Source organism: Planctomycetia bacterium (assembly GCA_015075745.1).
Taxonomy (GTDB): domain Bacteria; phylum Planctomycetota; class Phycisphaerae; order UBA1845; family UTPLA1; genus UTPLA1.
Genome location: JABTTW010000002.1, coordinates 230348 through 345690 on the forward strand (window position 1 = coordinate 230348; position 115343 = coordinate 345690).

95 protein-coding genes and 2 tRNA genes (2 of these 97 running past the window's edge) are annotated in these 115343 nt (G+C 62.1%); 50 read left to right on the forward strand and 47 right to left on the reverse strand.

Features of this window, described 5'->3' with window-relative positions:
• Nucleotides 1-1157 carry the beginning of a DUF5110 domain-containing protein gene (locus HS101_14490; GenBank protein MBE7507475.1) on the reverse strand. Its footprint begins 1390 nt before the window's first position, so 1157 of the gene's 2547 nt are visible here — the first part of the coding sequence; it begins with the start codon at nt 1155-1157; the stop codon falls past the left edge of the window.
• A gap of 77 nt (nt 1158-1234) precedes the next feature.
• On the opposite strand from HS101_14490, the gene HS101_14495 reads away from it, so the two are divergent.
• Nucleotides 1235-1891, forward strand: a complete 657-nt coding sequence (locus HS101_14495; protein ID MBE7507476.1) for a hypothetical protein — start codon at nt 1235-1237, stop codon at nt 1889-1891.
• Nucleotides 1892-1906: 15 nt separating this feature from the next.
• On the opposite strand, the gene HS101_14500 is transcribed toward HS101_14495, so the two are convergent.
• Nucleotides 1907-3730, reverse strand: coding sequence for a M14 family metallopeptidase (locus tag HS101_14500; GenBank protein ID MBE7507477.1), 1824 nt, complete (start codon nt 3728-3730; stop codon nt 1907-1909).
• Between the two features lie 68 nt (nt 3731-3798).
• Entirely contained in the window at nt 3799-4704 is a 906-nt protein-coding gene (locus tag HS101_14505) for a sugar kinase (protein MBE7507478.1), read from the reverse strand.
• 440 nt (nt 4705-5144) lie between these two features.
• Between HS101_14505 and recG the strand changes: the two genes are divergently transcribed.
• Together recG and HS101_14515 are read left to right on the forward strand one after the other, a co-directional pair.
• On the forward strand, nt 5145-7379 hold the full coding sequence (gene recG, locus HS101_14510; GenBank protein ID MBE7507479.1) for an ATP-dependent DNA helicase RecG: 2235 nt from the start codon (nt 5145-5147) through the stop codon (nt 7377-7379).
• Nucleotides 7380-7432: 53 nt separating this feature from the next.
• The gene (locus tag HS101_14515) at nt 7433-8476 is read left to right on the forward strand and encodes a hypothetical protein (protein ID MBE7507480.1); all 1044 of its coding nucleotides are present in this window, start codon (nt 7433-7435) and stop codon (nt 8474-8476) included.
• Nucleotides 8477-8601: 125 nt separating this feature from the next.
• On the opposite strand, the gene HS101_14520 is transcribed toward HS101_14515, so the two are convergent.
• From HS101_14520 to HS101_14530, 3 genes are all read right to left on the reverse strand, one after another.
• Nucleotides 8602-9330, reverse strand: a complete 729-nt coding sequence (locus HS101_14520; GenBank protein ID MBE7507481.1) for a hypothetical protein — start codon at nt 9328-9330, stop codon at nt 8602-8604.
• Nucleotides 9331-9480: 150 nt separating this feature from the next.
• Entirely contained in the window at nt 9481-11181 is a 1701-nt protein-coding gene (gene purH, locus HS101_14525) for a bifunctional phosphoribosylaminoimidazolecarboxamide formyltransferase/IMP cyclohydrolase (GenBank protein ID MBE7507482.1), read from the reverse strand.
• Between the two features lie 172 nt (nt 11182-11353).
• Nucleotides 11354-13156 (reverse strand): PQQ-binding-like beta-propeller repeat protein, encoded by a 1803-nt coding sequence (locus tag HS101_14530; GenBank protein ID MBE7507483.1) that lies wholly within the window; start codon nt 13154-13156, stop codon nt 11354-11356.
• Between the two features lie 703 nt (nt 13157-13859).
• On the opposite strand from HS101_14530, the gene HS101_14535 reads away from it, so the two are divergent.
• The 3 genes from HS101_14535 to HS101_14545 all read left to right on the forward strand — a co-directional run bounded on the left by HS101_14535 (nt 13860) and on the right by HS101_14545 (nt 16379).
• Entirely contained in the window at nt 13860-14765 is a 906-nt protein-coding gene (locus HS101_14535; GenBank protein ID MBE7507484.1) for a hypothetical protein, read from the forward strand.
• Between the two features lie 86 nt (nt 14766-14851).
• Entirely contained in the window at nt 14852-15016 is a 165-nt protein-coding gene (locus tag HS101_14540) for a hypothetical protein (GenBank protein MBE7507485.1), read from the forward strand.
• Between the two features lie 331 nt (nt 15017-15347).
• Complete coding sequence (locus HS101_14545; protein MBE7507486.1) at nt 15348-16379, forward strand: rod shape-determining protein; 1032 nt, start codon at nt 15348-15350, stop codon at nt 16377-16379.
• Between the two features lie 108 nt (nt 16380-16487).
• Here the strand turns inward: HS101_14545 and HS101_14550 are convergent, their stop codons facing one another.
• Together HS101_14550 and HS101_14555 are read right to left on the reverse strand one after the other, a co-directional pair.
• Nucleotides 16488-17303, reverse strand: a complete 816-nt coding sequence (locus HS101_14550; GenBank protein ID MBE7507487.1) for an ABC transporter permease subunit — start codon at nt 17301-17303, stop codon at nt 16488-16490.
• Nucleotides 17300-18211 carry an ABC transporter ATP-binding protein gene (locus HS101_14555; GenBank protein MBE7507488.1) on the reverse strand — a complete coding sequence of 304 codons (912 nt, stop codon included), beginning with the start codon at nt 18209-18211 and terminating at the stop codon, nt 17300-17302. Before HS101_14555 ends, HS101_14550 begins: the two co-directional genes overlap by 4 nt.
• Before the next feature lie 104 nt (nt 18212-18315).
• Here HS101_14555 and HS101_14560 point away from each other — a divergent pair, with 104 nt between their 5' ends.
• On the forward strand, nt 18316-20103 hold the full coding sequence (locus tag HS101_14560; protein MBE7507489.1) for an amidohydrolase: 1788 nt from the start codon (nt 18316-18318) through the stop codon (nt 20101-20103).
• A 1303-nt stretch (nt 20104-21406) separates the two neighbouring features.
• Here HS101_14560 and HS101_14565 read toward each other — a convergent pair.
• From HS101_14565 to HS101_14580, 4 genes are all read right to left on the reverse strand, one after another.
• Nucleotides 21407-22192, reverse strand: coding sequence for a DUF3494 domain-containing protein (locus tag HS101_14565; protein ID MBE7507490.1), 786 nt, complete (start codon nt 22190-22192; stop codon nt 21407-21409).
• A gap of 970 nt (nt 22193-23162) precedes the next feature.
• Nucleotides 23163-23253 (reverse strand) — tRNA-Ser (locus HS101_14570).
• A gap of 122 nt (nt 23254-23375) precedes the next feature.
• Nucleotides 23376-24470 carry a thioredoxin family protein gene (locus tag HS101_14575; GenBank protein MBE7507491.1) on the reverse strand — a complete coding sequence of 365 codons (1095 nt, stop codon included), beginning with the start codon at nt 24468-24470 and terminating at the stop codon, nt 23376-23378.
• A 719-nt stretch (nt 24471-25189) separates the two neighbouring features.
• Nucleotides 25190-26848 carry an NAD+ synthase gene (locus HS101_14580; protein ID MBE7507492.1) on the reverse strand — a complete coding sequence of 553 codons (1659 nt, stop codon included), beginning with the start codon at nt 26846-26848 and terminating at the stop codon, nt 25190-25192.
• 276 nt (nt 26849-27124) lie between these two features.
• Here HS101_14580 and HS101_14585 point away from each other — a divergent pair, with 276 nt between their 5' ends.
• The 14 genes from HS101_14585 to HS101_14650 all read left to right on the forward strand — a co-directional run bounded on the left by HS101_14585 (nt 27125) and on the right by HS101_14650 (nt 43284).
• On the forward strand, nt 27125-29728 hold the full coding sequence (locus HS101_14585; GenBank protein MBE7507493.1) for a S8 family serine peptidase: 2604 nt from the start codon (nt 27125-27127) through the stop codon (nt 29726-29728).
• A gap of 333 nt (nt 29729-30061) precedes the next feature.
• The gene (locus HS101_14590) at nt 30062-31309 is read left to right on the forward strand and encodes a carboxypeptidase regulatory-like domain-containing protein (GenBank protein MBE7507494.1); all 1248 of its coding nucleotides are present in this window, start codon (nt 30062-30064) and stop codon (nt 31307-31309) included.
• A 339-nt stretch (nt 31310-31648) separates the two neighbouring features.
• The gene (locus tag HS101_14595) at nt 31649-32752 is read left to right on the forward strand and encodes a hypothetical protein (protein ID MBE7507495.1); all 1104 of its coding nucleotides are present in this window, start codon (nt 31649-31651) and stop codon (nt 32750-32752) included.
• A gap of 40 nt (nt 32753-32792) precedes the next feature.
• Nucleotides 32793-36746, forward strand: coding sequence for a M4 family metallopeptidase (locus tag HS101_14600; GenBank protein ID MBE7507496.1), 3954 nt, complete (start codon nt 32793-32795; stop codon nt 36744-36746).
• A 132-nt stretch (nt 36747-36878) separates the two neighbouring features.
• Nucleotides 36879-37271: a thioesterase gene (locus tag HS101_14605; GenBank protein ID MBE7507497.1), complete on the forward strand. Its 393-nt coding sequence runs from the start codon at nt 36879-36881 to the stop codon at nt 37269-37271.
• A 44-nt stretch (nt 37272-37315) separates the two neighbouring features.
• The gene (locus HS101_14610; GenBank protein ID MBE7507498.1) at nt 37316-37624 is read left to right on the forward strand and encodes an EthD family reductase; all 309 of its coding nucleotides are present in this window, start codon (nt 37316-37318) and stop codon (nt 37622-37624) included.
• A 110-nt stretch (nt 37625-37734) separates the two neighbouring features.
• A complete protein-coding gene (locus HS101_14615) occupies nt 37735-38055 on the forward strand; it encodes an HPF/RaiA family ribosome-associated protein (GenBank protein ID MBE7507499.1) in 321 nt (106 codons plus the stop codon).
• Nucleotides 38056-38097: 42 nt separating this feature from the next.
• Nucleotides 38098-38613 carry a hypothetical protein gene (locus HS101_14620; GenBank protein ID MBE7507500.1) on the forward strand — a complete coding sequence of 172 codons (516 nt, stop codon included), beginning with the start codon at nt 38098-38100 and terminating at the stop codon, nt 38611-38613.
• 104 nt (nt 38614-38717) lie between these two features.
• A complete protein-coding gene (locus HS101_14625; protein ID MBE7507501.1) occupies nt 38718-39554 on the forward strand; it encodes an enoyl-CoA hydratase/isomerase family protein in 837 nt (278 codons plus the stop codon).
• Nucleotides 39555-39649: 95 nt separating this feature from the next.
• A complete protein-coding gene (locus tag HS101_14630; GenBank protein MBE7507502.1) occupies nt 39650-39940 on the forward strand; it encodes a nucleotidyltransferase family protein in 291 nt (96 codons plus the stop codon).
• On the forward strand, nt 39937-40266 hold the full coding sequence (locus HS101_14635) for a DUF86 domain-containing protein (protein ID MBE7507503.1): 330 nt from the start codon (nt 39937-39939) through the stop codon (nt 40264-40266). The genes HS101_14630 and HS101_14635 overlap by 4 nt, the downstream gene beginning before the upstream one ends.
• A gap of 43 nt (nt 40267-40309) precedes the next feature.
• Entirely contained in the window at nt 40310-41083 is a 774-nt protein-coding gene (locus HS101_14640) for an enoyl-CoA hydratase/isomerase family protein (protein MBE7507504.1), read from the forward strand.
• Nucleotides 41084-41237: 154 nt separating this feature from the next.
• Nucleotides 41238-42023, forward strand: a complete 786-nt coding sequence (locus HS101_14645; protein ID MBE7507505.1) for an enoyl-CoA hydratase/isomerase family protein — start codon at nt 41238-41240, stop codon at nt 42021-42023.
• The gene (locus HS101_14650) at nt 42016-43284 is read left to right on the forward strand and encodes a 3-hydroxybutyryl-CoA dehydrogenase (protein MBE7507506.1); all 1269 of its coding nucleotides are present in this window, start codon (nt 42016-42018) and stop codon (nt 43282-43284) included. Before HS101_14645 ends, HS101_14650 begins: the two co-directional genes overlap by 8 nt.
• A 62-nt stretch (nt 43285-43346) precedes the next feature.
• On the opposite strand, the gene tadA (HS101_14655) is transcribed toward HS101_14650, so the two are convergent.
• From tadA (HS101_14655) to HS101_14690, 8 genes are all read right to left on the reverse strand, one after another.
• The gene (tadA, locus tag HS101_14655) at nt 43347-45101 is read right to left on the reverse strand and encodes a Flp pilus assembly complex ATPase component TadA (protein ID MBE7507507.1); all 1755 of its coding nucleotides are present in this window, start codon (nt 45099-45101) and stop codon (nt 43347-43349) included.
• Nucleotides 45102-45155: 54 nt separating this feature from the next.
• Nucleotides 45156-46304, reverse strand: a complete 1149-nt coding sequence (locus HS101_14660) for a type IV pilus twitching motility protein PilT (protein ID MBE7507508.1) — start codon at nt 46302-46304, stop codon at nt 45156-45158.
• Between the two features lie 65 nt (nt 46305-46369).
• Nucleotides 46370-48085 carry a Flp pilus assembly complex ATPase component TadA gene (tadA, locus tag HS101_14665; GenBank protein MBE7507509.1) on the reverse strand — a complete coding sequence of 572 codons (1716 nt, stop codon included), beginning with the start codon at nt 48083-48085 and terminating at the stop codon, nt 46370-46372.
• Nucleotides 48086-48383: 298 nt separating this feature from the next.
• Nucleotides 48384-50069 carry a Flp pilus assembly complex ATPase component TadA gene (tadA, locus tag HS101_14670; protein MBE7507510.1) on the reverse strand — a complete coding sequence of 562 codons (1686 nt, stop codon included), beginning with the start codon at nt 50067-50069 and terminating at the stop codon, nt 48384-48386.
• 204 nt (nt 50070-50273) lie between these two features.
• Nucleotides 50274-50450 (reverse strand): hypothetical protein, encoded by a 177-nt coding sequence (locus HS101_14675; GenBank protein MBE7507511.1) that lies wholly within the window; start codon nt 50448-50450, stop codon nt 50274-50276.
• 252 nt (nt 50451-50702) lie between these two features.
• On the reverse strand, nt 50703-51932 hold the full coding sequence (locus HS101_14680) for a PilT/PilU family type 4a pilus ATPase (GenBank protein ID MBE7507512.1): 1230 nt from the start codon (nt 51930-51932) through the stop codon (nt 50703-50705).
• Between the two features lie 336 nt (nt 51933-52268).
• Nucleotides 52269-54242 (reverse strand): DEAD/DEAH box helicase, encoded by a 1974-nt coding sequence (locus HS101_14685; protein ID MBE7507513.1) that lies wholly within the window; start codon nt 54240-54242, stop codon nt 52269-52271.
• A 1-nt stretch (nt 54243) separates the two neighbouring features.
• Nucleotides 54244-54672 (reverse strand): hypothetical protein, encoded by a 429-nt coding sequence (locus HS101_14690; protein MBE7507514.1) that lies wholly within the window; start codon nt 54670-54672, stop codon nt 54244-54246.
• A 487-nt stretch (nt 54673-55159) separates the two neighbouring features.
• Here HS101_14690 and HS101_14695 point away from each other — a divergent pair, with 487 nt between their 5' ends.
• Together HS101_14695 and HS101_14700 are read left to right on the forward strand one after the other, a co-directional pair.
• The gene (locus HS101_14695) at nt 55160-55987 is read left to right on the forward strand and encodes a hypothetical protein (protein MBE7507515.1); all 828 of its coding nucleotides are present in this window, start codon (nt 55160-55162) and stop codon (nt 55985-55987) included.
• A gap of 613 nt (nt 55988-56600) precedes the next feature.
• The gene (locus HS101_14700) at nt 56601-57233 is read left to right on the forward strand and encodes a PEP-CTERM sorting domain-containing protein (GenBank protein ID MBE7507516.1); all 633 of its coding nucleotides are present in this window, start codon (nt 56601-56603) and stop codon (nt 57231-57233) included.
• Between the two features lie 27 nt (nt 57234-57260).
• Here the strand turns inward: HS101_14700 and HS101_14705 are convergent, their stop codons facing one another.
• The 4 genes from HS101_14705 to HS101_14720 all read right to left on the reverse strand — a co-directional run bounded on the left by HS101_14705 (nt 57261) and on the right by HS101_14720 (nt 62150).
• The gene (locus HS101_14705) at nt 57261-58022 is read right to left on the reverse strand and encodes an NAD-dependent deacylase (protein ID MBE7507517.1); all 762 of its coding nucleotides are present in this window, start codon (nt 58020-58022) and stop codon (nt 57261-57263) included.
• A gap of 60 nt (nt 58023-58082) precedes the next feature.
• A complete protein-coding gene (locus HS101_14710) occupies nt 58083-59324 on the reverse strand; it encodes an MFS transporter (GenBank protein MBE7507518.1) in 1242 nt (413 codons plus the stop codon).
• A 55-nt stretch (nt 59325-59379) separates the two neighbouring features.
• Nucleotides 59380-60903, reverse strand: a complete 1524-nt coding sequence (locus HS101_14715; protein MBE7507519.1) for a bifunctional GNAT family N-acetyltransferase/carbon-nitrogen hydrolase family protein — start codon at nt 60901-60903, stop codon at nt 59380-59382.
• A 278-nt stretch (nt 60904-61181) separates the two neighbouring features.
• Nucleotides 61182-62150 (reverse strand): DMT family transporter, encoded by a 969-nt coding sequence (locus HS101_14720; protein MBE7507520.1) that lies wholly within the window; start codon nt 62148-62150, stop codon nt 61182-61184.
• A gap of 183 nt (nt 62151-62333) precedes the next feature.
• Between HS101_14720 and HS101_14725 the strand changes: the two genes are divergently transcribed.
• On the forward strand, nt 62334-65063 hold the full coding sequence (locus tag HS101_14725; protein MBE7507521.1) for a serine/threonine protein kinase: 2730 nt from the start codon (nt 62334-62336) through the stop codon (nt 65061-65063).
• Between the two features lie 49 nt (nt 65064-65112).
• On the opposite strand, the gene groL is transcribed toward HS101_14725, so the two are convergent.
• The 5 genes from groL to HS101_14750 all read right to left on the reverse strand — a co-directional run bounded on the left by groL (nt 65113) and on the right by HS101_14750 (nt 68330).
• On the reverse strand, nt 65113-66741 hold the full coding sequence (gene groL / locus HS101_14730) for a chaperonin GroEL (protein ID MBE7507522.1): 1629 nt from the start codon (nt 66739-66741) through the stop codon (nt 65113-65115).
• Between the two features lie 68 nt (nt 66742-66809).
• A complete protein-coding gene (locus HS101_14735) occupies nt 66810-67103 on the reverse strand; it encodes a hypothetical protein (protein ID MBE7507523.1) in 294 nt (97 codons plus the stop codon).
• Nucleotides 67100-67411 (reverse strand): hypothetical protein, encoded by a 312-nt coding sequence (locus tag HS101_14740; protein MBE7507524.1) that lies wholly within the window; start codon nt 67409-67411, stop codon nt 67100-67102. Before HS101_14740 ends, HS101_14735 begins: the two co-directional genes overlap by 4 nt.
• Before the next feature lie 114 nt (nt 67412-67525).
• Entirely contained in the window at nt 67526-67828 is a 303-nt protein-coding gene (gene groES / locus HS101_14745; GenBank protein ID MBE7507525.1) for a co-chaperone GroES, read from the reverse strand.
• Nucleotides 67829-67910: 82 nt separating this feature from the next.
• Nucleotides 67911-68330 carry a hypothetical protein gene (locus HS101_14750; GenBank protein MBE7507526.1) on the reverse strand — a complete coding sequence of 140 codons (420 nt, stop codon included), beginning with the start codon at nt 68328-68330 and terminating at the stop codon, nt 67911-67913.
• A gap of 336 nt (nt 68331-68666) precedes the next feature.
• Here HS101_14750 and HS101_14755 point away from each other — a divergent pair, with 336 nt between their 5' ends.
• A complete protein-coding gene (locus tag HS101_14755; protein ID MBE7507527.1) occupies nt 68667-69830 on the forward strand; it encodes an FIST C-terminal domain-containing protein in 1164 nt (387 codons plus the stop codon).
• Between the two features lie 979 nt (nt 69831-70809).
• Entirely contained in the window at nt 70810-72300 is a 1491-nt protein-coding gene (locus HS101_14760; protein ID MBE7507528.1) for a hypothetical protein, read from the forward strand.
• A 106-nt stretch (nt 72301-72406) separates the two neighbouring features.
• Here the strand turns inward: HS101_14760 and HS101_14765 are convergent, their stop codons facing one another.
• The 7 genes from HS101_14765 to HS101_14795 are packed head-to-tail and all read right to left on the reverse strand — an operon-like array spanning nt 72407 to nt 79492.
• Nucleotides 72407-72739 (reverse strand): 4a-hydroxytetrahydrobiopterin dehydratase, encoded by a 333-nt coding sequence (locus HS101_14765; GenBank protein MBE7507529.1) that lies wholly within the window; start codon nt 72737-72739, stop codon nt 72407-72409.
• Between the two features lie 60 nt (nt 72740-72799).
• A complete protein-coding gene (locus HS101_14770) occupies nt 72800-74350 on the reverse strand; it encodes a DUF2723 domain-containing protein (protein ID MBE7507530.1) in 1551 nt (516 codons plus the stop codon).
• A gap of 19 nt (nt 74351-74369) precedes the next feature.
• Nucleotides 74370-74612, reverse strand: coding sequence for an acyl carrier protein (locus tag HS101_14775; GenBank protein ID MBE7507531.1), 243 nt, complete (start codon nt 74610-74612; stop codon nt 74370-74372).
• Nucleotides 74613-74614: 2 nt separating this feature from the next.
• Entirely contained in the window at nt 74615-76459 is a 1845-nt protein-coding gene (locus HS101_14780; GenBank protein ID MBE7507532.1) for an HAD-IIIC family phosphatase, read from the reverse strand.
• A gap of 34 nt (nt 76460-76493) precedes the next feature.
• Nucleotides 76494-76940 carry a VOC family protein gene (locus HS101_14785; protein ID MBE7507533.1) on the reverse strand — a complete coding sequence of 149 codons (447 nt, stop codon included), beginning with the start codon at nt 76938-76940 and terminating at the stop codon, nt 76494-76496.
• Between the two features lie 6 nt (nt 76941-76946).
• Nucleotides 76947-78602: a GNAT family N-acetyltransferase gene (locus HS101_14790; GenBank protein ID MBE7507534.1), complete on the reverse strand. Its 1656-nt coding sequence runs from the start codon at nt 78600-78602 to the stop codon at nt 76947-76949.
• Nucleotides 78599-79492 (reverse strand): DUF3473 domain-containing protein, encoded by an 894-nt coding sequence (locus HS101_14795; protein ID MBE7507535.1) that lies wholly within the window; start codon nt 79490-79492, stop codon nt 78599-78601. Before HS101_14795 ends, HS101_14790 begins: the two co-directional genes overlap by 4 nt.
• Before the next feature lie 327 nt (nt 79493-79819).
• Between HS101_14795 and HS101_14800 the strand changes: the two genes are divergently transcribed.
• The 4 genes from HS101_14800 to HS101_14815 are packed head-to-tail and all read left to right on the forward strand — an operon-like array spanning nt 79820 to nt 83370.
• A complete protein-coding gene (locus tag HS101_14800) occupies nt 79820-80485 on the forward strand; it encodes a YdcF family protein (GenBank protein ID MBE7507536.1) in 666 nt (221 codons plus the stop codon).
• A gap of 39 nt (nt 80486-80524) precedes the next feature.
• The gene (locus HS101_14805; GenBank protein ID MBE7507537.1) at nt 80525-82027 is read left to right on the forward strand and encodes a phenylacetate--CoA ligase family protein; all 1503 of its coding nucleotides are present in this window, start codon (nt 80525-80527) and stop codon (nt 82025-82027) included.
• The gene (locus HS101_14810) at nt 81973-82833 is read left to right on the forward strand and encodes a hypothetical protein (GenBank protein MBE7507538.1); all 861 of its coding nucleotides are present in this window, start codon (nt 81973-81975) and stop codon (nt 82831-82833) included. The genes HS101_14805 and HS101_14810 overlap by 55 nt, the downstream gene beginning before the upstream one ends.
• Before the next feature lie 57 nt (nt 82834-82890).
• A complete protein-coding gene (locus tag HS101_14815; GenBank protein MBE7507539.1) occupies nt 82891-83370 on the forward strand; it encodes a hypothetical protein in 480 nt (159 codons plus the stop codon).
• Nucleotides 83371-83455: 85 nt separating this feature from the next.
• Here HS101_14815 and HS101_14820 read toward each other — a convergent pair whose 3' ends face one another.
• Together HS101_14820 and HS101_14825 are read right to left on the reverse strand one after the other, a co-directional pair.
• Entirely contained in the window at nt 83456-84058 is a 603-nt protein-coding gene (locus HS101_14820; protein ID MBE7507540.1) for a Fe(2+)-trafficking protein, read from the reverse strand.
• Nucleotides 84059-84164: 106 nt separating this feature from the next.
• Nucleotides 84165-85220, reverse strand: coding sequence for a lysophospholipid acyltransferase family protein (locus HS101_14825; protein MBE7507541.1), 1056 nt, complete (start codon nt 85218-85220; stop codon nt 84165-84167).
• A gap of 125 nt (nt 85221-85345) precedes the next feature.
• On the opposite strand from HS101_14825, the gene HS101_14830 reads away from it, so the two are divergent.
• From HS101_14830 to HS101_14845, 4 genes are all read left to right on the forward strand, one after another.
• Nucleotides 85346-86302 carry a rod shape-determining protein MreC gene (locus HS101_14830; protein MBE7507542.1) on the forward strand — a complete coding sequence of 319 codons (957 nt, stop codon included), beginning with the start codon at nt 85346-85348 and terminating at the stop codon, nt 86300-86302.
• 69 nt (nt 86303-86371) lie between these two features.
• Nucleotides 86372-87187: a hypothetical protein gene (locus HS101_14835; protein ID MBE7507543.1), complete on the forward strand. Its 816-nt coding sequence runs from the start codon at nt 86372-86374 to the stop codon at nt 87185-87187.
• Nucleotides 87188-87360: 173 nt separating this feature from the next.
• Entirely contained in the window at nt 87361-87816 is a 456-nt protein-coding gene (locus tag HS101_14840) for a dTDP-4-dehydrorhamnose 3,5-epimerase family protein (protein MBE7507544.1), read from the forward strand.
• 29 nt (nt 87817-87845) lie between these two features.
• A complete protein-coding gene (locus HS101_14845; protein MBE7507545.1) occupies nt 87846-88130 on the forward strand; it encodes a hypothetical protein in 285 nt (94 codons plus the stop codon).
• 139 nt (nt 88131-88269) lie between these two features.
• Here HS101_14845 and HS101_14850 read toward each other — a convergent pair whose 3' ends face one another.
• The 7 genes from HS101_14850 to HS101_14880 form a co-directional block, all read right to left on the reverse strand.
• Nucleotides 88270-89457 (reverse strand): aminotransferase class I/II-fold pyridoxal phosphate-dependent enzyme, encoded by a 1188-nt coding sequence (locus tag HS101_14850; GenBank protein ID MBE7507546.1) that lies wholly within the window; start codon nt 89455-89457, stop codon nt 88270-88272.
• Between the two features lie 28 nt (nt 89458-89485).
• Nucleotides 89486-90523: an NAD-dependent epimerase/dehydratase family protein gene (locus HS101_14855; GenBank protein ID MBE7507547.1), complete on the reverse strand. Its 1038-nt coding sequence runs from the start codon at nt 90521-90523 to the stop codon at nt 89486-89488.
• A gap of 59 nt (nt 90524-90582) precedes the next feature.
• On the reverse strand, nt 90583-91632 hold the full coding sequence (locus tag HS101_14860) for a hypothetical protein (protein ID MBE7507548.1): 1050 nt from the start codon (nt 91630-91632) through the stop codon (nt 90583-90585).
• A 149-nt stretch (nt 91633-91781) separates the two neighbouring features.
• Complete coding sequence (locus tag HS101_14865; protein ID MBE7507549.1) at nt 91782-92936, reverse strand: deoxyguanosinetriphosphate triphosphohydrolase; 1155 nt, start codon at nt 92934-92936, stop codon at nt 91782-91784.
• 7 nt (nt 92937-92943) lie between these two features.
• Nucleotides 92944-93465: an HIT domain-containing protein gene (locus tag HS101_14870; GenBank protein MBE7507550.1), complete on the reverse strand. Its 522-nt coding sequence runs from the start codon at nt 93463-93465 to the stop codon at nt 92944-92946.
• Between the two features lie 142 nt (nt 93466-93607).
• Complete coding sequence (locus HS101_14875) at nt 93608-94228, reverse strand: hypothetical protein (protein ID MBE7507551.1); 621 nt, start codon at nt 94226-94228, stop codon at nt 93608-93610.
• 55 nt (nt 94229-94283) lie between these two features.
• Nucleotides 94284-95219, reverse strand: coding sequence for an amidohydrolase family protein (locus tag HS101_14880; protein ID MBE7507552.1), 936 nt, complete (start codon nt 95217-95219; stop codon nt 94284-94286).
• Between the two features lie 333 nt (nt 95220-95552).
• Between HS101_14880 and HS101_14885 the strand changes: the two genes are divergently transcribed.
• The 4 genes from HS101_14885 (at nt 95553) to HS101_14900 (ending at nt 97726) form a co-directional block, all read left to right on the forward strand.
• A tRNA-Tyr gene (locus HS101_14885) sits at nt 95553-95635 on the forward strand.
• A 59-nt stretch (nt 95636-95694) separates the two neighbouring features.
• Nucleotides 95695-96300 carry a CDP-diacylglycerol--glycerol-3-phosphate 3-phosphatidyltransferase gene (pgsA, locus tag HS101_14890; protein MBE7507553.1) on the forward strand — a complete coding sequence of 202 codons (606 nt, stop codon included), beginning with the start codon at nt 95695-95697 and terminating at the stop codon, nt 96298-96300.
• Nucleotides 96293-97135: an undecaprenyl-diphosphate phosphatase gene (locus HS101_14895; GenBank protein MBE7507554.1), complete on the forward strand. Its 843-nt coding sequence runs from the start codon at nt 96293-96295 to the stop codon at nt 97133-97135. The genes pgsA and HS101_14895 overlap by 8 nt, the downstream gene beginning before the upstream one ends.
• Nucleotides 97136-97351: 216 nt before the next feature.
• Nucleotides 97352-97726, forward strand: coding sequence for a hypothetical protein (locus HS101_14900; GenBank protein MBE7507555.1), 375 nt, complete (start codon nt 97352-97354; stop codon nt 97724-97726).
• 567 nt (nt 97727-98293) lie between these two features.
• On the opposite strand, the gene HS101_14905 is transcribed toward HS101_14900, so the two are convergent.
• Nucleotides 98294-99856 carry a glycosyltransferase family 39 protein gene (locus HS101_14905; GenBank protein MBE7507556.1) on the reverse strand — a complete coding sequence of 521 codons (1563 nt, stop codon included), beginning with the start codon at nt 99854-99856 and terminating at the stop codon, nt 98294-98296.
• A 144-nt stretch (nt 99857-100000) separates the two neighbouring features.
• Between HS101_14905 and HS101_14910 the strand changes: the two genes are divergently transcribed.
• The 7 genes from HS101_14910 to HS101_14940 all read left to right on the forward strand — a co-directional run bounded on the left by HS101_14910 (nt 100001) and on the right by HS101_14940 (nt 107826).
• Nucleotides 100001-100774: a glycosyltransferase family 2 protein gene (locus HS101_14910; GenBank protein MBE7507557.1), complete on the forward strand. Its 774-nt coding sequence runs from the start codon at nt 100001-100003 to the stop codon at nt 100772-100774.
• Nucleotides 100775-101644: 870 nt separating this feature from the next.
• A complete protein-coding gene (locus HS101_14915) occupies nt 101645-102337 on the forward strand; it encodes a zinc metalloprotease (protein ID MBE7507558.1) in 693 nt (230 codons plus the stop codon).
• 140 nt (nt 102338-102477) lie between these two features.
• Nucleotides 102478-103800, forward strand: coding sequence for a serine hydroxymethyltransferase (locus HS101_14920; protein MBE7507559.1), 1323 nt, complete (start codon nt 102478-102480; stop codon nt 103798-103800).
• A gap of 29 nt (nt 103801-103829) precedes the next feature.
• Nucleotides 103830-104495: a hypothetical protein gene (locus HS101_14925; GenBank protein MBE7507560.1), complete on the forward strand. Its 666-nt coding sequence runs from the start codon at nt 103830-103832 to the stop codon at nt 104493-104495.
• 285 nt (nt 104496-104780) lie between these two features.
• Complete coding sequence (locus HS101_14930; protein ID MBE7507561.1) at nt 104781-106136, forward strand: GGDEF domain-containing protein; 1356 nt, start codon at nt 104781-104783, stop codon at nt 106134-106136.
• Nucleotides 106137-106258: 122 nt separating this feature from the next.
• Nucleotides 106259-107167, forward strand: a complete 909-nt coding sequence (locus HS101_14935; protein MBE7507562.1) for a hypothetical protein — start codon at nt 106259-106261, stop codon at nt 107165-107167.
• Entirely contained in the window at nt 107164-107826 is a 663-nt protein-coding gene (locus HS101_14940) for a TetR/AcrR family transcriptional regulator (GenBank protein ID MBE7507563.1), read from the forward strand. The genes HS101_14935 and HS101_14940 overlap by 4 nt, the downstream gene beginning before the upstream one ends.
• A gap of 21 nt (nt 107827-107847) precedes the next feature.
• Here the strand turns inward: HS101_14940 and HS101_14945 are convergent, their stop codons facing one another.
• On the reverse strand, nt 107848-108120 hold the full coding sequence (locus HS101_14945) for a twin-arginine translocase TatA/TatE family subunit (GenBank protein MBE7507564.1): 273 nt from the start codon (nt 108118-108120) through the stop codon (nt 107848-107850).
• A gap of 226 nt (nt 108121-108346) precedes the next feature.
• On the opposite strand from HS101_14945, the gene asnB reads away from it, so the two are divergent.
• The 5 genes from asnB to HS101_14970 form a co-directional block, all read left to right on the forward strand.
• Nucleotides 108347-110293 (forward strand): asparagine synthase (glutamine-hydrolyzing), encoded by a 1947-nt coding sequence (asnB, locus tag HS101_14950; protein MBE7507565.1) that lies wholly within the window; start codon nt 108347-108349, stop codon nt 110291-110293.
• A gap of 38 nt (nt 110294-110331) precedes the next feature.
• Nucleotides 110332-111669 (forward strand): phenylacetate--CoA ligase family protein, encoded by a 1338-nt coding sequence (locus tag HS101_14955; protein MBE7507566.1) that lies wholly within the window; start codon nt 110332-110334, stop codon nt 111667-111669.
• A gap of 41 nt (nt 111670-111710) precedes the next feature.
• Entirely contained in the window at nt 111711-112100 is a 390-nt protein-coding gene (locus HS101_14960) for a hypothetical protein (protein ID MBE7507567.1), read from the forward strand.
• A gap of 1097 nt (nt 112101-113197) precedes the next feature.
• On the forward strand, nt 113198-114670 hold the full coding sequence (locus tag HS101_14965; GenBank protein ID MBE7507568.1) for an MATE family efflux transporter: 1473 nt from the start codon (nt 113198-113200) through the stop codon (nt 114668-114670).
• An 87-nt stretch (nt 114671-114757) separates the two neighbouring features.
• A protein-coding gene (locus HS101_14970; GenBank protein ID MBE7507569.1) for an isoleucine--tRNA ligase crosses the window boundary here: on the forward strand, nt 114758-115343 show its 5' portion. Its footprint extends 2924 nt past the window's final position; 586 of the gene's 3510 nt are visible here — the first part of the coding sequence; the start codon lies at nt 114758-114760; its stop codon lies beyond the right edge, outside the window.

The window sequence follows — 115343 nt, forward strand, 5'->3', positions numbered from 1 at the left end:
CAGCTCTTCAGGAAGATCGGCTCGCTGGTCCCGCTGCCGACGAGGTATCCCTTCTTCGCAAGGTTTTGATGATCCGGCAAGCCCCGCGAAATGTACGACTCTTCTATCACGACGACGCCGACGCCGGACTTCCTCGCCAGCGCGTGCAGCTTGGCATGCGGTCGAGGAAAACGCTTCCTGTCCCATTCGAGACAGCCCATCTTGCTCTTCTCGCCGCCCGGCTCCAGACCGCCGAACCATTGAAGATCGAGCACGAAGCCATCCACGGGAAAGTTGTGCTTGCGCAGCGATTCAAGCTTGGACTCCATTTCGGCCCAGTCCTCGTAGCCGTACTCAGAGACCCACAGCCCGAACGCCTTCTTCGGCGGGACCGGCGGGCGGCCGACGAGTTCCATGTAGTCGCGCCGCAGGTCCGGCAGATCGGGACCGTCGAGCAGATACCAGCGCAAAGCCGGCGACGAGGTCTTCACCTGCCACGGCTGCGAAGCGAGGTCCCACGACTGAGCGCGGACGTCATCGACGAAGACGGCGAAGCATGTATTGCCCTCGCCCATCGCATAGAGAATCGGAAAGGTGTTATTGCCAACCGCCCCGCCGAGATACGGCACCTGCCTGTTGCCGAATTTACAGCCCGGCGTGCGCTGCCTGCCGACCCAGTTCGAATTGGCGGAAGGCGGATCGAAAAATTGCTCGCCGAGTCCGTAGGCATGAGTCATATCCGGCGCATCGATGCTCAGCACGGCATCCTCACCGCCGAGATGCGCACCGCTGAAGCCGACGATGCGCCGTTCGCCGAGCCTCGCTCGCTGCGAAACTGTGATGCCGAGGGATTCCGCGTTTACTTCGATGCGCAGGTTCCTGGTTTCGAGGATCCCCGACTCGCGGCGGATGGGGGCAGTCGGCCCGTCGTAATCCTTTTTATCAACCATCGGCGACGTGTCGATGCGGCTGTCGGGAGAACCGGGCTGGGTCGTCAATTCGAAGTGAGCGAGATCGTCGTCGAGAATCTCGATCTTCAGGACGCTGCCGCCTGCCTCGAAGGTCGTCCGCTCAATGGGCCATGCCGCCGCGGACATCGCCGCAATGGCAATCGTCAGCATCGCCATGACGATACAGCGATAGGCAGGCGTCCATGTGCGACCAAGTAATACCTTCATGCGGACAAATGTAGCGGACTCGGGCGAATCGGCCAAAGGTGGCAGACGCGTAGCACGACTCAAGCTAAAATGCGGGCATGAGCGTACTGGTCCCTAACCGATTCCTCTTCAAGTTTGAGTTCCCGATTCATCGGGCCAAGAAGGGGCTGCCGATTAACGGCGACGTCGCCGCATGGGGCGACGAGTTCGCCCTGCCGCCCCTGTGCACGATCGACGGGGAAGAGCCATTCGGACAAGTCTACGCCGCATGGAACGAGGGCGGGATTTACATCGGCTGCAAGGTCAGCGAAAAGTCGCGGCCGCTGCGCTGCGACCCGGATAACTTTCGCAACTCGGACTGTCTCCGCCTGCTGACGGACATGCGCGACACGCGCGATATCCGCCGGGCATCGCGCTTCTGCCAGCACTTTTTCTTTATGCCTTCGGGCGGCGGATCGAAGGGTCGCGAGGCCTGCGCCGGTTCCGCGAAGATATCCCGTGCCACCCAGGATGCCCCGCTCGTCTCGCCGGGCGACATTCTCACCGCGTCGAAGGTGTCCAAGACCGGCTACAGCCTGACGGCCCACCTGCCCGCACGAGTCATGGCCGGCTTCGATCCCGTCGAGAATCCGCGCATCGGGTTTTACTACATGCTCGAAGACACCGAACTGGGGCAGCAGGCATTGACCATCGGCGATGATCTGAACTGGTGGATCGACCCCAGCACCTGGGCGACGGCGGTGATGCGTCGCTGATTCGCCGCGCCGCTTTTACTCTTGAAAATCACCCGGTAAACCGAAATAGCGCCCGATGGGGTACACATCCTTGTTCTCATCCCAGTACGACGAACGCTGGTAGAAAAACTGGAGCCTTGCCCGGACGTTGTCCGCCTTGTCGGGGTTCTCCTTCAGCCACGCTTCGAACTCTCCGCGCAGCGACTCGTCCTTTTGCAGCCCCGCATCGGCGATCGGGGCCATGCAGTAATCTTCGAAATATTCCTTCTGCTCGAAGATGGTGTCGAAGAAACCCCAGCGCACGAGGCTGTCCGGCGCGTCCGGCTCCAGCATGTGCACCGCCACGCGCGACATCGGCTGATCGAGCATGACCACGGCCGACCCGGCGGGATAGCGCCGCATCTCCGAGGACTTCGTCGTCTTGAAGCTGAGCATGTGCCGCCCCTCGAACGGCCTCTCCGACCAGTGAACGTCGGCGAAGCGATAGACCTCGACATTCGTCACCAGCGGCCTTTTCAATCGCGTCACTCGAAGCCCGTGAAGCTCCAGCTTTGCGATGACATCAATCCATTGCGGCGGGATGAGATAACCGCGCGGCGGCCGCACCGATTCGCTGACAACCGCCTTGGTAAAGAGTTTCGTTGGTACGTCGATCGGCTTAGCGGGCTCCCACTTCGGATACGACCCCCCCGCCGCTTCGCTCGACTGCATGGTGTGAGCGAATCCCTTAAAGATCACCGGCTCGCCTTCGTCCTTCTCGTCGCCCACTGTCGCCAGCGGCACCACATGAGGATCGGATTTGGGATCAGCAAACGCGGACGCCTCCTCATCCGCCGCCCGCACCGCGTCGATCAACTTCGCGGGCTCGGCGTTGATCAACTCCAGCGAACGGACCAGTATCTGGTGCGTCGCCCGGACGCGCGTTCCGTAGGGCTTAAGCATGTGGGTCTCGACGAGGAGCGACGGGCGATTGGTGATGGCGCCGTACATGGTCGAAAATCGCGGGGCGAATCCGCCGAAGCCCGAGGCAATGCTTTTCGACGGATCGAGTCGATCGCGCATGTCGAAGAAAAGCTGCGGACAGTGACCGTCCTCGGCGAGCGTGCGCAGCAGATGCGGATGGAGCTTGTCCTTCACCCAGCCCGCGATCGACGCGGGCGCCTCGGGTCCGAAGGCGGCGATAAAGGTGACGTCGTATTGCCAGTCCGCCCCGTCGGTGGTGTGCGTGTCAAACCAGAAATGCGGCCGCCAGGCGTGGTACATCCGCAGCCAGTGCCGCATCTCCAGCGCGTCGGCCTTGATGAAATCGCGATTGAGGTTGTAACCCTGCGCCGTGCAGCGGCAGCCCATCTCCTCCGGTCCGTTTTGATTGATGCGGTTGTAGCGGCTGCTGCGCTCGTGGCCATCGATGCTGAAGATCGGGACAATCAGCAGGATGACGTGATCCAACAGGCTCGCGTGAGTCTTGGTGATGGCGATCTCGCGCAGAAGCTGGAGGCTCGCGTCCTTCCCCTCGATCTCGCCGGAATGGATGCCGTTGTTGATGAGCACAATCGCCTTGCCGGTGGCCGCGGCCTGCTCCGACGTGAAGGCCCGCTCGCGCGAGACGATGACCAGCGGCATGTCGCGCCCCTCGGGCGTTGTCCCCATCTTGACAACGCGGACCCATGGCGATGCCTGCTCGGCCGCGCGCACGGATGCGACCGCCTCGGCGTAGTCGCCCGTCCGAACGAAATCGGTGCGCTCGGCGGTCAGGACGAAGTCGGACGCAGCGGGACCCGCACACCCCGGCCATGTCAGAGCGAAGCCTGCGATTACGATTGTGAATGCAATCCGTGGGCGAGAGGGAAGCGCGTTCATCCAAGACTCCGGGCGTTCTGGTTTCCTCGGCGTCGCCAATGGGTGGGTCGGATCACGCGAACAAGCCGTCAGTCGAAGCTCAACATCGACTTGTATTGGGCCAGGCGTTTTTCGACTTCTGCCGGGGTCGCGGCGGAAATCGATCGCATCGAAAAATCCTCGATGGCGATCGACGCGATGCATGCCCCGCGCGCCATCGCGCTCTTCAAGGCCGGGCCGTCAAACCGGTCGATGGCCGCCAGATGGCCCATCATCCCCGCGGCAAAGCTGTCGCCCGCCCCGGTTGGATCCTTCACCTGTCGGGTCGGATAGGCCGGAAGCGTGTAGGCCTCATCTTCCGAGACCAGCAGCGCTCCGTGCTCGCCCTTTTTGATGACGGCGAAGATCGGGCCCATCTTGAGCACTTCCATACCCGCGGTCACCAGGTCGTCCTTGCCTGATAGCAGCCGCGCTTCGCCGTCGTTCAGGATGATGCCGTCGACCTCGCCCAGCGTCTTCAGGAGTTCGTCGCGATGCTCGTTGATCCACAGGTTCATCGTGTCGCAGACGATCAACTTCGGCGCTTTGAGTTGAGCGATGAAGGCTCGCTGAATGGCGGGATGTGTATTGGCGAGGAAGACGAATCCCGAATCGGTGAAGTGATCGGGAATCCTCGGCGGGGCCTCCCCCACCACGTTCAAATCGGTACGCAGGCTCTCCGCACTGCTCATGTCGCCGACGTACTTTCCGTGCCAGCGAAACGTCTTGGCGCCGGCGCGGGTCTCCAGCCCCGATAGATCAATATCGCGGTCCTTGAACACTTGCAGGAAATCAGTCGGGAAGTCCTCTCCGACCACACCGACCAGCCGCACCGACGTCAGTAGGCTCGCCCCCAAGGTGAAATATCCGGCTGACCCTCCCAGGACGTCGCGTGCGATGCCGTACGGCGTTTCGACGGTGTCGATCCCAATCGTTCCAGTGGCGAGTAGTGACATGTTGCCTCTTTCCGCTGCTTGTCGCGCGTCTTCAAACCGATTATTGCTGACTCCATCCATCTAGAATGGGTCACGATTCTTGCGACCTCCCGAGGATTGGTCAACCAAGCCTATCGTCCCTGGCTCTTCGACCCGGCGTTGACACAGATTCTCCAGCCCTGAGAATTACCGACTATCGTAATGATGAGAACGCTTATCAAGAGGGGAATTCGGGGACTCTTCGCCGCTGCGACTGGTCGGCGGGCCTTCCGGCTTGTGCCGCTCTGCCTGGGCGCGGTCTGGCTCGGCTTCGCAGGCTGCGGCGGATCGTCGCCGCCGACCCAGCCGGTGGTTGAATCCCGACCCGCAAACCCCGTCCAGCCGATGGCGCGACAGGAACCGGAACCTCCACCGCCGGAGGAGTACTTTGAACCGGGCGCCGGACTGCCGGGCCGGACCCACTGGGTGAAAAAAGGCGAGACTCTCTACAGCATCGCGCGGCAATACTACGGAACAGAGAACCAGTGGCGAAAGATCTACTACGCCAACGACCGTCGCCTGCGCCACCCCGACGAGCTTCCGGTGGGGATCAAGCTGATCATTCCCTGACCCGCCGCTCGGCCGGGCTGCCGCAACTATCGGATTCGGTGCAGTTCCTGCCCGGCGTCGGCCCGCGGCGCGCCGGCCTGCTCGCCGAACTCGGCATCCGTACGATTCTCGATCTGATCGAGTATTTCCCCGCCCGCCACGAGCGGCAGGAATCCCGATTCATCGAGAATCTCGAACTCGGCATGACCGCGACGGTCATCGGCAAGATCGCCGCCGTCACGTCGCGTCGCAGCCGTCAGGGGCCCACCGTATCGGCGACCCTCCTCGACAACACCGGTCGCTGCAACCTCACCTGGTTTCGCGCCGGGTGGATGGCCGATCGCATTCAGCGCGGCTCCGTCGTCCGCGCCACCGGCCGGGTGACCGAGTATCACCATCTCGCCCAGCTCATCAATCCGAAGCTCGAAGTCCTCGGCGAAGACGCCGCCCCGGTCGATGAATCGTCGCCGGCGATGCTTCAGCCGGTCTATCCCGCGAGCATGGCATTGCCCAGCAAGACCATCGCCAAGCTCATCCTCGACAACCTGCCGCGCCTGCTGCCGCTCATTCAGGAGTATCACGATCCGGAGTTTCTCAAGGAGCGCAAGCTCGCCGGGCGCCGCTGGGCCGTCGAAACCATGCACCGCCCGGCGCGCGACAGCGACCTCCCCGCCGCGCGCCGGCGCATCGCCTTCGACGAGCTGCTCGCCATGCAGCTCGCCCTGACCGTCGCCCGCCGCAGCCTCCGATCCGACGCAAAGTCGCATGTTCTGCCGTGCAGCGCCGAGATCGACCGCCGCATCCGCCGCAGATTCGGCTTCAACCTCACGCCCGCGCAGGACCGCGCCATTCGCGACATCGTCACGGACATGAATCGCCCCCGACCGATGCACCGATTGCTCCAGGGCGATGTCGGCTGCGGCAAGACCGTCGTCGCCTTGTACGCGGCGCTGGTCGCCATCGCCAATGGCAAACAGGCGGCCATAATGGCGCCGACAGACCTGCTCGCCCGGCAGCACTATGAGTCCACCCGGCGATATCTCGTCGACAGCCGCGTTCGATTCGCCCTGCTCACCGGCCGACTGACCGCCGCCGAGCGCAAGGCCATTTACGCGAAAATCGACGCCGGAGAACTGGACCTGCTGATCGGCACGCACGCGCTCATTCAGGACTCCGTCCGACTCACGAACCTCGGTCTCGCCGTCGTCGACGAGCAGCATCGCTTCGGCGTCCGCCAGCGCGCCTCCATCCGCGGAAAGGGGCTTGACCCGCACTATCTCATCATGACCGCCACGCCGATCCCGCGTACGCTGGCCATGACCGTCTTCGGCGATCTGGATATCACCACCATCGATGAAATGCCCCCGGGCCGTGTGCCCATCGTCACTCGCGTCTGCCCGCCGAGCGAAGCGGGCACGGCATGGGACTTTGTTCGATCGCGGATCGCCCTCGGCGAACAAGCCTATGTCGTCTACCCGCTGGTCGACGAGACCGACGGCTCACAGCTTCGCGACGCCACCACAGAGTATGAACGCCTCAGCAAGAGCGAGTTCGCCGGCATGCGCGTCGGCCTGGTCCATGGTCGCCTGGAGAATCGCAAGCGCGAAGCGGTCATGGCCGACTTCGTCGCCGGCCGTGTGCAGGTACTCGTGTCCACCACGGTGATCGAGGTCGGCATCGACGTGCCACAGGCGACCTGCATGATCGTCGAGCACGCCGAGCGCTACGGCCTCTCGCAGCTCCACCAGCTTCGCGGGCGCGTCGGTCGCGGCGGCGCTCGCGGCTACTGCTTTCTGATGACACAGAGCCAGACCGCACAAAACGAGCGCCTCGCCGTCCTTGCAAGGACGACGGATGGATTCAAAATAGCCGAAGAGGACCTGCGCCTGCGCGGCCCCGGCGAACTGCTCGGCACTCGGCAGCACGGACTGCCCGACCTCCGCGTCGCCGATCTGCTTCGCGATGGCGACCTGCTCCGGCTGGCCCAACGGGATGCGGCGCAGATCATCAGGTCTGATCCGGCCCTGGCCTCGGCCCGGCATGCGGCGCTGAAGGCTATGATCCGGCAAAAGTTCGCCGATGTGGTCGGCTCGCTTAGCGCCGGCTGACCCGACGTGGCCGGACGAACGCGAAACGATTGAATTGACTGGGAGAAAAGAAGATGCTGACTCGATGGATCCTCGCCGCCTCAATGGCCGCCGGGCTCATATGCAACACCGCCGTGGCCGTAACGCCCTTCGCCAAGGCGACCGTTTTCGTCACCCTCGATGTCAAAGGTTCGTCACTGTCCGGCACGCTCTGGATGGACCGCGACGCCGTCGAAGTGAAGTTCCCCATCGATAAAAACGGCGACGTCAACTACACCGACGGCGAGTTGATGCTGGTCCGCGGTCCGCTCACCGACTACATCAATGCAAACTTGCAGATCATGTGGGACGGCCAGGTGCATCCCATCTCGGCAACCGAGTTTGACTACGCCGCCCATCCGGTCGAGCGGAACAACGGCGTGAAGATTCTCTTCAACGTCAGCGGATACAAGGCCGGAACGCCGATCGTCATCTATTCCCGGCTGCTCGCCGACCTCTGGCGTCAGGCACAAACCGTCGTCGCGATGACCAACGAGGGGCAAAAAGAAGTCTGGTCGCTTGCCGCCGGAAACTACTACGACTCGCGGCTCAGCCCTTCGCAAGGAAAGTCCGCCTCGTCGCAGCCCTCGGCGACTACCGGCACCATCAAGGCCCGCTACGGCTGCGCCGCCATGTGCCTCGGCGTGGATTTCGACGCGCCGATTGAGAAATGCCCGCGATGCGCCGGCCCTGCCGCGAGCCTCTTTGGCGCAAACATTCCCGGCAAGAATTACATCGGGCCTATGGGCGGCGTCGTGACGAACTTCGTTCCCGGCTCCTATAAGCTGGAAGCGGTGCTGGTTTCTCGCGGCGAGCTTCGCTTCTACCTGTGCACCGAGGGACTCGTCGTGCAGCCCGCCGCCGCGCTGACAGGAAAAGTGCAGTTGTGGCCCGCAGGCAGCCAGTCGGTGACGCCTGCCGTTGAGTTGAAGCGCTCGTCGGACGGCGCGTACATGGCCGTCGCCGTGCCGGATACCATTGCCGTCCCCTTCCAGGCCCGCTGCACCCTGAATTCGGCGGAGTTTCCCGGCAACCGCATGGTGGAGTTCTACATTCCAATCGTCGCCGGCTTGAAATAGGCGCAGCCCCGCTTCGCCGAAACACCACTTTGTTGCGGTTGTTGGCTTCCGCAATATCACAATCGCCGGCTCAATGGCGAGAGTGGCGGGTGCCGGTGTGGATCATCGCGACGAAGTCTTTTGCGTTATGGACCTCTCGCCGAGTTCTCCTGCTCCTCCCAAATCGCCTCCAACGGCACGTCCGCATTCTTGCCGATGAGATAGGCCCGCGTCGCTTCGTCGAATTTCTGACCGCATTCGGGGCACCTCGGCCGAAGCGTCATACCAAGCTGATAGCCGCAGGCCAGACACCGTTCCGGCGTCTCAGCCAACCGGCGGCCCATCCATGAGATCACCCTAGCCGAAAGAAACGCCAGCCACGGGATCAGGAGCACGGCCGCCGTTGACCTCGCCTCGAGCCGAACAAACGTCAGGTTCACATTCGCGAACTGCGATTTCACGATTTCCAAGAAACCATAGCGTTCGTGATCACTTGCTAACGTGAATCCGTCGGATACACGCTCGGTGAATTGATCGTCGCGCGGGTCGTCATCCGCGGTGATCGCCTCCTGCGCCTCTTCGGACAGATAGGGATTGTCCACGAGCGCCGCGGCGAGCCTCTCTTGGTTGCGACGCCGATTCTCGGCGCGAAGCGGCTTGTCGATGTTGCCAATGACCAGCGTCACATACCGACGAGTAGACACAACCGCCAGACTCTTCACTCGCCAAACAAAGCTGCGCGAATCAGCGAGCCGGGCAACCGTCAGATGTGTGGCAAACAAAACCATGGGAAACAAGAGCAAGGCATGAATAGCAACCAGCCAGGCGATCGAGCGACGAAACCGAATCGAAGGTTTGCTTGTCGTCGTGTTCATAGCTGATGATATTCCTTCGGTGGGCATCACCCACCATACCATTTACGAGAGGTCTTGGTCGAGACCTTCGTCTGGATAAAGAAAAACTTCCATGCATCAGCAGTCAATTAGTTGGACTGGCGAACAATCCAACTGGATTAAGCCTACGGCTCAATGGCGAAAGTGGCGCGTGCCCGTGTGGATCATCGCCACGTTCCGCTCGTCGCAGGCGGCGATGGTTTCGTCGTCGCGCTTCGAGCCGCCGGGCTGAATGATTGCCGTGACGCCTGCCTCCATGAGAATGTCCGGCCCGTCGCGAAACGGGAAGAACGCGTCCGACGCCGCGACGCTGCCTGCGAGTTTGCCCGCGTGGCCATTCTCCTTCGCCAGCCACGTGGCGATGCGGCAACTCATCACGCGTGACATCTGCCCGGCCCCGTTGCCGATGAGCATGCCGTCCCTGCAGATGCTGATGGCGTTGCTCTTGGTGTGCTTGGCGACGAGCCATGCGAGACGAAGGTCGGCCATTTCGGCGTCGGTCGGCTTGCGCTTGGTGACGACCTTCCACTCGTTTTCATTGAGTCCGACAAGGTCGCGCGATTGAACGAGCATCCCCCCGGCGATGCGCTTGTAGTCGAGCTCACCCGGGTCAGGCTCGACGTCCATCGGCCCGACGGCCAGCAGACGAACCTTTTCGCCCCACTTCTTTCGTGTACGGATTACCTGAATCGCGTCGTCCTCAAACGAGGGGGCAACAAGCACTTCGACGAAAAACGCCCCCGCCCCGGCGTCCTTGCCCCACTTCTGAAGCGAGTCCATCACCACTTCTGCAAACGCGGCCGTGACCGGAAAGTTGACGGCCAGAATGCCGCCCATGGCGGCGTTGGGGTCGCCGAGGTAGGCGCGGCGGTAGGCTTCGATGGGGTCGGAGGCGATGCCGATGCCGCAGGCGTTGGTGTGTTTGATGAAGACGCAGATTCCTGGCTCATGGCTTTGCCGTGCGAGTTCCGCGCAAAGCGCGAGCGCAGCGTCGGCGTCTGCTAGGTTGTTGTAGGAAGCATCTGTGGTTGCTTCTCCCATCTCCAATTCCGCCAATCCAAGATCGTGCGAACCCTCTAGACCTATGCAGCCCGCCAACACAGCCCTTTGGTGAGGGTTTTCGCCATATCGAAGAGGCTTGTATGGCGACAGGGGCAGCGAGAGTCGGTCCTCGTCCCAATCGGCAAAGAGATTCTTGACTGATTCGGATGGTGCAGTTTTGACCGTCTCCTCAAGGTCGTTTGCTACACGCTCCATAAGGTAAATCTCGATTGACGAATCGAGTTCTCCCGTGAGACGAAAAGCCCGGGTGGCCAGTAATAGGCGCGTGTGCTGCGACACGCTTCTCGAGCTTCGCCATTCATCCAAGATCAAGTCAATCAGATCCGAACCGGGCACAACGACAACATGCTTATGATTCTTCGCCGCAGCCCGCAGCATGCACGGACCCCCGATGTCGATCATCTCAATCGCCTGCTCAAACGTGCAGTTCGGGTCCGCCACCGTCTTCTCAAACGGATACAGGTTCACCACCACCATGTCGATTGGTTTGATCCCGTGCTCTTCGAGTTGCCTCATGTGCTCGGGGTTGTCGCGGTCGGCGAGAATGCCCGCGTGAATCTTCGGGTGCAGCGTCTTCGCGCGGCCGTCAAGCATCTCAGGGAAGCCGGTGACCTCCTCGACCATCGTGACGGGAATGCCCGCGTCCTTGAGGTGCTTCGCCGTGCCGCCGGTGGAGATGATCTCGATGCCGAACTCATCGACGAGCGCACGGGCAAATTCGACGATGCCGGTCTTGTCATAGACGGCGATAAGGGCGCGGCGAATCGGCATGTCGGCCATGGAAAGCGTCCTTTCTTCCACGCGGTGCAGAGCCTGATAGGGTAGCGGATCGCCCCGACCAGACAATACCGGGACCGGCTCACCAAGAAACGCTCATAGAAATGGGTGCAGGTGAGAGTTGAAGGCCGCGGCGAATGCTCCCGCCGGGCATGGGGCGTCAGTGTTACTCGTCTTCGGAATCCTCATCCTCGGAGTCTTCGTCCTCCGAGTCAGATTCGTCGTCGCCGGAATCTTCATCTTCGAAGTCAGAGTCTTCGTCGGCGAAATCGTCATCCTCGGCGGCGGCGTCCTCGTCCTCCGAGTCATCGGCCTCTTCCTCATCGTCTGACGCGTCCTCATCGGCCTCGTCTTTGGCGGCCGACTCGGCCTTTGGCGGGGCGACTTCACCGTCATCGACAAGTCCCCGGCCTCCGACCGGCTTGGCCGTGTTGCGGCTGGAGAGGAAATCATCTTCGAGCAGCCATTCCGGCAGCCGCGGCTTTTCCTCCGCCGGTGCGACGGCGGCGGCATCGGCCTTGGCCTTGCGCTCGGAATCCATTCGCTCGGCGATCTTCATCTTGGCGTCGCTTCGCAACACCTCAGCCAGCTGCGCGGGCTTCAGATACGGCGCCTTCTTGGATCGAAGACACAACAGATCACCGCCAGAGCTCGCGAGGATGATCGCCTGGCTCTCGCGATCCGCCTCGGCGAATCGAACGTCAGCGACGTCGGCCAGTTCCCGAACCTGCCCGGTCTTCGCCTCGATCCGGACAATCTGCCTCAGGCCGTCGCCGACCAGCAGAAGGACATCATCCTCGAATTGACAGAGAAACTGGCCGCCCGCCTCGCGCTTCCACAGCTCTTCGCCGGTGGCAAAATCGAGAACAACGAGGCCCAGTTCAGGCACCTGCTGAAACACGCGGCCGCCCGACAAGACAGGCGGCTGGTTCAGCGGTCGGTCGAAGCGGACGCGCCAGCGGCGCTTGCCGGTCACGCGATCGAGGCAGTAGAGCGATCGATCACTCGATGCGGCCATCACACTGTCAGCCGTCACAACCAGGTCGGCAAAGATCGGAGCCTCGGTTTCGTACACCCAGTTCTTGACTCGGTCCGCGCTGGTGCAGGAGACGACATCGCCGTCCTGGCCCGCGAAGTAGAGGTTGGGGCCGCGAAGTACGGGCGTGGCGGACACCGTCTTGGGCGTCATCAGTTGCCAATGTTGAAAGCCCCCGATGATGTCGAGGGAATAAAACCGCTGATTGGCGGCGCCGACATAGATCCGATGCTCATCCGCGACCGCGGCGCAGCTTGCCGCAAAGGGGAGCTTGACTCGCTCGAGCGGCAGTTCGATGTCCGCCAGGGCATGATCGCCGGCTTGTGCCTTGAGGCCCGAATTCAGTCGAAACAGCCGCCCCCGGGAGGTCCGGCCGCTCGTGGTCTCAATTCGTAGCTGCGCGATGGGATCGCCGGAGACCTCGCCCGATTCTCCCACTCTGTATATCTGGAGGACATCTTTCGGACGAACGCCGTGATCGCTCCCTTTGCTGATCGTCGCCGTGTCATGGCGAACCTCGATGATGACGCCTTCAAGCGATCGCGGTTCGACGGCGGCATCTCCCGACCGGCGATTCAAAACCGTCACCGTGCCGCCCGTGGTGAAGAAAACGTATTGGTCGTTATGAGCCGGGCCTCGTACCGTCTGGCCGGGCTCCGCGATGATGCGCGACCAGCGCATCACGCCGGTCAGGGCATGAATCGCATAGACGCGATTGCCGTCCGTCAGGACATAGAGGTTGTCGTCCAACAGCGCCGTGCGGAGGACTGTCTCGCCCCCTTCGAGCGGGAGTGATGCTTCCCAGTATCGCTGCCCCCCCATCCGATCGATCGAATTCTGGGGCATTAGGTCGGCGCCGTGAACCGGCCACGTTGCGATGGACAGGAGCGTCGCAAACGCCAGACACGACGACTTGATCGCTTTGTTCGACATCCTCATGCTCCTTGGGCCTCTCATGTGCCGCCGGTTCACAGCCGGGTAACTCGAATGCGTGGTCATTCTATTGACCATGTCGGCCAATCACCGCGCTAGGGAGCCTCGGCGAACGCGCACGGATCCGGGAGGATCGGGCAGCAGACTCCGCTTTGGCCTTGAGGCGGTTGGATATCTTAGGCCACGCGAGTCAGTTTTCTCTGTTGGACAACGCGCGTGGTCGGACGACCGCAGGGCCGTCATTGGCGGGTACCCCAGGCTGGCCTTCTAAATCTAATGGATTAACTTGCCGTGGGTCAAGAAATAATGCTCCGGACGACGTTTTCGGCTGTCGCCTCCCGGCGACGCGGTCCGCTCTTGGGGCTTGCCATTCTCGGGCCGATGAGGACGGCGATCGCGCCGTACCGGACCCTGGTCGTAACTGGGTGCCGTCGTTTAAAGATACTACCCGGCATCTACTTGCAAAACGGGGCGGACCGGGGGATAATTTGGTATCTTCATTGGGCGGCCCAGGTGGAAAACCTGACCCTCGGTGAAGCCTCACCGGCGCATGCCTCGCACAATTGATTGTGCGGCATGTGCAAGCAAGAAAGCATTGACGGCCAAGGCATCCCCTGGGGGCGGGTGGATAGAAGCAGACTCCGCGAAGATTCCTGCCGGCCGTTCGTGCTCTTAGTAGTGAAATCTCTCAGGAGGTACGGTCGTGAGCACCTTGACGAAATCGCTGGTCATGCTGCTGGCTTTGATGTCGGTAGCCTTGAGCATGCTCGTTGTATCGGCCTTCGCACAGCAGCAGAACTGGAAGGCGTCCGCCGAGGAGTGGCAACAGGCCGCTACCTCCGCCCAGTCTCAGGCGCGTGCGATCAGTTCCAACGCCGCCCTCGACAAGGCCCGGGCCCTGGATCGCCACAAAGAGGACATGCAGCGCATCGAGGACCTCAAGACCGAGTTGGCCTCCGCACAGACCTACGTCACCGAGCTTGAGCGCGGCGTCGCCGAAAGCCAGAGCAAGCTGACCATCGAGCAGGGTCAGGTCTCCAGCGCCGGCGAACAGAACAAGCTCATCTTCGCCGCCCTGAACCAGGAAAAGGAATTCGCCACCAAGCTCGCCCGTCGCAACAGCGAACTCGAACGCGCGAACATTGATCTCACCGATCGCGTCAAGGAACTGACCACCAACGTGGAGATGGCTCGGGCACAGGTCCGGGCCCTCCAGCAGCAGCTCGCCATGGGAAGCTCAGCAGGCGGTTCGGGTGGCCTCATGCCCGCCACGCAGATTCCCGACGGCCGCGCGGTTGTCGAGGCCGGCGTGCCTTCCGTCTCGACCCCCTCGACGCCCATGGTGGCCGCCCCCATCCGGGCCGAAGTCACCAGCATTCAGGGTGAGCTTGCAAGTATTTCTGTCGGTAGCGCCGACGGCGTGGCCCACGGCATGAGCTTCCTGATCTATCGCCGCGACGGCGATGCCGGTCGCCCGCAGTACCTCGGCACCCTTAAGATTTCCCGCGTCGATGCCAATGAGTCCGCCGGGCAGATTGAGCAGTCCGAGGGAGACATTCGCGTCGGTGACAGTGCCCGCGACGAAGCCAGCTTCGCGATGCGTGGCTGATCGTCGAGCCTGTGAATTGTTGATCGCCTCGGCCCGCAGCCGAGCCCAAAAAGTTCGCCAGGCAGTGCTAAGTTAAGGATTCGCTTATGGCCGCTGCAAAAGCCAAATCGCCCGCCGGACCCCGAGCCCGGGCCGAAAACGATATCTACACCGTCCTTGTGGCGGTGGCCCTCTTCGCGGTAACCGGCGCTTTTGCCTTTGCCCTTTACCGATGCGACCAACTCCTGGGCAAGCTCTTCCCCGGCTTCTAGCCTTCTTGCTTGTGACTTCCAGAGTACGCTAAAACACCGATTGTCCCCTCCGGGTGAAAAGGCGGAGCCTTGGCTTCCCGCCTGACTGGCCCTGCCCGTTAACGAGCAATCCACCCCTCCCCCTCCCTTTCGTCGAAATCGAATCGAGTTAAGCTATCGCACGGTTGATCAATCCGCCGAGTGACCTCGCGGCGGACTCCGTGTAGAATGCCGCCGCGTCATCGTGCGCGGCCGCGCCGATTTCTTGCGGCCTCAATAACGTGGATTCGTCTCAAGCGAGTACTCTGACTACGAAGGGATACCTGCTTTGTTATTCGACTCGCTTCTCGGCATGGTCAGCGTCGATATGGGAATCGACCTCGGCACATGCAATACGCTTGTCTGTGTGCGCGGCGAAGGCATCGTCCTGAACGAGCCTTCCGTCGTCGCCGTGCGCAAAGGCACCAATCAGGTTCTCCAAAACGGAAACGCCGTCGGTCTCGTCGCCAAGGAAATGCTCGGCAAGACGCCCGGCTCCATCGCCGCCGTCCGCCCGCTCAAGGACGGCGTTATTGCCGACTTCGACATCACCGAGGCGATGCTCGGATATTTCATCCGCAAGGTGCACGGCGGCAGACGCTTCATTCGTCCGCGCGTCGTCATCGCCGTCCCATCGGGAATCACCGCCGTCGAGAAGCGCGCCGTCTACGGTTCCGCCGAAAGGGCCGGCGCGCGCAAGGTCTATCTTATTCAGGAGCCCATGGCCGCCGGCATCGGCTCCGGTCTGCCCATTGCCGAGGCCCGCGCCAGCATGATCGTCGACATCGGCGGCGGCACGACCGAGGTCGCCATCATGTCCCTCGCCGACATTTCGGTGAGCGAGTCGCTTCGCGTTGCCGGCGACGATCTCGACGAGGCCATCATCGCCCACATGAAGCGCACCTATAACATGCAAATCGGTCCGCAGACCGCCGAGCAGATCAAGATTCAAATCGGCTCCGCCGCGCCACTCGATGAAGAAGAGATGACCATGGACGTGCGCGGCCGCGACATGATCAGCGGCCTCCCGCGCAAGACCATCGTCACCAGCCAGGAAATTCGCGAGGCCCTGCGCGAGCCGATCAGCCAGGTGCTCGATGCCGTGACCCACACGCTCGAGCGCTGCGAGCCGGAACTGGCCGCCGACCTCGTCGACAACGGTATTCACCTCTGCGGCGGCGGCGCCCTGCTGCGGGGCCTCGATAAAGTGATGTCCGACGGTACCGGTTTGGAAGTCCGCGTGGTTGATGATCCGCTCTCGTGCGTCGCCCGCGGCACCAGCGTCTATCTCGAGAATCTCACCGAGTGGCGCAAGACGATGGAGACCGACGACCTGAACGTCTAATCGCGGCAGAGCCGTCAGTCTCCTTCGACAACCCAGTTTTCAGGGTGGAGTGCCCTCATGGGCGACGGTCGACCCAGTGTCGGCCGTCGTCATTTTTTTTGCGCCGACTCAGCACGCCGGAATGTCACGTCGTCGAAAGATCGCCAGACCGACAAGCCAGATGCCCAGCCCCGACCCCGGCAGAATCACCATGCTCCGCCACGCGAATACCTCGTCGCGAATAATCACCAGCGGCGCGTAGTAATGAAGAAAACTCGTAAACGCCAGCGGCTCCAGCGCCGGCCACATCGTCCGCAGAAAGTTCACGACAAATCCATAGAAGACAATGACGAACACCCACGTCACAGCCGGCCCGCGACGATTGCAGATCCCCGAAGCCGCCATCGCCAGTCCCGAAACCGCCATCACCGCCGCGCACAGGTTGCACGTCACCATCGCCAACAGGCTCATCCGCGCCGCGGTGAAGCCCGTCAACGTCACCCCCAGCTTCGCCCCCAGCCACACTCCCCAGCAAAGCGGCAGCACCATCATCACCAGCGCCAGGCTCGTCGAGCAATAAACCGCCGTCCGGCTGATCGGCAGCGTCATCAGCAGGTCGATCGTCCCGCGGTCGATCTCCCCGGCAATCACGCCGCTCGAAAGTGAAAGCGTAAACGCGACGAGCAGCGTCCACACCAGCGGATGGTTGAACGCGATACTCAGCATCCCCTCCGGCTTGGAGAGTTCCAGCACATCGGCCCCCGCCAGTGAAGCGATCAGCCGCCGAATCCACGGAACGCTCAGCCAGTTCTCCGTCTGCTCGCGCGGGAACGAGTTCAGCGCGAAATTAAAAATCACCACGAACAGCGTCACCAGCAGCATCGCCCCGCCCCACAGCAGCGCATAGTCCCGAAGCGTCCGCTTCACGATCGGCCAACTGATCATGCGCCACCCCCCCGCTGAAGCGCCGGCGCATCATTGCGGTAATACGCCGCGAACAAATCGTCCAGGTCCGGCGGCCCAATCGTGACGTCCTCCAGCCGAAGCGTCGAAAGCCACGCCGTCAGCCCGTCAATCGGCCCGGTCCAGCTCAGGTTCACCGTGCCGTCCAGCGTCTCATGTGGATGGGCGCCCTCCGGCAGCTCAAGAATGGCCGATTCGCCTTTGCGCAGCCGCAGCGTCACGCGCCGCACGGCCCGCCGCCGCAGCGCCTCGATCGTGCTGTCCTCGATAATCTCCCCCCGCCGGATGATCGCCACGTGGTCGCACAGCACTTCCACCTCGCCGAGCGTATGACTGGAAAAAAGCACCGTCCGCCCATCGCGCGCCGCCGAGCGCAGCTCATCGTGCAACGTCAATTGCACCAGCGGATCCAGCGCCGTCGTCGGCTCATCGAGAATCAGCAGCTCCGGCCGGTGCATCAGCGACGCGATCAGCGCCAGCTTCTGCTTCATTCCGCGCGAATAGGCTCGTATGCGCCGGTCGATATCCAGATCAAACCGCCCGCGCAGCCGCTCGATCTCTCGCGCCGCCCCCCCGCCGCGCGCCGCATCGAAAAAGTTCAGAAACCGCCGGCCCGTCATCCATTCATACAGCCTCACGTCGCCCGGCAGATATCCCACCTTCCGCCGAATCTCCCGCGATTGGCCGATCATGTCGAGGCCGAAGACGCTCGCTCGCCCCGCCGTCGGTCGAAGCAGCCCGACGAGGATCCGCATGGCCGTGGTCTTGCCCGCGCCGTTTGGGCCGAGGAATCCGAAGATCGTCCCGCGCGGCACGCGAAGGTTGATCCCCGCCAGCGCTTGAATCGCGCCGTAATCCTTGGCGAGCCCGTGAGTTTCGACGACGTACATGCTGCTCGCTATTCTAAGTGCGCCGCCGCGCGACCGACATCGCCAATTGTGAACGCGCCTGCGCCGGTTAATAATGTCCGTCCATCAAAGAAAGGACTCCCAAAGTGACCGCGCGACTTTTCCTCATCGGTGTCTGCCACGGCCTCCTGCTCCTGACCGGCTGCGCCCAGCCGCATCCCGACGCCAACCTCGTCGTCTACAACGCCAAAGTCTGGACCGGCGATCCCGCGAACCCAACCGCCGACTCCTTTCGAATCGAGTCCGGCAGGTTCGTCGCCGTCGGCAACGGCCTGGAGAAGGACCGACCCGCGCAGCCTGAGACACATACGAAATATCTCGATGCCTGCGGGGCTCGCATCGTGCCCGGCCTCATCGACGCACACCTCCACCTCCTCGGCGGCGGCCTGCAACTCTCGCGCATCAACCTCCGCGATGTTCCCGACCGCGCCGCTTTCATCGCCGCCATCGCCGAGCGCGCAAAGCAGACTCCCAGGGGCCATTGGATCGAGGGCGGGCGCTGGTCCACCGAAAGCTGGCCCGACCCCGCGCAGCCGACGCGCCACTGGATCGACGCCGTCACCGCCGACCACCCCGTCCTCCTCTACCGCATGGACGGCCACGGCGCACTGGCCAACTCCGTCGCGCTCAAGCTCGCAGGCATCGACGCACGCGGCCCCGCCGATCCGCGCGGCGGACAGATCGAGCGCGACCCCGTCACCGGCGAGCCAACCGGCATCCTCAAGGACGCCGCGATCGGCCTCGTGTCGCGCCGCATTCCAGCGCCGTCCGCCGAGCAGCTCGATGCCGCCCTCCAAGCCGCCATGGTCGAGGCTAACCGCCACGGCATCACCAGCGTCCACACCATGTCCGAGTATCGCGAACTCGCCCCCATCGATCGGGCACGCGATGCCGGATCGCTGACACTCCGCGTCCGTTTCTTCATCAGCCAAAACAAATGGCGGGACTACATCGATCGGGCGAAGAATCACAAGAACGACGACATGCTTCGCGTCTGCGGGTTCAAGCAATACGCCGACGGCTCGCTCGGTTCGCGCACCGCCTACATGCACATGCCCTACAGCGACAATCCGCCGGAGAAGAAAGACTGGCGCGGCCTGCCGCGCGCATTCCTCGGTGTGGATAAACCGCCTAAGCAGTCGAAGACTGACGAGGCGTGGTACTCCGAACTCGACAGTTTGTGCGAGGCCGCCGGCGGGCCCGGCCTCTCGATCGCCATTCACGCCATCGGCGATGAAGCGAACCGCGTCGTTCTGGACAAGTACGCTTACTGGTTTGGCAATCGCTTCGGCCCAGCCGAGGCGAGGGAGCAAAATCCCGACGAGGTAAGGCAGGTCATCGGTACATTCAATCCGCCCGACGGCATGCGCCTGCGCATCGAGCATGCACAGCACCTGCTCTCGGCGGACATCGATCGCTTCGGCCGGCTCGGCGTCGTCGCGTCGATGCAGCCGCTGCACAAGGCCGACGACGCCCGATACGCCGAGAAGGCCATCGGCCCGGTGCGGTGCCGGACGAGCTACGCCTTCCGCTCGCTGCTCCAAGCCGGGGCCCACGTGGCATTCGGCAGCGACTGGCCCGTCGTCTCGCTCAACCCATTCCTCGGCGCTCACGCCGCCGTCACCGCCAGGTCGCTCGACGGCGACGTCTTCGTGCCTGAGCAGCGCATCACCATTGAGGAGGCCCTGACCGCTTACACCCGCGGGGCAGCCTATGCCGCCGGCGACGAAAAATCGCTCGGCCAAATTGCCCCCAACCTCGCCGCCGACTTCGTCATCCTCGAAAGCGATGTGCTCGAAATCCCGCCCGACGAAATTTCCGGCGTTTGCGTGAAAGCCACCTACCTCGGCGGCCGGCAGGTCTGGCCGAAATAGCCGCCGGCCATCGCATTTGTACGTGCGGGCACCACTGTGCCACGCCTCGTGTTTGGCGTGCGCGGGACCGCCGGGGACGACGAAACCCAAGGTGACATAAGGAAAAAAAGAGGCCAAGGGCAAATGCAAGATCGCGCGGGCTGCGGGATTGCTGGTGGTCCATCGCCAAACGGCAAGCCGCTTCGGGGACCAGCGCGGGAGGGCACGAAACGAAGGTGACATATAGCGAAAAAGGTGAAAAAGGGGGCAAGGGGTTCACGGTGAAAGCGACGGCGGCGGCATTGATTGCGTCGGCGGTTGGTGTTGATTGCGATCGGGTATCCGGCTTTTCTGGGACCGCTTGCTGACGCGCGCGGCTCGGATCGGGGGCGCGGCGAGCGAGCAAGAACGAAGGTGACATAAGGTGACACACGCGATTTTTTTCGCTCGCAACTCTTGTGGCGGGCACGGGTTGGGGCGGTTCGCGAAAAAGGTAAAAAAAGAGGCCGAGGGGTTGAGGGGGAAGGCAAGATCGCGCGGGCTGCGGGATTGCTGGTGGTCCATCGCCAACCCACTTCGCTACGCTCCATGGGCAAGCCGGCAAGCCGCCTCGGGGACCAGCGCGGGCGCGGGATAGATGGGTTGGTTGGTTGGTTGGCATTCCATCTAGATACTTGCTCCACGCCCGCGCCTTTGGCGGGGTTCGCTGTGATGGGATTCGCGATTATTTCACGTTGTCGAGTTGCGTCGTGTCGGTTGAATTTCGCTTGGTGTCGTTGTTCATATAGCAACGCCCGCATGAGTCACAAATCCTCGGCATGCCGCTGGAATCGCAAGCATCCTGCTCGACGATCTCGCCGGAACGAACTAACCGGGATCTGCAAGGCGCTGTTTTGCAACTGGACGGCGAGGCGCTGTCGAACGCAACGACAAACGCTAACGTTTCGCGAGTCATTCATCGCGAACCCAATCGCGAAGTGGATGGGGCGCACGAACGCGGCCCCGGGTAAGGGATACAAACGCGGCCCGTTAGTTCAAGTACCGATGTGCCTTCAACAAGATCAAACTCACGCGGTTCTTCCAGCCGGTATTGGACTGCCCAAACGCAGATGACTGCGAGGTGTGGCGTGTGAGATGGACAGCCGGTCGGACATCCCACCGTTGTTCAGCTTGCTACTCACATATTTCACGATCTCCGGCTCGCGCGCAATGCGCTTGAGTTGGAGGGCCTGACCGCGAAATGCTGCCGCTATGCGGCGGAAAGCAATGGGCTGAACAACAGGCCTAGGGGACATGCATCTGTTTCAAGCTCACAATAGGCTCTTCATGCAACACTTTTGCCGATTCGCGATCGGCGTAACGTAATCAGAACGCCGCCGAACAACCCCAATGCCAGCATTCCAGGCTCCGGAATTATTGTGCATGAGGTGATATTGTTATCATCGAGTGTCACAGCGCCGTTGCGCGCCAAGGCACTTCCATAAAGGATGTTAGAACCGGTGTTCATGGTGATGCTTGTCAATGCCAGCATGTGTCCCTGGAAATCTGTCCCGGCGCCGAGCGTCGCGGAACTTCCAACCTGCCAGAACGTGCTGCATCCCGGCATTGAGCCGCCGTTTATCGTCACAACCGATGAGTTGCTCGCGGTCATGAGTGTGCTTCCGATCTGAAACACAAACTGAGCATTCGGATCGCCCAGGGCATCAAGCGTCAGTGTTCCCGTCAACTGGGCCGATGATGAGAAAGAGTAAACGCCGGGAAGGAGTGTCAGACCGCCGAGGTCCTGCCCGGTGAGATCCTGTGTGAACGCCAAGCCTGCCGCCGTATTGTACGCCGTAGTGAGATCGGTCTGCGCCTGGAGTGCGACGGCATCGGCAGAATGCTGGGTGTATGGCGGCATGATCATCCCCGGTGGAAAGCCGGTGATCGCGGTCCCTGGGCTGACTCCGAGATGTCCGCCATCGATGAGAGACGGGCCGGTGTTGGTGACCGTTGTGCCAGCCAGAACCGAAAAGTCCCCCGCAGTTCCTAAAAGGATGCCGGCATCGGCATTCAATGGGAAGCCGGTGAGAACAGCGACCGCCAACAAAATGTGGACTCGAAGACTCATTTCCCGTCTCCCTTTTTGAATTGGCGCTCATTGCCGCCGGGGGGGCCGGACGAAACGCTCGCCCACCTCCGTCGCGCGCACTTGAGCTTCAAGAATCAAAAAAAAACGACGCGCAGAATACCAAAGGGCGTTCCGCTGCGTCGGCTTACTCGCCAACTGGCCACCCGAATCGGCCGGGCCGCCCTTTGTCGTGTCTTCCGAATAGCCAAAATCAAATACGAGATTGTTTTGGCCCTTGATATTTTTTAATCGGTTCCCAGGATTATGCCATCAATGCGTAGTACTGTCAATGCCATAGGTATTCCATTATCTCTTGAGCTGAATTGGTGGAGGACATAAAGATTCAGGTATCTACCCGATGCGCGACGATTGTTCGCTCGAAACATGCTTGGTATAAAGACTTATCACTCGGCAATGCCTGAATCGTAACAGCTTCCGGCTGTAGTGTTTCACGCCAAATGAGACAGTTTGCCCATCGGTTATCGTGATTGTTTCTCCGAGTCCCCCCAGGGAGAACCAGCTTCGAAGGTTCCCCCTCGGACTCCTGTTCCTTGAGCTTCCATCTCTCCTCGGGGGAGGCTTTGCCGGGGAGGAGCAGCGCTTCGGCATCCGCGTCATCTGCGATCGATAGCGACCGTTTACGCTTCCGACTCGACAATGCGCCGCCGGCGGGATGTGACTACGCACGCCCCATTTTTCGCGACAATAGGTATGCACCCACTCGGCGTCGTAGTCAGTGTCGAGGACAGTGCCAGCGTTCGGGCACTTTTTTCTTGGGGGGCGCACACCGGACTGGGAAGTCCCGGACAGACGACCTGGGAAAATGGAGAGGCCTGCGCCCTGCGATAAGGGTCTGGTTCGGCACAGTTCCGGCACAGTGCACTGTGCCAAGCGACGGTCTCCGGCGAACGAGGGACCCCCGCGCAAATTATTGAGGCGAACGCACTTGCGGCGTCCGCTTGTCACAAATCGGAGAGGGGGGGATTCGAACCCCCGGTACGGGTATTAATCCGTACAACGATTTAGCAAACCGTCGCTTTCAGCCACTCAGCCACCTCTCCATCGTGGCGGCGCGCCGGCCGGTTTTCGGGCGGGCGAGCCGTGGATGAAGGATCGTAAGACATGGCCGGACGCGCGGCAAGTCCAGTGGGCGGCACACAAGAAATACCTGCCCGGCGCCGGGTCATTTGCCTCCCGGCGAGCTTGCGAGCCTGCTCGAATCCTCCCATGCGGCGGTGATTTCTTTGCCGATGACGACGGGCCAGTCGGCTTTCGGCCGCGACTTGATCTCGGCCAAGAGGGCGAGTTGCCGCGGCGACAGGAACGGTTCGGCGGACTCGTGCTTGCCCAGTGCGGCGTTGACGCGCGCTGCCTGGAGCGGCGTCATCGGCACGTGGCGAAGCGGCGTCTGGAGAAGGTAATACTTCGGCTCCTTGTCGGGCCGGACCTTTTCGTCGGAGCGTACGGCAGCGTCGCCGACGGTCCTTTTCGCAGCTCTCAATTGAGCGTCCGACCGGGCGAAGACCTTGCTGGCGCACTTCATCGACTTCGCCTCGGAGAGCAATTTGTCATACGGCAGGCGGCCCGGGTCGAACTCCACCTCGACGACTTCCAGACCATCGACAAAGCCGGGCATCGTGGCGACGACGCCGTCGAGCCGGCCGAGTGCGCCCTCGCCCTCCCAGAAGCAGTGCATGGCGAAGGTGGCCTTCTCGATCTTGCCCTTTCGCGCGCCCGTCTCATCGGCCAGCAGTCGCAGGTAGGCGGGGACGCGGCCGCCGGACTTCTCGACGGCCTTGCACATCGCGGAGGCGAGGCCGGCGACGGTGTAGTCCTCGGCGACGCGGTCGGTGAGCGGCTTCTTGTCGGCGGTCATGATCCGCACGACGGGGTTGTTCCACGCCGGCTCGCTGAAGAGTTTGAGCGTGCGCTCGTCGTCGCCCTTGATGTTGTTGTAGATGCAGACCGGGGTGAAAAGCGTCTCGGCCGCCTCGACGATGAGGGGGTGGCTGAGGACCTGGCCGCCGTAGTTGACACAGGTGCTGCAGCCGGGTACCTCCTGAAAGAGGACGAGGAGGGGCTTGTCGTCGGCCTTGGCCATGGCGGCGGCGGACTCGAAGCCGCGAAGCCAGGCGACCTTGCCGAGCTCGGGCGGGTTTTTACTGGCGGCCTTGGCCGGTGCGGCGAGCGCGTCCGCCGGGCCATCTGCGAGACAGGTTTTCGCAGAGCTGGTTGTCATGAGGAAAAAGATGCCGGCGAGGGTGAGACAGATACGCATTTCGAGATACCTCCGGAGCAGTTGCACGCCGGCAGGTTGGATGCCGGCCCGGCGAGATTGTAACGGGAGACGATGGTTGGCGGGATGCGGCGATTCGGTTTCGCAGCGCCGACTTGCGCGCAAGTCGTGCAAAATCGAAGGTGACATAAGGTGACACAGCGCTCTGGAAAAACGTGCCAACGCTTGTGGCGGGCATGGGTTGGGGCAGGTCGCGAATCTGGCGATTTTTGAAAAAAGTAGCCCCGAAAAACGTAGTAGGATATTCGCGGAAATGATGAGCTCGTGCTGAACATGGCTGGATCACCTCCTGCATGTCTACACTTGCTCGTCGTGCGCGCCTTTTCATTTAATTCAGGAGCGACTGCACCGATCGCGGCCACGGCCTGAAGGGCGGACGCGGGTTGGTGGTCCAGACTCGTCCGTCCTCCGGATGGAAGTGAAATGGGGGCGTCGTATTTCAGTGACTCAAAGTCACTGGCTACCATCGTGCGCCCTGACGGGCGAAGGCAGCAAGTAGTTCTTGAGCGGCTGCGAGATTCACATCTCGCACCGAGCGACATGGGAATTGTTCCCAAGTTTAGTTTTCCCGTGCGGTGGTTGCCGGTTGGGTTGATTCCGTACGGTCTTTTTCATACGCGAGGATGTCGAAGCACACCCTCGCTGGCGCTTCGGGCTGGTTTGCGGAGGCGTCTCGCGTCGGGTCGGAGCACCGAACCAATTCACGTCGGGAACTTCGCCGCGATCGGCATCCTTCGTCCGACGCCGAAGGCGCGGCTCGTCACCTTCAGGCCTGTCGCCGCCTGCTTGCGCTTGTACTCGTTGAGATCGACCTTGCGGACCACGTCGCGCACCACCGACTCGTCAAAGCCCTGCCGGATGATGTCGGCCACCGACTCCTCCTTCTCAACGTATCGCTGCAGAATAGCGTCGAGGGTGTCGTAGGGCGGGAGCGATTGCTGGTCGTGCTGGTCGGGGCGCAGTTCGGCCGAGGGCACCTTCGTCAAACTGGAAGCGGGAATCACCTCGCGCCCCTTGAGCCGGTTGTAGCGATGCGACAGTTCATAGACCATCGTCTTGGGCACGTCGCTGATCACCGCCAGCCCGCCGCACATATCGCCGTAGAGGGTGCAGTAGCCGACGGCCAGCTCGCTCTTGTTACCGGTGGTGAGCAGGAGCCAGCCGAACTTATTGGAAAGGCTCATAAGGACGTTGCCGCGAATCCTCGCCTGTACGTTTTCTTCCGTGATGTCCGGTGCCCGCCCGCGAAACGGGACTTCCATCGCCTCTTCCATCGCCAGATGCATCGGCTCAATGGCGATGGTCTGAAGGTCAATGGCCAGATTGCGTGCCAGGGCCTCGGCATCGGTGAGGCTGTGGTCGCTGCTGAAGCGCGACGGCATGGCCACGCCGTGGACGCGATTGGCCCCCAGCGCCTCGACCGCCACGCAGGCCGTCAGCGCCGAGTCGATGCCACCGGACAGACCGATGACCACGTCGGTAAACCCGCACTTGCGGACGTAATCCCGCGTGCCGAGCACCAGGGCCTGATAGACGGAGTCATGGTCCGACGGGTAGTCCGTTCGAACGGCGTCGGGAAGCTTGGCGAGATCGACGACGACGATCGCTTCTTCAAACGCCGCCGCACGCGCCGCCACGGCGCCCTGCCCGTCAAAGACGCAGCTTGCCCCGTCAAACACCAGTTCATCGTTGCCGCCGACCTGGTTGACATAGACGATCGGCCTGCCGAGCAGCCTGGCCTGACCGCCCATCAGTCGTTCGCGCAGGGCCTGCTTGCCGACGGTAAAGGGCGAGGCCGAGGCATTGACGACGAAATCGACATTCGCCTTCTGCAGCTCGTTGATCGGAGAATTCTCGTAAAGCTGGTGACCGAGGGTCTGTTTGTCGTTCCAGAGGTCTTCACAGATCGTGACGCCGATCCGCCAGGTGCGGCCGCGGGACTTCAGCTCGACCACGGTCGCCCCGCCGGCCGGCTCGAAGTAGCGATGCTCATCGAAAACGTCGTAAGTCGGCAGGAGCGACTTGCATGCCTCGGCGACCACCTCACCGCCGCGCAGCAGCGCGAGACAATTTCGCACCCGTCGCCCGACCGGCTTCTCGCTCGGCCGCACGTAGCCGACCAGCACCGCCGGGCCGTCGCGCAATTCAGATGCCAACTGACGAAGCGCGGAAACGCTGAGCTCGATGAAGCTTGGCTTGAACAGCATATCCTTGGGCGGGTAGCCGCAGATGGTCAATTCCGGAAACAGGACCAGCTCGGCGCCGGCCTCCGCGGCTCGGCGCACCGCCTCGACCACGCGCCGACAGTTGCCTGCCACGTCGCCGACGATGGGGTTTATTTGTGCAAGTCCAACTTTCATGTCGCATGATGATTCTAGCGGTCGCAAGTCCGCTCCCATAGAGGGTTTCCGGCTTGTCTGTCAGAGGGCCGATGCTTACAATGAGTGTGCGAGTCAGAATTGAAGCACATGGGACAGGCTCCTACCTTGTCTGACCGTCGACTCAAGTCACCGCCGGCCCCTTCCGACCACGGCCGCCCCTTGGCGCGCTGCCGTCCTTAGGCGCGTTTTGAGTCGATCCGCCGGTAGCACTGCCCGCCCATCAATCGTTCACCGAGCCGTGGGAATCAATCGATCATGGACAGGCATACCCACTCGCCCGCTTCGGCCGTCGCCCCGGTCAGCACGCTCCAGCTTGCCGCGGTCCGCGCGATCGGCGTCTTCATCGCACTGGCTGTTGTGCCGCCTGCCCGCGCACAACACGTGATCGTCGACCGCGCCGAGGCCGTTCGCCGCGCGACGACGATGGGCCTGCCGATTGAAGGGACCGTCGCCACGCCCGATGGGCAGATGACTTACTCGCTTCAGCGCATGGTGAACGGCATACCGCTCTACTATCACACCACAAACTCCAACGCGGCGATCAGCCTGTCGACCGACAAGTGCCGGCCCGGGGCGATCGGCGGACTGTCGCTCACCGGCAGCGGCGTGACCCTCGGCATCTGGGACGCCGGGGCGGTTTTGCGAACGCACGTCGAATTCGGCGGAAGAGCGACGCAGCGCGACTCGGCCAGCCAGACTCACGCGCACGCAACGCACGTCGCCGGAACGATGATTGCGACGGGTACTTCGGCCGCCGCGCGAGGCATGTCGCCCGAGGCGCGGCTCGATTGCTATGACTGGAACAGCGACACATCGGAAATGAATGCCGCCGCGCAGCTCGGGCTGCGCGTCTCGAATCACTCCTATGGTTTGATCACGGGCTGGCAGCAGATCTCGTTCGTCCCGACCGGCGGCGACGGCGATATTGACCCGATCCCCATTGTGAACTGGACGTGGTTCGGCGACACGCGCGTCAGCGCTATCGAAGACTACAACTTCGGATACTACAGTTTCGAGGCGAGGCAGTGGGATCAGATCGCGGTGAACAATCCGCGCTATCTGTTTGTGAAGTCCGCGGGGAACGATCGCAATCAGGGCCCCCCCGCCGGAACCGCCCACTCCGTCTATGACTTCGCCGAGGGTCGATATGTGCTCTCCACCGATACGCGCAGCCTGGACGGCAACGGCGGCTACGACTGCATCAGTCATTCAGGCACCGGCAAGAACGGCCTCACCGTCGGCGCCGTCAACGATGTCTCCGGCGGCTACCAGCGGCCACAACTCGTCACCATGAGCAGCTTTTCCTGCTGGGGGCCGACCGACGATGGCCGCATCAAGCCTGACGTCGTCGGCAACGGCGTGCAGCTTTATTCCAGCACCAATCTCGGCAACTCGGCCTACGCAACCTTCAGCGGGACGTCGATGTCTTCGCCGAATGTCAGCGGCTCGACAGGCCTGCTCATTCAGCACTTCCGCGACACCCACCCCGGTGAGCCTGACATGCTTTCGTCCACTTTGAAGGGTCTGCTTATCGGGACGGCCGATGAGTGCGGCGGCGCTGCGGGCCCGGACTACCAATTCGGCTGGGGCCTTGTGAACATGCTCAAGGCGGCCGACGTGATCACGGCGGATCAGTCGATCCCGCTCGCCATCTCTGAACACACCTTGCAGCAGGGAGAAGAGCTGGAGTGGTTCGTCATCAGCGATGCGTCGCAGCCGTTCCTGCGAGCGACGATCTGCTGGACCGATCCGGTGCCGTCCTTTGAGACGCCCTTCGCGCTGGACCCCCGAGACAAGATTCTCGTTAACGATCTGGATCTCCGCCTCGTTGAAGGCGACGCCGTCTACATGCCGTGGGTGCTTGACGTTTTCAACGCAACCCGCGCAGCGACGACAGGCGACAACAACACCGACAACGTCGAGCAGATTGCGATCGACAATCACGCCTCGCTCGCCTATCGGCTGAGAGTCTCCCACAAGGGCGAGCTGGTCGGCGGCTCGCAGGTTTTCTCGCTCATCATCTCCGGCGCGTCGAGCGTCGGCAGCGAGCCGGAGGAGGAGCGGCCGATGATCGCCGAGGCGGTCCCGGCGGACGGCGAAGCGATCGGCGGCCTGGCTGAGGTAAAGGTCACATTCACCGAGCCTGTTTCCGGCGTTGCCGCGGCGGCACTCACGATTGACGGAGTGCCTGCCCAGTCAGTCAGCGGGATCGGCAGTGGCCCTTACACCTTCACCGGGAACTGGTCACCGCCGGATGGGATGCTCCAGGTGGAATTGACCTCCGGCGACATCAAGGACATCTTTGAAAACGATCTCGTCGGTTCGACCTGGTCATATCTCAAGCGGGACTGCAACGGCAATCGCATCCTCGATGACACCGACATCGCGTCGCATACCAGCGAGGACTGCAATCTCAATCTCATCCCTGACGAGTGCGACCCCGCTGCGCTTAAGATCGGCAATTACGTGACGCGAACGATCAACTTCGGCGACGTCGTTCCGCTGCACGCCGGCGAGATGATCTCCGGCGGCGTCCTGCCCCTTTCCTATGAATGGACACTTCGAGGCAGCGCCGATGAGCAGCGGTCGTTCGATGAGAGCCCGCAGTTTCGTCCCAGCCGGCCGGGCACCTATGTCGCGCGGCTCGTGGCGACCGACGCGATGAACTGCCGCGCCATCGGTTTCATGACCATCGAAGTCGGCGCCGAGGGCTTCCAGCCTGACACCGACCCGGCCGTTGGGAACCCATCAAACATGGCATTCTGCCCCATGTCGCTTGGATTTGCGCTGGTTACATTGATTGTGACCTTCGCCGGTCGGCGGCTGCTTACTGGTAGCCGCCGCCGCCGCCACCCCTAGTCCGACGATGCGACTGAATCGTCGGATGCCTCGCCACATTCAAGTTGCACAAGCCGTCTATTGGGCTGGCTTTCGTGTTCGCCCACCCAACAGTGTATTGACGTTTCTGATGGCGCCGTTACGCCCAAAGGTTGCGGCACCATAAGACTACCTCAATTCCTGAGTTCTTGTACACTTGTGCAAACGTGGCCCAATTGATCCAATTACATTTTTTTAATGATACTCAAATGTATCTATGTACAGTCGTAGGGTTCAACGGCTCGGGCCCTGTGGCGGCCAGCTGACCAGCGCAAGCGCATCTCAAGGATTTTCGGCAATTGCGGAGTTATTCAGATGGCCACAAACCTACTCTTGCTCCAACTGCTAATCAGCGTCACAGGTGTTGGCCCGAATCGCACGATTGAAGGCGTCGTCCTCGATTCGAGCGGCGATCCTGTCAGTGGCGCGACTGTTCTTGTCGCGCATACTGTCAGGGCGGCGATGAGGTACATCTCCCCTACATCCTATTACTGCACTGAGAATCCTCAGGATGACCAGTCTTTCTTAATAATCGGTTCAGGAGAAAAGGCGGCCTCGGAATCCACCACTGATCGCAAGGGGCGTTTCTCCTTCGGTCGTCTGCGGCAAGGAAAGTACTCCCTTCTTGCCTTCCATTCAGTAAAGGGTATCGCCCAGCTCGCGGAAACTGAGGCGTCTGAATCACCGAAGCGCATTGAGATTCGATTTGATCCGCCCACCTTTATCGAAGGCCGCGTCCACGGTTATGTTCCCAGGAAACCCGCTTCCTGGTTTGCGCGCGCAAAACGAGATGAACTCAAGTTGGTGTATGTAGATGATCCCGGATTATACGGCAGGTCTCCAAGGAGTCTCTACGGCGGTCCGATTGTGATGCATAGTGAGTCGGTTCACGTCAAGTCCGACGGCCGATTTCGACTCGGACCGCTGCTGGTTGGGGGTAACTATGCGGCGCAACTCATGCGGTGGAATACCGCTCACATGCAATATACCTGCCTTTTAATCCGCGTTGTGGACGTGGCGCCGGGAAAAACGACGCACGTTGACATTCACCTGGATGAGGGTGTGCAGATAAAAGGGCAAGTAGTGGACGAAACAGGCCAGGCACTGGTCCACGCGAGAGTCCAGTTGGTCCCTGAGACTTCGATGCTCAAGGCGGACGTGAACCTGAGCGGATTGGAATTGGCCGAAGCGGTCTGCAAGAGCGAAGAAGGAACATACCTCTACGGCATGGAGGCCGATGACAAGGGCATGTTTGAAGTCCGTGGCGTTCCGCCCGGCAAATACACGCTCTTCGTCGATCGCATGTACGAGAAGTCGCAGGCAGCCAAAATGGGCGTCGCCTGCGAAATTCCAATGACCGAGTTCTTCATGCGCAGGTCGCTGACGGTCGGCGATTCAGCACCCGACTTTCTCAAGTTAACCGTGACCCAGGCCGACCGCGACCTAGCGACGGAGGTGGACGAGCAAAGACAGGCCGCCGAGCGCAAACAGCAGGAGGAGATCGCCGCCCGGGCGCAGAAGGCCGCGACGGCCGCGAAACAGCCATCTCCAGGCACGCCGTAGCAGAGGCCGCCCGACTCACAAATCATGGCTAAGTCGCGATTGCTGGTTCTTGTTGGGCATCCGGAATCCGAGATTATTAGCCACGATGGACCGCTATTGCTACGCCAGTTTCGGCCTTTGAACGAATTGCCCCCGGGGTACCACCACCAAAAACCGAACACGGGCCGCCATCCGGCGACCTGGGGGCAAGCAAATCTGCTACCTGACTCCAATGTCGTTATTGATCGGGCGGGCGGCTTTGCTTAGGATGAAAGCTTACTACGAGGAGCAGGGCCGGGGAACGCCCTCGGTCCGGGGATTTCGCAAGGTTGACATCGGGTGACGTGGGGAGGGCTCGCCGTGCCTACGGTGCACAGACAGTCGAGGCCGTTAATCAGGACCGCGGTTTGCCTGCTGGCGATCGCCAACCTCCACGTCTTTTCCGGCGGCTGCGGCGGCTTCGGCCTGTTGCCGCTGGGCGGCTGGCAGCGCGTCAGCCTTAGCCCCGATCAACCGCTCAAGTCCACCCTCAAGTCGGGAGGCTTCTCCGAGGTCTCCGCGCTCGATGTCAATCCGGGAACCGGCGAGTTTCGGTTTGTCATGCCGGCCAGCGGCCGATCCGCATTCGGCACGTTCGCCCTCGTGAGCGGCGCCGTCGAAGTCTCGACCATCACCTTCGCCTACCAGAATCTCGAAGTCACCATCCAATTCGACGGGCAGAAGCGAATCGCCTCGCTTGAAAACTCGCTCGGCCAGAAGTGGGTTCCGACCGGCTCGACTGACAATCTTCCGCTGGGCCAGAGTCTCCACGGTATCGATGCCTACCTGGCTGCCAATCCTGAGTTGATTCAACTCGTCCGCCCCGTGACCGAGCCGGCCCCACAAGGCGGCGGTTCAACCGGCGGCGGATCGGGCGGGGGCCTGCCGGGACCGGTCCCAACGGCCAAGTCGATCAACACCGCTCAGGCGCAAGGCGGAGACGTCTCCGGACTGCTCGGCTCGCTCGGTCTGATCCTCGGGTTGCAGGGCGCGGTCGGTGCCTGGCCGGTGCTTTACTTCATTTTTCAAATCGTGGTCGCCGTGAATCTGACCATGGGCTTTCTGGGCGGCTCGCCTGCTACGCCGGGACCCAACATGGGCCCGATCGCCGGCGGCAGCACTCTGCGCGTGATCAATCAATTGCCCGGCGGCGTGCCCATCTGGTTTGTCGTGCTGGAGCAGGATTTTGAAACCGGCGCGCCCGGCGGCAACCTGCTGGGAGAGGAAGGCATTCCCGCCGGCGCTCAGCGAGAGTTCTCCGTTCCAAATGGGCAGCGCAATTTCAATATCATTTCACCCAGCGGCAGAGAGTGCTTCATCATTTATCGTCAGGATGCCATCACGCTGCCGTCGGGCGGGGTCACCGAAGTCCTCATCACTGATTCAACAAATGGAAAACTCTATCCGCCGGATTGTTCCGGATGATCAGATCGCTTCAGGTCGCAGTGCGTAGGGAGATTCGCTGTTGCTTGAGATGATAGGCCGGAGAGAAGGAGGCGCACGCGATCGCAGCGCCTCCGATAAGTGGGAGATCAAGATGTTCCTGGAGTCGCGCGAGCCTCGCAATCGCACCCGGTCCCTGACCGGTTGCGCCGGTCTTGTCTTCTGTCTGTCGCTTGGCTGGAGCTTTGCGGCCGCACAGGCACAGGACAACCTGACGATCGTCCGCGACTCGGTCAGTGGCCGTATCACCGCGGTAACGGCGGCAGGCGGCGGGCCGATTCCCTTCATCACGGCGCCGGCGATCGTCGGTTCGGGGGCCGAGCAGTTTCTGTCGGAGCGCGGCGGCCTCTTCGGTATTGTCGACCCTGATAATCAGTTGATGATTCAGAAGTCGGAAGTCGACACGCTCGGCCAGACTCATCGAACCTACCAGCAGATTCACGAGGGGCTCCCGGTCTTCTCCGGCATTTTCAAGCTTCATCAGGACGCCAACGGTCGGGTACTGGCCGCCAACGGCGACTTCTACGAGATTTCTCCCAAGCTCAACACAAACCCCACCGTTCTGCTCGATCAGGCGACCGCCCTGTGCGCCGCCCTTTCGCGGAGCAAAGCGCCGATTCTCACCCATTCGGAACTGGTCATCGTCGACCCGGCGTGGTACGGCGACCCGCGCCGCGGCGTCCGTCTTGCCTACCATTTGATCCTGTCCGACCCCGTCGAGCCGATTCGCGACGCATTTTTCGTCGACGCTCACACCGGCGACCTCCTCGATAAATGGACGCTGGTGGAAAACGTCAGGAACCGACAGATTTACGATGGAAACCAGACCGCCAGTCTGCCCGGCACGCTTTCGCGTAGCGAGGGTCAGGGACCGGTTGTGCAATCCGACGTCAACCGCGCCTACGACTATTACGGCGATACCTACGACTATTACTTCCGCGCATTCGGCCGCGACAGCATCGACGGTCTCGGCCTCCCCATGGTCGCCACCGTGCAGTTCCTCAGTTCCAACGTCTGCCCTAATGCATTCTGGGATGGAAGTCTCTTGCAGATGGTCTTCTGCCCCGGCACCGTGACCGACGACATCGTCGGACACGAGCTCACCCACGGCGTGACGGAGTTCACCGCCAACTTGATCTATCAAAACCAGTCCGGCCAGATCAATGAGGCAATGTCCGACATCTTCGGCGAGTTGGTTGATCTCTTTAACGGCGATGCCGCGTTCGCAGGAACACCCGGCGGCACCCCCTGGCCGACCCATCCAACCGGCCCCGGCGCCGATACGCCGAACAACCTGCGAACCGCATGCAGCAATAATCCATCCAATTCAAATGGCGTTCGCTGGCTCCTCGGGGAAGACGCCATCGCGTTTAACGGCTCGATCCGCGACATGTGGAACCCGACGTGCCGCGGCGATCCCGATCGGGCCAACAGCTCGCTCCAGCACTGCGAGCCTTTCGATAATGGCGGCGTTCACTTCGGAAGCGGCGTGGTCAACCATGCCTTCGCCATCATGACCGACGGAAAGAGCTTCAACGGCCAGAACGTCACCGGCATCGGCCCGATCAAATCAGGCGCAGTGATGTACCGCGCACTCACCCGATATCTCACCATCGCCTCAGACTTCGAAGACCTTTATTGGGCGGCCAATCAGGCGGCAACCGATCTGATCGGCACAAGCCCCAACGATCCGCGCACCGGCTCGCCCGGCTCCATGTTCACGGCCGGCGACGCCGCCGAAGTCAACAAGGCCCTCCTGGCGGTGGAGATGAATACGCCCGGCCGATGCGGCCAGTCGCGAAACGTGCTCACCTCAACACCCCCGCCGAGTTGTTCGCAGTTCTCCGCGGATATTTTCAACGAGGGCTTTGAGGGTGGACTCGGAACCTGGACCGTGTCGCTGACCGGCGTCCCCGCCACCCCTTACAACTGGATCGCCACCACACAGCCCTTACCGTTCGCGCGACCCGGCAAGGCGGCGTTCTGCGACAACATCAATTCAAGCTGCCAGGCAACCAACACTGCCATTCACTCCCTCATCAGTCCGGTCATCAATATCCCCGCGGGCATGACCTATCCGGTGCTCGCCTTCACGCACTATGTCTCCACCGAGCCGGATTTTGACGGCGGCGTCGTGCAGGCCCGCGTGAACGGCGGCACCTGGCTGCCCATCAATGCCGCGGCTTTCTTCTACAACGGATACAACAACCGGCTGCTGGCAGCTTCTCAGGGCAACAGCAATCCATTGGCAGGACGGTCCGCCTTCAGCGGGACGGGCGGCGGCTGGGGCACGACGCTGGTTGCGCTGGACGGTATCCTGCAAAACGCCACTACCCTGCAAATCCGCTTCGACTTCGGCAAGGATATTTGCGTCGGCCTTGATGGTTGGTATGTCGACGACGTCCGCCTGTTCGACTGCACGAGCGCCCGCGACTGCAACAACAACGCCCTGCCCGATGAGTTCGAAACCGAGTCCGGCGGCTTCCGGGATACTTTCTTCAACCTGCCGACTTCTCACTACGACGGTCCCCCAAGCGACGGGCACAATCAGGGGGGCGGCGTCCTTGTTTCAGCGCAGCGCTTCACCCTTCAGATTGCCAAGTCGATCAAGATCATCAAGATCTGGGGGTTCTACGACGCAACGCCGCCGGCCACGGATAACTTCCGCGTCATTTTCCATAACGACTCCAGTTCTGCGTCCGTCGGCTCCACGATCAACTCGCAGACAAATGTGCCTTCGACGCGCATGACGACCGGATTCCAATCCGGATTCGGGGGGCCGGAGTATGAATTCACGCTGACTCTCGCGACGCCCGTCGACCTCGCCGCCGGAGCCTATTGGGTCGAAATATTCAACAATACTTCGAACAGCCCGGCGACTTTCTCGTGGATGGTCAGCAACATCGCCATGGGTTTTGATTACGCCGCCCTTTCCACAACGGCCCCCGGCGCAACCTGGAGCCTGGGCTTCTGGAACCTCGCCCTCGAACTCCAAGGCGACTTCCTCGGCGTCGACGCTGACGCCGACAACGTCCCCGACGACTGCGACAACTGCCTCGGCATCACCAACTTCGACCAGATCGACATGGACGGCGACGGCGCGGGCGACGCATGCGATGGGTGCGAATTCGATCCCAACAAGACCGATCCCGGCGTCTGCGGCTGCGGCTTCCCGGATGCCGATCCCGACAACGATCTCGTCGCGGTCTGCATCGACAACTGTCCGGACGTGGCCAATGCCAATCAACTCGATTCCGACGGCGACGGCCTCGGAGACGCATGCGACGGCTGCCCGACCGATCCGACCCGTACCGTGCCGGGCCTCTGCGGCTGCAACCTTGCGGATGATCCGACCGATCTCGATGCCGACGGCGTCGCCGACTGCGCCGACAACTGCCCCGGCGTGCCCAATCCCGATCAGGCCCCGGGCCTTCTTCCGGGCGTCGGCGCGGCCTGCGACGATGAACTCGATTGCAACAACAACAACATCCTCGACACCGACGACCTCGCATCCGGCTTCAGCAAGGACTGCAACAACAACGGCGTCAACGACGAGTGCGAGCCGGAGGTCCTCGGTCCGAATGCGCTTCCCGTCATTCAAATCGCCCCCGGCGAGATTGCTCCGCTCAGCGGCCTCGATGTCTTCCACGGCGGCGTCCCCCCGTTCACCTACGACTGGACCCTCCGCGGTCAGCCCGGCGGCGAACGATCGCTCTCCGCCAATCCCAGCTTCGGCCCCGTCCCCGAAGGCACCTACGTCGCCCGCGTCGTCGCGACCGATGCCCTCGGCTGCTCCGCGATGGCCTTCCTGACGATCCAGGTCGGCGACGGTAATCCCGATGGATCGCCGCAAGCCGTGATAGGCCAGCAGTGCGGGCAGGCCATGTGCGCGGCATCGAGCGGCGCCTCTCTGCTCGGCTTGTTCTTTGGGTGCTGCTGCCTCAAGCATGTCGTGCGACGCCGGCGTTTCCCGTAATGCCTCTCCATCGACTCGGCGCGCCGCAGCCGTTGAGCGGCCCCTCTGCGCGGCCGCCACTTGACCATCCCGGCCGAGCGGTAAGAATCGACGGCTCGGCGATCAAAATCGCCCAGGGAGAGCCGCTCCACAGTGAAGCCGTCCTTGCAGTTGGGAAATCAGGCGGAAGTCACTTTTCGCGTGACCGAAGAAATGTGCCCCGCCTTCGACGGCGTCGTGGTTCACCATGTCTGCTCAACCTGGACCATCGTTCAATTCATGGAAGTCGCCGGCCGAAAGATCCTCGCGCCCCATCTGGAGGCTGACGAGGAAGGCGTCGGCAGCCACGTCTCCTGCGACCACAAGGGACCGGCACCGGTCGGGAGCCTCGTTCGGGTCGTCGCCACCGCCGTCGGCCTGACCGATCGGGAATTAATCTGCGAAACCGTCGCCACATGCGGCCAAAAGCTGGTCGCGGTCGGCAAAACGGCTCAGCGGGTCTTTCCCAAGGTCGTCTTAAGGCGTATCCTCTCGTCTGGGCAATAAAGTCATGTGTTCGTGGGTAACCACAAAACCCCAGGAGTCGCGGAATGGTGAAGTTGGTGGCAGTCTATAAGAAGCCCGAGGATCCGGCGGCGTTCGACAAACACTACTTTGAAAAGCACGTGCCGCTTGCCAAGAAAATGCCCGGACTTATCAAGTGCGAAATCGAGAAAGTGACCGGCTCGCCCGTACCGGACACCGAGACGCCCTACCTGGCGGCCCACCTCTATTTCGACAACAAGGCCGCGATGCACTCGGCAATGATGTCCGATGCGGGCAAGGCCGCCGCCAAGGACCTCGCCGGCTTCGCGGGTAAATACGTCCGCATGTTCTTCACCGAAGTCGTCGAAGCCTGAGCCTGTTCCTTTCCGGCAGGTCTTGATGGCCGCCGGCGCCGCGAAGCGTTACCATCTCGCGACGTACGAATTCGTAGTGGTGCGCAGTCGGGTGCAAAAGCGAGGGAACCATGGAAGTCAAGGTGATCGTTCGCGGTGTTGAGTTTCCGTCGTCCGTTCGTGCGTATGCGCGGCGGCGCGTCGAGACCGGCCTCAGGCGGTACGCGGCCAGAATTCTCACGGCCACGGTTCGCCTGACCGACGAGACCGGTCCGCGGAAGGAAAAGGTTGACAAGATCTGCGCCATCGACCTGAAGCTCCGCACCAAGAACATTCGCGTCAAAGAGGTCAGCGCCGACTTCAGAACGTCGATCAGCCTCGCCCTCAATCGGATACGAGCCACGTTAGGCCGTAGTATCGGCAAATCGAAGCGGGGGATCGGGGCCGGATAAGCCCGCGTCGTCCCTTCCGTCGGCCGCCGGAGGTGTTAACTGATGGGCACGAGTCAACAGCTCCAGCTTTCCCGTAACGGCCACCAGATTGTGTTTCGCGCGGAAGGCCGATGCTCGGCCAAGCTCGCCGAGGCCATCTCCCATTTCATTCAACTGGCGCCGACCGGCGCCGACGATAATCTCTATTTCGATCTCGCCCGGTGCGACGCCCTCGAAAGCACCTTCGCCGGGCTCCTGGTCAACTTGGTCAAGCGCGCCAATAGTCGCGTCGGTCCGTCGATTCACCTTCTGACGCCTTCGGAACCCATCATGACGAGCCTGCGGCAGATGGGACTCGCCAAAATGCTCGACGTGAGCCAGGCCCTGCCGGTCGCCGCCGAGCAGTGGAAGGCCCTTCCCGTGGACGATGTCAATCCCGACGAGCTCGCCGACCTGATTATCGAGGCCCATGAGGCCCTGATCTCCGCGGACCCGCGCAACGAAACGGCCTACCGCAAAGTCGTCGCCTGCTTCAAGGCGGCCAAGGACGCGACAAGCCCGCCTGCCGATCACAACTAGCGGCGGCAACGACACGCCCCGCTTGTCAATGGACGCCCCTCGTGCAGGGTCCGTCTCATCCGATTAAACTTTCCGCCTGAAACTTACTCCGGGAGTTACAAGCTATGGAATATCAAGGCAAGCCCGCCGATTCGTTCGGCTTCAAGTTCATCAAGTATCAGAAGGCAAATCTGAAGGCCACGGTGACCTTCAACCGTCCCGACGTGCTCAACGCCGTCAACGGTGACATGCTCGCCGAACTCAACACCGCCTTTCAGGACGCCTCGTGGGATGACGATGTCCGCGTCCTCATCCTCACCGGCGAGGGCGATCGCGCCTTCTGCACCGGGGCCGACGTAAAGGAGCAGGCCGAAGACTTCGTCGGCAAGCCCAACAAGTATTGGAAGTGGATGGGCACCTTCTGCGAGGCCCACGAGCGGCTGCGCAACATCGGCAAACCGACGATCGCCCGGCTCAACGGCATGGTGGTCGGCGGGGGCAACGAGTTCAACATGTCCTGCGACCTGGCCATCGCCGCCGATGACATCATCATCAAGCAGGTCGGCGCGGCGCGCGGCAGCGTGGCCGCGGCAGGCGCGACGCAGTTCCTCCCGCTCATCGTCGGCGACCGTCGGGCACGGGAGATTCTCTTCCTCTGCGAAGACATCCCGGCGAAGAAGGCGCTGGAGTGGGGCCTCGTCAATGAGGTCGTCCCGCGAGCCCAGCTCGACAAGGCCGTCGACGCCATGGCGACCAAGCTCATCAACAAGCTGCCGATGTGCCTCCGCTACGCCAAGGAGCAGATCAACTACTGGCGGAACACGTCCTGGCACCAGACCATCGGCCACGCCAAGGAGTTCCTGGCGCTGAACAATCTCTCGCCGGAAGTGGCCGAAGGCATGAAGGCCTTCGTCGAAAAACGCCCGGTGAATTACGACGCCGTGCGGCGGCAGGTTGACTGAATTGGCCGCTGGAGATTCCATTGTTATGATATGAATAGGCAAGCCTTTGCGCAATCGGGCGGAGGTGATGCCGGTCTTTCGGAGCTATGCGGCGCATGGGTATACAGGAAGTCCTCGGACGACATCGCGAACAAATTCTCAAGATTGCCGAGCAATTCGGCGCGACGAACGTGCGCGTATTCGGCTCGGTGGCGCGTGGAGAGGCCGATCGCGCCAGTGATATCGACCTGTTGGTTGATTTTCGACCGGGCCGATCGCTGATGGACCACGCCGGTTTGGTGGTTCAATTGGAGCAGCTCCTGGGCCGTCGTGTGGAAGTCGCATCGTCTCGTGGACTGCGAGAGCGAATCCGCACGCGCGTCCTTGGCGAGGCTGTCGCCCTATGAGGGATGACCGGCTGATCGTGGAAGAAATGCTCGACGCGATCGAGCGCATTGAGAAGTACGCGGCACGCGGCCGCGGCGAATTTAGCGAAAACGAGCTCATCCAGACCTGGATCGTGCACCACTTGCAGATCATGGGGGAAGGCGCCCGAAAGCTGTCATCGGAGTTTCGTTCGAGATTTCCGGGTATCCCCTGGAAGCAGATCGTGGCAATGCGTCACATTCTGGTTCACGACTACTTCGGCGTCGACCTTGACCAGGTCTGGTCCGCCGTGGAGACCGATGTGCCAGTTCTGAAGGGGCAGCTCAGGGAAGCCCTTGAGAATTGAGCGACGCCCGCATTATTGAAACAGAAAAGTCAGGGAGCACTTAATGTCCGAACAGATTCTCCTCACCAAACTCGACGGCTTCGTCGGCCTCGCCCAGCTCAACCGCCCCGAGGTCCTCAACGCCCTCAACATCCCGCTCATGGACCAGCTCATCACGCAGATCGAGGCGTGGGACGCCGATCCCGCCGTGCGCTGCATCGTCCTCACCGGCAACGAAAAAGCCTTCGCCGCCGGGGCCGACATCAAGGAGATGGCCGAGGCCAGCGTCGTCGATATGTACGAGCGCAACAACCTCGCCCGCTGGGAGCGCATCAAGCGCTGCCGCAAGCCGATCATCGCCGCGGTCAGCGGATTCTGTCTCGGCGGCGGCTGCGAACTGGCCATGCACTGCGACATCATCCTCGCCGGCGAAAACGCCAAGTTCGGCCAGCCGGAGATCAACATCGGCGTCATGCCCGGCGCAGGCGGCACGCAGCGCCTCTCCAAGACCGTCGGCAAGTACCGCGCGATGGAGCTCATCCTCACCGGCCGTTTCTTCAACGCACAGGAAGCCTTCCAGATGGGCCTGGTCAACCGCGTCGTCCCGCCGGAAAAATGCCTCGACGAAGCCATGGCCATGGCGAAGGAAATCGCCGATCGCTCCCCCGTCGCCGTCCGCGTCGCCAAGGAGGCCGTCCTCCGCGCCTTCGAGACCGGCCTCACCGACGGCCTCGACTACGAGCGCAAGATGTTCTACATGCTCTTCGCCACCGAGGACCAGAAGGAAGGCATGAAGGCCTTCGTGGAGAAGCGAAAGGCCGTTTACAAAGGCAAGTGACACGGCCTCGGCACTCTCGCCGGGCCCGGCCGTGCCCGACCGATCGCCCGACCGATGGCGGTCCCTGGGGCCCCGGCCCCGCGGACCTTCCGGGGGCAAATGGCCGGGTTTTCGGATACACTCTTTACCACCCGGTATCGCTAAGGACAGGATCATGGCATACGAAACTCTGCTCGTAGACCTCAAAGAAAACGTCCGGACCATCCGCCTCAATCGGCCCGACGACCTCAACTCCGTCGACGACCGCGTCACCAGCGAGCTTCAGGCCGAGTTGCGGGCCATCGCCAAGGACAAGACCACGCGATGCCTCGTCCTGACCGGCCAGGGCCGGGCCTTTTGCGCCGGCCAGGACCTCAAGTCCGCCGCCTCGCGCGGGGGAGAGTTCGACTTTACGGAGGCCCTGCGTCGCCGGTATAACCCCATCGTTTCAGGCCTGCGATCGCTGGAGATTCCCGTCATTGCAGCCATTAATGGAGTGGCCGCCGGCGCCGGCTGGAGCCTGGCGCTGGCCTGCGATCTGCGTATCGCCTCAAGCCAGGCCAAGTTTGTCGGAGCATTCAGTAAGATCGGCCTCGTCCCCGACAGCGGCATGACATGGTCCCTGCCCCGAATGGTCGGCACGGCGAAGGCCCTGGAGATCGCCTGGTTCGGCGAGCCCGTCACGGCCGACGTCGCCCTGCAAATGGGACTTGTGAATAAGGTCGTCCCGCCGGAGCAGCTTGAGGAAGTCACCCGGCAATGGGCCGTCCAGCTTGCCAAGGGTCCGACAAAGGGACTGGGGCTTATCAAGCGGGCCATGTACACTGGCCTGAATAGAGATTTAGACGGTCAATTGGAATACGAGGCGCTGGTTCAGGGAATTGCAGGAAAAACGAAGGACTACGGCGAAGGCGTGAAGGCCTTCATCGAGAAGCGCCCCGCGGAGTTTACAGGTGAGTAGCGAACGACTTATTGGCGTGATTGGTTCAGGCACGATGGGTGCAGGCATCGCTCAGGCGGCGGCCGCATCGGGCTTCCTCGTCAAGACGATGGACACGAAGTCCGACCTCGTCGAAAAAGCCTACGCGGACATCGCCAACCGGCTCGATGAACGCGTTGCCAAAGGCAAGATGCCCCGTCACGACCGTGACGACACGATGGCTCGCCTCGGCGTGGCCTCTTCCTATGCCGACTTCGCCGACGCCGAGTGCGTCATCGAAGCGGTCACCGAAGACCTCGCCCTCAAGCGCTCCATCTTCGGCGAACTGGACAAGGTCGTCTCCGGCCGGACCCTGCTGGCGTCGAACACGTCCAGCCTCTCAATCGGGAAGATCGGCGAGGGCCTCAAGCACACCGACCGCTTCCTCGGCATGCACTTTTTCAACCCGGCCCCGGTCATGAAGCTCGTCGAGCTCGTTCAGGGACCGCAGACCGGCGATCAGGCCATCGTCGACGCCCGCGCGGTCTGCGCGAAGCTCGACAAGACGCCGGTCAAGGTCAAGGACTCCCCCGGCTTCATCGGCAACCGGGTCAATCGTCCGTTCTACCTCGAGTCGCTGCGGCTCCTGGAGGCCGGCGAAGGCGACATCGCCACCATCGATCAGGCCCTGCGCACGGCCGGCGGTTTCAAGCTCGGTCCTTTTGAGCTGATGGACCTCATCGGCATCGATGTGAACCTCAAGGTCTCGCAGACCGTGTGGGCGGACTTCGGCAAGCCCTCCCGCTTCACCCCGAGCGCCATTCAGCAGAAGCTCGTCGAGGCGGGCCATCTCGGTCGAAAGACCAACCGCGGCTTCTACGACTATTCCACCGGCGAGTCCGTTCCCGCTTACGAGACCAAGCCGACCAACGTTGCCAACTGGCGGCCCAGCCGGGCCCTCGAGGTGTTCGCCGGCGCTTTGGAGAAGCCCGCCGACCGGGCCATGTGGCTCTACAGCCGCGTCCTGCTGGCCGTGATGAACGAAGGCGCCCTCGCCGCCGAGACCATCGCCCTGCCGCGCGACGTGAACATCGCCATGGAGCTGGGTTTCAACTATCCCCTCGGACCGCTCAGCATTGCCGACCAGGTCGGCCTCGACGTGGTGCTCGATCTGATGAACGAGTTTCACGCCCAGTCCAGCAAGGCCGAGTGGTACCAGCCCGCCCCGCTGCTTCAGAAGCTCGTGGGACAGGGACATCTCGGCGAAAAGACGGCCAAGGGTTTCCTGCACCACTGGCTGTGACCAATCGCATCGAGAATCGACACGCTATTGTGAAGTGAATGGACTTTGTCGTTGCCGCCGGACTAGGCGAACACGACCGTCTCCTTGGAAACCTCATCGATGGTGGTGATGCCGTCGTAGATCGCCATGAGTCCGCACTCGCGCAGCGTCCGCATGCCGCCGCGAACGGCCGCCTCGTGGATCAGGCCGGTGCTGGCCCCGTTCATGACCAGTTCGCGGATCTCATCGGTGAAGACCATGATCTCAAAGATACCGACGCGGCCGCGATAGCCCGTCCCGTTGCAGTAGTCGCAGCCCTTGCCGTGGTAGAAGGTCTTGTCCTTCACGTCCTCGGCCCGCAGCTGAAGCTCCATGAGCTGCTCTTCGTTCGGCTTGTACTCCGTCCGACAATTCTTGCAGACGCGCCGGCACAATCGCTGGGCGATGACGCCTTCAAACGTCGCCGTGATTAGAAACGGCTCCACGCCGAGGTCCAGAAGTCGCGCGACCGACGACGGCGCGTCGTTGGTGTGCAGCGTGCTGAACACAAGGTGGCCCGTCAAAGACGCCTGAATGGAGATTTGCGCAGTCTCAAGGTCGCGAATTTCACCGACCAGAATCACGTCCGGGTCCTGTCGAAGGAAGCTTCGCAGCGCCCGGGCAAAGGTCAATCCTGTGTCGACGTTCACCTGCACCTGGCAAAGCCCGTCGATGTCATATTCGACCGGGTCCTCCGCCGTGAGAATCTTCACGCCGGGATCATTCAGCGCGCTGAGACAGGCATACAGCGTGGTCGTCTTACCCGAGCCGGTCGGGCCGGTGACGACGACAATGCCGTGCGGCCGATCGATGAGCTGCTTGACCACGTCGAGGTCGTCCTCGCGAAGGCCGATCTTGTCGACGTCGAGGTTGACGCTCGCCCGGTCGAGAATACGAAGCACGACCGACTCGCCGAACAAGGTCGGCAAGACGGCGACGCGAAGGTCCACCGTGTTGCCCGCGACGTTCAGGGTGATGCGCCCGTCCTGCGGGAGCCGGCGCTCGGCGATGTCCAAATTGGCCATGACCTTGATGCGGCTGGCGATCGCCATCGCCAGAAATCGCGGCGGCGGCACCATTTCGTAAAGAACGCCGTCAATGCGGTAGCGGAGCTTGTACTCGTTCTCAAACGGCTCAAAGTGAACGTCGCTCGCATGATCCCGAATCGCTGTGAGCAGGACCAGGTTCAATAGTTGCTTGACCGGGTTTGAATCGACGAGCTCTTTCAAATCCTCGAGGTCGATCGATTCGCCCCGGCCTTCAAACTTGGCCAGATCGCCGTCCTTCTGCACCTGACCAATCAGATCGTTGAGCGACTCGGCGTCGCCTTCCGGGTAGTACCGGCCGAGTGAAGCGGTGATCTGATCGTCCGTGGCGATCATCGCCTTGATCCGGTAGCCCAACAGCTTCTGCAGATCGTCCGTCGCCTGGAAATTATCCGGCGAGGCAATGGCGATGCTGAGCGTTTTCGTATCGGCGTTGAAGTCGATTGGAATAATCCGGTAGGTGTTGGCCATCTGGTTGGGGACCAGCTTCACCGTCTCGGGGTTGACGTCGATCGAGTCGAGGTTGACCGGCTCCATACCGATCTGCGCGGCCAGCGCGAAATGGAGATCGGCTTCCTTGATGTAGCCCAGATCGATGAGGATACGACCGATCGGGCCGCGATTGCTCTTCTGAATCGCCAGGGCCTCGTGAACCTTCTCGCGGTTCACCTTGCCCATCTTGATGAGAATACGGCCGAGCGGACGACCCTTGTAGGGCTTCGTGCTTGAGTTGCCGCTGGAGTTTCCGGCCATCTTCAACCTCTCCCTCTGTACCCAACCGCCGCGGGCCCGCTGAAGCGAACCCGGTTATTTCTTTTCCTTCCCCTCGGCCCCTTCGTCGCCCCTGTCGCCGCGAATCTGAATCATCGCGTCACCGGCTTCGTGCAGCTTGCCGGCCTTGTCGAGCTTCTCCTGCAAATCGGCCGCGTTCCGGGCCTTGTCGAGCATCTCATCCGCCTCGATCTGCCCCTTCTCGAACAGCGACCACAAGTGGTCATCGAGAAGCTGCATGCCGTATTTCTTTCCGGTCTGGATGGCGGAGTCGATACGAAAAGTCTTGTTCTCGCGGATCAGGTTGGAAATCGCCGCGGTCACCACCAGAAACTCATAGGCTGCCACCATGCCCGAGGGCTTGCGCGGCATCAGTGCCTGGGACAAGATCGCGATCAGCGATGTGGAAAGCTGAACGCGAATCTGATCCTGCTGCTCGTGTGGGAATGCATCGATAATTCGGTTGACCGTTCCCTGGCACCCGGTCGTGTGCAGGGTGCTGAAGACCAAGTGGCCCGTTTCCGCCGCGAGGATCGCGTTGGAGATTGTTTCCAGGTCGCGCATTTCACCGACCAGGATCACGTCCGGGTCGGATCTAAGCACGCGACGCAGGGCCTCGGCAAAGCTCGGTACGTCGTTGCCGACCTCGCGCTGATTGATCAGGCTCTTCTTGTGGGTGTGGTAATACTCGATCGGGTCCTCCACCGTCACGATATGCCGGTCCATCTCGTTGTTGATGTAGTTCAACATCGACGCCAGCGTCGTCGTCTTGCCCGAGCCGGTCGGACCCGTCACCAGGAACAAGCCGCGCGGTCGTCGGCAAAGCGATCGGATGATCGGGGGCAGGCCGATCTCATCGAATGACAGAAATTTGCTGGGGATGAGCCGAAGCACGATCGATACGTTTCCCTTTTGGCGAAAAATCGACACGCGAAAGCGCGCCGCGTCGCCAAAGGCGAATCCGAAGTCCGTACCGCCCTCCTCCTGGAGTTCCTGCTGATTGCGGTCCGGCGTGATCGACTTCATAAGGGCGACGGTGTCCTCGGGGTCCAGCGATTTGGTCTCGAGCTGCCGCAGCCGGCCGTGAAGTCGCAGCACCGGCGGACGCCCCACCGAAAGGTGAATGTCCGATGCGCCTTTCTTGATGCAGGTATCAAGGATTCGATCAATGTGAATGGTTGCCATAATTCCTCAATCGTCTTGATCGCGACGCACTGCGCCGTGCCCGGGCAAAGTCGATCCCCTGCCCATCAGACCTCCACCTCGGCCTGGGTGATTCGAGTCACTTCCTCGATCGATGTCACGCCCCGGAGAATCTTCCGCTGTCCGTCGTGAAGCAGCGTGTTCATGCCCGTCGCCCGGGCAGCCTTTCGCACCTGCGTGACGCTGGCCCGGTTGAAGGCCAGCTCGCGCAGTTCCTGATTCATGATCAGCATCTCAAAGATACCCTGTCGCCCGCGATAGCCCGAATTGTTGCAGTGCGAGCAGCCGACCGGCTTGTAGATCGTCTGTCCCGCGAGCTGGTCCATCGTAAAGCCGCAGAGTCGGACCAGCGACGGATCGGGCTTCGTATCGACCTGCTTGCACTCCTTGCACAGCGTTCGCACGAGTCGCTGGGCCATGATCGCCTGGATCGACGACGCAATGAGAAACGGCTTGATCCCCATGTCGGTCAATCGCGTAATGGCGCTCGGCGCGTCGTTCGTGTGCAGCGTGCTGAAGACAAGGTGGCCGGTCAACGCCGCCTGGATGGCGATCTCACCGACGACGAGGTCTCGAATTTCACCGACGAGGATCACGTTCGGCGCCTGGCGAAGCATCGACCGAAGAATCTTGTCGAATCCCAGGCCGATGTCCTCGCGCACCTGGCACTGATTCATGCCCGGAAAGACGTATTCCACCGGGTCTTCCGCCGTGATGATCTTTTTATCAGGGCGATTCAGGTCCTGCAGCGCCGCATACAGCGTCGTCGTCTTACCGGAACCCGTCGGGCCGGTCACGAGAAAGATGCCGTTGGGCCGAGAAATCACCTTCAAAAACTTCTCGTAGTCATCCGGTTCGAGGCCCAGTTGCTGCACGCCCACCGCCGCCGAGTCGGGTCGCAGAATACGAAGCACGATCGACTCGCCGTGCACCGCCGGACAGCAGCTCACGCGAAAGTCGATGTCCTTGCCGCCGATGCGCATCTTGATGCGGCCGTCCTGCGGCACGCGCCGTTCGGCGATGTCGACGCCCGCCATGATCTTCAGACGAGTCGTGACGGCATTCTGGAGCCGCTTGGGAATATTTTCGCGCTCCACGCAAACGCCGTCCACGCGATAGCGCACACGCACCCGATCCGCCATCGGCTCGACGTGGATATCGCTCGATCGCGTCCGCACCGCTTCGCCGATCATCATGTTAATGAGCTTGATGATCGGGGCGTCCGGATCGTCCGACTCGGCCTTCTTCGCGTCCCTGGCCTCCTGGTCGAGCGAGGCGTCCACCGACGCGTCGAGACTGCGCGATAACTCGTCGAGCGAGCGCTCAGCGCCGGAAAGATATTTATCGATGTAAGCCTTGATGCGCCCGCGCGGCGCCAGCACCGGGACGACATCGCTCACCCCCGTGCGAAATCGAAGCATGTCGATCGTGTCGAGATCCAGCGGGTCCGGGATGATGACCTTCATCTTCCCGTTGTCGCTGCTCATCGGGAGAATCTGGTTGCTCTTGATGATCTTCTCGGGAATCAGTTGAAGCGCGTCCGGGCTCACCGTCTGGCGCGAGACCTCGACATACTCCATGCCGAACTGCGACGCGAGGGCCTTGGTGACGTCCTCTTCCGAGACGAGTTCCAGCTCGATCAGCGCCTCGCCGATGCGCTTTCGATTATTCAGGCCGTATTCGGCCGCCTTGTCGGCATTCTCTTTCGTGACGAGCTGCTGCTCCTGGAGAATCTCGCCGAGCTTCTTTTTGATTCGCGCCATGTGCTTCGCTCGTCAGGGTTGGATCGAGCCCTGGGGCTGGTTCAGTTGCCGGGTAGGTGAGTCACGCGGTTCCACCGCCGTTTGTGTTTCCACCCTGTCAGGGGGAGTGTACTCGCCGCTGCTTTTTGGTCGTTGACCCGCTGTACGGTCCCCGATCAACCCCCACGGAGTCACCGGCGACGAGCATGCATTTTACGCCTTATCCACCCTTCGATCAATCGCGCCGGCAGTCCGTCGGTTATCGGCGTCCCGCCTTGCCCTCGCACGCGAATCACTGCGCCGGCCTCGGGCGATATTGTCAATCCGACGGCAGGACACGGTCTGCTTCCGGAAGCGTGGTCGTCCCGTCGATCACCTGCTTGTAGGCCGATTCCTGAAGCGTCTGATTCGTCTGGGCCGACACCGCGCGGCGAAGCTCGACAGGTCCCGGGCGACCAATGATCACGTCGCGCAGCGCCTGGTTGAACTGAACTACTTCAAACACGCCCGTCTGTCCCCGGAACCCCGTCCTCAGACACTTCGCACATCCCACCGCATCGTAAAACGCGCCGTGCGGATGACCCGCAAGCCCGCGCTTCTCCAGGACCGCCGCGTCCGGCTCATACTGCCTGCGACACGCCGGACACAGCGTCCGTATCAACCGCTGCGATGTCACGATCGACAAACCGTTGGCGATCAGGTACGGCTCCACCCCCCAACCCAGCAGACGCTGAATCGCCGTCTCCACGCTCGGCGCTTCCATCGTCGTCAGAACGAGACGCCCGTTGATGGCGGCGTCGAGTGCCAGCGACGCTGTATCGCGGTCCCCGAGTCGGCTCACCAGAATCACGTCCGGGTCCTGCGAAATCGCCTCGCGCAGCCACTCCGCAAATCGCATCTTCTCGTACATGTCGGATGACAAGCGAACCGCGGCGGCGAGCGGATACTCAGGCGCCTCTTCAATAATGGCGATGCCATGCCCTTCGGGGTCGATGGTCCCGGCCGCGCAATAAGCCGTCGTCGTCGTTCCGCTGCCCGATGGACCGCAAAACAGCAATAGGCCCTGCTGTCGCTCAAGCACGCGTGATAGCGCGGCCACCGAGTCCAGATCAAGACCCAGCGATTCGAGCTGACAGGCAATCAAAGTGGCATCAATGCGCTTGAGTACCACGCGCTGTCCAAAAGCGGTTGAGGCAAAATGCGCCCGGTAATCCAAGAACTCATTGGGTGTGGATTCAACCCCGAACCGGCCGGTCTCCGTCAGAAGCTCGGGTCGCACCTCGAGTTCACAGAGTCGACGGATCACCTCAACCACGCATCGCGCCTCGCGAATGGGAACCTCTCCAACGGTATGCATAAACCCATCTATCCTGAACCGAAGCAGATACGCGCGAGATTGCGGCTCGATATGAATCGACGCAGCGTCGGCGGCGATGGCAGAGTACAGAAGTTCACGAAGCCAATGCATGGCCTGTCGAATCTGCGGAGCCTCTTCAAGCTCGGACACGATCGGCTCGCGACGGGAGTTGTGGATGCCCAGATCGCCGGCCTTGGCCGGCAGAGCCCTGGCAATCGTGCGCTTACCGAGGCTGATTAGAAAAGGGCTCCGATGACGATGTTCGGATGACGGTTGATCGCCGGTTTCGGGCGCCCTCTCAACAGGCACGCCCCCCGCGAGTGCATCTAGTGCTTTCGCATCTGAATAGCCATCGGCGAGTTCCTCGAGATTCGGAAGTGGGGCATTCGCGTTAAGATCATTGGGATCTTGCACGAGGCGAATGTACGTTGAGCCGATTCGAATGGCCTGACCAAACTGAAGATTGCGCTCCTGAACCTTGTCGTGTCCGATCCACGTGCCGTTGTGGCTCGCCAAGTCCCGCACACGGTATCGGCCGCCGACATACTCGATGCGGCAGTGACATCGCGATGCCTTGGTATCCGCCAGAACGATGTCATTGTCGTCCTGGCGACCGATTGTGACGGCGCCGCCTCGGAAGGGAACCATGGTCGATTCCCCATCAGCCACTATTTCGATTCTCGGCATATGCTTAGCGAACTCTTATGGATTCAGACTCTTCCCGATGATTCTAGGAACACAGAACTCATTCGGTCCAGCGATGTTCCCGGCGGACCATAATCAATTTGCCGGTCATCCACGCTCCTACTCTTATAGAATCGGCCCGCCCACTACCGGACCCTCTCCCGCCAACTATTGCGCTTCCTGATAAACATTCCAGCTCACCTTCGTCGTAAGCTCCCGAACAAAACCCGCCCCGGTCGACTCGCCATACCATTGCCATTCCTTCAGCGATCCGCGGCCCGTCACGTAGTCTGCGTGACCGTCAATGAAACCACCACCGCGGCGGGCCGAAACGTATCGTGCCACCCCGGCCGGATTTCGGGTGTCCATTCCAGTCGGCGCAGTCAGTCTCGATGCAATCGTGGACCCCCGGGTATCAATCACTCTCCTGTCCATGATCGAGAAGCGTGGTTGACAATCTTTAGCCGGGCGATGCGACGTGCAACAACGGAGGGCAAACTGACAACTCACGGGCCTCAAAAAGCTCGTTCAGATCGGCGAGTTCCTACTTGCGACTCACATCAGCCGCAAAATGGGCTCGGCTCGCACCAGGCCCGCCTATCCCAACATACCGCGCCCGCCCGAGCGGATGCCCTTCATACGCATCTTCAACTCATCCGGGTTCGGCGCCACCTCCAGGGCCACGCGCATGTCCAGGTACTCTTGCTGCACCAGGTTATAAAGCGCCTCGGTGAAGTCCTGCATCCCCTCTTCAAGGGAGTTCTTCAGCACCGTCGTGATTTCAAAGTCGCGGCCCTCGGCGATCAGCTTTCGAATCGACGGATTCGCGATCATGATTTCGCAGCACGGTACGCGCGGCCGAGACGGATGGATGCACGGCAGCAGCTTCTGAGCGACCACCGCCTTGAGGTTGAACATCAGCGCCTGCCGAACCTGGGCCCGCGCGTCCTCGGGAAACAAATCGAGAATGCGCGTCATCGTCTGCGACGTGCTCGACGCGTGAATCGTCCCGAAGCAAAGGTGGCCCGTCTCCGCCGCATGGATCGCCGCCTCAAACGTGTCGCGGTCGCGCATCTCGCCGACCAGCACCACGTCCGGGTCCTCGCGCATCAGATACTTCAGCGCCTGATGAAAATCCTTGACGTCGATCCCGATTTCACGCTGGTTGATAAAAGCCTTGTCGTCCGTGAAGACGTACTCGATCGGGTCTTCCAGCGTCACGATGTGGCAGGCCCGCGTCTTATTGATGTAATTGATCATCGCCGCGATCGTCGTCGACTTGCCCGATCCCGTGATGCCCGCGAGCAGGACCAGTCCCTGCTGCAGCTTGGAGACTTCCTTCAGAACCGGCGGCAGGAGCAGTTCCTCAAAGTCGGCGATTTTTGACGTCACCCGCCGCGCCGCCACCGAGGTAGACCCGCGCTGTCGAAAGACGTTGAAACGAAATCGATCCGACCCGGGAATCTGGTGGGCGAAGTCCAGGGCCCCGTTCTCGTAGAAGTACTTCTTCTGATTCTCGGTAATCACCTCGAAGACCATGTCTTCGATTTCCTTCGACGTCAGCGGCGGCTCCTGGGCTTTGCGAACGTCGCCGGAAACGCGAAACCGCGGCGGCGAACCCGCCTTCAGATGAAGGTCGCTCGCGTTCACCTTGATGCACGCCCGGCAAAGGCGATTAATCACCGGGCCTTTGGACTTCTCCCGCGAGGAGGATGACTCCTCCGCGGCCGGTGAAATCAATTCCGCCTCATCGAGCTCACTTTCATCGTGGCCGATGCTGTGGCAGTCGATCGGGTTGAGTTCTTCGTGGTGTGCTTTGGAATCCATCGCGATCCCTTGCGGAGTGATTATTTTTCGTTCCGCCGGTTTTCCGGTCGGTTCGGGAGCCTCGGCAGGCAGGGCTCGACGGTCCTTGCGATCCTCCGGAGGCGTGGGCCTGGCGCAAGAACCGTGTCGATCCTATTTTACGGCGTTTTCGGGGCTAATCAAGATTGCCGGCTACGCCGACAGCCCAACCACGAAAGTCGAGGCAATTTGCCAATGATTCGGCCCATCGCCCCATGGGCCATCGAGCACTCATGACCCGACACTTGGTGTGCGTCCCAAAACCCCGAAGCGACCATCCCCACCCAACCCGTCGCCGGGCCTGCGGAATTCACATGCCTAATGATACTCGACACGGCACCGAGGAAGCGCCTCAAGGAACCGCCGCCCGTACGCTTTCGTCTTGATTCGCCGGTCCATGATCACCACCACCCCACGATCCGATCCCGTCCGAATCAACCGGCCGAACCCCTGCTTGAGCTTCAGCACCGCCTCCGGCATCTGCAGCTCGTTGAACGGCTCGCCGCCCGTCGCGCGAATGGCATCGCTTCTGGCGGCGAGCAGCGGCTGGTCCGGCGCGGTAAACGGCAGCTTGGTAATGATCACCGTCTGCAGCGCCTCGCCCGGCACATCCACCCCCTGCCAGAAGGAGTCGGTCCCCAGAATGACGGCCCCCGGCGTCTTGCGAAATTGCTCGATCATCTGCCCACGCGGCAGCCCCTGCCCCTGCACGAGCAACGTCAGATCGTGCTGCTCGCAAAAACTCTCCAGCAGCGCCGCCGACCTGTTCAGCGCGTCATAGCTGGTGAACAGCACAAACGCCCGGCCCCGCGTGGCCAGCAGATACGCCTTCGCCCGCTCAACCGCGGCGCCGACAAAAGCAGGATCGCTCGGTTCCGGCAGCGTCGCCTCGATGTGAAGCGTCACCTGGTTCATGTAATCAAACGGCGAATCGAGCTGCAACTCATCAGCCTCGTCGATTCCCAGTCGCTTGCGCAAATACGAAAACCCCTGCCCGCCCCCGGTCGAAAGCGTCGCGCTGGTCAGGATGACCGACTTCACCTTCTCAAAAAGCTCCTCGCGAAGTACCTCCGCGACACTCAGCGGCGCCGCACGCAGCGTCGCCTGCCGTCTGCCACGCCGAGCCCCCGTCTCTCCGCTCCGCGCCGACTCCAGCCAGTAAACCTGCCCCTCGCTCGACTGCTTCAGCATCGTCTCCAGCGCCCCCGCCGCTTCCACGCACCGATCGACAAACGACGTCAACTCAAACTGATCGTCCGGCCTGTCGAATCGACCCTTCAGCGCCTTCAGTTCCCCCGCCAGCTCCCGCAGCGCCGGGCTCAGCGAATCGTTGATCTTCGGCGGGCCGTCTAGTCGCGTCGTCCCGCGCCCACCCGTCGCCAGCGAGCCAAGCTCGTCGAAGAAAGCGTCCGCCGCCCGATGCGCATTCGTTGACGCCTTCACCGCCGACTCGCAGCCCAGCATCCCGATGAACCCCCGCCCCGTCTGCGGATTGTGAATGCCGCTCAGCAGATGATGAACCTGCGTCGGCGAGATCGTCTGCCCGAAGTGGTCGCTGGCCACCGCCTCAATGTTGTGCGCCTCGTCGAAGACGACGTGCTCGTAGTCCGGCAGAATCGAAACATTCGCTCGTCGCAGCGCCAGATCGGCGAAGAACAGCGCATGATTGACGACCAGGATGTCGGCGTCCTCGACCTTCCGCCGCGCCCGCTGATAGAAACAGGTGCTAAAGGTCGCGCAGCTCGAGCCCATGCAGTTGTTGCTCTCGCTCCGCACCCGCTGCCAAAGCTGCGTCAGCGGCTGGAACCCCAGATCGGACAGCGAACCATCCTTCGTTTCATAGGCCCAGTCTTCAATCTGGTGCAATTGCTCGAGATCGGATGGATTCGAGAACACCGTCTTCTGCCGCCGGCTCGTCTGCATCAGCCGCCGCAGCCCCAGGTAATTCTGCCGCCCCTTCACCAGCACCGCCTTCAGCGGAATGCCGACAGCCTTCGCCAGCGCCGGAATGTCCTTCTCGATCAACTGCTCCTGTAGCGAAATCGTATACGTGGAGATGACGACCTTGCACCGCCGCTCCCGCACCGTCTCGATCACCGGCAGCAGATAGGCAAAGCTCTTGCCCACCCCCGTCCCCGCTTCGACCAAAAGGTGCCGATGCTCCGCCAGCGCCCGCCCCACCGCCGACGCCATCGCCGTCTGCTGAGGCCGCGGCTCATACGTCGGGATCGCCCGGCCGATCACGGCTTCCAGCGGTTCTGCGGTCGTTTTCGCCACGCTTTCCTTCACCATGTCAGGTAATCCGGCGGATGAAATCCACGATGAACAAAATCATGACCGTCGTCGTCACCAGCACGATCACCGTCGCCATGATCGTAATCAGCGCCACCCCGGAGACCATCCCCCGCTGATAAGTCGCCATGATGTGCGGCCGCGCCAGCACCAGCATCGCCAGCAGCACCGCCGCGATCGACGGCCAGATGCTGATCGAGTGTACGTAGCTGTAAACCCACACCCACTTCGGCACGTCCTGCTCGTACCCGATCTGCCGATGCACGAAGTGTCCGCGAACATAATAGACCGGGCCCGTCTCGATGTGCTTCACGTAGCCGTTCGGCGCGTCCCCGCCGATGATCGCGTATCCGATCGCATACACCATGAAATTGCCGAGGCCCAGGACGATGAGCCACGTGCACAGTTGATTTCGGGTCCGCCGATCCATCCTCCCTAGAATAAACCAGCCGATAGCGCCCGTCGAATCACACCCCAAGGGCCGTCATTCCCCGGTCATGGAATCCGTCCCCAAAAAAGGGGTTCCCGCATCCCGCATCACCGCCGCTTCCGATATGTAATGCGTCGCGTAAGCGTGGCCGTAAGCAGCCGTGATGGCGCATGCATTCGTCGCGTCGTTACAACCCGCACGACTGATTTTGCGGCTATTGCTTTCCCCATCTCAAATCAGCCGGCGCAATATCGGATGCCGCCTTCGTCCCGCCCAGTGCCACATCATGTGTCACCAGCGGCACTTGCAAAACCAATGCCCCATAAGGCGGTGGCTATCGATCGCTTTCGCGACGAGGCATAACACCGCCTGGCGCCTCTCGTGTCATTATTTTTCTCCACGTCGCGACGTTGACGCGGCATAAAACTAAAGGGCTCCCGACGTGGGTCGGCGATCCCGACTGAACTCGCCATTGGGGGACAAGCTCATGAAGCTAAGTGGAATCTGCTACGCGTCATTGGCGGCCGCACTCGTCTTCGCCGCCGCGCCGAAATCCGCCGAGGCATACAGCCTCTTTTCGGTGCCGCTCTTCTCGCACCCCAATGGAAACGCATCCGCCAACACCAACGCCGTCGATGCCAAAGACTACGGCCTGCGCCTCGATAACGGCAAACTTCAGACCTTCCACTTTGTCGATGTCCAGATGGAGTTCTTCGATCCCGCCGGCCCGATCACGCCCGACACCGAATTCGCCAAAATCACCGGCACCATCGCCCACCTTCAAAGCAGCAACGGCGGCGCCACGGTCTACAGCGGCAACTCCGGCTTTGACGCCACCGATCAGCTCTGGAGCATCTCCGCCATCTTCAAGCAGATCGACGGCCAGGGAAGTGCCCTCGGCTCCGCCACCCTTCCCAGCGCCGACATGCTCCAGAAGCTCATCGACGCCGGCATCAGCAATAACGCTATCACCTTCGGTGCCCTGGAACTCACCCTGACCCCGCTCTTCAACGAAGGCATGCAGGCCGCCATCTACAACGGCCCGCGATCCTTCACCGGCAAGAGCCCCGGCGGCGGCGCCGACCCGTTCAATCTGCAGTTCCGGCATCGTCTAAACCCTGCCGTCTTCGCCGGCGCTCAGTGGGACGCCGTCACCGGTAACGGCTGGCTCATGGGTCCCGACGGCGGCAACGGCTACACCCGCGATTTCCTCTTCTACACCACCGGCGTCCCGGAGCCTGCCACGGCCGTTATGGCCGCGATCGGTGCCCTGACGCTCATCCGCCGCAAGCGCGGACTTCTTTCGATCAAGTGATAGTCCCTCGGCGTAGATAGTTCGCCGTACAGCTTTCTTCATGTGTGGAGGGCCGCTCTCGGTCGGGGGGCGGCCCTCCTTGTTTTTGCGATAGCCGGTCACGCCCGCTCAATTCTGGCAGCGCTCACCGAGAGTCCGTCCGAATACATATTTGTGAATTCCTCGGCTCAGCGCTCCGAATCACCCCCGTTGCCCGGTCGAATGTGCCACTCCACACAATTCGGGCTGCTCCTCAATTCCGATAATCCCCGATATTTCGGCCGCCTCGTTTGACTTTAATCCTCCAAACCTAGTAACATGTGATGAGACAAGTGGTTCGGGCCGTGCCCGGACCGTGGGGACAACAGCGCGACGAGACGTATCCGCCGCTCACCAAGCGTGGGAGCGATACAGCCTCACTGCGTTCGTGTGTCATTCGGAAGGGAGATTGCGCACCATTATCTCTCGTAGGACGCGAGAATACCCGGGAGTGGCAAGGCTCCGGCACTTCGTGGCCGCCTGCCTCGCCATCTCCGCGCTCTGCGCAGTCGCCGCCCCAGCCCGCGCCCAGGCACTTCATGAGACTTTCGACAATGTTCCGCTGGGAATTCCGCCCCAAGGAAGTAATTGCGTCATGCTCACTGGTGAATGCTGGGTCCTGCAAAACCTTAGCAGTACCCTGGGAAACACGGGCTGGTTCAAGCCCACCTCGGATCCGTTTAACGGAGACCTGTTCGGAATACCGGGTGCCTATATCGGGGCCAACTTCGAGAATGTCGGCGATGGCGCTGACCAGGACACAATCAGCAACTGGCTGATGTCGCCCGTTCGCTCCTTTAGCAATGGCGACACCATCAGCTTTTACGCTCGTTCCGGCACGATACTTGGTCAGCAATTCGCCGATCGACTCCAACTACGCCTCAGCACCAGCGGCGCAAGCGTCAACGTCGGCGCGACGGCCACCAGCGTGGGAGACTTCACCATGCTGCTCCGCGATATCAACAGCACCTATGGCCTCGGCACGGAAGATCACGTTCTTGACAATGTATGGACGCAGTTTGATGTCACAGTGACCGGCATCCCCGCCCCCAACACCATGGGTCGCTTTGCCTTTCGTTATTTCGTTGAAGACGGCGGACCGAACGGCCTGCGAAGCAACTACATCGGAATCGACACCCTCTCCTACATGCCCGTCCCCGAGCCCGCCACCCTCGCCCTCCTCGCCGGCTCCCTCCTGCTCGTTCGCCGACGCCGCCGCCCGATCTGACCGACGCCCCCTTCCACGGCCTTCGACTCACTGCCCGTCAATCGCCCGCATCACCGCGCTCATCGTTTCGCCGATCGGCTCGTGAATCACCAGATCGGCGACCCCGTCCATCGGCGTCGGATCGCGGTTAATAATGACCAGCCTCGACCGGTGCCGCTTCGCCGCCTCCGGAATCGACGCCGCCGGATAAACCACCAGGCTCGACCCCATCGCAATGAACAGATCGCATTGCCGCGCCCACTGCATCGCCTCCATCATCACCGCCGCAGGCAGCGTCTGACCGAACGATACCGTCCGCGACTTGAGCAGCCCGTCGCATTCGTCGCAGGTGAACTCCTCCTCTCCCGCCTCCAGTCGCCCCTGAATCTCCTCGCTCGGCCACGTCTTGTCGCACGATAGGCAGTGCACCTTCATCGCCGTCCCGTGGACCTCCAGCACACTTCGGCTCCCCGCCCGCTGGTGCAGTTCGTCGATGTTCTGCGTGATCACCCCGCGTAGCCGACCCGCCGCTTCCAGCCTCGCCAGTGCCGCGTGCCCGGCATTCGGCCGCGCCGCCAGCATCCCGGGTATCATCTCCCGCCGCTGCCGCCAGAACCGCCGCCGCGCCGCCGCGTCATTCACAAAGTCCTCGAACCACACCGGCTGATGTCGCGTCCAGAACCCCCCCGGACTGCGAAAGTCCTCAATCCCGCTCTCCGTGCTGATCCCCGCTCCGGTAAAAGCCACCGCGCTGCGCGCTTCGGCAAGCCAGCCAGCCAGCGTCTCGATTGCTTCCGTGTCGTTGCCCATCCTGCCACCCCGATCCATCAAGTGCGTTCCCGTCCGTCGACCTCAGTCACGACGCCGTCATCATAGCGGGCCCTCGCCATCCGGATGATCGGCCTGTCGTTTACGGCGCGACCCGATCGCCATGAGAATCGGGACCGAAACCAACGATATCGCCGCCATGATGCCAAACGCCGGCCCATAGCCGAACCGTCCGTGCAGCGTCCCCACCGACCGCGCCGACCATGCCTCGCACAGATTCGTCGCCCCCATGTACGCGCTGAACTGCGTCGCCCCCAGCTCCTTCCGCGTAATGTCCATGAACATCGCATAAGAAGACGCCGTGAATGCGCCGATCAGAACGTACAACGTGCCCATCAGCGCCACCAGCGCCCCGAGCCCGCCGATCTTCAACATCAGCGCCGCCGAAATCAGACCGATGACCGACGCCATCGCCACGACCAGCCAAGTCACCGCGCAACGGCGTCCAAGTCGATCGGCCAATCGCCCCCCCGCAAGCGCCCCCGGCAGGGCAAACACAATAAAAAAGATTCCCACCCAACGCTGATCCAACCCACTGTCGATCAAGAGCGGCCCCGCCACCGAGCCGACCGCCTCGAATCCGCATCCCCCGACCAGCGCGAAGGCCAGGCCCAGCCACGTCACACGACTCGCAAGAGCGCTCTTCATCAACGGCACATATCGCGCCAATCGCTGCGAAGGCCTGTCCACCGCCCCCGGCCCTTTCGCCTCAGCGCCGAACATCAGCAGCAGAGAACTCGACCACACCGCCGCCACCAGGGCGATGATCACCCCCGCCTCGCCGATCCACGCCATCGCCACCAGCGCGACCCCGCCGAAAAGCGCTCGCCCGCTGATATAGCCCACCTGCATCCAACCGTTGATCCACCCGCGCTCGCCTTCAGGCACGCTGGAAATGCATAGCGCATCCACCGCGGCATCCTGCGTCGCCGCGAGAAAAGCATGAATCACCAGCAACGTCGTCGCCAGCCCCATGCTCGCCTTGATCGACCCAAACGCCAGCGGCAACAGTGCCAGCCCCATGCCGATCTGCATCGTCACGATCCACGATCGAAATCCCCACCGCGCCGTCCGAAGCACGTCCACCACCGGCGCCCAGATGAACTTAATCCCCCACGGCAATACCAGCAGCGACGTCAGTTGCGTGATCGTACCGACTTCCACCCCCTCGGCCCGCAAAATCGCCGGCAGCGCCCACCACACGAACCCCACCGGCGCGCCCTCGCTGAAATAAAGCGCGGCAAAAAGTGTCCGTCGCCCTCGTGGTGTCGCCAGGAGGTTCACGCCCTAATTTGGACTCCGTGAAAAAAAATAAGTGAGCCGGTCGCCGCAACCGCGATCAAACTTCGAGCCGGTCGCCGCCCGGCTCCTGATAGACCACGCGATAGAGGTCCTTTCGTCGGTCGTTCCAGGTGCGGACCGTGCCTGACAGCCGGTGCCGCCTGAGCATTTCCACGTCGACATCGTGGATGATGACGGTCTCGATGTTCGGCGTGCTTTCGGATGCCACGGCATCTCGCGCAAACGGAAAATCCGACGGCGTGAAAACGCCCGACTGGGCGTAGTGGACGTCGGCGTTCTCGACGAACGGCAGATTGCCCGTGCACCCCGCGATGGCCACATAGACCTGATTCTCAATGGCCCGCGCCTGGGCGCAGTGACGCACGCGCAGATAGCCGTACCGCTCGTCGGTGTTGAACGGGACGAAGATGATGTTCGCCCCCTTGGCCGTCGCCACGCGCGCCAGTTCGGGAAACTCGATGTCGTAGCAGATCAGGATGGAAATCTTGCCGCGATCGGTATCAAACACCTCGACCCTCGATCCGGCTGAGATCCCCCACCATTTTCGCTCGTTCGGCGTGGCGTGAATCTTATACTGCCGGCCGATCACCCCGTTCCGGCGAAACAGGTAGGAGACGTTGTACAGATTGTCTTCCTCAAACGTGAACTGCGAACCGCCGATGATATTCACGTTGTACTTGACGGCCAGGTCATTGAAAAGATCGAGGTACTTTGGCGTGTACTCCGAGAGCTTCCGCGCCGCCAGCCCCGGCCGCTTGGCCCGAATGAGCGACAGAAGCTGCGTCGTGAACAACTCGGGAAACACAATGAAGTCGGACTTGTAATCCGAGGCGACGTCGGTGAAAAATTCGCACTGCTTGGCGAACTCCTCAAAGGAGGTGATCCGCCGCATCATGTACTGAACCACGCAGATGCGAACCATCGACACGGCCCGGAATCGCCGCGTCCGGTCCACTTCATATTCCAGGTTGATCCACTCGAGAAACGTCGCGTACCCGCACGACTCCTTGTCCGACGGCATATAGTTCGGAATCAGTTGCTTGAGCACGAAGCCGTTGGAAATCTGCGGCGTCAGCACCGGATCGATCATGTTCTTCTTCATCACCTGCTCGACGTATTCCCGCGCCGACATGTTCGCCGCATGTTTGCAGTAACCGGGAATGCGCCCCCCGAGGATGATCCGCTGAAGATTGCGCTGTCGCGCCAGTTCCTTCCGAGCCTCGTACAGCCGCCGGGCGAGCTTCATCCCCCGGCACTCCGGATCGACCATGATCTCGATCCCGTAGAGCGTGTCGCCTTCCGGATCGTGATTGCGAATGAAGCCCCCGTCGGCGATTTGCTTCCAGTCCTGCCAGGCGTCGTAGTGATCGAAATCAACGATGAGACTGCTCGACGACGCCACGATGTCCCCGTCATACTCGATGCAAATCTGTCCCTCGGCAAAGATCTGCTGCTGACTGTCCCACTGCTCGCGCGACCACGGCTTCATCCCCGGGAAGCACTTCAATTGCAGATCGATGACTTCCTCGTAGTCCTCGGGAACCATCGCGCGGATTTTCATCTCGCAGTTGAACTCTTCCAGCGAAATGCGCTTGCCGCCGATCACGATCTCCTCGCTGTGCCGATCGCCCGGCGCCGCGTCTCTCGCCGACGCATCGGCGGGCGTATCCGATTCTGGCGCGGCCGGCCTTTTCTTGTTGTTGTTTTTCGAGCCTCCCTGGTTGCCCATGGTGAATCTCCCTTCACACGCCGCGCGTACTTAAATTGACGAAATTGAGATCATAGATTGGGTGGATAGTATAACCCCAGTGGCGAAATTCGCAACCCGGCGCGCGGATATCACGGCACGCGAGTCGCAGCGCACGCCCCGTTCGCGTCTCGGCCCGCGCTCTCAAACGCATCCTGTTCCGAAATATCGCTGGGCGGCGCGCGCGCTGCCGTGAGTCTCGATCGCTCCGAGTGGAACAGCGATCCCGCCCCAAACACCATGATCACCCCGCATATCCACTGCCAATGCGTTAGCACCTCGCCGAAAATCAGGACGGAGGCCACGCCCGTGATAAACGGCGCCAGTTGAACCACCGCCGCCGAGATCGCAACGCCCAGCCGCGCGATCGCCGAATAATAAAACAGGTGCCCCAGCGCGATCCCGATCAACGCCGACAAAATCAGCATCATCCAGTTGAAGACCGACAGATCAAACGCCGCCGCCCCATGCGACTCGGCCAGGCCGATCATCAACGAGACCATGACGATCGCCGTATAAAGCGAAATCGCCGCGAACGACACCATCGGTCGAACCCCGTGCATCCAGTATCGCACCGACACCCCGTACAATCCGTAAAACGCCCCCGCCCCCAATCCCAAAATCACCCCCGTCGCCGTACCGCCCACCAGCGGCGTCGATCCCAGCAGCACCGTCCCGATCGACCCCACCACAACCAGCGCCAGTCCCCCCCAAAAGTACGGACTCCGCGCCAACGGCCGCTCATCCGCAAACAAAATCAACGCCCCCGCCGTCGAAAATACGATGTTGATCCGCAGCAAAAAACCCGCCAGCCCCGGGCCGATGTAGTACGGCGCCTGCGCAAAACAAACCTGCGCCATGCAGTTAAACAACGCCGGCACCAGCGCCCGCCGCCAGATCCCCTCCGGCAGCGTCCCGCTCCGCGCCCCCACCACAAGTACCGGCAGCCACAACAGCGCCGACAATCCATACCGCCACCCATTCGCCGTCCACGCGTCGATGTACGGCGTCAGATGCTTGAGGAACAAGAGAACGCTCGACCACCCCACAAGGGTAAGCACGATATACGTGATGCCCGACGCCCGAGACTCCCTGCTTTCGCCACTCATCAGGGCAGTGTAGCGAGTATTACATCATTTAGGGTGGAATCGGCCTCCCACATGACTTTGAGTACGCGAGCCTGCGCGGTAGAACTACACTCAGCCCACAGATTCGAGATTCGTCATCATCGGGGCCAGCGCACCATGGACTCATCTTCCGATTGGACCGGCCAGGACGAAGACCTGTTGCGCAACGTGCGCCGCATCCACCGCGCCTCCGCCCAGTTGCCCACCATCCCCGGTTACGAAGACCTCTCCGAACTTGCGCGCGGCGGCCAGGGCGTCGTCTTCGTCGGCACCCAGGTCTCCACCCACCGGCGCGTCGCCATCAAGATTCTCCTCGAAGGCGCCCTCGCCTCCCGCGAAGCCCGTCGCCGCTTCGAACGCGAAATCGAACTCGTCACCACCCTCCGCCATCCCAACATCGTCAGCGTCTACGACTGCGGAACCACCGCCGACGGCCGCATGTACTACATCATGGAGTACATCGAAGGATTCGCCCTCGACAAACTGATCGACGCCGCCCGCGCAGTGCGCCCGGACTCCACCGTCAAATCTCCGTCGTCCCCCGCGCCGCACACCGCTGCAAGTGCGTCAACTCCATCCGACTTTCAATCCGAGCGCGCACGCCTCACCCTTTTCGCGAAAATCTGCGACGGCGTCCAGCACGCCCACCAGCAGGGCGTCATCCACCGCGACCTCAAGCCCAGTAACATTCGCATCGACCGCGCCGGCGAGCCCCACGTCCTCGACTTCGGTCTCGCCAAGCTCTCCGACGCATCTCCAGACGCGACCAAGATGAGCCAGACCGGCGGCTTCATGGGCTCAATCCCCTGGGCCAGCCCCGAGCAGGCCGAAGGCACCACTCAGCTCATCGACGTACGCAGCGACGTCTACTCCCTCGGCGTCGTCTTCTATCAATTGCTCACCGGCGCATTCCCCTATCCGCTCGACGGCTCCCTCCGCGAAGCCCTCGAGGCCATCCGATCCGCCCCCGCCCGTCCCCCGCGCGAATTGCGCCGCGAAATCAGCGACGAGCTTTCCACCATTGTCCTCAAGTGCCTCTCCAAGGAGCCCGACCGTCGTTACCAAAGCGCCGGCGAACTGGCCCGCGACATCCGCCGATATCTGGCCGACGAACCCATCGAGGCCAAGCGCGACAGCGCCTGGTACTCCGTTCGCAAAAAGCTCGATCGCTACAAGGTCGTCGTCCGCGCCGTCAGCATCCTCTTCGTCGCATCTCTCATGTTCAGCCTGGGCATGGTCTGGCTCTGGTCCCGCGCCGTCGATGCCGAGCACATCGCCGAGCAGCGCTTCAGCGAGGCCGAGGCCGCCCATCGCGCCGAAGTGGAAGTGCGCCAGGCCCTCCAAAGCCAGGTCACCAAGACTGAGCACGTCCGCAACTTCCTCGACACCACCCTTCGCACCGTCGATCCCTGGAAGCACCCCGGCCGCGACCTCGGCCCCCTCCAGGAAATGCTCGACGGCGCCGTCAAGCGGCTCGAAGGCGCCTTCCCCGATCAACCCGAAGTCGAAGCCGCCATCGCCGGCACCCTCGGCTGGGACTACCGCCAGCTCGGCCTCAATGCCCCCGCCGAAACCTTGATGCGCCGCTCCTACGGACTGCTCCGCCAGGTCAAAGGCGACGAAGACGAAGCCGCCATGAACGCCCTCAACGATCTCGCCATCCTCATGACCGACACCGGCCGCCACGCCGAAGCCGCCGCCATGTTCGAGCGCTTGAGATCAATCCAGGAAAAAACCCTCGGCCCCGAGCACCAGTCCACCCTCGTCACCACCAACAACCTCGCCCTTGATCTCGATTGGCAGGGCCGTTCCGTCGAGGCCGAAACCCTGTACCGCAAAACTCTCGAAGCCCAGACGCGCCTCTTCGGCACCGACGACATCGACCGCCTCAGCACCTTGAACAACCTCGCCTCCTGCATTACCGCCGTCGGAAAAGTCGAGGAGGCCGAGCGCCTCTTCAACGAAGTCATCGACATCAAAACAAAGATATACGGCCCCGATCACCCCGAGACCCTCACCGCCCGAATGAACGTCCTCGACCTCCTCGCCGACTCCGGCCGCCTCGCCGAAGCGGAAAGTCGCGTCCGCGAAATCCTCGCCACCTGCGAAGAGAAACTCAGCGCCGCCCATCCCCTCACCCTCGTCGCCCTCCAGCATCTCTCCCTCGTCCTCTCCCAGCAGTCCAAGTACGACGAGTCCGTGGTCGTCTCGCGCAAAGCCTACGAAGCCCAGCTCGCCTTCAGCGGCCCCAACCATCCGACCACCCTGATCCGCAAAAACGCCCTCGCCGCCTCGCTCATTCAACTCGAGCGCTGGGACGAAGGCATCCCCCTCACCACCGAGCTTCACGAACAGTTGCAGCGCATGTTCGGCCCCAACGACTGGCGCACCATCACCGCCGCAGGCAATCTCGCCTTCGCCCTCAACAAGATCGGCCGCGCCGCCGAAGCCGAAAAAATCTGGACCCGGCTCAGCGACATCCCCAGTTGCGACAATGAAGCCAGTGAATCAGCCGTCGCCACCGCCCGCGCAAACCTCGCCTTCCTCATGGCCGACCAGAAGCGCTGGGCCGAAGCAGAAAAAGTCTTCCGCGCCGCCCTCGCCGTTGAACAAAAACCCGGCGAAGCCGAATCCTGGCGCTCCGCCCACATGCGCGCCGGCCTGGCGAACGTCCTCATAGAAACAGGCCGCCTCGACCAAGCCGAAAAAGAACTCACCCGCGCCATCCCCATCCTCCGCGAAGCCTTCGGCGACACCCACGAAAAAACCCAAAAGGCCCTCGGCTATTCAAAGCGACTCCAAGAACTCCGATCATCCACCGCGCAAGAAAAAGCCCTCGGCAATTAACCGAGGGCTTTTCTCTAATTGCTTGAACTATTCGCCTTGCGTCGCGGGATTACATCCCCATCCCGCCCGGCCCCGGCTTCTTCCCGTCCTTCTCCTTGATCTCGCTCACAATCGCTTCGGTCGTGAGAAGCAGCGTCGCCACGCTGGCCGCATTCTGCAGTGCCACGCGCTCGACCTTCGTCGGAACGAGAACGCCCATGCTGATCATGTCGCCGTACTCGTCGGTCAAGGCGTTGTAGCCGAAGTTCACGTCCTTCGACTCGAAGATCTTCTGTGCGACAATGCTGCCATCGACGCCCGCGTTCTCCGCGATCGCCTTGATCGGCGCCCAAAGCGCCCGGCGGATGATATCCACGCCGGTCCTCTGGTCGCCCTTATGCCGCGACTCTTCCTTGTCCAGCACCCGAGCCAAGGCCCGAAGCGGGGCAACGCCGCCGCCCGGCAGAATGCCCTCTTCGACCGCCGCGCGGCACGCATGCAGCGCATCCTCGACGCGGGCCTTCTTCTCTTTCATCTCGACTTCGGTCGCCGCGCCGACGCGAATCTGCGCCACGCCGCCCGACAGCTTCGCCAGACGCTCTTCGAGCTTCTCGCGATCGTAGTCGCTGGTCGTCTTATCGATCTCCGTCTTGATCTGGGCGATGCGGCCCTTGACGTCGCTCGGGGTGCCGGCGCCCTCGATGATCGTGCAGTTGTCCTTATCGACGACAACGCGCTTGGCCTGGCCCAGGTCCTTCAGATCGAGCGACTCGAGCGTGATGCCCAGGTCCTCGAAGATCGCCTTGCCGCCCGCCATGACCGCGATGTCCTCGAGCATCGCCTTGCGCCGATCGCCGAAGCCCGGCGCCTTCACCGCACAGCACTGAAGCGTGCCGCGCAGCTTGTTGACCACCAGCGTCGCGAGGGCCTCGCCCTCGATGTCTTCGGCGATGATGAGCAGCGGTCGGCCGGCCTTGGCCACGCGCTCCAGCGTCGGAATCAGGTCCTTGATCGATGAAATCTTCTTCTCGTTGATCAGGATGTACGGCTTGTCCAGCCGAACTTCCATCGCCTCGGGATTGGTGATGAAGTGAGGCGAGAGATACCCCTTGTCGAACTGCATCCCCTCGACCAGCTCGACCGACGTCTCAAGCGTCTGACTCTCTTCGACCGTGATGACGCCGTCCTTACCGACCTTCTCCATCGCCTCGGCGATCTTCTTGCCGATCTCCGAATCGTGGTTCGCGGCACAGGTGCCGACCTGGGCGATCTGCTTGTTCTCCTTCACCGGCTTGCTCATGCGCTTGTACTCTTCGACGATCGCATCAACCGCATGGTCGATGCCGAGCTTGAGCTCCATCGGGTTCGCCCCGGCGGCGATGTTCTTGAGCCCCTCGTTGAAGATCGACTCGACATAAACCGTCGCCGTCGTCGTCCCGTCCCCCGCGTCCGTCGACGTCTTGCTAGCCACTTCCTTGACCATCTGGGCGCCCATGTTCTCATAAGGGTCGTCCAGCTCGATCTCCTTCGCCACCGTCACGCCGTCCTTCGTCACCGTCGGCGAACCGAACGACTTCTCCAACACGACGTTCCGCCCACAGGGGCCGAGCGTGACCTTCACCGCCCTCGCAAGCTGCGCCACGCCGCTGCGAATCGCCTCTCGGGCTTCCATGTCAAATATGATCTTCTTTGCTGCCATTGATAGTTCTCCGATCCTTAAGATGCTTGTCTTGTTATTGCCTGATGCCGGCCGATCGTTCGGCGGCCTTAGTTCGTCTTTTCCAGGATGAATTGCTGCGGCTCGAAACCCAGGCTCCGCGCCGCCGAGACGGCCTTGTCGCGAACGACCGCCAGCGGGTCGTCCATGTTCGTCGTCAGCTCCCCACTCGTCAGGACCTTGCGGTCATCGATCGAAAGAGCCCGCCATCGACGCGTCGACATGTCCGCGGCCGCCCCAACCCCGAGAATCATGTCAGAGCTGATCGCCAGACAGCACGGCTGAACCGCAGCCGTCTTCACGGCTGACTTCGTCACAACCGACGGGTCGCTCGTCGTCGTCATTGATCGTCTCCTTCATCGCCGATCCCCTGGAAAGGCTCGTCCTGCCAGACGCTGCCCTGCTGCTTCACCTGAAGCTCGACCGTCTCGATCGACGCGGCATCGACAAACACCACGTCATCCACGACTTCCGCGTCGTCGTACTTCGACACCCGCACCTCAATGCGAAATCCGCTGTCCTCGATCTTGTTGTACGCCAGCGGGTGCATGTGCATCGCGTCGTCGTTCCCCGGAAAGGTCAAAACCAACCGGGCCGAGGGTCCGAACTTGATCGCTTCGTCGAGCGCCGCTTCAAATAGTTTGGGTCGCAAGATAATTGCTCTCTGCTTTCAGCGATCCGCCGCATCCCATTCGGCCGAGACGACGACGAAGAATCGCAGGTTCATGGTTGCTCGCAGGGCCTGCCGACCCACCGTTGCCCGTGCCTACTCGATGATCGCGAGAATGTCGTTCTCATCCATGATCAGGAACTCTTCGCCCTCGATCTTCACTTCCGTCCCGGCATAGCTCGTAAAGAGAACTTCATCGTTCTTCTTCACGCTCAGCGCCACCCGCTCGCCCGTGTCCAGCAGCTTGCCGTCGCCAACTGACACGACCCGCCCGCGCTTCGGCTTCTCTTTCGCCGAGTCAGGCAAAACGATCCCGCCCGCCGTCCGTGCCTCCGCCTCAATCCGCTTCACCAGCACCTTGTCGCCGAGCGGGCGAACCTTCAACTTCGTCACAGCCATGTCTTAAAACTCCTTCTTGATGTAAGCCTGCGGACTTTTCGCCGTCCGGTTCAATCTGAAATCTGTCTCTTGCCGACTCGTCCTAGTTATTCGCGCCGATGTCCGGCACGGTCAGATTATATCGATCCCGGATCAGCCTCGTGATCGCGGGAATCAGTGTCTCTTCATATCCCTGCGCCTGCACCACCGCGAACACATTCAGCGTCAACGCATCCTGCAGCAGCCGCTGCGTCGGCGCCGTCGCCACAAGCACGCAAGGCACCACATGCCCCTGCCGCCGCATCCGCCGAACCAGCCCCAGCCCGCCATCCGTCGGAACCGCGTCATCCACGATTCCCACGTGAAGCGCCCGGTGCTGCGCCACCCCCAGCGCCTCATCCACGCACAAAGACCAATGCAGCTCCACCGGCCAGCCCGCCAGAGAGCCCGCCAGCGAACTCGCCCACGGCTGCCCACCCGAGTGGGCCACCAGGATGCTCAGCTTTGTGGGGACAGGAGTCATGTCGTTTACCGCGGCTCACGCCGGCCAATTCGGCGCGGTAGTACACCGCGCGCCTCAATCCCTATCAAAAGCAACCGCCATGCCATCTACAGCTTCATCGGCCGATGACCTTTGAATCTATCTAAAAGCCTGTTATATAAAACGTTACGACGGCTTTCCAGGACCCCCGCCACGCCCTCCAAAACCCCCTCACGGCCCGAAATGGCAGATACCCCCCCGAACGACGCCTCCGCGCCTGTCAATCTGGCACCCCCGCCCCTCCCCGGGGACCACACCCATCCCCCCATCCCAATCATCCCCGTCGCTGCCTCTATAATGGCTCACGGAGGATAACGCATGCAGTTCAAGGCCGCACTTAGTACCCTGACAGACACCCGCGCCGCCATCAGCCAATTGAAAGCGGCCGTCGGCGATCTCGATCCCGACCTCGTCCTCCTCTTCGTCTCGCCGCACCACCTTGAAAACGCCGACGCCCTTCTCGCCGACGTGCGCGACAAGATCAACGCCCGCAATCTCATCGGCTGCACCGCCGCAGGCATCATCGGCGGCGATCGAGAGGTCGAAGACGCCCCCGCCATCTCCATCTGGGCCGCCAAGCTGCCCGACGTGCGCATCCTCCCCTTCATCATCGATCAGCAGGACGTCACCTCTCTCGAAGGCAACGATGCCTGGCGCGACCATCTCATCGTCAGCGCCGATGCAAAGCCCGGCTTCATCATCCTGCCTGATCCCTTCTCCATCGACGTCGAGCACTGCCTCTCGGAAATGGACGACGCCTATCCCGGCAGCAAGATCGTCGGCGGCCTCGCCAGCGCCGGCCGCGCCCCCGGTGAGAATCGCCTCTTCCTCAATGATCAGGTCCTTCGCCAGGGATTGGTCGGCGTCTCGCTCTCCGGACCGATTCAGATCGACACCGTCGTCTCGCAGGGGTGCCGCCCCATCGGTGAGCCCTTCGTCATCACCAAGGCCGAGCAGAACGTCATCCAGGAACTTCGCGGCAAGCCCGCCCTGGAGATCGTCCGCAGCGTCTTCGCCTCTGCCTCGCCCACCGATCAGGCCCTGATGCAAACCGGCCTGCACGTCGGCCGCGTCGTCGACGAGCGCGGCGAAAAATTCGGCCAGGGCGATTTTCTCATCCGCAATCTCATGGGCGTCGTCGAACAAAGCGCCATCGCCATCAACGCCCTCATCCGTCCCGGCCAGACGATCCAATTCCAGGTGCGCGACTCCAAAAGCGCCGACGAGGAAATGCGCGACCTCTTGACCGAGGAGATCGCCGCCATGCCCACGCCGCCCGGCGGCGGCCTGCTCTTCACCTGCAACGGCCGCGGCGCCCGCATGTTCGGCAAGCCCGATCACGACATCGGCCTGGTCAACAGCATCGCCAAGGATTGCCAGGTCGCCGGCTTCTTCGCCGCCGGCGAGATCGGCCCGGTCGGCAATCGCACCTTTATCCACGGCTTCACCAGCAGCCTCATCCTCTTCCGCCGCCCCGGCTAGCATAGGCTTCCAGCCTGTGCGATTCGCATGAAAAAACTGCGCAGGAAAACCCGACGCGCGCACAAAACTCGCCTTTTCATCTAGCCTCCAAGAATTTTTTCCCACCCCAACACTCGCCCGCCACAAGACATGGCACAATCCCTAAGAAAAACCCCCAATTTCCGCCTTGCCCCCGCAAACCCCCGTGCTAACGATCCAAGCGATCAGTCACCCACGTGACACTCATTGCCATTGAAAAATAGCTCGGGCCGCCCAATGAAAAAAAACGCCCCCACTCAAAGCACCCCCTCGAAGCGGCTTGCCGTTTGGCGATGGACCACCAGCAATCCCGCCCCCCGCGCAAGCAATGCATTTGCCTTCTCCCTCGACCCCGCCAGCCGCATCCCTACAGCCTACAGCCTGCAGCCTTCAGCCTCTTTCACCTTTTCCGCGCACCACCCCAACACAAGCCCACCACAACACTTGCCAGCGTCCCCCAAAACTTTTTTCGCCTATTGTCACCTGCAATCCCTCGCTCCCCGGGCCCTGTCTGAGATCTCAAATTTCAAATCTGAAATCCCCCCGCTGTCTCAAGCCCCGAAAGAGGCGCCGGACCGTACCCACGAGTGCAGCCTCGCCGTTCGAGCCCCGGCAGGGGCGCCGGCCTGTAGCCACGGGTGCAGCAAGGCGCAGCGAAGCAAGCCAAGCGCAACCCGTGGTCAACGACCCAGCGCCCACCCAGCCCCGGCAGGGGCGATGGAGCCTCACGAATGCGCCCAAAAAACCACCCAAACTGCGCACCACCCCAACACAAGCCCACCACAACACTTGCCAGCATCCCCCAAAACTTTTTTCGCCTATTGTCACCTGCGATCCATCGCTCCCCGCGCGAGCAAAAACGCGGCTTGCCGTTTGGCGACGGAAAACCAATCCATCCGCAAAACCACCGTTTTACCCAATCCCAATCAAACCATTCGCTCACCAAAAGGAGGAATAACCAATGTCCAATCCACTCATCCAGGACCGTGAACCCCCGTCATCCGTCGAGAAAAAGCTCCCACAGGAGGCCCGTCGCAAGCTCGACCACGCCTTGCGAACAATGAACGGCGCAACCTACCAAGACATCTTCGACCAGTTCCAACTCGCCGCGCAAGGCATCAGCTTCTCCGCCTTCTACCGCTACGCGCGAAGACGCCGAGCCGTCGCCCGAATCGCCGACCTCGCCGGCGAGGACAGCGCAGACGGCGCAAAAAGAACCTCTCGAATGCAATCCCGCGCGAGCTCCGAAGCGGCTCGCCGTTTGGCGACGGAAGACCAACCCAGCCACGAAAACCTCGATTCACTTGAATCCATCATCAGCCGCCGCACCGAATTCGACGACATCCGCCTCGAACACGTCGCCGCGCGTTATGTCTGCAAATACATGATCGGCCTCATCCACAGCGGCAAAGCGTCGGCGCGGCAGATCGAGCGTCTGGCCAACGCCTACAGCAAGACCGCCAGCGTGCAGATCAACCGCGACCGCATCAATGCTCACATCGAGCACCAGCGCGAGCGCATCGAAATCGCCCACAAGTCGCTGCAAATCCGCGCCGAGGCCGTGGCCGCGCGTGCGAAAGACGCCAAGCCCGACGGCGCAAAGAGCAAAACCAATCAGCACCCCGACGCACCGACCGCCGACGCGCCGTGGGGGCGCAAAGCCGATGGCACTCCGACGACGCGCGAAGAATTCCTCACGCGGCTCGATCAGGCCGTCGCCGACATCTACGGCCTCGACCTCAAGTACGGCCCCACGCCGATCGTCAAGCGATTCCCCGGCGACCACCTGCCGCCCGATCAGCGCACGCCGGAGAACATCGCCGCAGGGCAGCGCGGTTTGCTGCCGCACGAGCTGGAAGGCGAGCGCAAGGCGAAGGAGGACCGCGTGCGCCGCGCCGAGTTCGACGCCAGGCGCGACGCCGAAGAAGCGGCGAGCAAAGCCGAGGAGGCCGCGCGCTTCGCCGAAGAGGCCCAGCGCCGCCGCGAGGAATTTGAAAGGCAGGTAGCGCGCGGGGCCGCGGCGATCGAAGCGAACAAACCGCCCGCGTCGTGCGATTCCGCATCGCCCGGCGACGACATTTCACCCGCATCGCCCGACGCGAATGAGCCGGCCGCATCTACCAACTCCGCCAAGTACCATCCCGACCCGAGTCCTTCGTGCCACAGTGGCGGCACTCTTAATCTGGCGGGGGAATGTGCGAAGGAGTCGAGTGCCGACGGTGGGATGAGAACCGCCCGGACTGAAGTCCGGGGCTCTTCGGGTGCCGGCACCGAGGCCCAGCGCCAGGCCAAACTCCGCGCCGACCGCCGCGCCGAATGGGAGGAAAAGCACAAAAAGGAATTCCCCGCCCCACAAAAGTGCGAGCGGCCCGACACCCTCGACGATTTGCTCAAACCGAAGGACCGCACCTGCGACTTGCCCAATTTCTGCGTCGACTGGAAGCACAAGTGAGGATTCAGCGGTTTACCGGATGAGTGGACGACGCTCCACGGGCGATGCGTTGCGGCCCGCTTCCTGACGGGCGCGGCTCTGATCGTCCGCAGACGCGGCTACAGCTTCAGCCCGCCGCAAGTTGGTCGATCTTCGCGGCCAGAATGAAATCGCTCTCGGTCAGGCCGTCGATCTTGTGGGTCCAGGTGGTGATGCGCACCATGCCCCAGGACAGATAGATGTCAGGGTGATGGCCCTGCTCCTCGGCCAGCGCGCCGACCTTGTTGACGAAGGCCAGGGCAGTCACGAAGTCGGGAAAGGGAAAGCTGCGAACCAGGTGATGATTCTTCTCGACGCCCCAGCCATTAAGCTGTCCAAGCAGCTCGCTGACCCGCTCCCGGGCAAGTGGCGGCACGCCTCCCTGACAGGGCACGCACTTCATCGCGGCAAGATCGCTCATGGCTGCTCTCCTTTCGGACGCATCATACCCCACTACGCCGCCCGCGCGAATCGCCGATCGCTACCTCGCGGCGGCCGGCCTGTGGACAAGCCGGTAGAGCAGCCCATCCGGCTCGGTGGTGAAGGCCTCGCGCATCCACTTTGACATGTAGTTGGAGTCCGCCACGGCCGACCACGCCGCGCCGCGATCGACAAACGCCGAAATCGCCGCGACCGTCGGCTCAAGCCTCGGCGGATCGGGCTCGATGTCCCAGGCCCCGAACAGCACCACATCCGGCTCGACGCGCCAGATATCGCGGGCATAAATGAGGGCGTTGATGATAGTGGTGTCGGCATAGATGAGCCCATCGGGAGCGGCTCGCTCAAGGGCTTCGCGCACGTATCGCTCGGTGCCGCGATAACCGTTCTTGCGCGGGCGGATGAAGTATTCGTAGTTGTCGCGGTAGGCGACTTCGCGCGACACGCCGATGGACACCTTGCGGGCGCTCATCACCGGCGGCGCGAATTCATAGACGGCGACCGGAAGCATCGCCAGGACAAGACACGACGTGCGCATCGCCGACGAGGCCTGGATCACCTGCGCCGCACCGATCCCAATAAAGAGGGAGACGAGTGCATAGCACGGCGTGAAGAAGGCGAACTGATCGGGCACGGTATAGCGAAAGGCAAAGACGAATGCGACGACGAACATCCCGCCGGCGAGCCAGGCAATCCACCGCAAGGACGCCGCGCGCAGGGCCGCCGCGAAACCGACGGGGGCAAGGAGGATGATCGGCGTGGGAAAGTTGAGGCCGAAGTAGATAACGGAGTTACGTATCTGCCGCAGCCACGGGAAGGAATAGGCGAGGACATGCTCGGCGCGATGCGGCGGCCCAACGAGCGCCTCGCGGAAGACCTCCACGAAAGGCCGACCGGCCAAAAGCTCCAAGCCAATAATGTACAGGTACAGCGAACTGCCGACGGCCAGCGCGGCAAGAATGCCAACGGCGTGCGCGGGCTTCAGCAGGCGCTGACGCGCGGCCCAGTAAAGCAGGCCGGCATAGGCGGGCCAGTGGAGAATGGCCATGAGATGGTTGGAGAGGTTGAGCCCATTGACGAGGGCGGCGAGGACGAGCCACTTGATTTGCCGGGTGCGCATGAGGCGTTCGATGAGGCAAAGCTCGGCGAAGAGGCCGACGGTGTAGAGGTTGTAGACCTCGGCGATGACGGAGTGGGTCCAGAAGGTGTGACTGATGGCGAGGGAGATGACGCCGATGAGGCCGGCCCAGATGCTGGAGGTGAGGCTGTAGAGCAAGTCGGCCAATAGCGCGAGGGCAACGGCGCCGCAGAGGGCGGAGAAAAGATTCACGCGAAAGGCGGACTCGCCGAGCGGCAGGAAGGCGACGAGCTTGGCCAGCACGATGTAGAGCGGATGGGCCAGCGGCAGGCCGATATCGCCGGCGAGGTTGAAGCGCTCGACGCGATACTGAAACATGGCGCTGTCCTGCCAGAGAAGGCCGGGCGCGCAGGTGAAATAGTAAAGGGCGAACGAGCCGAAGAGGCAGGAGAGGACGAGACGAACGCGGAGTGATCGATGACGGGCGGGGTCTGAGATCGGACCGGTGTCGGCCATGACGGAGGAACCCGACGGGCTAGACTTCGACGCCGTGATCACGCAGCAGGTCCTTGAGCTTGAGGACGGACTGGTACTCGGCGAGGTCCTGTGCGACGAGGGAGACGCCAAACTCCTGCTCGAGTGCGCCGACGAGGTTGATCTGATTGAGCGAATCCCAGGTGTCGATCTGATCGGGGGTGAGCTTGTCGGTGACCTCCTGCGGCTCGCAGCCGAGGATGGCGCTGACGGTCTGGGCGAAGCGCTCTTGATTCTGAGACATACTTAGGAGACCTCCGTGGCCGGATGCTGAATCGCGATCCAGTCCGGTATAGTCGTATCGACGTTTGGCAATGAGAGAATCCACTCGTCGGGCGCGCTATCGGGGGAATTGGCGGCGAAACCACAGGATTTGTAGAAGCCGGCGAATGGCTTGTTCTTGGTCGTGGGCACGAACTGTCCGACGAGTCGGGTGGCGCCGGCGGATTTGGCGCGGCCGGCGATCCAGTTGACGAAAGCCTGCTCGACGGTTCGGCCGAGGATGCGGCAGCTCATGAGGAGCTGGTGCAGGACCCACTCGTGCGGCGACTTGCGGACGATGGCGAGGCCGACGACGCCGCTGTCGCCGAAGCGATCCTCGAGGGCGAGGGTGATGACTTCGTGATCGCCGGATGTCATGAATCGGCGGATGTCATCTTCGCTGCACCGGATGGTGTGCATGTTGAACTGGTTGGTGCGGTTGGTCATCTGCGCGGCGCGGGAGATCTGCGAGGACTGGTTGACGCCGAAGGTGACTTTCATGGCCAGTTGGCGGTAGAAGGTGGGCATGTCGACGACGGCGGACTGCAACTGGCGGCGGCCGGACTCGGCGCGGTAGAGCTCGCCGCGGGCGCGGTCTTCGGCGGAGACGCTGAACTGATCGAAGCAGTCCAGAGCCTCGACGACGGCGGCGTAGCGGGCGGGCTCCTTCGGCAGACAAACTGTCAACACCTGGGGCAGGGCCTCGCGCATGAGGGCGCACTCGACGTCGCTGTCGTCGAGGAAGACGAAGCTGTCGATGCCGAGGTTGAGATCGGCGGCCATCTCCTGAAGGTTTTGCGGCTTGGGGTTCCAGTTGACGCGCATGGCGGCGAAATGCTTTTCGCGGAGGACCATGTTGGGGTGGGTCTTTAGGGCCTCTTCGACGATGCCGGGCTGATTTTTGCTGGCGATGCAGAGGACGATGCCGCGGTGGTAGAGGTCGAGGACGCGCTTCTGGAAGGCGACGAAGGCGCTACCGGGGTAGTCGGGGCCGAGTGCAATGCCATCGACACCGACATCGCCGATGACGCCGCCCCAGAGTGTGTTGTCGGCATCGAGAACGAGGACCTTTTTGGTGAGGCCGTACATGGGACGGAGGTAGCGGACGATGAAGCCGGCGAAGGGCCAGTAGTGCTCGGCGGCGACGGGGATGCGGCCGTAGAGGGCCATGCGGCGGTCTTCCCAGGTTGCGCGGCCTTGAGCGGCGATGAGGGCGTCGTAGTCGAGGACGTGAGCATTGGCGATGGCGGCAGCGATGGCATCGAGCGATTCGTTGGCGGTGCGGATCAACTGCGATTGAGAGTTTGCGGCGGCGCGGTCGGCGATTCCGAGGGCGGGGGCGACGGGGGTCTCGTAGTTGAGGATGAGCAAGTGGGCCTGGGAGTGCTGGCGGAATGACATCAGGGCGGACTTGAAGCGCGCGAGCCAGTCGTCGAGCGTCGCCTTTGCTTCTTCAGGGGCAAGGCTGTTGAAGGAGTCGTAGAGGGCGGGGCAGACATCGCGGAGGCGGACGGCGATGAGCACGACGTCGGGGTTGAAGGAGGCGACGCCGGACTGGGGGTTGATCAGTTCCTGGTCGATCTGGCCGTAGGGGGCGACGTGGATTTGCAGATGGAGGCCGGCGCGGAGGGCCTGCAATTCCAGGGGGGTTTTGAGGAAATCGATGGTGAAGGACGAGACGCACGCCAGGCGCTTGTGGACGGCGGCGAGGGACGAGGCGATCGGGGCGATACGTCGCGCGGCGGTGTTGATGTTGACGAGGGTCGGCTGTGCGTCGACGGCATCTAGGAGCTTTACCGCTTCGACGTGCGTCAGAGTCTGTGATGGCAAATGGGTCTTCATGTGACGGGTCAGCGAACGAGGCTCATGACCTGGGTGCAGCGGTCTGGTCCCCCGATTCTCGATTTGAACCGGCCTCAATCAACTCGAACATCATTCCCTGAAATACCACAAAGGCGACGCGCCGGCCACCAAATGCGACGGCCGGCTTGGGATGCGACACGAGACGTGCCTGGGTGGTCGAGAGCCTGCGAAGCTGGGCATCGAGGTCGGGTACTTCATAGGCAACATGATAGATGGCGACGCCTCGTTTGAGGACAGGATCAAGCGGACAAGGATCGGCCGCCGGGGCGAGCAATTCGATCCGCAGTCCTGCCACCGTTACAAACTGAATCAACACGCCCTGTACGGGATCGCGAACGATCTCTGAATCGATTTGCGCGCCGAACAAAGCGGCGAGTTGTTCCGTCGCGGCGCTTAGTTCCCGTACGGCAACGCCGACATGGTGAAAAACTCCGTCAAAGAGATCCATGGACCATCACCCATTCCCGGAGCCGCATGCCGAATCCGGCTCGCCGCGCAGGACGGCATCAACGATGTCGCCGTCCGGACGATCCTGCTCCTTTTTTTTGTCGAACTCTCCGGACCCGATCGTGTTTGCATCGAATCGATAACAAGCGGACCACGCCCCCCTTAGAACAAACTTGAAGAGGCACTGGCCGCCATACTTTTCATAGAAGGAGAGGCCTTCGGGATTGTCGGTAAAGACGAGATACGAATCGACCTTGTTTGCAGCCATCTTCTCCGACCACACCTTGAGAAATCTGCGACCGACGCCCGCGCGGCGTAACTCGGGTGACACCACGATGGAGAGGAGTTCAGCCGGCTCGCGGAACTTCTTCGACAGGCTTTTCTTTTTCAGAGCGCGGAGTATGGCAAATGGATTGAGCCGGAAGGTGAGAAATCGCCATAACGCTTGAAGCCGGACGACGCCGCTGCGATGCGACTTCTCGAACAACTTTCGATCAGCGGCACAGCCGAGAAAGCCGCAGACTTTTCCATCCAGTTCGGCGACCCACAAGGAAGCGCCGCGACTGGTGATCATGGCGACATAATAGTCAAATACAAAAGTTCGGCCGAGTTGGGTGGTGATGCCCTGGGGGAACGCCTCAAAATGGAGGTCAACGACCTGTGCGATGGTTGCGACATCGTCGGCGCTGCCTACCTCACGGATCACGGGAATACCGCGGGTGTGTGGCGACTCGTTCCAGAAGGGATCGAAGTCGGTCAGCGCGGAGTTCATCGCAAGTTTCGGACTTGCTCGCCGCGGGCGACGCCAGCCGATTTGTTTGGCGCGTCCCGGCCCGGCGACGTTTGCAAAGGGGGGGACACTCTTCCAAATCTCCGTCGAAGAGTGAACCACCGCGCCCTTTCCGATTCTCACGCCGGGCATGATGCGCGTCATCATGCCGAGGAAGGCATACTCCTCGACGATGATCGGTTTTTCGATGACGTACTGCTGATCGGGCGGGGCACGATGGGACATGCTGATCAATTGGCCGGGGTCTTGAGGCAACTCGATGGTGTTTGTGGCGCTATAGAGATGTGCCATCGCCGAGACGCCGACATAATCCTTGATGACCACGGTTCCTCGTCCGGCGATGTGCACGCCGGGGCCCAGGTGGACGTGATTGCCGATTTTGATAGAGCCTTTCTGGCGATGGCGGCGCTCGCCCGCGGCGAGTCGCACGTTGGTATCAATATGGCAGCAAGAACCGATGGACACGGCGGCAGGCCCCCAAATCTCGACATTCTGATCGATGATGGTGTTTTGTCCGAGGTACCCTAGTTTTGCCTTCCAGTAGCAGGCTCGCAGAAAAAAGCCGACCGCATTTCTGGAAAACACTCTGGCGATCGTTTCCAGAAGGCTAGAAGTGATTGGGATCCATGCCAGGACCATGATGCATGCCTGGGCGATCGCCATAAGGCTCTGAGCGAGCATTCCGACGATGATCCAGCCGGTCGATTGGCTGATTCTGTCCGGATCGGCCACTTTGCCCTGCAGCGTGGCCAGAATGAAATCATGTGTGTAGACGAGCCAACCTCGGGGATGTTTTTTTCGGGCGGGAACATACCATTCGGCCGCGATCAGCCTGGGCATGTACTGTTGTTCGGGTTGCGTCCGATCGCTCATGCGCGGGCTCGTTGTTGTTGAGACGGTTGCGTTCCACGAGGGCCGGCGTGAGCCAGCACATCCGAGATAATTTCACGGAGCGGCGCGAAAGAAAAACGTCTCAGGAGCGCCCGAACCTTTGCCTCGACATGGCTCCGATTCCTCAATTGCAATTTGTGGAATTTCATCACCGTCAGTTGCCGATCCGCGGAGAGATGAGACATCTGAATCGGTGGACAATCCGTTTCGATCTCATAGGGGTGAAGATACACGATAGCAGGACGATGTCGAGCCACCTGGCCTATCGCGTATTGCGTCACGAATCCTGGAAAGTGACGGAGGTATCCGCCCCCGCAGGAGGGGAAACGCCGGCCGAAGATGCTGACGGTTGAGAGCGGGGCTTCGATGATGCGGCGACCGCCCTCGAGCTGCATTTCGTGGATGTCGAGGGGAAAGCCGGGCCAGCCGTATCTGCTTCCCTTGATTGGATAAATGCTGGAGTCGTATTCAAAGCCGACATCGGCGAGGACTTCGAGGGCCCAGCTTGTTTCGGGCATGATGGAGAATGCCGGGGCGCGATGGCCGGAGACGGGCGCGCCGGCGATGTCCTCGATGAGGGCCTTGGCGTCGGCGACCTCGCGGCGAAAGGAGTCGGGATTCAATTTGAAGACCTGACGATGGTAGTAGCCGTGGACGCCGAGTTCATGGCCGGCGGCGGCGATCTCACGGATGAGATCGGGAAAGGCCTCGGCGACTTCACCGAGCACGAAGCAGGTACAGCGCACGTCACGCTCGGCGAGCCAGCCCAACATGCGGCGCGTGTTTCTGACCACGGCGTCGGTCGGGGGTCCATCGCGCTCGAGCCAATCACGGCCGAAGACGCTGTGGTAGTCCTCGACATCAATGGTCATCGCGTGGATCATGTCGCGTAGGTCTCAACGTTTGCGAGGCGGCGTCGCGGCCCTCGCGAACTGCCGGGAACGAGCCTGAGGATTATAAAGCCGATCGGCCGGGCGTGAGAGCTTGTGAGCTATTCATGCAAATCAAAACAATGATTGCCATTCGCACGGCCCAGAGGGCCATGCTACCCAATCCGGTCGCAAGAGGATCACGAGCACTGACGCCCCTACCGCAGAGCCATCGGAACGCGGTCATGTTGGCTATCGGCACTTCGTCCACTCATCTGAGCCCCCAGACCATTTTCGAACAGCGAGGTCCCGAAATGACGAGTATTCGACATGGCCGGTAACGAACCAACGGGAGCGGGTCCATCACAGTCCGAAGTCAAACCCGTTCCCAAGCGGCGGCGATCGTGGATCAGCCGGATCGCGCGGGCAGGCGAACTATTCTTCGCGGGGAGCGGGTTTATCGCCCTGCTTCTGGTGGCTACGCCGGTGACCAACTGGTTGTTCGATGTGCTGGCTTGCGAATCGGAGCTCAAGCCGGCGAAGTACATTATTTGTCCGGGGGGGGACGCGGCACGGATCATCGAGAGTGCCCGACTGCTGAGCGAGGGCTTTGGCGAGTATCTGATCGTGAGCAATCACGGGCCGTTTACGGCGGCGATGCGCGACCTGGCGGTGGAATGGGGCGCTGATCCTGAGCGGATACTGATGGACAACGATTCGGTGAAGACGCGTCATCATGCGCGGTCGATCATCGAGCACCTCGGTGTCGATCCGGCCAGGGATTCGTGCATTGTGGTTACGAGTTACACGCACATGGCCCGGTGCAAGGCGTGCTTTGAGAAGGCCGGCTACAGGCATTTGATAATGCGGGAGCCAAGATGGGAGCGATCGATGCGTCCGATTGACCGGAATTGGAAGTGGCGATTCAAGATTCTGCCGGAACTGATCTACGAATACGCGGCGTGGGGCGAGTATTGGGTGCGCGGCGAGGTATGAGGGCTGGGAGGAAACGGGGGATTCGGTCGATTCATAGGGATGTCCACTGTTTCCGGGAGTCTCGGTCGCATCGGCGCATCGCGTCGATCATCGGTCGCGCAGCGCGAATCGCATCGCGGCGTGGTGATGCTGTCTCAGCTTCACGAGCGGCTTCTTGGGCGCGAGACTTTTTCGCTGGCCGCGGGGCTGGAAGTTTCTCAATGGCAGTCACGGGAAGCGACCACGGCGCTGCAGATGGAGAAGCTGCGCCGACTGGTTGCTCATGCGGCGAGATGCTGTCCCTATTATCGAGCGCTTCACCTGCTGCCGCCGGAGGAACTTGCGCGACCTGGCGATCTGGCGAAGCTACCGCTGCTTACACGGAACATGCTGCGCGAACATGCCGAGGAGATGCGATGGTCGGCGATGCCGGGGCGGATGCTCACGGATCGGACGCACGGGACGCGGGATGAGCCGTTTGCGTTTTACTGCGACCGGAGGCGGCAGGCGTGGGACAAGGCCAATCGGCTGCGCGGTCATCGGTGGCAGGGTTTTGAGCCGGGCGACCGGGAGCTTCATCTGTGGCCGGTGGACCCGCCGATGCGACTGACCGGGCGCGTCAAGCAGCAACTGCGGCACCTGCGCGATCGATTGCTTTGCGAGCGGCAACTGGACATCCTGACGATTGACGATCGCGGGTTTGATGAGGCGTGGGGTGAGTGGCGGGCGTTTGATCCGGATCGCGTGACAGCGTATCCGTCGAGCCTGGCGCGGTTTTTGAGGGGCGGCGGCGCGGCACTGGAGAACGCGGGCTCGTCGAGTCTGCGCACGGTTTTTCTGACGGGCGAGGTGACATTCGCGTGGCAGGAGCGGGCGGTGCGCGAGCAGCTTGGGGCGGCGGCAGCGCAGTGCTACGGTTTGCAGGAGGCGGGGGCGATTGCGTTTGAGTGCGAGCAAGGGAGTTGGCACGTCTGCGATGAGTCGGTCATGGTTGAGATTGTTCGCGAGGGGCGGGCGGCTCGGGCGGGCGAGCTGGGTGAAGTGGTTGTCACCGCGATTGAAAGCCGTGCGATGCCCGTCATCCGATATTGCACGGGGGACGTGGTTCGGGCGGGAGCGGCGGCGTGCGCGTGTGGGCGCGGGCTGTCTGTGATGCCGCGGGTGCTGGGGCGAACGGGGGATTTTCTCAATGCGGCAGACGGCGAGATGATTGAGCCGGCGAGCGTGGTTGCGTCGCTTGCGGGGGTGCTGGAAGATGGCGCGTATCAGGTGCGGCAGGATGAGATGGGCAGCGTGGAACTATCGACGCTGGAGCGTTTCGGCGACCGGGGGCGCGGGCCGTTTGAGGCGGCGCGGCGCCTTGCCAAACTGATCGGCGCGGAGAATGATGTGTCCGTGCGGAGGGTCGCCGACCTGGAGCGATCGCGTTTTGGGAAGTGCCGGTATGTTCAATCGGCACAGACGGAGCTATGCCTGGCGCAGCCGCGTGACGAGTCTATCAAACAATCGTGTCAGATAAACCGACAACCACCGACTCCGCGGAATATCCCACCGCGACCCTGAGCGAACTGCCGCAGGACGAATTGCTGCGGTATGGGCAGGAACTGGGCCTGACACTCGACCCTGCGCTGGGCGGGGAGGAGATCGTCCGGCGGGTCCGACAGCATCGCGAGCTGCTTATGGGGCTCGATCGTGAGGCGATGCTCGACATCGTGGCGTGGGGGCGGCGGCCTGTTCGACGCAGCGCCGGGCGGGAGCACCTGGCGCGGGAGATCGCCAAGATTCAGCGGACGAATTACGAAGATTTATCGATTCGCGGGCTGATGACGCTGGCGCGGTTGCGAGGGTTGCCAGCGAATTCGACGGACGAGACTGAGAAGCTCATTGACATTCTGCGCACGAACGACGGGATCTGGCGGCGGATCGCTGACAAGCGGCGGCGATGGATCGGCTCGCTGCTGACGCGGGTGATCGAGGGTAAACAGGAGGAGTCGACCGACGAGTATCGCTTTCTGCCGGAGGACGGGCCGCACAACTCTGAGCCGGTGAAGTCGTCGCTGAAGTCGCAGTTTGAGACTCATGGGATTGTCGGGGGCATCGCCCACAAATTACGCGGCGCGGCGGATGACTACATTCAGATCAAGCTGGACGAGATTGAGGCGCGCATCGACGCCAAGCTGGACCAGATTGACGCACGGCTGAGTGAGTGGCGCGACCGGGAAGTGGCGAACCGGCTGCGCATTCTGCGCATCACGCTGGTATTCACCGTGCTTGTCGCCCTGCTGAGCCTTGGGTATAACTATGCCAAGCGAAACGTTGAGAAGACGGGGCAGGCGACGAGTCAAGCCGGCGAAGGCGTCGTTCCGTGAACGAGCGACGCGGCCCGAACGAACAACCACTTTTTTAAGTGATGCAGGCGGTCGAAGATGTACGAACGACTTTCAAGCCGGGTCGATAAGATCATCAAGCTCTCCCAGGATATCGCGCGGGACTATGATCAGGACTACGTCGGGACGGAGCATCTGCTGCTGGCGATCCTTCAGGAGGGGACGGGGGTCGGGGCGAGACTGCTTAACGAACAGGGGATGGGTCTGGCGCGGGTGAAGGAAGTGGTGGATCGTCTGATGCTGAAGAGCGCCGAGGAGACGTGGGTCTTCGGGCGGCTGCCGGGGACGCCGCACTTTCGCAATGTGATGGCGATCGCGATTGAAGAAGCGCGGCAGTTTGAGAGCAAGGAAGTTTGCAGTGAGCACATGCTGCTGGCGCTGGCGCGCGAGGAGGGAAGCGTGGCGCAGGCGACGCTTCTGGAGCTGGGCATCAAGGCGGGGACGCTGCGGGCGAAGCTTCGGGCGTATCTCGACGCGCAGGAAGGCAAGAAAGGCGTTTCGGAGCCGGAGGCATCCTAGCGGCGGCGGCGCATTCGCGTGACGGGGCCGAGCGTCACACAATCCAAGTGGACATTGAGTATCAACGGAAGCGCGTGCGGACCGATCAGGTCAGCATGAGGAATTCCTTCATGTGCTTGTCGTAGACTTCCTGAGCCTGGGGGTCGAACATGGGCAGGCGCAGTTCGTTGATGACCTTGGTGCCCATGCCAACCCATTCTTTCCAGCAGGCCTGACAGACGCTTGCGAGAATCTCTTCGCCGAGCGCGCCTTTGAAGGGACGCTCATTGAGGGCGGGACCGTTGCCGCCGCAGCGTCGACATGAGAAGCCTGGGGTGCCGCCGCCCGGCGAGATCTGCGAGATTTGCTTTTCCGCGACGGTGGGGATCGGGGCGCCGAGGCTTTCGAGCAGCTCGCCCATTTTTTTCATGGGCATGAGGTCGCCGTTTTTGTGGGCGACGCGGTAGCCGTTGGTGAGGGTCTGGATGGCGAGATCGCGGAGGCCGGCGCCGATCTGCGACTCGCCGAGGAGTTCGTAGGCCTTGGAGTTTTTGCTGTTTAGGGCGAGGACGCGCTGGAGGCTGGGGCCGGCTTCTTCGGGCCTGCCTGCTTCGAGGAGGGCGCTACCCAGTGCGAAGTTGGCCAATTCGTCGCCGGGGTTGGCTTCGGCCTGCAGTTTTAGTTTTTGGATACGCTCTTCGTTGGACATCTGGCTGTCTCCATCGCGGCACTCTCCGAGGCCGCATGTGGGATGAATGTTGATTGATACGGAGGGATTTTAGCGTGCGACCGCGGCGAGGTCGACCGCGCGGCGGTCAGGTCGCGGCGGCGGGCTCGGCGAGGGCGAGTTTGGCGGCTTCCAATTCCTCCTTGGGGCGCGTTTTCCAGCGGCGGTGGATCCAGAGATATTGCTCGGGGGCGGCGCGGATCGCGGTCTCCATGGCCTTGGAGTATTCCTGGGTGATCCAGAGGAGCGGGTTTTCCTTGTCCTGCCATTCGTGGGGGTAGATGATGCGATCGACGCAGATTTCGTATTTGAAACCTTCGGCGATGCGGCGGGCGCATCCGCAGACGATGGGGACCTGCAGGTCCATGGCGAGCAAGCCGATGGATTTGTAGGTGGAGGCCTTGCGACCGAGGAAGTCGACGAAGATTCCCTTGCTGCCGGCGTTCTGGTCGGCGATGAAGCAGAGGGCGCCGCGGGACTGGATGACGTCTTCGGCGGACTGGGTGGCGCCTTTTTTGTAGAGGAGACGGAGGCCGCTTTGCTCGCGGCGATCGAGGAGGTAGCGGTTGAGGTATTCGTTGTCCAGGGGCCGCATGACGGCGACGATGTCGAAGCCGAGGATGGCGAGGGTGTAGCCGAGCAGTTCCCAGTTGCCGTAGTGGCCGGTGAGCATGATGCAGCCGCGCTTGCCAAGGAGGACGCGGATGGCCTCGTCGAGGCTGCGGAGCTGAATGTGGCGGGCCCAGGTCCATTGGGTGATGAGCCGCGGGGCGAGGAGGAGTTCGACGGCGAGCATGGCGAGCTGCTGCATGGACCTGAGGGCGACTCTTTTCACTTCTTCATCGGAGTATTCGGGGAAGGCGGCGCGGATGTGGGTTTCGGCGCGGTTGCGGTGGTCGCGGAACTTTCCGAGGAGGCGGTTGAGGGCGTATTCGACCTTGGCGAGCCAGCGGAAAATGGCGATGGACTTGAGCCAGCGGGGGAACCTTGTCTCGGGGAGGGCGTGCGGGAGCCAGAACCAGAGCCAGCCGAGCGAGCGCATCATGCGGAGATTCGTCTCGATGGGCACGCTGGAGAAGAGGGTCGCGACGAAGCGTACGGCGACGTACTGCGCGTAATCAATCCAGGGGCGGCGGGCTCTCATCTTTCTGATTCTACACGTCGCCGGCCATGCGGCGAACAGGCGGATCGGCGGCGGTCTTTGTAGCGCGTCAAAATGCGGGGCGGGCGGCATTCGCGCATCACGGCTCGGTGATACAATCCCGGCCAATGTCGATTTGGCGATCGAAACCCAACCGCGAGACGGTCTTCGTGATCCTGATGATTGTTTCGGGGCTTTCGCTGCTTGCGCCGCCGGGATTGAGCGACTCGGTCAAGCATATTGTGCAGTTCATGGTGCCGGCGCAGGACCTGGGGCGGACGGCGGTGATGACATTCATTGGGCGGGTTGAGGCGCTGAGCGACAAGGATTCGAAGGATGAGCCTTCGGACCTGGTGCTGAGGGAGCTTGCGGCGGAGCGGGCGCTGAACCTGCAACTCGAGGGTGAGGTGAATCGGCTGCGCGGTTTGCGCGAGGGGAATGTTCCGCCGGCGGTGCCGCTATTGGATGCGCGGGTAGTGGCGCGGGATATCGCGGCTTGGCGGGATTCGGCGCTGGTGGCACGCGGGTCGCTTCGGGGAGTTGGGTGGAAGGACTGGGTGGCGTCGCGCTTTTTCATTAATCGCGGGAGTGCCAGCGAGGTGCAACCGGGGCAAGTTGTGCTGGCGCGCGAATGTCTGATCGGGCGAGTGGATCAGGTGAGCCCCTACATGGCGCGGGTACGGCTTCTGTGCGACAAGGAGAGTCCGCGGATCGCGGTGCGGATTGCATCGCGGGTCGGGAACGAGTTTCGATTCATCAATTTCGAGTGCAGCCTGCGCGGGTCGGGCATGGGCAAGATGTCGATTGAGAATGTGGAGGCGCGATACATCGAGAGCGCCGGCGAAACGGAGGAGCCCGGGGCGGAGACGGAGCTGCGCATCAAGGTGGGCGATCTGGTGTATACGTCGCCGGACCAATTCGGGCTGCCGGCGCCGATGGTCGTCGGTCGTATCACCGAGATTACCGAGAATCCCCTCAAGCGGCTGGTCCACAACCTCGTCGTCGAGCCCCTGGTGACGATCGATCAACTTCAGGATGTGTTCGTGATTCCGCTTTTGGGCGAGGCGCCGCTGAAGATTCCTTGATACGTGAGGGGCCGCGCCGGCTTGCCGCCGAGGTGAGCCAACTCGCCAGAATCGGCTACAATGAACTCGATGAAACGATTTCGACGACACGATAAGCCGGGGCGGCACTACCCGACTCGACCTGATGCCCACGAGCGAAAGACATCGCGCGCCGCGGAAGTTCTGCACGTTGACGAGCATTTGATCATTGTTGCCAAGCCTCCGCGGGTGAGCCTGGACATTGCGTGGGACGACGAGCCGACGATCCTCGATCAACTGACGACGCTGGGGCACGCATCGGCGGATGACACGCTGCTGCCGGTTTACATGATGGACCCGCTGCTGAGCGGAGTCGCGGTGCTGGCGCGGGACGAGCAGTTGTTTGCAACGCTTCGCCCGCAATTCGTGTCGGGCACGGCTTCGATCACCTGCGACGTGCTGGTGCGCGGGCGCGTATCCGAGCGGGAGGGGGCGATCGAAAACCGCATTCGCCCCAAGCGATCGGGTAACGGCATGCTTTGCGTCGACGACACCGACGGGGCGGAGGCCAAGACGGCGTGGGCGCTGAAGGACAGTTTTGTCGGCATGGCGTATCTTGAATGTCGACCGAGGCCGGCCGATCCGAACGTGGCGCGGGTACACCTTCAGCACATCGGACTGCCGCTGATTGTCGACGGTTCGTACGGCGGCGGAACGGAGCTGCGGCTCTCGTCGTTTAAGGCGGGGTATCGACCCAGTCCTCGGCACCCGGAGCGGCCGCTGCTCGATCGGGTTTCGCTGCACGTTTCGGGCATCAGCTTTGCGCATCCGGTCACGGGAGCGAGCCTTTCGTATCAAGTGGAGGCGCCGAAGGATTTTCGGGCGGCGCTGCATCAATTGGAGCGGCACGGTCGGATTCCGCGATGACACTGGTCAGCGAGGATCGTCGATGACAGGAGGCGTCCGGCGAACTCGAGTACTGTTAGGCATAGTTCGGTCCTATTCCAGGAGCTTTTGCATTGACCATGAGCAAAAAAGACTTCCCCCCGCTGCGTGTCGTTCATGCCGATGAGGCGCTTCTCATTCGCGGCCATAAGGCGGTGATTGACGGGGTTCGAGCCAAACGGTCGCGCGTGCTGCCGGACGAGCGCGGGCGGCTGGGGGAGATCATTCGCGCCGACGACCCGTGGTTTGAGAAATTCGGGCAGGTCTATTTCACCACGACCTTTCCGGGAATCGTGAAGGCCTGGCACTATCACAAGCTGCAGACGGATCACTTCTACTGCATTCGCGGGACAATCAAGCTGGCGATGTACGATGCGCGCGAGGGCTCGGCGACGAAGGGCGAAGTGAACGAGATTTACATGAGCGAGCATCTGCCGTCGCTGGTGTGCATTCCGCCCGGGGTTTATCACGGCTGGATGAACGTGTGCGACGTGGAGACGATCGTCGTGAACATGACGACGGAGTGCTACGACTACAAGAAGCCGGACGAGTTTCGGGCCCATCCGCACGAGAACGACATCCCCTATGACTGGACGCGCAAGGATGGTTGAGATGGGAGAATTGCCGAGCGGAGAATGAAATGTTCCCCGGGAACGGGCAGTCGCTGGCCTGCGCACTGATCGCCTTACTTCCAATCGTCTGTCTTGTATATTTCCTCCGGGGATTCCTCCGCTGCCGAGCGACTCTCAAGAAGAAGGAGCATCGCGTCGAAAAAACGTGCAAACGCTGCGGTTACATTCTTGCCGGGCTGACTCTGCCGAGGTGTCCCGAGTGCGGGACGCTGATCGGATTTGAAGTTCCCATGCCGGAGTTGGGCATAGACGAAGAAGAAATCCGGCGTTTTCACGACCGCAAGCCAAAGTGAGCGCTCCATCGGTCTGACAGGTTGTCACGACGGAGTGCTACGACTACAAAAAGCCGGACGAGTTTCGGGCCCATCCACACGAGAACGACATCCCCTATGACTGGACGCGCAAGGACGGTTGAGATGAATCCCGCGCGGGTCAGAGCTTGCTGAAGGCGTCGAGTGCTCTATCGAGGTGGGCGGTCTCGTGGGCCGCGGAGATCTGCACGCGCAGGCGGGCGCTTCCCTCGGGGACGACGGGATAGCCGAAGCCGATGACGAAGACGCCGAGCTCCAGGAGGCGCTTGCTGGCGGCGATGGCCTTGGCGGTGGGACCGAGGATGATGGGGGTGATGGCGCTGGGGCCTTCGACGGTTTCGAAGCCGCGCTTCTTGAGGCCTTCGCGCATGTAGTGGACGTTCTCGCGCAGCTTTTCGACGCGCGAGACATCGCTCATGAGAATCTCAATGGCCTTTCGGGCGGCGCCGGCGGTGGCCGACGGGACGGCGTTTGAGAAAATCTGCGGGCGGGACTTCTGCACCATGAGTTCGATGAGATTCTTTTTCGAAGCGACGTAACCACCTGCCGCGCCGCCGAGGGCCTTGCCGAGGGTGCCGGTCATGCAGTCGATCTTGCCGTGGAGACCGTAGTGCTCGGCGACGCCGCGGCCGGTCGGACCGCAGACGCCGACGCCGTGAGAATCATCGACGATGAGCATGGCGCCGTACTGCTCGCAGAGGGCGTGAACCTTATCCAATTTGGCGATGTCGCCCTCCATGGAGAAGACGCCGTCGGTGATGACGATGCGGCAGGAGGCGGAGGCGGCGTCTTTCAGCTTGGACTCCAGGTCGTTCATGTCGGAGTGCTTGTAGACGGCGGACTTCGAGGCTTTGTTGATCTGCCGGCCGAGGCGCACGGCGTCGATGATGGAGGCGTGGTTCAACTCGTCGCTGATGGCGCACACACTGTCGCCGCCGATGGTCATGAGGGTGGCGATGACGGCCTCGTTGGCATTCCAGCAGGAGACGTAGCTGGTCGCGGCCTGGGTCGCGGAGAGGTCGGCGATGGTGCGCTCGAGTTCGTGGTGATAGCCGAAGGTGCCGCAGATGAAGCGGACGGAACCGGTGCCGGCCCCCCACCGCTTCTGGGCGTCGATGCCGGCGGCGACGACCTGGGGATGATTGGCGAGGCCGAGATAGTCGTTCGAACAAAGGACAACAACCTTGCCGACGCCGTCGATTTCGGACTCGGCGCCCATCGGCTGCATCAGCGTCTTCAAATGCTTGAACTGTCCGGCGGCCTGGAGGGTCGCCAGATCGCCGTCGATTTGCTGCCAGATTGATGTCATCGGCAAGGGCCTCCGGCGCCGTGCGCGATTATTTGTCGCGATAGCGCTTGATGATTGCGGGTATCAAATAGTCGCTGAAGGCGCGGTCGAGTTCGTACTCGGGCGCCCAACCCCAGTCGCGGCGGGCCGCGGAGTCGTCGACGTCGGCGGGCCAGGTATCGACGATACGAGCCCGGGGGGCATCGGGCTTGAATCGGATGACGGCGTTTGGAAAGGCGGCCATGACTCGGTCCTTCAACTCGCCGGCGGTGAGGCTGAAGGCTGAGACGTTGTAGGTGCGCTGGGTGAGGCGGTCGGCGGGGGCATCGGCGAGGACGATCAGGGAGCGAATCGCATCGGGCATGACCATGAAGGGAAGCTTTGCTTCGGCGGAGACGAAGCAATCGTATGGTTCGCCGCGGGCGGCGGCGTGAATCATCTCGACGGCGTAATCGCTGGTGCCGCCGGTGGGCATGGTGACGGCACTGATGAGGCCGGGGAAGCGGAGCGATCTGAAATCGACGCCGCTCTTGGACTTTTCGGCGGCGAGCTGGCGATAGTGCAGGGTGTAGTAACGGCCGAGCTGCTCGCAGTAGAGCTTGTTGCAGCCGTACATGGTCGTAGGGAAGTTCCACTGATGTTCGAGGACGCGGCCGGCTTCCTTTTTCTCGCCGGGACCGGGCAGGCCGTAGACGGCGATCGAACTGGGGAAGATGAACTTGACCGGGTTGCCATGCCATCGGGCCTGCTCGTGGGCGAGTTGGAGGAGATTGAGCGTGCCCTCGACGTTGACGCGATGGGCGGTGTCGGGGGTGTATTCGGCGCGGGTGGAGAGCAGGGCCGCGAGGTGATAGATGGCGTGAATCTCGTACTGGCTGATGAGTCGCTGGAGGAGGTTGTTGTCGAGAATGTCGCCGATGATCGAGGCGGCGCACTTGGCGCGGAGGGCTTCGTCGACATCCTTGATGTCGAGGGCGATGAGATCGCGTTCATTGGATTGGCTGAGGCGCTCGATGAGGCCGTAGCCCACCTCGCCGCTCGCGCCGGTAATGAGGACCGCAGGCTTTCGAAGACCTTGAGCGCCCAAGGGTCAACCCCACAAAGAAGAACATGGTCGGTCGAAGCGAACGCCGATACGACCTTGCGTCAGCGACCGGCAGCCTGGGCAGCGGCGCGGTTTTTCTGCTCGATGGACGCGAGGGAATCCAGGCGCTTAACCATGGAGTCGTAAAGGCGATTGATCGGCATCTTCAACTCTTCGACCTTTTTCGCCTTCTCGGGGCCGTCGACCATCGCGGCTGCTTCGTCCATCGCGGCCTTCGACTGGGCCAGGAGTGCTTCAGCGGTCTTGATCGACTGATTCACGACGCCCTTGGCGGTTTCCATCTGGGTCGCGTCGAACTCATACTTTTCGCTGGCGGTGTTGAGTGCGGCGTTCCACTGCTCGAGCAGCGGGGCCTCTGGAAGCGGCGCGCCCGGGGCAACGCGCGGGGTGGCCGGAGCCGGCGGCGGAGGCGGCGTCGCGGGGCGGGCCTGGGTGACGGCGGGCTGAGCGGGATTGGCCGGGGGCGGCGTGTCGTCGTGTGTCACGACGACGGGCTGCGGGGCCGGGCGCTCGGGCAACTGAATCGCCGGGGTGGGGCCAGGGGGTATTTCGCCCATGACAAGGCCGTCGATCTTCTCGATGTCGAATGGTTCGCCGGCGGCCTTGACCTGCTCAGAGAGTTTCTCGGCCATTCGGGCGCGGCCGGCACTGACCATCTCGCTGGTCAGCGAGGCCTCAACCACGCGAATCGTGTTGCGAAGACTGAGGGGCGCTTTGGCAAGGATGGCGTAGTACTGGCGGTGGAACTTCTTCCAGCGGGCCGAACGCTGATCCTGCGAGACGTTTGAGTCGTGATAGGTGATGGTCATGGCCAGGCGAAGGCGGGAGAGGGTGAGGGCCGACTCGCGCTGGTACTGGGCCTGGGCGGGCATGAGCTCGCGGAGGGCGTCGAGAATCTTCGCGCTTTCGGAGCCACCGGCCTGGTACATGTCATGGACGAATTTGTTGCGGTCGGCGACGAGCCGCTCGATGTCCTGCTGGTCGGACGACAAGTAAGGAGGCTGCGCCGCGGAGACATTCGCGACATGCGACAGGGCGCCGCCGGTGATCGTGACAAGTAAGAGCCATGTAGGGATGGTTCGTGCGATCATGCCTGGTTTCCTCTTCAAAGGACCGCTCGATGAACGGAGCAAAGTTGCCAAATTCCGAGCCCGAGATTTTCGCGCCGGAGGCAGAGGAAGTCAATCGTCGTAAATCCTCATTGTTACAAGGCTTTGACATTTGACGGGGCTGTTGCGTCTTACTCGAAACTGGACGCCGAAAAGAGCCTGCGGTGCTCATCCTGACAAAACTGGTCGGTCATTCCGGCGATGTAGTCGCAGATGACGCGGCCGGGGCCCTGCTCGGGGATTCTCGCGGCGAATCGCTCGGGCATGAGGGCCGGTTCGGCCCGATAGGCGTCAAAGAGCTCGCGGATCAGGCGTCGGGCCTTGGAGTCCATGCGGATGACGCGGTGATTCTTGTAGAGCGACTCGAGCAGCATCGAGCCGAGGCGCTCCATCTCTTTTTCAAGGGCCGCAGAGAAGCCGATGAGTTGCTGCTGAAGGGACCGGACGTCGTCGACGGTCTTGACGCCGGCGGATTTGATTCGGCGGGTGCTCTCTTCGGCGGCGTCTTTGACGATGCGGCGGTTGATCAGGTCGAGGATGGGCCGGCGGATCGCGGGGAGCGGGGAATCGGGAAAACGCTTGCGAACATGATCGGCGGCTTCGCGCCAAAGGGCGCTGGCGGCGATGGCTTCCTCGGCCAGGGCGCCTTCGACGAGGCCGTCTTCGATGTCGTGAAGGGTGTAGGCAATGGTGTCGGCGAGATTGGCGACCTGACCTTCGAGGGGGGCGGAGGGGCCGGAGTTAATCAGCGCGGCGACGCCGTCACCGAGCGCGCGATTGCGGTCGGGTTTGTCGTACCAGGTCTGGTGTTTGAGGAGGGACTCGCGCAGTTCGAAGCTGAGATTCAACCCGCGGAAGGCGGGATAGGGATGCTCGAGATAGTCGACGACGCGGAGGGATTGCAGGTTGTGCTCGAAGCCGCCGGCGTCGGACATCAGTGCGGCGAGCGCCTTTTCGCCGGCGTGGCCGAAGGGCGGATGTCCGAGGTCGTGGGCCATGGCGATGCCGCCGGCGAGTCGCGCGCTGAGGCCGAGCAGGCCGGCGAGGCGCTGGGCCTGGGCGACGACTTCGAGGGTATGGGTGAGTCGGGTGCGGAAGTGGTCGCCGTGATCGGCGACGAAGACCTGGGTCTTGTGGCGCAGGCGGCGGAAGGCCATGCAATTCAGGATTCTCTGGCGATCGGTCTGGAAGGGGCAGTCGTCGAGCAGGTCGGTTTCGGCGTGGGCGCGGCCGCGCGAGTTTGCCGCGGAGACTGCATAGGTTGCCAGAGCCTCGCCACCAGACATCGGACGCCTAAGACCTTTCCGGCAGGCCCAGCATGGCTGCGCCGGCCTTGAGTCGTGCATAGCTCTGATTCAAGCCTTCCGGGATGACGCGGACGCCGCCCAGGACAGCCATGAAGTTTGTGTCGCCGTTCCAGCGCGGGACGACGTGTACGTGTAAGTGGTCGGGCAGGCCGGCGCCGGCACAGCGGCCGAAATTGATGCCGAAGTTGAAGCCGTGGGCCCCTACCACATGGGTCAGAAGCGTCTTCGCCTGCCGCGTATGGCCCATGAGCTCGGCGAGCTTTGCATCGGCGAAATCTGGCAGGTCGCCCTTGTGCGAGCATGACGCCACCAGCAGGTGGCCGTTGGTGTATGGGAAGCGGTTGAGGACGACGAAGAAATCGTCGGTTCGCCACAGGACCAAGTTCTCCGAGTCCTTTTCCGGCGCGGCGGCGTAGTCGCAGAGGAAGCAGCCGCCCGACTCTTCGGCCAGAGAATGGATGTACTCCATTCGCCAGGGGGCCCAGATATTTTTTGGAAATTCGTCCATGGCTTTTCGCGCTGCCTGGGGTAACTGGCGACTTTCGATGCCGATTGCCGCCGATTCGGTGGAGGGCCCATTTGAAGGCCGCCAACCCGAGCCACGAGATTACCTCGCCGTATCGGGAGCGTCAAAATCCGAGGATGACAGATTATTTTGCGGCGGCCACGTCCTGACTGGAGAGGGGCGGGCCGAGCTTTCTGCGGAGGGCGAGCTGATGTGAGACGACGGCGGCGCGGTCCTTTTGAGCTACGAAGGTGCCGGAGATGTGGCACGGGCCGAAGAGGTCGGCCGGGGCATTGACGAAACGGGCCGGACAGAGGGCGGCCGACTCCAGCATGCCGGTGACAGTTTGGCCGTCGTGAGACTCGTTGAAGGAGACGAAGCCGGCGCCTTCGTAGGTGATGCAATTGCGGCCGGTGGTGAGGCAGTAGACGATGTTCGCGTTGGTCTGCGTGCTTTCGGCGAAGGTCGAGCCGGGGATGGCGCGCCAGAAGACCTTGAGCTCAAGGGTCTGGGACAATCGGACGGGCTCGCCGGGGGTGGGAGTCGATTCGGGGGCTTCGTCCGGCGTGTCGACTTCGCGCGCTACGTAGGTCGGCGAGACGGTGAAGATGAAGGTGTGGTTCTTGCTGGAGTCGACGCAGAAGTATCCCGCGTCGAAGACCTCGCTGTAGCGTTGGGGGGCTGCGCTGTCTTTGAATGACTCAATTTCAAATTGGGTGATCGGCTTGGTGCAGCCCGACAAGAGGCAGAGCGATGCCGCAATCATTGAAATGCGGACTCCGCGCTGACCGCGCGAGAGAACTTCCCACCTGCAATGACCATTAGCCCTCATGGGTGTCAATCAGCTCCGCCTGGCCGGCCCGTTTTTGTGAGGACTGTCCGGTGATCCCGAGGAGGCCGATGGCGTCGCGTTCGACGATGCCGGCGAGGTGTGCCCGGGGGACGGTGGGCAGGTTGGTCCCGGTGACCAGTTGGTTGATTCGGTAGAGCGACTCGATGGCGGTCGTCGCTGTGGTGAAAGGGAAGTCGCTTCCGAAGAGGAGCTTGTCGATGACGCCGAACTGGTATGCGGAGAGCAGTGAGTTGTAGGCCTGCCAGGGACGATGGAGGAGCGAGCTGATGTCGGCGAAGACGTTGGGATGCTTGCCGAGCATGACGACGCACTCCTCGACCCACGGGTAACCCATGTGGGAGATGACCAGCTTCAGGTGCGGCAGTTCGCGGGCAACTTCGTCGAGCAGGACCGGCCGGGCGAATTCCATTTTGCTTTCGATGCGAAGGTGGCCGTGATCGATGATGACCGGCATGCGCAGGCGGGCCGCCTCGGCGAAGACCTGCATCGCCCTGCTGTCGGCGGGGTGGAAGTCCTGTGCGGCGGGCGAGACGGTAATGGCGCGCATGCCGTGAACTTCGTAGGCCTCGGAGACGTCCTCGATGGCCTCGGACAGGTTGGTCGGGTCCACGCCGGCGACGCCGATCAACTTGTCTGGATGCTGCCGGACGTATTGGGCGACGAGCGAGGTGGGAATCTCGACGCCGAGGTATCGGCTCTTGAAGCTGAGGACGAATGACTTGTCCACGGGATCGCTGGCGGCGAGATGGGTCGCGGTCGAGGCATCAGGCCATCCCCCTTCAAGCGGCATGGCCGAAATCCCCCGGCCCTGCCTCATCGAAGCATCCGGCTGGCGCAGACCCAGTTGCTCCGGCGATTCCCAGACGTGCGTGTAGCAGTCGATGATCATGATGGGTTGGTGCATCCTCCAAGGAGCCGGATTTCGGTCAGAGCATGGGTGGAATCTATCGGGGCGAGGGGGATTTCTCAAGAAAAGCGGCGGGAACTCCGGTTGACGGCGACGGCGCTGCGAATGGTCGAGCAAATCAATGGCTCGTTCCAATGGAGTGCTCGTCGCGCTGACCTCTGTTGTGTGCTTGCGGTCGATCGCGTGCGCGGGACTGCGGTTGATGGTATTGGGAGGGGCAAATTCGATGCGAGGGCGGGGGTCGCCCTTGATTTTTGGGGCGGGGTGCCCGATATTGCCGGGCTCGGCCTCCGGCGGGTGAATGAACCGTCGGGGGCGTAAAAAATCCCGGGGCGTGTGTCCGAGTGGCCAAAGGAGACGGGCTGTAAACCCGTTGGCTTATGCCTTCGCTGGTTCGAATCCAGCCGCGCCCAATCTTATATCTTTAAGCCCTTTTTGAAGAGCATTCGGCGGCTCGATCGCTCGGGTACGGATGAACATCCCCAATCAGATTACGACCGGTCGCCTTCTCCTGTCTCTGGTATTTCTCGGGCTCCTTTCGCAGTTTGAATGGTCCCATCGGGACGAGCACCTCTGGCTGATCAATTGGGCGTTCTGGATCTTCATCGTCTGCGCCGTGGGCGACATCGTCGACGGCTACCTTGCACGGCGGCACAACCAGATCACATCGCTGGGGCGGGTTCTCGATCCTTTCGCGGACAAGATTCTCGTTTGCGGCGGGTTCGTCATGCTGCTGGGGACCGGCTTCTACGACGCCGAGGGCAGGAGCGTGACCGGGCTTGAGGCGTGGATGGTCGTGGTGATTGTCGGCCGCGAGCTACTCATCAGCAGCCTGCGCGGATTCTCCGAGGCGTCGGGCAAACCGTATGCGGCGAACTATTGGGGGAAGGTGAAGATGGTGATCCAGTCGGTGACGGTGCCGTGGATCATCCGCACGCTCGGACCGGCGCGCGAGGTACCGTGGCTGATGACGGCCCGGGACGTGCTGATCTGGTCGACGATCATCGTCACGGTGCTTTCGACGCTTTCATATCTCTCTGCATCGCGTGCCGCCCTGCTGGAGAAGTCCCGTGGGTGACACCCTGCGCGCGGTCATTCTGGGGATCATCGAGGGTCTGACCGAGTTTCTTCCGGTGTCCAGCACCGGTCACATGATCGTGGCCATGCCGTGGCTGGGGATCGACGGCGAGGCGGCGCCTTGGCCGACGTTTCTTTATTTCATCCAGACGGGGGCGATCCTCGCGGTGGTCATTTATTTTTTTCGGCCGCTGATTGCGGCGTGCCTGACCAAGCCGGCCAATGGCTGGCGGAGTCATCTCATCAGCAAGCTGATCATCGCGATGATCCCGGCGGCGGCGATCGGCATTCCGCTGAATGACGTCGCCGAGGCCTATCTGGAGAAGCCGGTTCCCGTGGCGGCGGCGCTGATTGTCGGCGGCGTGGTGATGGTGTTGATTGAGCGCCGGTATCGCCGAACGACGGGGCCGCATGTGAATGACATCACGATCAGGCAGGCGTTTCTCGTCGGACTGGCGCAGTGCGTGGCGATCATTCCCGGCACGAGCCGTTCAATGGCGACGATCATGGGCGGATTGATGGTGGGGATGACCGGGTCGGTCGCGGCGCAGTTTTCTTTTTATCTGGCGATCCCGACGCTGCTGGGGGCGGGCATTCTGCGCATCTTCAAGCACCGGGACGCCCTGACCGGCGAGCACGCCCAGGTGATGATGATCGGGTTCGGTGTGTCATTTGTGGTGGCGCTGGCCGTCGTGGCGGCGTTTATGAGGTACATTCAGACCAAGCCGCTCTGGCCATTTGCCATTTATCGCATGGCCCTGGGGGCGGCGGTGCTGGCGTGGTTCTTCCTGCGGGCCGCGAATTCGGCCGGGCAGACGGCGCTCGCCGGGCTCTAAAGGCTGTCTCGACAGGCACTTACCCTCGCGGGCGGGCACTGGCGGAAATTCTCCATCTATTCAACTAACTTTTCCCGGCTGCTTCTGTCTATCTCATTGAGTTGTTCGGAGCCGGGGCTTTGAGCCGTGTGGCGACGAGTGCTTTGAGGTAAACTTTCTTCAGGTGCGCACTGGAACGGGAGGTATGACATGAACAGATTAACGCCGAGGACATCAATGGCCGCTGCTGCTCTGGTGGTGGGCTTCCTTTGGAGTACGCAGGATGCCAACGCCGACTGGGGCCGTCGTCGCTCGAGCGGTTATTACTACTCAAGCGGCTATTCGAGCTACGGCGGCTGCGCACCTGTGCGAATCGCCCCCTCGTATTGCGGGACGCGATCCTATTACAGCTCGGGCTATAGCTCCGGCTTCGGCGGCGGTTATGCCCGTCACGGTTATTACTCGCGCGGCAGCTATTGTGCACCTCCGGTTCGATCGTCCGGCTTCGGCTTCTCGTTCGGTTACTCCCGCGGCTCCTACGGCGGATATCGCCATCATGGCTACAACCGCAACTTCGGACATCGACGCCACCACCGCTCAAGCTGGCGCTAAGGCGCGACAGACGGTCTAAAAAATTACGTACACTCCGACCCGAGTCGATGACTCTCGCCGAGGCGGGATTCATTGGCTCGGGTTGTTTTCATTTCAGTGTGAACCATCGCAGGAATAAAATGGACCGCCGGCCGAGGGCGGCCGACGGTCCTGCGACGACGATAGGATTTTTTTTGCCGTGAGCCGGGAAGTGTCCCGTGCTCGTTCTTCGTCAGCCTTGGGGAAGTCCAAAGCCACCGAGAATCGCGCCAAGGATCTGCTGAAAGATTCCGAAGAAGCTCTCAAACAACGCCTGGAACGGGGCAAACAATCCACTCAGATCAAACAGCATTGAAACTAACTCCTCACGAGCCCGAACAGGGTTTGCGGCCCGGCACTATGTCGGGCGATTCGGATTGGAGTGAGGCATCAGCCGTGCCAGAGGGGGCGATTCGATAATGACCGGGGTTTTTTGGCTCTGGCGGGGTATGGACTGATGCGATTGGGAATAATTGCCCACCAGCCGCGGCGGCGGCAGAGAGGCCCGACGCGGAGGCGATTGGACCGCCCCACCGCCGGATGCCGCGCTTAGCGAAGCTGGATCACGCGGAAGGTGCCTGGGCACCCGATTTCCGCCGCTCCATCCGGCAGCGGCCTATCAACCGCCCCGTCATCGACAAAGGCGTAGGCGGGGCCGTTGCCGGGCAATGTTTGGGGGATGGTGTCGGCGTCCGACTCGATGAACTCGTTGACCGGTCTTCTGGACAAATAGCAGGCGCCGATGAGGACGAGCTTGGCGTTGTCACCGGGGCGCGTCACGCTGAGCACCCTTGCGTCGTTTGGCAGATGCTCGCGCTGCCAATTGGCCAGTTGCTCCATCTGGTCGACCCTGGCGATGGCCCGGGGTGCGCGACGATTCAAAGCGGCGTGGGTGTAGGGCAGTTCGATGAGTTGTCCGGCGAGACACACCGTTCCGATCGCGGCGCAAGCGATGGTGAGCGGCCTTTGATTGGAGGCGCGTTTCAAAACGCCAAGGAACAGCCAGCACGCGTAACCGCAGAGTATCGGGATCAGCGGCGTGACGAGACGGACGCCTTCGTTCCACGGCCAAAGCGCCAGCATTCCCATCGTGAGCAGAAAGAACAGATCGATCGGCGATCGAAGGCGGACAAGCCTGACCAGGGCCGCGACGATGAGACCACCCCCAATGATCCAGCGCGCGGTTGACGCGTGCGGGCCGGAGATGAATCGCCAACCGAGATGATTGGGCACGATCGCCTGGGTGAGGTCGGCGAGACGCTGGGGCCCGAAGACTGCCAGTCGGCGCGCCTGGAGTTCGATGCCTGTCGCGTCGGTTTGCTCGATTTCCCGTGGCGTCGTCCAGATGGTGCCATAGCTGTAGCCGGCGGGATAGGAGTTTTGTCTGAACGACCAGGCGGCCTGTGGGATCACGAAGCCGGCCACCACGAGCATCGTTGCGACGAGTTTCGCCTGACGGGTTGATCCGCGATTTGTCAGGCAGGCCAGGAACATGATCGGCGCGAGGACGATTCCCGCGGAGCGGACGAACGTGGCAATCGCCGCCAGGAGGCCGCCGAAGATCGCTTCCCAGTGCGAGACTGGTTTGTGTGTGCGCCATCTGGCGGCGAGGAGCAGACATGCGAGGGCGATGGGTGTGAAGGCGATCTCGGATTGCAGGGTCGCGGATTGATTGATCATTGGGCCGCTGGTCGCCACGAGCAGCGCCGCGACGGGGGCGCCGTACTTGCCAAGTTCAATTTGGAAGAGCTTCCATGTCAGCACGACCGTTGCGGCGAAGCATGCGGCGGCGGCAATTCGGAAAGCGCCGAGCGGCATTTCGCCGAGGGCCGACAATGGCGCGAGGAACATGGGGAAGCCGGGCGGCGCAATAAGTCGCTCCGCCGGAAGCCCGCCGGTGTCGTAAATGGACCGGGCGGCTGTCAGGTAGGTGAAGCTGTCCGGCGAGAGAATGGACCAATTTCCCCAAGTGGAGAGTGCGATGGCCGACGCGACAACCGCCAGGGCGATCGGCACTGCCCGGCTCCAGGCGCCGATGTTGCTGACAGCCTTTGTTGCTGACGCGGGGATGAATGTCGGTTGGACCAGGTTGGCAAATGCGGATCGGCTCATTGAGGGCTCCGGGACATCGGCAAGTCTTGCGCAGGGTGGTCGATAGCGCTCCGACTAGTTGTCATCGACGAATCGGCCGATACCTCCGAAGCGGTGCCCGTATTGATCGAGCACGATTTGCCCCATCCAACCTGGAGATCGCAGTTGGCAGACCCCTGTGAGACCATCGGGCCGACCCGACCGGAATTGTCCATCCTGATACCCGTCTATAACGAGCGAACGACGGTTTTGCGGGTGATTGAGAAGGTGCGCGCCGTGCCGTTCCCGGACGCCTTCGAACTTGTGCTTGTTGATGACGGCTCGACCGACGGCAGCCGGGAGCTTTTGCGCGGCCTTCCCGCGTCCCGCGACATGCAGGTGCACTTCCACGACGCGAACAGCGGCAAGGGTGCGGCGATCCGGACGGCGCTGGGTCACGCACGCGGGAGGATCGTTGTCATTCAGGACGCGGACGAAGAGCTCGACCCGCGCGATCTATTACCCATGTATGAGATCGTCTCATCGCGCCGGGCATCGGTCTGCTACGGCTCGCGATTTCTTGGCAAGGCGAACGGCTTTCCGCTGCGGCCGATTTATCTTGCGAATCGATTCTTGAACGGCATCTCAAATCTCCTGAACGGCCTGCGACTGACCGACATGAATACGTGCTACAAGATGATGCGCGTCGAGCTGGCGCGGCGGCTGGATATTCAGTCGCGCGGCTTTTCCATGGAGCCGGAGATCACCACCAAGCTTGCGCGGATGAACGTGGAGATCGTCGAATGTCCGGTGACGTATCGACCGCGTGCCCGAGCCGAGGGGAAGAAGATTCGGGCCGTGGATTTTGTCCGCTATCTGGCCGCGATGCTCCGGTTTCGGTTTTCGGGCAAGGCGCTGGAATCCCACATCCTGTCCGTATCTACGGCGCAGCCTGAATAAGAGGCGGCGTTCACGGCAACCCGACCTGGTAAAAAAGAAATCGCGGAGCGCGAACCCTATGACGGGCGGCTCCGCGATATTGAGGCGGCTGATGCGACGGGTGCGCCGATTCGGTCACGAGTGTTCGGGCCGGAGAGAGGAAGGAATCGTGACCGGACCTTTGGATAGCGCACCCGCCGCACATCCTCTGGCGTAAAAACGTGGCAACGATCGTGCCACGTCCGGGCGATCGGCAGGCGGGGTCAGTGCACGTCCGTTTCCGAGTCATTGCCGCCCAGAAAGGTTGAACATTGGGGAGAATTGTCTCGATGCAGATTGAAAACCGAGTCGGCCGTTGCAAGGGCGCTACTCTCCGCGTGCAAAGGCACCGGGAATTTTCAACAGCGACCCGTGAGAATCCGCATGGGCCCCGTCGGCGCGAGAAAGCGGTAGTAGGTTGGCGCGGAATTTCCTTGAATCCGCGACCTCCGATTGTTATTGTGCAGACCCATCGACCGGGTTGAGTCCGACCCTTGCGGCGTCGTGGAGTCGCCGCACGAATTCTCGGTCCGCGGACGGCCCATCGCCTTTTTCCAGAAGGAGTATTTTATGAGGCTGCGCACTTTCCCTGTTCTGGGAGTGTGTTTCCTGTTCGTTACTGCCTCGTTACCGGCCCAGGAGCCGGCTGAGGAGGGGCGCACCATTGCGCAGGAAAGCGTCGAGGTGGGTGATGGAGTTCCGTTTACGATTGAGGGCGTGACCTATCCGGACCAGGCGGCATTTGTGAATGCCGGGGCGAGATGCTCAACGGCCACGCCGTCGCTTGTGTCGCAGGTCGCGGTCGAGCAGAGCCTGCAAAACTTTATCAATCTTTTCGGGGGCGATGACGCGATGCCCCGCGGTTCGACGAACATTCAGGTGTGGTGGCACGTCATTCGCAAAGGAACCGGCACGTCGAACGGCGACATTCCGCAATCGCAGATCGACTCGTCGATTCAGGTGCTCAATAACTCCTACAACGGCCTGACCGGCGGCGCGGCCACGCGCTTCAACTTCGTTCTGGCCGGCGTCACACGCACCACGAACACCACCTGGTACACCATGAGCGACGGCTCTTCCGCAGAGTCGCAGGCAAAGAACGCGCTGCGACAGGGCAACGCCGCGACGCTCAACATCTATTCCTGCGCACCGGGCGGCGGCATCCTCGGCTGGGCCACTTTTCCGTGGTGGTACACCGGCAATCCGAAGGACGACGGCGTGGTCATTCTCTATTCCTCCGTGCCGGGCGGGACGGCATCGCCGTACAACCTCGGCGACACGGCGACACACGAAGTGGGCCATTGGCTCGGCCTGTATCACACCTTCCAGGGCGGATGCAGCGCGAACAATGACTACGTCTCCGACACACCGCGCGAGCGCTCCGCGGCCTTTGGTTGCCCGGTCGGACGCAACACCTGCTCACAGAGCGGCGTCGACCCGATCGAAAACTTCATGGATTACACCGACGACTCTTGCATGTATAAGTTCACCGCCGGACAGGCATCGCGCATGAGCAGCCTGAGTCTGCAATACCGAGGCCTTTAGTATCCATTCTCCCCAATTCGATCGATCTGGCGGCCGTGGCGATGCACTCGTCACGGCCGCTTTCATTGCCGATCCTCGCGGCTGGCCCTAAAGTATCGGGTGCCCGATGTTGATTGGTCATTGCTTCGAGGAAAAACGACATGGCTTCGCACGCGAACAACCCCATTGCCGACCAGGACCCGGAACTTTGGAAGGCCTTCGTGGCGGAAGAGGATCGTCAGGCGAATACGCTTGAATTGATCGCCTCCGAAAACCACGTCAGCGCCGCGGTTCTTGCGGCCGCCGGCTCGGTCTTCACCAATAAGTACGCCGAGGGCTACCCCGGCAAGCGATACTATGGCGGCTGCGAGAACATGGACGCGGTCGAGCGGCTGGCCATTGACCGGGCCAAGAGCCTGTTCGGCTGCGACCATGCCAATGTGCAGCCTCATTCGGGCAGTCAGGCCAATCAGGCGGTACTTCTGGCGGCGATGAATCCCGGCTCTCGTTTCGACGAGGCCGAGCAGAAAGAGAAGAACCCCGATCAGCCGGTTCGCACGCCCGGCGACATGATTCTGTCGCTGCATCTGGACCACGGCGGCCACCTGTCACACGGCAAGAACGTCAACATCAGCGGCAAGTGGTTCCGCGTGACGCACTACTTCGTCGATCGAGAGACCGGTCTTATCAACATGAGCGAGGTGCGGCGCATTGCCGTCGAGTGCAAGCCCAGGCTGATCATCACCGGCGCATCGGCGTATCCGCGAATCTGGGACTGGGCGGCCTTTGCGGAGATCGCCAAGGAAGTCGGCGCGATGTTCATGGCCGACATTGCGCACATCGCCGGGATGGTCGCGGTCGGGCTGCATCCCAGCCCGGTGCCGGTCGCCGATTTTGTGACCACGACCACGCACAAGACGCTGCGCGGCCCGCGCGGGGGATTGACGATGTGCAAGGAGGCGTGGGCCAAGAAGATCGACTCGGCCGTCTTTCCCGGTCTTCAGGGTGGACCACTGATGCATATCGTCGCGGCCAAGGCGGCGGCGTTCGGCGAGGCACTGAAGCCGAGCTTCAAGCAGTATCAGCAACTGGTTCTCGACAACGCCAAGGCACTGGCGGAGTCGCTCATGAGCCGGGGGCTCAATCTTGTCTCGGGCGGCACGGACAATCACCTCATGCTCGTGGATCTTCGCAAGCAATATCCGAACGTCAGCGGCGCGATGGCCGAGGACTGGCTCGGTCAGGCGGGTATTGTCGTCAACAAGAACATGATTCCCTTCGATGAGCGCAAGCCGATGGAGACCAGCGGCCTGCGACTGGGCTCGCCTGCCCTTTCGACGCGCGGCATGGGGCCTGACGAGATGCGAACCATTGCCGGTCTGCTCGACAAGGCGCTCGCCTCCTCCGGCGACAGCGGAAAGCTCTCGGCCATCAAGTCAGAAGTGCGGCAACTGTGCAAGCAATTTCCCATGCCGGCCCACTGATTTCTCTGACGCGAATCGTTGTGAGCCGAATGAAGCACTCCAACCACTTGGCGAATGGGCGGCGGGCGGCGACGTTCGCCTCATTGCTCGTGGTGATGTTTGCTTCCATTGGGTGCAGCGGCTCGGCCCGATTCGGTCTTGTGTCGCTCAACACGCGGGCGATAGATCCGCCGCGCGTCGAACCGTTTGAGTTTTCCGCGGACGAGTGTTACTGGTGGACCGACGACTCGGGTAATCTGCGCATTGCATTGCATGCGCGGCAGCGGAACCTCTTTCTCGGGAAGCTGGGGGTCGTGGATATTGATTTGTCCCTTTGTCTCGACAAGCCGCCGGCCGGTTTGGGTCGAGACTACCCGCTGCATCATCACGAGCCCCGCGTCATGATTCGATCCGTCATGCAGACTCAGCGATTCGCATCTGTCTCGGGCATTGCCAGCGTTCTGGTGAAACCGCGGGATCAGATGCACGGCAGTTTTCGCATTCTGCTAAATCCCATTTCCGAGCCGGGTATGATTTCGATTCTCCCTGCTAAGCCCGGTCCGGTCCTTTGCTATGGGACGTTTCGCGCGGTTCACGATGCAAAGCGCGGCGCCGCTCTTCTGAGTCAATCCGATGCGTCGATGTCCGGCAATCCGGCGGCGAGTTCACGGACTTCCCCCGGTGCGACGACCCGTCCTGCCCTCAAGGTTCAATAACAGTTCGCGGATAGCAGCAAGGGCCCGGCCGTCTCGCGGCTCGGAGACGCAGACGACCCTTCGCGTGGGTCGCGGGTCCGCATTTGTGATGACAGGGAAGTCGGAAAAAAGGCAAACAATCCCCCCCTGCTTAACCGTTCTAAATGCCGTGGAAGCCAATCGTATCGTACGTTTTTAATGTGCATGGCGCTGCCTCGGGCCACAGGTCCGTCGGCATCATGTCGCATTCTTGATCGGGCGCGCTGCATCGCTCGGTGGACGACGCGGCGACAGGGGGAATCCTTCATGCTGACAGACCGACCGGCAGTCAAGACCAGGCTCCAAGCGGGCTTTTGCGCATCCTTCCTTTTGCTGGCGGTTGTCGCGGCCTGTCTTCACCACTACATCGTATCGGGAAACGAGAGAACCGCTCGACTCGACGCCACAGGGCAAATCGGTCTTGCCCTCGCGAAGGGAATTCTCGACGACAACCTGCCTGCACCCGCGGTTTACGAGAGCATCTGCAAGCGGATCGCAAGCAGCTCCGCGGAGGTTCTCGCCGTTCGGATGTGGAACACAAAAGGGGAGGTGCTGAGCGAGACAGGATTGGAAGTCGACGGACTCGATCATCTGACTGCGCCGACCCTCGGCGCGCGGGGCGGCCCGATTTTGCAAAAGCAAATCCCCGACTGGACGGCCGCCGGCACCAAGGCGCTGATTTCGAGAGTGGATATCTCCATTCCGGGTCTTCCGGGAATTCGTCCGCCGTGCTCGCTTGCCTTGGCCGTCTCGGGCGTTCGTCCCGCGTGGACAGGGGCATTCTGGTCCTTCGTCGGCTGGTATGGCGGCGCATGTCTGCTCATTGCCGCGGGGGCCTGGGTGGCCATCCACCGGAGCATCTTCGCGCCACTGGAGGCCCTGGCCGGCACAGGCACGGACACCGGCGATCCCGGGACGGCCACAAACCTCACCGAACGCCAAGACGAATGGGGCATGATCGCCCGATCGCTCAGCGCCATTCGCCGGGAGATGCTGGAATGGCGGGATCACGCGAATAGAACTGAACGACGGCTAGAATCCCGACTCGCTGCGCAGACGCGGGAGATTCTCCGCGACCTGAAGCGATTTCAGCGGGAGGCATGGATTGACGCGCTGACCGGCGTGAAGAATCGGCGCCTACTCGAAGAAAAGCTGCCGGAGGTGTTCGCGGCGCAGCGGGCCGCGGGCCACGACCTGGCCATCGCCATGATCGATCTGGACAATTTTAAGAAACTGAACGACACCTGCGGTCATCAGTCCGGTGACGCCGTCTTGAAATTCGCGGGCGAACTGTTCCGACAATGCCTGCGCGGTCACGACATTGCCGTCCGCTACGGTGGAGACGAGTTCGTCCTGATTCTGCCCGGACTTTCGGCCAAGGAGGCCTACGCCCTCGTTCGTCGCATCAGCTCACTCTTCGTTCAACGAGCCAAGACGATGGCGGACGTTCAGATTCCCATCGGCTTTACCAGCGGCATCGCCAGCCTCGAGAACAACGAACCGCGAACGCCCGCCGATCTACTGGCCTGCGCCGACCACGCACTGTACCAGGCCAAAAAGTCCGGCCGAGGCCGGGCCCGAATCTGCGAGCCCAGTCACCAGGGCGCGGTTCGGTACCCTTAACAATCGCCTCGCGTGATGCTTTGTCATTCAGCACTTCCTGTCGCCGCGCTCGACAATCGACAAGTCACTACTATAATGCCCCCGAGATAAACCCTCGCACTCTTGCTAGATTGAGACGCCCATTGACGCCTACCCAACGATGCCTTTCGGCATGCCGCCTGTTATTCACCTTTTCGCTGCTTTTTGCCATCGCCGGTTGCGGAAAGGCGGTGCACTTTGTCGCCAATGTCGCGACGTCGGGCGATCCGTCTGAGGGAATGACCTACTACCTCGGCGGCGCGGGCCCCATCGGCAACGTCGGGTCGTTTGATGTGCCGCACGGACTTCAGGAAGGCGGCTATACCGGCGCCGTTGAAGTCATTACCTGGCAGGGCCTTACTCACGCCGGCGATCAAATGAATCTCGCCCGAAACCGCGAAAAGGGCACCGAGTTTGCCGCCAGCATTCGTACCTACCGACGCGCCCACCCGAATACGCGTATCAACATCATCGCCCTTTCGGCGGGCACCGGTATTGCGACATGGGCGCTGGAGTATCTGCCCGAGGGCGTCATGGTTGATCAAGTCGTCTTCCTGGGTTGCAGCCTTTCCAGTCGCTACGACATGACCCGGGCACTGCGGAGGATTCAGGGGCAACTCTATGTGCTCTACGCCCCGGGTGATCCCATTCTGGCGAAGGTCGTCTGGTACACCGGGACGGTCGATCGCGCGCCGGCCGAAGAGGGCGTCGCCGGGCTGCGCGGCTTCAGGCTTCCTGCCGTTCGGGGGCCCGATACCGAGCGCCAGTATTCCAAGGTACTCAATGTGCCCTGGCGGATCGACTTTTCCGACGTCGGCTATAACGGCGGTCATATCGATTGCACGTCCCGCCTATTTGTCCGAACCTATATCGCGCCGGTCATCATGGGGAATGACGAACCCCTGGTCGGCGAAGGCGACAGGCATGCCGAAAGCCCATTGGGTTTCACCGCGACGACGACGTCCCAGCCTGTATCTGTCAACGTTCAGCCCGTCGAAGGTCTCGTTCCGTGAGCAAGAAGGGAACCGGGCACCTAGGTTCGGAGCAACCGGGCAAGCTCACCGGGCGACTGTCGGCCCATGCGAGACGGCAACAACTGCTCGAGACTTCGATCGCCTGCTTCGCAGAGTTCGGCTATGAGGGAACCACGACGGCGAAGCTGGCGCGAGCGGCCCACGTCAGCGAGCCGGTGCTCTACCAGCACTTCCACAGTAAGCGGGATCTCTTTGTCGCGCTGGTCGATCAGGTCGGCAAGGAAGTCATTCGGGAATGGAAGAAGGCGATCGCCCCTTTGCGGTCGCCGCGCGACCAATTGCGCGTGCTGCTTCGGCTGAACCCGGCGACCACGGACCCGCGCACGCGGCTGCTCTACCAGGTGATCTTCGCAGCGCAGGCGCAGATTCACGAGCCGGAGATCGTCGCGGCACTTCGCGGGCACTACGAGCAGTATGCCCACTTTCTGACCAACGTTATTAAGAAGGCTCAGCGAGCCGGACAGGTGCGTTCCGACGTATCGGCCGTAGGTCTGGCCTGGCAGCTCATCCACGCTGCCATCGGGTTTGCACTCATTAAGCCATTGGAGATCGAGGGGCACGCCACGCCGGCCACGGTCGAACAGGCGATCGGCCTGCTCATCGAGCAGCTTGCGGGGCAGCGCGCTGAGAATGAGTGAAGGGGAAGCGACGAACGATGTCTAGTCGCGCGAACTGGACGCGGTGGACTCGACCTTCTTCGACTCGGTGGAATCAAATCGAGGGATTTGAGACTCCGCCTGCTTTTTGACTTCCTTGATCTCGTCGCCGGTGTCGGCGAGGCCCTTTTTGAATTCGACGATGCCCTTGCCCAGGGACCGCCCCACTTCCGGCAGCCGGCGCCCGAAGATCAGCAGGGCGAGCAGGCCGATGATGAGCATCTCGGGCCAGCCCAGGTTATTGAAGAATGCGAGGGATTGTGTATGCAGGGTCATAGTGGGGCTCCGAACAAGTCAGGGATCGAACTCCCTTTCATAGGAATCATATCTCGAATCGGCAGGAATGGCTAAGCCGGCGTCCTTCTTTCTCAAAAACCGCCGATACAAACAGGGCGGAAGCGGTCGTGGGGACGAATTCCGCCTTCGCCGGCAGCACCGAATTGGGGAGTTGACCGGCCCGTAGAGTTGGTTTCCTTGAGTTCCAGGCCGGGAGCATCGACCGATGTGCGGAATTGCCGGGATTGCCGCGACAGAGCCTCGGACGGCGATAATTGCCCCGCGCCTCGACGCCATGCTCAGACTTTTGGAGCATCGAGGCCCGGACGGGGTGGGCACCTGGCGGGATGAATACTGCGCGCTGGGCCATCGACGGTTGGCGGTCATTGACCTGCATACCGGCCGTCAGCCGCTGACGAACGAGGGCGGCGATGTGCATGCCGTCGTCAACGGGGAGATTTACAACTTTCTCGAGTTGCGCGAGGGGCTGCTGAGCGCGGGGCATCGCTTCTCGACGACCGGCGACAGCGAAACGGCGATCCACCTTTACGAAGATCATGGGGACCGGTTTGTCGAGCATCTTTCCGGCATGTTTGCCGTCGCCCTTTGGGATGCAAAGCGGCGTCGACTGGTTCTTGCCCGTGACCGGCTGGGCGTCAAGCCGCTGTACTGGCACTTCGACGGAGACCGGCTTGTCTTTGCGTCGGAAATGAAGGCTGTACTCGCTGCGTGCGGTGAGCAGGCCGTCGAACCGACCAGTCTGATTGACTACCTCACCTTCGGCTTCATTCCCTCGCCGAAGACGATTTTTAGGGGCATCCACAAACTTCCCGCGGGGCACATGCTCACCTTTGAGAACGGTCGCATCACCGTTCGCGCGTACTGGGATCTTCAGTATCACGGCGTGCTGGATGGGGATGCGGAGTCGGTGGGCGAATCGCTTTGGGAGGGTTTGCGGTCGGCAACGCGGCTGCGCATGATCGCCGATGTGCCGATCGGCGCGTTTCTGAGCGGCGGGGTGGATTCGTCGGCGGTCGTGGCGTGCATGGCCGAGCAGATGCGGAGCCCTGTGCGGACGCTGACGTGCGGGTTTGAGGATGCCGCGCATGATGAGTCGGCGCATGCCCGTGAACTGGCTGCTTCGCTCGGTTGCGATCATCACACCGAGCAGATTCGACCGAGTGCCGCCGAGGTGATTGATACGCTTGCGTGGCACTTCGATGAGCCGTTCGCGGACTCGTCGGCGATTCCCATGTATTACATCTCGCAGGCGGCGCGGCGGCATGCCAAGGTGATTCTGTCCGGGGACGGGGGTGACGAGGTTCTGGCGGGGTATCGGCGGTATCGGTTTGACGCGTTCGAACATCGGGTGCGCCGGGCGGTTCCCGCGCTGGCGCGACGGGTTGTGTTTGGCGCGCTGGCGGGAATCTATCCGCGGACTTCGGCGCTTCCGCGCATTTTGCGCGGGCGCAGTACGCTGGGGAACCTGGCGTGCGACGATGCGACGGGGCACGGGCTGTCGGTCGCGACGATGGAAACGTCGGAAGCGATGGACATGCTGCACCCGGACATTCGCGGCGGGGTGAGGGACTATGACCCGCTGGATCACGTTCGGCGGTTTTACAGGGCATGTGACGCTCCCGACCATTTGAGCAGGTGCCAGTACGTTGACATCAAACTGGGGCTGGCCGACGGAATTCTGACGAAGGTGGATCGGGCGAGCATGGCCCACGGGGTGGAAGTGCGATCGCCGATGCTGGACTTTCGGTTTGTGGAGTTCGCGTGGCGGATCGCACCGGCGCTTCGCATGCGCGGTGGGCAGGGCAAGTATCCGCTGCGGGTCGCGGCGGCGCGGCGGATCGGCGCGGCGGCGGCGCATCGGGCAAAGCACGGATTTGAAGTGCCGATGGCGCGGTGGTTTCGCGGCGAGTTGGGGGAGACATTCAGACGACGCGTACTGGACGGCGCGGGGCCGGCCGGCGAATGGCTGAGCGAACGAGCCATTGGTGAGACATTCAGGAGGCACGCGGCGCGGTCGCGCGACATGGCGCCGACGCTTTGGAAAGCGATGATGCTCGATGCGTGGCTGCGCCGGCTAGGCGAGGGATTCGAGCGAACCGGGAACGTGGACAGGGCCGACTCCCCCACCGCGAAGGTGCCGGCCGGAGTTTGAGTCGTCTGACGGGTCCATTCGGCGAGGATTGGTAAACGTTGCATCCGCTGGCGGTACGAAAACTGATCCTGCCGATTCACGAGATGATCCTCGGCCGGCCGACGCTGCGCTATCTGCGGGAGCTTGAGACGTCGCAGTGGTGGTCGGCGGACCGGCTTGGCGAGCTTCAGCAGCAGAAGCTTCGCAGGCTTCTGGCGCATGCGCATCGAAGCTGCGCTTTTTATCGAGAGCAAATCGAGGACGCCGGCGTCGATCCGGAGACCGCTACGCTCGGCGATCTGGCGCGGATGCCGACGACGACGAAGAATGACATTCGCGGGGCGCTCGACGACATGTGCGCACCGCTGACGCCGGGCGGGCTGCGCGATGCGGCGACAGGCGGATCGACCGGCGCGCCGCTGCACTTTCGACTGTGTCGCGGGCGGCAGGCGTCGGATCAGGCGGCGCGGGCTCGGACACGGCGATGGTTCGGGATCGAGCCGGGCGAGCGCGAGCTTTATCTGTGGGGTTCTCCACTGGAAGTAACGGCGCAGGACCGATTGAAGGCGGCGCGCGACCTGCTGACGAATCACCAATTGCTCGATGCCTTCGACATGACACCGGCGCGGATGAGCCGGTACATCGGGCAGATTCGCCGGTGCGACCCGGTGCACATCTTCGGCTATCCCAGCAGCCTGGCGCGGCTGTTTCGGCACGGACGTGAGACGGGGCAGGCGATGACGACGCCGTCGCTGCGGGCGGTCTTCGTGACGGGCGAGGTCTTCGGCCGCGACGATCGGGCGCTGATTGAGGAATGCACGCCGGTTCCGGTGGCCGACGGCTATGGCTCGCGCGAGGGCGGTTTCGTGGCGCACCAGTGCCCCGTCGGGTCGTATCACGTGACGATGGAGAGCCACATCGTCGAACTGATCGACGCGGACGATCGGCCGGTCGGCGACGGCGAGCCGGGCGAAATTGTGCTGACTCATCTGGACGCATACGGGCATCCGTTCATTCGCTATCGCACCGGAGATATTGCGCGGGCCGCGCATTCGCCCTGCCCCTGCGGGCGCGGACTGGCGGTGATTGCCGGGATCGAGGGACGGCGCACGGACATGCTGCGCACGGCCGGCGGCGGGCTGGCCCACGGGCTTTCGGTGATCTATGTGCTGCGCGAGTCGGAGCATGTCAGCGAGTTCCAGATTGTTCAGAAGGCGAATCTCGATCTTCTGGTGCGCATCGTCGCGCGATCGGAGATGCCGACGGCGGAGCGCGAGCGGATCGTCCGGCAGCTTCGGCAGCGCATCGGCGGGGATATCGCGGTGACGCTGGAATTCGTGGAGCGCATCGCGCCGGACCCGTCGGGGAAGCATCGGCATGTGATGGGTGAGCGATGAGGGGGTGGCGAAAACTACGCCTTACCAAATGGTCTCCCGCCTTGATCATCGCGGCTGGATCGATACTCATTTCTCCATTCCACGGATACCTGAAGAACGAACTGGGGTGGAGCGCCGAGTCCCGTTCCATCCTTCTCTTTTTTTTGCTGTTTACGGTTTTACTCATTATCTGGCGTTTGGCGCTGCGGCGCGAGCGAACCCTCGACTTGATCTTGTCGGAGTACATCTGCCTCAAGTGCGGAGCCAGCATTCCAGAAAAAAACGACGGCGGCTGCCCCAACTGCGCGAAACCGGATTCTGACAACATCTCCCTTATCTGCGAGGAATGCGGCGAAAGCGTGGCACTGTCTGCGGAAACACGGGGCACGGTCCAGTTGTGCCCGCGGTGCGGCAAGCCGGGCGACGTGCCGAAGTTTTCTCGGGGCGAGTAAGCCGGTTCGCTGCCAGGCCGTCGGCAGCCCGAATCGGGCGTGTGAAGCTGTCGCTTTTGAAGTGACATAAGGTGACACACACCTTTCGGGGACTGTGCCAACACTTGTGGCGGGCATGGGTTGCGATGTTGCGCGAATGGGGTGGTTTTTTGCGCGCATTCGAGTGACTCCGCCACCCCTGCCGGGGTGGAAGATCTTTCGCAACTGTAACCACGGGTTGCGCTCGGCTTGCTTCGCTGCGCCTTGCTGCACCCGTGGCTACAGTCCGGCGCCCCTTTCGGGGCTGAAAAAAGGCACAAGGCTTCGATGGTTCGAAAGGTGACAATAGGCGAAAAAGGTTTTGGGGGGCGTTGGCAAGTCGCGTGGCGGGCATGGGTTGGGATGACTCGCGGTTTGGGTGGTTTTTTGCGCGAAAAAACGCGCGGCGGAGCCGGGCCTTGGGACCTGGGCTGGAACGCAGCAGTGGAATAGTGATCGGGGAACGGCGCATAGTTGTTGGGTCAAGGCAATCATTCCCATAGCTTGATGCTTGCTCACCGTGCGCGCGGATTTTTCATGGGAACGAGCGGCGTTGGTGGGCGGGGAAGGGCCCCCGGTCATGGACCGCAGCTCAATGGAGATTGCTGGGGCGCTCCATATTTCGCGCGGCGCATCGCGCGATCGGGAACGGTGGTTCGGTGAAAACCAGACATGGGAAGGGATTCCCATTGGGGTGGGTGCGAGAAAGGAATCTCGCAACAGCGTATGCACCCTCGCCCTGCGTTTCGGGCTGGCATGAGAGGGTGCGAGGATCAAAATTCGCCGAACACAAGAGGTGGCGCTACGGAGGGCGCGGAGGGGGCCGCGTGTGCTTGACGGCGGGGGCGGGGCTGGATAGTGTGGGGTCCTTGGTTACTTGTCTTGTGGACTGATGGAAGCGACGGGAACGTGATGAACCGGAAGCCGATTAAGCGAACAATCGTTAAGGCGATTCCGCTGATTATTTGGCGGAGCCGGGGAGCTTCCTGATCGGGACGAGATTCGAATTCGATCAATAAGAACCCTGGGAGCCCGAGCGTTTCCGGGGTTTTTTTATTGGCTGACGGATTGATCTGCGCATGGCGACGATGGTTGAACCAGTTTTGACGGACGGCCCCAGCCGGTCGGCTGTGGAACCGGCGCTTCGGGAGGAAGTACGGCGGACGTTTCGGCTTGCGCTGCCGATCGTGGGGTCGACGATGTCGGGCATGCTGCTGGGGTTCACCGACTTCCTCATGGTGTCGCGGCTGGGGACGGCGGCGACGGCGGCGATCAGCCCCTGCACGATGCTGCTGTACAGCGTGCTTTGCCTGGGGCTGGGGATGGCGAACAGCGTGCAGACGTATGCGGCGCAGTCGATGGGCCGGAGGCGGCCCGCGGAGGCGGCGGCGTATGCGTGGCAGTCGGTGTACATCGGGGGTGTGTTCGTGCTGATTGCCTATCCGGTCTCGCGCCTGATGCCGCTCTTATGGGGGGCTGTGGGCCACGAGCCGACGGTGCAGGCGATGGAGGTCGCGTACAGCCAGGTGGTTTTGTGGTGCATGCCTCCGGCGATCATGTGCGTGGGGCTGGAGGGATTCTTCAACGGGATTCAGCGGCCGAAGGTGGCGCTGGTGTCGGTGCTGACGGCGGTGGGCTTCAACGTGCTGGCGAACTATGCGCTGATCTTCGGGAGGCTGGGGATGCCGGAGATGGGCATCCGCGGGGCGGCGGTGGCAACGCTGATCTCGTGGATGATTCGGCTGATGATGCTGGGGATGGTGTTTCTGTCGCGGGAGTTTCGATCTTCGTTTCGGACGAACGAGTCGTGGCGGCCGAGCGGGGAGCGGATTCGCGCGATCATCCGACTTGGCGGGCCGACGGGAATTCAGTGGATGCTGGACGTCGGGTCGTGGTTTGTTTTTCTCACGGTGCTGATCGCGGGGTTCGGGACGCGGACGCTGGCGGCGTCGAACATCGCGCTGCAGATGATGCACGTTTCGTTCATGGCGGCGCTGGGGATCGGCGGCGCGGTGATGTCGCTGGTGGGACACGCCATCGGGGAGAAGAAGCCGGAGCTGGCGGCGATGCGTGCCCGAGCGGGGCTGGTTTTGACGATGTCGTACATGGCGTTCATCGCGGTGGTGTTCGTGACGACGGGGCGTCATTTTGTCGGATTGCTGTCGAGCGACGCGGAGGTGATCACGATCGGGACGCACGTCCTGTTCTGGGCGGCGGCGTTTCAGATCTTCGACGCGATGGGGATCACCTATGTGCATGCGCTGCGCGGGGCGGGCGACACGCGGTGGCCGTCGATATTGGTGATCATCTGCAACTGGGGCGTGTTTATCACGGGGGGATATCTGGTGTCTCGGCACGTGCCGCAGCTCGGGTATCACGGACCCTGGATGATGTGCACGACGTACATTATTCTGATCGGCTTGGCCCTGCGGTGGCGGTTTATGCGCGGGGCGTGGCGGAAGATCCGGCTGTTTACGGATGACGAGCCGGTACTCGGGGGAGACGTGGCGACGGCGGTGTGCGAGGTGGAGCAGATCGGCGTGGGCGCGTAGGTGAGGCAAGGAGCCCGGGAACGCATCCGCGGGCTTGAAGCGCGTTGGGGCTTTTTTTGAGTCGCGGCGCGGCGGAGTCTATTAAGCATGTTCAAAGAAGTGCCGAGCAGTTTTGACTTCCCGAAGATGGAGAAGGATATCCGTACTTTCTGGGAGTCGAACAAAATATACGAGCAGTCGCTGAAGCAGCGCGAAGGCGGCAAGCCTTTCGTCTTCTTTGAGGGCCCCCCCACCGCCAACGGACTGCCGCACCCAGGGCACTGTCTGACCCGGGCGATCAAGGATTTGTTCCCGCGGTACAAGACGATGACCGGGCACTACTGCCTGCGCAAGGGCGGGTGGGACACGCACGGGCTGCCGGTCGAGGTGGAGGTGTGCAAGGAGCTTGGCATCCATACGAAGGAGGAGATCGAGAATTACGGCATCGAGGCGTTCAACCGCAAGTGCCTGGAGAGCGTGTTTCGGTATACGAAGGAGTGGGAGGACCTGACGCGGCGGCTGGGGTTCTGGGTGAATCTGGACGAGGCGTATGTCACGTATCACCAGAGCTATATCGAGAGCGTGTGGTGGTCGCTGAAGACACTGTTCGACGCGGGGTTGCTTTATCAGGGGCACAAGATTGTCTGGTGGTGGGCGCAGGGCGGGACGGCGCTATCGAGCGGGGAGGTTGGGC

Coding starts and splice junctions, on each gene's coding strand:
- HS101_14530 (MBE7507483.1), bottom strand. CDS start 13,156: ATGTCGAACAAAGCGATCAAGTCGTCGTGTCTGGCGTTTGCGACGCTC.
- HS101_14635 (MBE7507503.1), top strand. CDS start 39,937: ATGAGGGATGACCGGCTGATCGTGGAAGAAATGCTCGACGCGATCGAG.
- HS101_14505 (MBE7507478.1), bottom strand. CDS start 4,704: ATGTCACTACTCGCCACTGGAACGATTGGGATCGACACCGTCGAAACG.
- tadA (MBE7507510.1), bottom strand. CDS start 50,069: ATGGTTCCCTTCCGAGGCGGCGCCGTCACAATCGGTCGCCAGGACGAC.
- HS101_14610 (MBE7507498.1), top strand. CDS start 37,316: ATGGTGAAGTTGGTGGCAGTCTATAAGAAGCCCGAGGATCCGGCGGCG.
- HS101_14790 (MBE7507534.1), bottom strand. CDS start 78,602: ATGAGCGATCGGACGCAACCCGAACAACAGTACATGCCCAGGCTGATC.
- HS101_14495 (MBE7507476.1), top strand. CDS start 1,235: ATGAGCGTACTGGTCCCTAACCGATTCCTCTTCAAGTTTGAGTTCCCG.
- HS101_14860 (MBE7507548.1), bottom strand. CDS start 91,632: ATGATCGCACGAACCATCCCTACATGGCTCTTACTTGTCACGATCACC.
- HS101_14575 (MBE7507491.1), bottom strand. CDS start 24,470: ATGCGTATCTGTCTCACCCTCGCCGGCATCTTTTTCCTCATGACAACC.
- HS101_14545 (MBE7507486.1), top strand. CDS start 15,348: ATGGTCAGCGTCGATATGGGAATCGACCTCGGCACATGCAATACGCTT.
- HS101_14915 (MBE7507558.1), top strand. CDS start 101,645: ATGCCCCGCGGTTCGACGAACATTCAGGTGTGGTGGCACGTCATTCGC.
- groL (MBE7507522.1), bottom strand. CDS start 66,741: ATGGCAGCAAAGAAGATCATATTTGACATGGAAGCCCGAGAGGCGATT.
- HS101_14795 (MBE7507535.1), bottom strand. CDS start 79,492: ATGACCATTGATGTCGAGGACTACCACAGCGTCTTCGGCCGTGATTGG.
- HS101_14555 (MBE7507488.1), bottom strand. CDS start 18,211: ATGTACGTCGTCGAAACTCACGGGCTCGCCAAGGATTACGGCGCGATT.
- purH (MBE7507482.1), bottom strand. CDS start 11,181: ATGCCGATTCGCCGCGCCCTTATCGCCGTCTATGACAAGACCGGCATC.
- asnB (MBE7507565.1), top strand. CDS start 108,347: ATGTGCGGAATTGCCGGGATTGCCGCGACAGAGCCTCGGACGGCGATA.
- tadA (MBE7507509.1), bottom strand. CDS start 48,085: ATGGCGCGAATCAAAAAGAAGCTCGGCGAGATTCTCCAGGAGCAGCAG.
- HS101_14830 (MBE7507542.1), top strand. CDS start 85,346: ATGTCGATTTGGCGATCGAAACCCAACCGCGAGACGGTCTTCGTGATC.
- HS101_14680 (MBE7507512.1), bottom strand. CDS start 51,932: ATGGATTCCAAAGCACACCACGAAGAACTCAACCCGATCGACTGCCAC.
- HS101_14920 (MBE7507559.1), top strand. CDS start 102,478: ATGGCTTCGCACGCGAACAACCCCATTGCCGACCAGGACCCGGAACTT.
- HS101_14630 (MBE7507502.1), top strand. CDS start 39,650: ATGGGTATACAGGAAGTCCTCGGACGACATCGCGAACAAATTCTCAAG.
- HS101_14615 (MBE7507499.1), top strand. CDS start 37,735: ATGGAAGTCAAGGTGATCGTTCGCGGTGTTGAGTTTCCGTCGTCCGTT.
- HS101_14820 (MBE7507540.1), bottom strand. CDS start 84,058: ATGTCCAACGAAGAGCGTATCCAAAAACTAAAACTGCAGGCCGAAGCC.
- HS101_14850 (MBE7507546.1), bottom strand. CDS start 89,457: ATGACATCAATCTGGCAGCAAATCGACGGCGATCTGGCGACCCTCCAG.
- groES (MBE7507525.1), bottom strand. CDS start 67,828: ATGGCTGTGACGAAGTTGAAGGTTCGCCCGCTCGGCGACAAGGTGCTG.
- HS101_14785 (MBE7507533.1), bottom strand. CDS start 76,940: ATGGATCTCTTTGACGGAGTTTTTCACCATGTCGGCGTTGCCGTACGG.
- HS101_14705 (MBE7507517.1), bottom strand. CDS start 58,022: ATGGGCAACGACACGGAAGCAATCGAGACGCTGGCTGGCTGGCTTGCC.
- HS101_14580 (MBE7507492.1), bottom strand. CDS start 26,848: ATGAAAGTTGGACTTGCACAAATAAACCCCATCGTCGGCGACGTGGCA.
- HS101_14925 (MBE7507560.1), top strand. CDS start 103,830: ATGAAGCACTCCAACCACTTGGCGAATGGGCGGCGGGCGGCGACGTTC.
- HS101_14965 (MBE7507568.1), top strand. CDS start 113,198: ATGGCGACGATGGTTGAACCAGTTTTGACGGACGGCCCCAGCCGGTCG.
- HS101_14660 (MBE7507508.1), bottom strand. CDS start 46,304: ATGGCAACCATTCACATTGATCGAATCCTTGATACCTGCATCAAGAAA.
- HS101_14565 (MBE7507490.1), bottom strand. CDS start 22,192: ATGAGTCTTCGAGTCCACATTTTGTTGGCGGTCGCTGTTCTCACCGGC.
- HS101_14805 (MBE7507537.1), top strand. CDS start 80,525: ATGTCCACTGTTTCCGGGAGTCTCGGTCGCATCGGCGCATCGCGTCGA.
- HS101_14715 (MBE7507519.1), bottom strand. CDS start 60,903: ATGAAAATCCGCGCGATGGTTCCCGAGGACTACGAGGAAGTCATCGAT.
- HS101_14695 (MBE7507515.1), top strand. CDS start 55,160: ATGAAGCTAAGTGGAATCTGCTACGCGTCATTGGCGGCCGCACTCGTC.
- HS101_14900 (MBE7507555.1), top strand. CDS start 97,352: ATGGCCGCTGCTGCTCTGGTGGTGGGCTTCCTTTGGAGTACGCAGGAT.
- HS101_14930 (MBE7507561.1), top strand. CDS start 104,781: ATGCTGACAGACCGACCGGCAGTCAAGACCAGGCTCCAAGCGGGCTTT.
- HS101_14550 (MBE7507487.1), bottom strand. CDS start 17,303: ATGATCAGTTGGCCGATCGTGAAGCGGACGCTTCGGGACTATGCGCTG.
- HS101_14755 (MBE7507527.1), top strand. CDS start 68,667: ATGCAGTTCAAGGCCGCACTTAGTACCCTGACAGACACCCGCGCCGCC.
- HS101_14735 (MBE7507523.1), bottom strand. CDS start 67,103: ATGACGACGACGAGCGACCCGTCGGTTGTGACGAAGTCAGCCGTGAAG.
- HS101_14520 (MBE7507481.1), bottom strand. CDS start 9,330: ATGAACACGACGACAAGCAAACCTTCGATTCGGTTTCGTCGCTCGATC.
- HS101_14865 (MBE7507549.1), bottom strand. CDS start 92,936: ATGTCTGGTGGCGAGGCTCTGGCAACCTATGCAGTCTCCGCGGCAAAC.
- HS101_14685 (MBE7507513.1), bottom strand. CDS start 54,242: ATGGTGAAGGAAAGCGTGGCGAAAACGACCGCAGAACCGCTGGAAGCC.
- HS101_14515 (MBE7507480.1), top strand. CDS start 7,433: ATGCTGACTCGATGGATCCTCGCCGCCTCAATGGCCGCCGGGCTCATA.
- HS101_14765 (MBE7507529.1), bottom strand. CDS start 72,739: ATGAGCGATCTTGCCGCGATGAAGTGCGTGCCCTGTCAGGGAGGCGTG.
- HS101_14875 (MBE7507551.1), bottom strand. CDS start 94,228: ATGATTGCGGCATCGCTCTGCCTCTTGTCGGGCTGCACCAAGCCGATC.
- HS101_14845 (MBE7507545.1), top strand. CDS start 87,846: ATGTTCCCCGGGAACGGGCAGTCGCTGGCCTGCGCACTGATCGCCTTA.
- HS101_14880 (MBE7507552.1), bottom strand. CDS start 95,219: ATGCACCAACCCATCATGATCATCGACTGCTACACGCACGTCTGGGAA.
- tadA (MBE7507507.1), bottom strand. CDS start 45,101: ATGGCCGGAAACTCCAGCGGCAACTCAAGCACGAAGCCCTACAAGGGT.
- HS101_14775 (MBE7507531.1), bottom strand. CDS start 74,612: ATGTCTCAGAATCAAGAGCGCTTCGCCCAGACCGTCAGCGCCATCCTC.
- HS101_14540 (MBE7507485.1), top strand. CDS start 14,852: ATGGCCGCTGCAAAAGCCAAATCGCCCGCCGGACCCCGAGCCCGGGCC.
- HS101_14835 (MBE7507543.1), top strand. CDS start 86,372: ATGAAACGATTTCGACGACACGATAAGCCGGGGCGGCACTACCCGACT.
- HS101_14725 (MBE7507521.1), top strand. CDS start 62,334: ATGGACTCATCTTCCGATTGGACCGGCCAGGACGAAGACCTGTTGCGC.
- pgsA (MBE7507553.1), top strand. CDS start 95,695: ATGAACATCCCCAATCAGATTACGACCGGTCGCCTTCTCCTGTCTCTG.
- HS101_14585 (MBE7507493.1), top strand. CDS start 27,125: ATGGACAGGCATACCCACTCGCCCGCTTCGGCCGTCGCCCCGGTCAGC.
- HS101_14750 (MBE7507526.1), bottom strand. CDS start 68,330: ATGACTCCTGTCCCCACAAAGCTGAGCATCCTGGTGGCCCACTCGGGT.
- HS101_14690 (MBE7507514.1), bottom strand. CDS start 54,672: ATGGATCGGCGGACCCGAAATCAACTGTGCACGTGGCTCATCGTCCTG.
- HS101_14590 (MBE7507494.1), top strand. CDS start 30,062: ATGGCCACAAACCTACTCTTGCTCCAACTGCTAATCAGCGTCACAGGT.
- HS101_14640 (MBE7507504.1), top strand. CDS start 40,310: ATGTCCGAACAGATTCTCCTCACCAAACTCGACGGCTTCGTCGGCCTC.
- HS101_14700 (MBE7507516.1), top strand. CDS start 56,601: ATGCTCACTGGTGAATGCTGGGTCCTGCAAAACCTTAGCAGTACCCTG.
- HS101_14870 (MBE7507550.1), bottom strand. CDS start 93,465: ATGGACGAATTTCCAAAAAATATCTGGGCCCCCTGGCGAATGGAGTAC.
- HS101_14945 (MBE7507564.1), bottom strand. CDS start 108,120: ATGACCCTGCATACACAATCCCTCGCATTCTTCAATAACCTGGGCTGG.
- HS101_14625 (MBE7507501.1), top strand. CDS start 38,718: ATGGAATATCAAGGCAAGCCCGCCGATTCGTTCGGCTTCAAGTTCATC.
- HS101_14800 (MBE7507536.1), top strand. CDS start 79,820: ATGGCCGGTAACGAACCAACGGGAGCGGGTCCATCACAGTCCGAAGTC.
- HS101_14815 (MBE7507539.1), top strand. CDS start 82,891: ATGTACGAACGACTTTCAAGCCGGGTCGATAAGATCATCAAGCTCTCC.
- HS101_14760 (MBE7507528.1), top strand. CDS start 70,810: ATGTCCAATCCACTCATCCAGGACCGTGAACCCCCGTCATCCGTCGAG.
- HS101_14500 (MBE7507477.1), bottom strand. CDS start 3,730: ATGAACGCGCTTCCCTCTCGCCCACGGATTGCATTCACAATCGTAATC.
- HS101_14620 (MBE7507500.1), top strand. CDS start 38,098: ATGGGCACGAGTCAACAGCTCCAGCTTTCCCGTAACGGCCACCAGATT.
- HS101_14905 (MBE7507556.1), bottom strand. CDS start 99,856: ATGAGCCGATCCGCATTTGCCAACCTGGTCCAACCGACATTCATCCCC.
- HS101_14770 (MBE7507530.1), bottom strand. CDS start 74,350: ATGGCCGACACCGGTCCGATCTCAGACCCCGCCCGTCATCGATCACTC.
- HS101_14825 (MBE7507541.1), bottom strand. CDS start 85,220: ATGAGAGCCCGCCGCCCCTGGATTGATTACGCGCAGTACGTCGCCGTA.
- HS101_14645 (MBE7507505.1), top strand. CDS start 41,238: ATGGCATACGAAACTCTGCTCGTAGACCTCAAAGAAAACGTCCGGACC.